General features: G+C 55.1%; 96 protein-coding genes (2 of these 96 cut by a window edge). 49 read left to right on the top strand and 47 right to left on the bottom strand.

What is annotated here, in order from left to right:
* Positions 1-304 carry the 5' portion of a chorismate mutase gene (locus G512_RS0102800; protein ID WP_028480382.1) on the bottom strand. 20 nt of this gene lie to the left of the window's left edge, so only the first 304 of its 324 coding nucleotides appear in the window; its start codon is at positions 302-304; its stop codon lies off the left edge, out of view.
* Complete coding sequence (gene ffh / locus G512_RS0102805; RefSeq protein WP_028480383.1) at positions 305-1861, bottom strand: signal recognition particle protein; 1557 nt, start codon at positions 1859-1861, stop codon at positions 305-307.
* Positions 1862-2252: 391 nt separating this feature from the next.
* On the opposite strand from ffh, the gene G512_RS0102810 reads away from it, so the two are divergent.
* Complete coding sequence (locus tag G512_RS0102810; protein WP_028480384.1) at positions 2253-3233, top strand: alpha/beta hydrolase; 981 nt, start codon at positions 2253-2255, stop codon at positions 3231-3233.
* 148 nt (positions 3234-3381) lie between these two features.
* On the opposite strand, the gene G512_RS0102815 is transcribed toward G512_RS0102810, so the two are convergent.
* The gene (locus G512_RS0102815; protein ID WP_028480385.1) at positions 3382-4068 is read right to left on the bottom strand and encodes a YggS family pyridoxal phosphate-dependent enzyme; all 687 of its coding nucleotides are present in this window, start codon (positions 4066-4068) and stop codon (positions 3382-3384) included.
* A 221-nt stretch (positions 4069-4289) separates the two neighbouring features.
* Between G512_RS0102815 and leuS the strand changes: the two genes are divergently transcribed.
* The 3 genes from leuS to holA are packed head-to-tail and all read left to right on the top strand — an operon-like array spanning position 4290 to position 8538.
* The gene (gene leuS, locus G512_RS0102820; RefSeq protein WP_028480386.1) at positions 4290-6905 is read left to right on the top strand and encodes a leucine--tRNA ligase; all 2616 of its coding nucleotides are present in this window, start codon (positions 4290-4292) and stop codon (positions 6903-6905) included.
* Positions 6892-7488, top strand: coding sequence for an LPS assembly lipoprotein LptE (gene lptE, locus G512_RS0102825; RefSeq protein WP_028480387.1), 597 nt, complete (start codon positions 6892-6894; stop codon positions 7486-7488). The genes leuS and lptE overlap by 14 nt, the downstream gene beginning before the upstream one ends.
* A gap of 15 nt (positions 7489-7503) precedes the next feature.
* Positions 7504-8538 (top strand): DNA polymerase III subunit delta, encoded by a 1035-nt coding sequence (gene holA / locus G512_RS0102830; RefSeq protein ID WP_028480388.1) that lies wholly within the window; start codon positions 7504-7506, stop codon positions 8536-8538.
* Positions 8539-8750: 212 nt separating this feature from the next.
* On the opposite strand, the gene G512_RS0102835 is transcribed toward holA, so the two are convergent.
* The 5 genes from G512_RS0102835 to mnmE form a co-directional block, all read right to left on the bottom strand.
* The gene (locus G512_RS0102835) at positions 8751-9647 is read right to left on the bottom strand and encodes a ParB/RepB/Spo0J family partition protein (RefSeq protein ID WP_028480389.1); all 897 of its coding nucleotides are present in this window, start codon (positions 9645-9647) and stop codon (positions 8751-8753) included.
* A gap of 141 nt (positions 9648-9788) precedes the next feature.
* Positions 9789-10616 carry a ParA family protein gene (locus tag G512_RS0102840; RefSeq protein ID WP_028480390.1) on the bottom strand — a complete coding sequence of 276 codons (828 nt, stop codon included), beginning with the start codon at positions 10614-10616 and terminating at the stop codon, positions 9789-9791.
* Positions 10613-11257, bottom strand: a complete 645-nt coding sequence (gene rsmG, locus G512_RS0102845; RefSeq protein WP_228130467.1) for a 16S rRNA (guanine(527)-N(7))-methyltransferase RsmG — start codon at positions 11255-11257, stop codon at positions 10613-10615. Before rsmG ends, G512_RS0102840 begins: the two co-directional genes overlap by 4 nt.
* A 31-nt stretch (positions 11258-11288) precedes the next feature.
* Positions 11289-13160 carry a tRNA uridine-5-carboxymethylaminomethyl(34) synthesis enzyme MnmG gene (gene mnmG, locus G512_RS0102850; protein ID WP_028480392.1) on the bottom strand — a complete coding sequence of 624 codons (1872 nt, stop codon included), beginning with the start codon at positions 13158-13160 and terminating at the stop codon, positions 11289-11291.
* Positions 13161-13424: 264 nt separating this feature from the next.
* Positions 13425-14786, bottom strand: coding sequence for a tRNA uridine-5-carboxymethylaminomethyl(34) synthesis GTPase MnmE (gene mnmE, locus G512_RS0102855; RefSeq protein WP_028480393.1), 1362 nt, complete (start codon positions 14784-14786; stop codon positions 13425-13427).
* A gap of 98 nt (positions 14787-14884) precedes the next feature.
* Between mnmE and G512_RS19815 the strand changes: the two genes are divergently transcribed.
* On the top strand, positions 14885-16882 hold the full coding sequence (locus G512_RS19815; protein ID WP_036488337.1) for a thioredoxin domain-containing protein: 1998 nt from the start codon (positions 14885-14887) through the stop codon (positions 16880-16882).
* A gap of 93 nt (positions 16883-16975) precedes the next feature.
* Here G512_RS19815 and G512_RS0102865 read toward each other — a convergent pair whose 3' ends face one another.
* The 4 genes from G512_RS0102865 to hemE form a co-directional block, all read right to left on the bottom strand.
* On the bottom strand, positions 16976-17551 hold the full coding sequence (locus G512_RS0102865) for a GNAT family N-acetyltransferase (RefSeq protein ID WP_028480394.1): 576 nt from the start codon (positions 17549-17551) through the stop codon (positions 16976-16978).
* Positions 17552-17640: 89 nt separating this feature from the next.
* On the bottom strand, positions 17641-18906 hold the full coding sequence (gene rho, locus G512_RS0102870; RefSeq protein ID WP_028480395.1) for a transcription termination factor Rho: 1266 nt from the start codon (positions 18904-18906) through the stop codon (positions 17641-17643).
* Positions 18907-19160: 254 nt separating this feature from the next.
* A complete protein-coding gene (gene hemJ / locus G512_RS0102875) occupies positions 19161-19589 on the bottom strand; it encodes a protoporphyrinogen oxidase HemJ (protein ID WP_028480396.1) in 429 nt (142 codons plus the stop codon).
* Between the two features lie 28 nt (positions 19590-19617).
* Entirely contained in the window at positions 19618-20649 is a 1032-nt protein-coding gene (gene hemE / locus G512_RS0102880) for a uroporphyrinogen decarboxylase (protein ID WP_028480397.1), read from the bottom strand.
* 428 nt (positions 20650-21077) lie between these two features.
* On the opposite strand from hemE, the gene G512_RS0102885 reads away from it, so the two are divergent.
* The 5 genes from G512_RS0102885 to dnaQ are packed head-to-tail and all read left to right on the top strand — an operon-like array spanning position 21078 to position 24710.
* Positions 21078-21923, top strand: coding sequence for a pyruvate, water dikinase regulatory protein (locus G512_RS0102885; protein WP_028480398.1), 846 nt, complete (start codon positions 21078-21080; stop codon positions 21921-21923).
* A 47-nt stretch (positions 21924-21970) separates the two neighbouring features.
* Entirely contained in the window at positions 21971-22570 is a 600-nt protein-coding gene (locus tag G512_RS0102890; RefSeq protein WP_178378248.1) for a Maf family protein, read from the top strand.
* Entirely contained in the window at positions 22567-23397 is an 831-nt protein-coding gene (locus tag G512_RS0102895; RefSeq protein ID WP_028480400.1) for a shikimate dehydrogenase, read from the top strand. The genes G512_RS0102890 and G512_RS0102895 overlap by 4 nt, the downstream gene beginning before the upstream one ends.
* 1 nt (position 23398) lies before the next feature.
* A complete protein-coding gene (gene coaE / locus G512_RS0102900; protein ID WP_028480401.1) occupies positions 23399-23986 on the top strand; it encodes a dephospho-CoA kinase in 588 nt (195 codons plus the stop codon).
* A gap of 13 nt (positions 23987-23999) precedes the next feature.
* Complete coding sequence (gene dnaQ, locus G512_RS0102905; RefSeq protein ID WP_028480402.1) at positions 24000-24710, top strand: DNA polymerase III subunit epsilon; 711 nt, start codon at positions 24000-24002, stop codon at positions 24708-24710.
* A gap of 57 nt (positions 24711-24767) precedes the next feature.
* Here dnaQ and G512_RS0102910 read toward each other — a convergent pair whose 3' ends face one another.
* Positions 24768-25754 carry a 2-hydroxyacid dehydrogenase gene (locus tag G512_RS0102910; protein WP_028480403.1) on the bottom strand — a complete coding sequence of 329 codons (987 nt, stop codon included), beginning with the start codon at positions 25752-25754 and terminating at the stop codon, positions 24768-24770.
* Positions 25755-25998: 244 nt separating this feature from the next.
* On the opposite strand from G512_RS0102910, the gene G512_RS0102915 reads away from it, so the two are divergent.
* On the top strand, positions 25999-26538 hold the full coding sequence (locus G512_RS0102915; RefSeq protein ID WP_028480404.1) for an SH3 domain-containing protein: 540 nt from the start codon (positions 25999-26001) through the stop codon (positions 26536-26538).
* Positions 26539-26600: 62 nt separating this feature from the next.
* On the opposite strand, the gene fabI is transcribed toward G512_RS0102915, so the two are convergent.
* From fabI to fabA, 3 genes are all read right to left on the bottom strand, one after another.
* Entirely contained in the window at positions 26601-27410 is an 810-nt protein-coding gene (gene fabI, locus G512_RS0102920; protein WP_028480405.1) for an enoyl-ACP reductase FabI, read from the bottom strand.
* 66 nt (positions 27411-27476) lie between these two features.
* Positions 27477-28694, bottom strand: coding sequence for a beta-ketoacyl-ACP synthase I (gene fabB / locus G512_RS0102925; RefSeq protein WP_028480406.1), 1218 nt, complete (start codon positions 28692-28694; stop codon positions 27477-27479).
* Positions 28695-28814: 120 nt separating this feature from the next.
* Positions 28815-29330 carry a 3-hydroxyacyl-[acyl-carrier-protein] dehydratase FabA gene (gene fabA, locus G512_RS0102930; RefSeq protein ID WP_028480407.1) on the bottom strand — a complete coding sequence of 172 codons (516 nt, stop codon included), beginning with the start codon at positions 29328-29330 and terminating at the stop codon, positions 28815-28817.
* 379 nt (positions 29331-29709) lie between these two features.
* Between fabA and irrA the strand changes: the two genes are divergently transcribed.
* Positions 29710-30141 carry an iron response transcriptional regulator IrrA gene (gene irrA / locus G512_RS0102935; protein ID WP_028480408.1) on the top strand — a complete coding sequence of 144 codons (432 nt, stop codon included), beginning with the start codon at positions 29710-29712 and terminating at the stop codon, positions 30139-30141.
* 39 nt (positions 30142-30180) lie between these two features.
* Here the strand turns inward: irrA and nth are convergent, their stop codons facing one another.
* Positions 30181-30945: an endonuclease III gene (gene nth / locus G512_RS19820; RefSeq protein WP_051268826.1), complete on the bottom strand. Its 765-nt coding sequence runs from the start codon at positions 30943-30945 to the stop codon at positions 30181-30183.
* A 21-nt stretch (positions 30946-30966) separates the two neighbouring features.
* On the opposite strand from nth, the gene G512_RS19825 reads away from it, so the two are divergent.
* Both G512_RS19825 and G512_RS19830 read left to right on the top strand, forming a co-directional pair.
* Positions 30967-31530, top strand: a complete 564-nt coding sequence (locus G512_RS19825) for a DUF2244 domain-containing protein (protein WP_051268828.1) — start codon at positions 30967-30969, stop codon at positions 31528-31530.
* 147 nt (positions 31531-31677) lie between these two features.
* Complete coding sequence (locus G512_RS19830) at positions 31678-32562, top strand: methylated-DNA--[protein]-cysteine S-methyltransferase (protein WP_051268917.1); 885 nt, start codon at positions 31678-31680, stop codon at positions 32560-32562.
* Here the strand turns inward: G512_RS19830 and G512_RS0102955 are convergent.
* The 4 genes from G512_RS0102955 to G512_RS0102970 all read right to left on the bottom strand — a co-directional run bounded on the left by G512_RS0102955 (position 32559) and on the right by G512_RS0102970 (position 37553).
* Entirely contained in the window at positions 32559-33155 is a 597-nt protein-coding gene (locus tag G512_RS0102955; protein WP_028480409.1) for a glutathione S-transferase family protein, read from the bottom strand. The genes G512_RS19830 and G512_RS0102955 overlap by 4 nt on opposite strands.
* A 71-nt stretch (positions 33156-33226) precedes the next feature.
* Positions 33227-34441 carry a tryptophan synthase subunit beta gene (gene trpB / locus G512_RS0102960; protein ID WP_028480410.1) on the bottom strand — a complete coding sequence of 405 codons (1215 nt, stop codon included), beginning with the start codon at positions 34439-34441 and terminating at the stop codon, positions 33227-33229.
* 16 nt (positions 34442-34457) lie between these two features.
* Entirely contained in the window at positions 34458-35108 is a 651-nt protein-coding gene (locus G512_RS0102965; protein ID WP_028480411.1) for a phosphoribosylanthranilate isomerase, read from the bottom strand.
* A gap of 168 nt (positions 35109-35276) precedes the next feature.
* Positions 35277-37553, bottom strand: coding sequence for an NADP-dependent malic enzyme (locus G512_RS0102970; RefSeq protein ID WP_028480412.1), 2277 nt, complete (start codon positions 37551-37553; stop codon positions 35277-35279).
* 140 nt (positions 37554-37693) lie between these two features.
* Between G512_RS0102970 and mutS the strand changes: the two genes are divergently transcribed.
* Positions 37694-40429 (top strand): DNA mismatch repair protein MutS, encoded by a 2736-nt coding sequence (mutS, locus tag G512_RS0102975; RefSeq protein ID WP_028480413.1) that lies wholly within the window; start codon positions 37694-37696, stop codon positions 40427-40429.
* On the opposite strand, the gene G512_RS0102980 is transcribed toward mutS, so the two are convergent.
* The gene (locus G512_RS0102980; RefSeq protein ID WP_028480414.1) at positions 40426-41211 is read right to left on the bottom strand and encodes a DODA-type extradiol aromatic ring-opening family dioxygenase; all 786 of its coding nucleotides are present in this window, start codon (positions 41209-41211) and stop codon (positions 40426-40428) included. The genes mutS and G512_RS0102980 overlap by 4 nt on opposite strands.
* A 199-nt stretch (positions 41212-41410) precedes the next feature.
* Here G512_RS0102980 and dut point away from each other — a divergent pair, with 199 nt between their 5' ends.
* From dut to cysK, 3 genes are all read left to right on the top strand, one after another.
* Positions 41411-41860 carry a dUTP diphosphatase gene (gene dut, locus G512_RS0102985; RefSeq protein WP_028480415.1) on the top strand — a complete coding sequence of 150 codons (450 nt, stop codon included), beginning with the start codon at positions 41411-41413 and terminating at the stop codon, positions 41858-41860.
* Positions 41861-41871: 11 nt separating this feature from the next.
* On the top strand, positions 41872-42537 hold the full coding sequence (locus G512_RS0102990; protein WP_028480416.1) for an HAD family hydrolase: 666 nt from the start codon (positions 41872-41874) through the stop codon (positions 42535-42537).
* A gap of 204 nt (positions 42538-42741) precedes the next feature.
* The gene (gene cysK, locus G512_RS0102995) at positions 42742-43704 is read left to right on the top strand and encodes a cysteine synthase A (RefSeq protein WP_028480417.1); all 963 of its coding nucleotides are present in this window, start codon (positions 42742-42744) and stop codon (positions 43702-43704) included.
* A 128-nt stretch (positions 43705-43832) separates the two neighbouring features.
* Here cysK and polA read toward each other — a convergent pair whose 3' ends face one another.
* The 3 genes from polA to G512_RS0103015 form a co-directional block, all read right to left on the bottom strand.
* The gene (polA, locus tag G512_RS0103005; protein WP_028480418.1) at positions 43833-46787 is read right to left on the bottom strand and encodes a DNA polymerase I; all 2955 of its coding nucleotides are present in this window, start codon (positions 46785-46787) and stop codon (positions 43833-43835) included.
* Between the two features lie 162 nt (positions 46788-46949).
* Positions 46950-47987 carry an acyltransferase family protein gene (locus G512_RS0103010; protein ID WP_028480419.1) on the bottom strand — a complete coding sequence of 346 codons (1038 nt, stop codon included), beginning with the start codon at positions 47985-47987 and terminating at the stop codon, positions 46950-46952.
* Positions 47988-48117: 130 nt separating this feature from the next.
* The gene (locus G512_RS0103015) at positions 48118-48651 is read right to left on the bottom strand and encodes an FxsA family protein (protein WP_028480420.1); all 534 of its coding nucleotides are present in this window, start codon (positions 48649-48651) and stop codon (positions 48118-48120) included.
* Positions 48652-48942: 291 nt separating this feature from the next.
* Here G512_RS0103015 and G512_RS0103020 point away from each other — a divergent pair, with 291 nt between their 5' ends.
* The 7 genes from G512_RS0103020 (at position 48943) to trpS (ending at position 57475) form a co-directional block, all read left to right on the top strand.
* On the top strand, positions 48943-49680 hold the full coding sequence (locus tag G512_RS0103020) for a Tim44/TimA family putative adaptor protein (RefSeq protein ID WP_028480421.1): 738 nt from the start codon (positions 48943-48945) through the stop codon (positions 49678-49680).
* Complete coding sequence (mltA, locus tag G512_RS0103025; protein WP_051268830.1) at positions 49677-50765, top strand: murein transglycosylase A; 1089 nt, start codon at positions 49677-49679, stop codon at positions 50763-50765. Before G512_RS0103020 ends, mltA begins: the two co-directional genes overlap by 4 nt.
* Before the next feature lie 24 nt (positions 50766-50789).
* Positions 50790-51416, top strand: coding sequence for a Smr/MutS family protein (locus G512_RS0103030; RefSeq protein WP_028480423.1), 627 nt, complete (start codon positions 50790-50792; stop codon positions 51414-51416).
* Positions 51413-51784: a helix-turn-helix domain-containing protein gene (locus tag G512_RS0103035; RefSeq protein ID WP_028480424.1), complete on the top strand. Its 372-nt coding sequence runs from the start codon at positions 51413-51415 to the stop codon at positions 51782-51784. Before G512_RS0103030 ends, G512_RS0103035 begins: the two co-directional genes overlap by 4 nt.
* Before the next feature lie 88 nt (positions 51785-51872).
* Complete coding sequence (locus tag G512_RS0103040) at positions 51873-54701, top strand: [protein-PII] uridylyltransferase (RefSeq protein ID WP_028480425.1); 2829 nt, start codon at positions 51873-51875, stop codon at positions 54699-54701.
* A 9-nt stretch (positions 54702-54710) separates the two neighbouring features.
* Positions 54711-56279 carry a murein biosynthesis integral membrane protein MurJ gene (gene murJ / locus G512_RS0103045; RefSeq protein ID WP_028480426.1) on the top strand — a complete coding sequence of 523 codons (1569 nt, stop codon included), beginning with the start codon at positions 54711-54713 and terminating at the stop codon, positions 56277-56279.
* Between the two features lie 110 nt (positions 56280-56389).
* Entirely contained in the window at positions 56390-57475 is a 1086-nt protein-coding gene (trpS, locus tag G512_RS0103050) for a tryptophan--tRNA ligase (RefSeq protein WP_028480427.1), read from the top strand.
* A 60-nt stretch (positions 57476-57535) separates the two neighbouring features.
* Here the strand turns inward: trpS and G512_RS0103055 are convergent, their stop codons facing one another.
* Together G512_RS0103055 and G512_RS23075 are read right to left on the bottom strand one after the other, a co-directional pair.
* Positions 57536-58663, bottom strand: a complete 1128-nt coding sequence (locus G512_RS0103055) for an HlyD family secretion protein (RefSeq protein WP_028480428.1) — start codon at positions 58661-58663, stop codon at positions 57536-57538.
* On the bottom strand, positions 58663-59013 hold the full coding sequence (locus G512_RS23075; protein WP_028480429.1) for a DUF3302 domain-containing protein: 351 nt from the start codon (positions 59011-59013) through the stop codon (positions 58663-58665). The genes G512_RS0103055 and G512_RS23075 overlap by 1 nt, the downstream gene beginning before the upstream one ends.
* A 294-nt stretch (positions 59014-59307) precedes the next feature.
* On the opposite strand from G512_RS23075, the gene trpA reads away from it, so the two are divergent.
* The 4 genes from trpA to G512_RS0103080 all read left to right on the top strand — a co-directional run bounded on the left by trpA (position 59308) and on the right by G512_RS0103080 (position 64954).
* Positions 59308-60138: a tryptophan synthase subunit alpha gene (gene trpA, locus G512_RS0103065; RefSeq protein WP_028480430.1), complete on the top strand. Its 831-nt coding sequence runs from the start codon at positions 59308-59310 to the stop codon at positions 60136-60138.
* 71 nt (positions 60139-60209) lie between these two features.
* Entirely contained in the window at positions 60210-61148 is a 939-nt protein-coding gene (accD, locus tag G512_RS0103070) for an acetyl-CoA carboxylase, carboxyltransferase subunit beta (protein ID WP_028480431.1), read from the top strand.
* Between the two features lie 55 nt (positions 61149-61203).
* Positions 61204-62565 carry a bifunctional folylpolyglutamate synthase/dihydrofolate synthase gene (locus tag G512_RS0103075; protein WP_228130468.1) on the top strand — a complete coding sequence of 454 codons (1362 nt, stop codon included), beginning with the start codon at positions 61204-61206 and terminating at the stop codon, positions 62563-62565.
* 337 nt (positions 62566-62902) lie between these two features.
* Positions 62903-64954, top strand: a complete 2052-nt coding sequence (locus G512_RS0103080) for a TonB-dependent receptor domain-containing protein (protein ID WP_028480433.1) — start codon at positions 62903-62905, stop codon at positions 64952-64954.
* A 65-nt stretch (positions 64955-65019) separates the two neighbouring features.
* Here the strand turns inward: G512_RS0103080 and G512_RS0103085 are convergent, their stop codons facing one another.
* Both G512_RS0103085 and hrcA read right to left on the bottom strand, forming a co-directional pair.
* Positions 65020-65826, bottom strand: coding sequence for a HesA/MoeB/ThiF family protein (locus G512_RS0103085; protein ID WP_028480434.1), 807 nt, complete (start codon positions 65824-65826; stop codon positions 65020-65022).
* A gap of 28 nt (positions 65827-65854) precedes the next feature.
* Positions 65855-66922, bottom strand: coding sequence for a heat-inducible transcriptional repressor HrcA (gene hrcA, locus G512_RS0103090; protein WP_028480435.1), 1068 nt, complete (start codon positions 66920-66922; stop codon positions 65855-65857).
* A 206-nt stretch (positions 66923-67128) separates the two neighbouring features.
* On the opposite strand from hrcA, the gene rph reads away from it, so the two are divergent.
* The 6 genes from rph to G512_RS0103120 all read left to right on the top strand — a co-directional run bounded on the left by rph (position 67129) and on the right by G512_RS0103120 (position 72976).
* Positions 67129-67857 carry a ribonuclease PH gene (gene rph, locus G512_RS0103095; protein WP_036488350.1) on the top strand — a complete coding sequence of 243 codons (729 nt, stop codon included), beginning with the start codon at positions 67129-67131 and terminating at the stop codon, positions 67855-67857.
* 15 nt (positions 67858-67872) lie between these two features.
* A complete protein-coding gene (rdgB, locus tag G512_RS0103100) occupies positions 67873-68493 on the top strand; it encodes an RdgB/HAM1 family non-canonical purine NTP pyrophosphatase (protein WP_028480437.1) in 621 nt (206 codons plus the stop codon).
* Positions 68494-68514: 21 nt separating this feature from the next.
* Positions 68515-69675, top strand: a complete 1161-nt coding sequence (gene hemW, locus G512_RS0103105) for a radical SAM family heme chaperone HemW (protein ID WP_028480438.1) — start codon at positions 68515-68517, stop codon at positions 69673-69675.
* A gap of 308 nt (positions 69676-69983) precedes the next feature.
* Positions 69984-71549 carry a polyhydroxyalkanoate depolymerase gene (gene phaZ / locus G512_RS0103110; protein WP_036488353.1) on the top strand — a complete coding sequence of 522 codons (1566 nt, stop codon included), beginning with the start codon at positions 69984-69986 and terminating at the stop codon, positions 71547-71549.
* A 143-nt stretch (positions 71550-71692) separates the two neighbouring features.
* Positions 71693-72109, top strand: coding sequence for a DUF2852 domain-containing protein (locus G512_RS0103115; RefSeq protein ID WP_028480440.1), 417 nt, complete (start codon positions 71693-71695; stop codon positions 72107-72109).
* A gap of 159 nt (positions 72110-72268) precedes the next feature.
* Positions 72269-72976 carry a M48 family metallopeptidase gene (locus G512_RS0103120; RefSeq protein ID WP_208974922.1) on the top strand — a complete coding sequence of 236 codons (708 nt, stop codon included), beginning with the start codon at positions 72269-72271 and terminating at the stop codon, positions 72974-72976.
* Between the two features lie 2 nt (positions 72977-72978).
* Here G512_RS0103120 and G512_RS19835 read toward each other — a convergent pair whose 3' ends face one another.
* The 7 genes from G512_RS19835 to rsmI form a co-directional block, all read right to left on the bottom strand.
* Entirely contained in the window at positions 72979-74880 is a 1902-nt protein-coding gene (locus tag G512_RS19835; RefSeq protein ID WP_208974923.1) for a transglycosylase domain-containing protein, read from the bottom strand.
* 532 nt (positions 74881-75412) lie between these two features.
* Complete coding sequence (locus G512_RS0103130) at positions 75413-76264, bottom strand: GNAT family N-acetyltransferase (protein ID WP_228130473.1); 852 nt, start codon at positions 76262-76264, stop codon at positions 75413-75415.
* Positions 76265-76635: 371 nt separating this feature from the next.
* Entirely contained in the window at positions 76636-78882 is a 2247-nt protein-coding gene (locus G512_RS19840; protein WP_051268832.1) for a PAS domain-containing hybrid sensor histidine kinase/response regulator, read from the bottom strand.
* Between the two features lie 77 nt (positions 78883-78959).
* Positions 78960-80486, bottom strand: a complete 1527-nt coding sequence (locus tag G512_RS0103140; protein WP_028480443.1) for a YifB family Mg chelatase-like AAA ATPase — start codon at positions 80484-80486, stop codon at positions 78960-78962.
* A gap of 139 nt (positions 80487-80625) precedes the next feature.
* A complete protein-coding gene (gene gshB, locus G512_RS0103145) occupies positions 80626-81570 on the bottom strand; it encodes a glutathione synthase (protein WP_028480444.1) in 945 nt (314 codons plus the stop codon).
* A gap of 126 nt (positions 81571-81696) precedes the next feature.
* The gene (locus tag G512_RS19845) at positions 81697-82110 is read right to left on the bottom strand and encodes a YraN family protein (protein ID WP_051268834.1); all 414 of its coding nucleotides are present in this window, start codon (positions 82108-82110) and stop codon (positions 81697-81699) included.
* Complete coding sequence (gene rsmI, locus G512_RS19850; RefSeq protein WP_036488522.1) at positions 82061-83002, bottom strand: 16S rRNA (cytidine(1402)-2'-O)-methyltransferase; 942 nt, start codon at positions 83000-83002, stop codon at positions 82061-82063. The genes G512_RS19845 and rsmI overlap by 50 nt, the downstream gene beginning before the upstream one ends.
* A gap of 257 nt (positions 83003-83259) precedes the next feature.
* On the opposite strand from rsmI, the gene G512_RS0103160 reads away from it, so the two are divergent.
* Complete coding sequence (locus G512_RS0103160; RefSeq protein ID WP_228130469.1) at positions 83260-84453, top strand: penicillin-binding protein activator; 1194 nt, start codon at positions 83260-83262, stop codon at positions 84451-84453.
* A gap of 151 nt (positions 84454-84604) precedes the next feature.
* Complete coding sequence (gene coaBC / locus G512_RS0103165) at positions 84605-85816, top strand: bifunctional phosphopantothenoylcysteine decarboxylase/phosphopantothenate--cysteine ligase CoaBC (RefSeq protein WP_028480446.1); 1212 nt, start codon at positions 84605-84607, stop codon at positions 85814-85816.
* On the opposite strand, the gene G512_RS19855 is transcribed toward coaBC, so the two are convergent.
* The 5 genes from G512_RS19855 to G512_RS19865 form a co-directional block, all read right to left on the bottom strand.
* Complete coding sequence (locus G512_RS19855) at positions 85813-87471, bottom strand: GMC family oxidoreductase (RefSeq protein WP_051268836.1); 1659 nt, start codon at positions 87469-87471, stop codon at positions 85813-85815. The genes coaBC and G512_RS19855 overlap by 4 nt on opposite strands.
* A 116-nt stretch (positions 87472-87587) precedes the next feature.
* Positions 87588-88082, bottom strand: coding sequence for an MmcB family DNA repair protein (locus tag G512_RS0103175; RefSeq protein ID WP_028480447.1), 495 nt, complete (start codon positions 88080-88082; stop codon positions 87588-87590).
* Positions 88082-88834, bottom strand: coding sequence for a glutathione S-transferase (locus G512_RS19860; RefSeq protein ID WP_051268838.1), 753 nt, complete (start codon positions 88832-88834; stop codon positions 88082-88084). Before G512_RS19860 ends, G512_RS0103175 begins: the two co-directional genes overlap by 1 nt.
* A 90-nt stretch (positions 88835-88924) precedes the next feature.
* Entirely contained in the window at positions 88925-89962 is a 1038-nt protein-coding gene (locus G512_RS0103185; protein ID WP_073833140.1) for an alpha/beta hydrolase family protein, read from the bottom strand.
* Positions 89963-90018: 56 nt separating this feature from the next.
* A complete protein-coding gene (locus tag G512_RS19865) occupies positions 90019-91521 on the bottom strand; it encodes a DEAD/DEAH box helicase (RefSeq protein WP_073833105.1) in 1503 nt (500 codons plus the stop codon).
* 294 nt (positions 91522-91815) lie between these two features.
* On the opposite strand from G512_RS19865, the gene G512_RS0103195 reads away from it, so the two are divergent.
* The gene (locus G512_RS0103195) at positions 91816-92148 is read left to right on the top strand and encodes an ArsR/SmtB family transcription factor (RefSeq protein WP_178378247.1); all 333 of its coding nucleotides are present in this window, start codon (positions 91816-91818) and stop codon (positions 92146-92148) included.
* Between the two features lie 21 nt (positions 92149-92169).
* On the opposite strand, the gene G512_RS0103200 is transcribed toward G512_RS0103195, so the two are convergent.
* Complete coding sequence (locus G512_RS0103200) at positions 92170-94179, bottom strand: bifunctional DedA family/phosphatase PAP2 family protein (protein ID WP_028480451.1); 2010 nt, start codon at positions 94177-94179, stop codon at positions 92170-92172.
* A 296-nt stretch (positions 94180-94475) separates the two neighbouring features.
* On the opposite strand from G512_RS0103200, the gene pap reads away from it, so the two are divergent.
* Positions 94476-95954 (top strand): polyphosphate:AMP phosphotransferase, encoded by a 1479-nt coding sequence (pap, locus tag G512_RS0103205; RefSeq protein WP_028480452.1) that lies wholly within the window; start codon positions 94476-94478, stop codon positions 95952-95954.
* A gap of 2 nt (positions 95955-95956) precedes the next feature.
* Here pap and G512_RS0103210 read toward each other — a convergent pair whose 3' ends face one another.
* From G512_RS0103210 to amaB, 3 genes are all read right to left on the bottom strand, one after another.
* On the bottom strand, positions 95957-97132 hold the full coding sequence (locus tag G512_RS0103210; protein ID WP_028480453.1) for an NAD(P)/FAD-dependent oxidoreductase: 1176 nt from the start codon (positions 97130-97132) through the stop codon (positions 95957-95959).
* Positions 97133-97229: 97 nt separating this feature from the next.
* Positions 97230-98429: an acyl-CoA dehydrogenase gene (locus G512_RS0103215; protein ID WP_028480454.1), complete on the bottom strand. Its 1200-nt coding sequence runs from the start codon at positions 98427-98429 to the stop codon at positions 97230-97232.
* A gap of 12 nt (positions 98430-98441) precedes the next feature.
* Entirely contained in the window at positions 98442-99980 is a 1539-nt protein-coding gene (gene amaB / locus G512_RS0103220; RefSeq protein ID WP_028480455.1) for an L-piperidine-6-carboxylate dehydrogenase, read from the bottom strand.
* 275 nt (positions 99981-100255) lie between these two features.
* Here amaB and G512_RS0103225 point away from each other — a divergent pair, with 275 nt between their 5' ends.
* Positions 100256-101176, top strand: coding sequence for a LysR substrate-binding domain-containing protein (locus tag G512_RS0103225; RefSeq protein WP_028480456.1), 921 nt, complete (start codon positions 100256-100258; stop codon positions 101174-101176).
* Between the two features lie 6 nt (positions 101177-101182).
* Here G512_RS0103225 and G512_RS0103230 read toward each other — a convergent pair whose 3' ends face one another.
* Entirely contained in the window at positions 101183-102034 is an 852-nt protein-coding gene (locus G512_RS0103230; protein WP_028480457.1) for a GNAT family N-acetyltransferase, read from the bottom strand.
* A 176-nt stretch (positions 102035-102210) separates the two neighbouring features.
* Here G512_RS0103230 and G512_RS0103235 point away from each other — a divergent pair, with 176 nt between their 5' ends.
* From G512_RS0103235 to gyrB, 7 genes are all read left to right on the top strand, one after another.
* Positions 102211-102984: an enoyl-CoA hydratase gene (locus G512_RS0103235; RefSeq protein WP_028480458.1), complete on the top strand. Its 774-nt coding sequence runs from the start codon at positions 102211-102213 to the stop codon at positions 102982-102984.
* A 182-nt stretch (positions 102985-103166) separates the two neighbouring features.
* Positions 103167-103433: a 30S ribosomal protein S20 gene (rpsT, locus tag G512_RS0103245; protein WP_028480459.1), complete on the top strand. Its 267-nt coding sequence runs from the start codon at positions 103167-103169 to the stop codon at positions 103431-103433.
* A 1221-nt stretch (positions 103434-104654) separates the two neighbouring features.
* The gene (gene dnaA / locus G512_RS0103255; RefSeq protein ID WP_028480461.1) at positions 104655-106130 is read left to right on the top strand and encodes a chromosomal replication initiator protein DnaA; all 1476 of its coding nucleotides are present in this window, start codon (positions 104655-104657) and stop codon (positions 106128-106130) included.
* Between the two features lie 189 nt (positions 106131-106319).
* Positions 106320-107438, top strand: a complete 1119-nt coding sequence (dnaN, locus tag G512_RS0103260; RefSeq protein ID WP_028480462.1) for a DNA polymerase III subunit beta — start codon at positions 106320-106322, stop codon at positions 107436-107438.
* A gap of 64 nt (positions 107439-107502) precedes the next feature.
* Positions 107503-108633: a DNA replication/repair protein RecF gene (recF, locus tag G512_RS0103265; RefSeq protein WP_028480463.1), complete on the top strand. Its 1131-nt coding sequence runs from the start codon at positions 107503-107505 to the stop codon at positions 108631-108633.
* A gap of 94 nt (positions 108634-108727) precedes the next feature.
* Entirely contained in the window at positions 108728-109354 is a 627-nt protein-coding gene (locus tag G512_RS0103270) for a LysE family translocator (RefSeq protein ID WP_028480464.1), read from the top strand.
* Between the two features lie 143 nt (positions 109355-109497).
* Positions 109498-111951 (top strand): DNA topoisomerase (ATP-hydrolyzing) subunit B, encoded by a 2454-nt coding sequence (gyrB, locus tag G512_RS0103275; protein WP_028480465.1) that lies wholly within the window; start codon positions 109498-109500, stop codon positions 111949-111951.
* A 66-nt stretch (positions 111952-112017) separates the two neighbouring features.
* Here the strand turns inward: gyrB and G512_RS0103280 are convergent, their stop codons facing one another.
* Positions 112018-112713: a GntR family transcriptional regulator gene (locus G512_RS0103280; protein ID WP_036488365.1), complete on the bottom strand. Its 696-nt coding sequence runs from the start codon at positions 112711-112713 to the stop codon at positions 112018-112020.
* Between the two features lie 359 nt (positions 112714-113072).
* Between G512_RS0103280 and G512_RS19870 the strand changes: the two genes are divergently transcribed.
* Together G512_RS19870 and G512_RS19875 are read left to right on the top strand one after the other, a co-directional pair.
* Positions 113073-114518, top strand: coding sequence for a TolC family outer membrane protein (locus tag G512_RS19870; RefSeq protein ID WP_051268842.1), 1446 nt, complete (start codon positions 113073-113075; stop codon positions 114516-114518).
* Between the two features lie 48 nt (positions 114519-114566).
* A protein-coding gene (locus G512_RS19875; RefSeq protein WP_051268844.1) for a type I secretion system permease/ATPase crosses the window boundary here: on the top strand, positions 114567-115343 show its start. 1476 nt of this gene lie beyond the right edge of the window; 777 of the gene's 2253 nt are visible here — the first part of the coding sequence; its start codon is at positions 114567-114569; its stop codon lies beyond the right edge, outside the window.

The raw sequence follows: 115343 nt of genomic DNA on the forward strand, positions 1-115343 counted from the left end.
GGTCCGCAGCAATGGCTTCATGATGTCGAATGACTTCTTTGACGATGAAGTTCAGGAACTTCTCCGCAAAATCAGGATCCAGATTGGCGTCGGCAGCCAGACGGCGCAGACGTTCGATCTGTAATTTTTCTCGGGCTGGATCAGCTGGTGGAAGATCGTGAGCCGCTTTCAACTCGCCAACGGCCTTGGTACAACGGAACCGCTCCGCAAGCATGTGAACCAGCGCCGCATCGATGTTGTCGATGCTGGCACGCAAAGATCCGAGCACCTCTGAGGCGCGTTCTGTATCTTGGGTAGTGCTCACTTACTTCTTCCCCTTGCCTAGCCCTGGCAAACCGGACCCACCGCCCAATCCGGGCAGCTTTGGTCCACCGGCACCCGGCAGACCACCGGGGAGTCCTTGCCCCGGCAATCCTTGTGGCAAATCCATTCCGCCCGGCATCTGACCGGACTTGGCCATCTGCTCCAGTTGCTTGGGGTCGATGTTGGGCATACCGCCGCCCATGCCGGGCATGCCGCCACCCATGGCACCCATCATCTTGCCAAGCATACCCTTGCCTTTGCCCTTACCCATGGCCTTCATCATGTCAGCCATCTGGCGATGCATCTTCAAGAGCTTGTTGACTTCCGCCACCTGCACACCGGCACCAGCAGCAATACGCTTTTTCCGGCTGGCCTTGAGAAGCTCCGGCTTGGCACGTTCCTTTTTTGTCATGGACTGAATGATCGCAACCTGTCGCTTGAACATCTTTTCATCGATGTTCGCAGCTTCCATTTGCTTTTTCATCTTGCCCACGCCAGGCATCATCCCCATCAGGCCGGACATACCGCCCATCTTCTCCATTTGTTGGAGCTGATCTTTCAGATCATTGAGGTCGAAATGGCCCTTCTGCATCTTCTTGGCCATTTCAGCTGCTTTTTCAGCATCAATGGCTTCTGAAGCTTTCTCCACGAGCGACACGATATCGCCCATGCCCAGAATACGATCTGCGATGCGCTTGGGATGGAAATCTTCCAGATCCTCGGCTTTTTCACCTGTACCGATCAACTTGATCGGCTGGCCGGTTACCGCACGCATGGACAGGGCCGCACCACCGCGACCGTCACCATCCATACGGGTGAGCATGATCCCCGTTATGCCAACACGTTCATTAAAGCTCTTGGCCAGATTGACGGCATCCTGACCGGTGAGCGCATCGGCAACAAGCAAGATCTCATGAGGATTTGCCGCAGCTTTCACGTCAGCCATCTCAACCATGAGCGGCTCATCAACATGGGTGCGGCCCGCCGTATCCAGCATGACCACATCATAACCGCCCAGCCGTGCTGCATTCATGGCCCGCTTGGCAATGTCCACGGGCTGCTGGCCTTCGATGATCGGCAATGTGTCAACGCCGTTCTGTTCACCCAAGACCTTCAGCTGCTCTTGAGCGGCCGGTCGGCGGGTATCCAGGGAGGCCATCAACACCTTGCGCTTGTCGCGCTGGGTCAAACGACGCGCTATCTTGCCGGTGGCTGTGGTTTTACCCGCACCCTGCAGGCCCACCATCATGATGCAAACCGGCGCAGGCGCATTCAGGTCAATCGGCTGGCTGTCTGTGCCAAGCATCTCCACCAGTTGATCATGGACGATCTTGACGACCATCTGACCAGGCTTGATGGATTTGACGACTTCTGCGCCGACCGCGCGGTTGCGCACTTTGTCGGTAAAGGAACGCACAGTTGGCAGCGCCACATCGGCCTCGATGAGGGCACGGCGCACTTCGCGCAGCGCTTCATTCACATCGGCTTCTGACAAGGCACCGCGCTTGGTCAGCTTATCAAGAATACCGCCCAGGCGATCTGACAGGTTATCGAACATAGCGTTCCTTCAAAATCTTCATTCGGTTTCAAGGTCGGGCCATCCTAAACCCATCACCCTGCTCCGCTCCATAGCAGATGTCACCGTTTTGGCATGCATACATCGTTGTACGCATAGCAAAAAAGCACCCGAGGGCGCATCGCGCTGTCGGGTGTTGACCTCCGGGATCTCTTTATACCTTTTCGGGTCCCGGTCAGTTGCTCCAGTGACATACATGTACGGAGTTGCAGATGACTTAGTTGATGAAAGCAGTGGAGTCAAGCATCTATGCGGAAAGCCGCCATTAAAGGGAACATTCAGCAGGCTTGGTGAATTTCGGTGGCCAGTCTCTGGTCTTGGCTAAATACGTAATTACACATAATGTTGCCGCGACATGATGAAGAGGTTTAGCATGCGCAACATTCTTCTGGTTTTTGTTACGAGCATCATTGCTGTGGTTGCAATTTATTTTCTGGGTCCGCGCGCGTCAGACCGCGCCAGTGTTTCTTTCAATCCCTCCGGAATAGGAGAGGATCTTGACACCTACCTGGCACAAAAGGAAAGCCGCGTGCCGGATATCCGAGAAGGGCTCCAAAAAGAAATCGTTTGGGCCGATCCGCAAACCAAGGAAAAAACGGCCTACTCCATTGTCTACATTCACGGTTTTTCAGCCAGCAAAGAAGAAATTCGACCGATCCCGGACCGCGTGGCAGATCGGCTTCAGGCCAATCTTTATTACACCCGGCTTCAAGGACACGGACGCACAGGCGACGCGATGGCAGAAGGCACCCTGTCTGGCTGGCTGAATGACGTGGCCGAAGCCCTCACCATTGGTCGGCGCATCGGCGACAAAACAATAGTCATCGCCACCTCTACCGGCGCTACCCTCGCCGCATGGGGCAGCCTGAGTCACTCTGACATGATGGCGGGAACGCACGCCATGGTGCTGTTTTCGCCTAACTTTGGTCCCAACGCGGTCGGTTCCTTCCTCCTCGCCGCACCTTTCGCCGAACATTTTGTTCCTTGGCTGTTAGGTCCAACCTACGGCACCAATGCGGGAGCCTCTGCAAAGGAAGACCACGCCTGGACACTCAGCTACGCCTCCAAGGCCCTGATTCCAATGGCCGCAGCCGTGGACGCGGTAAACCGTCTCGACCCGAGCACCAACACCATTCCGACGCTGTTTATCTACGCAATGGAAGACAAGACCGTCGACGCGGCCAAAACCGAAACAGTTTATGAGGCGTGGGCAGAACCGAAATCCCGTATTCTGATTGAAGCCTCAGGTGACCCGAATTTCCATGTGAATGCCGGTGATATCATCAGCCCCGAAAACAACGACAGCGTCACCAACGATATTCTTGAATGGCTCAAATCCCTGGGCTTGAGCTGACGTGACCGGTCTCATCCCTTTAGGTTGTGTTCGTAAGAGAAGGTGCGCGCGGAAGTGTTTGGTAGGCACCAACCGAAGGAGATACATATCGGATTTGCGGAGGATGCCCCATCCGGCCCAATAGGCCGGATGGCATCGACTGTCTAACTTACTTAGTCAGATGTGAGTAATCCCGCTCGCCGAAAATCGCGGAACCAACCCGCACGTGGGTCGCGTTGTGCTGTACGGCAATCTCGTAGTCTGCTGACATGCCCATGGAAAGCTTGTCCAATCCGTTGCGGCGCGCAATCTTCTCAAGCAGAGCAAAGTGCATTCCCGGGGCTTCCTCAACAGGCGGAATGCACATAAGTCCCTCTATCTGCAAACCGTATTCTTCACGACATTTGGCGATGAACGCATCGGCGTCCTGCGGCGCAATGCCAGCTTTTTGCTCTTCCTCACCGGTATTCACCTGGATATAGAGCCGTGGATGCTTGCCTTGTTTGTCCATTTCCGCTTTCAAGGCCTTGGCAATCTTGTCGCGATCCACGCTGTGGATCACATCAAAGGTCTGCACGGCTTCCTTGGCCTTGTTGGATTGCAATGGACCAATGAGATGGAGTTCGACGCCTTCATAATCAGCGCGCAACTCTGGCCATTTGCGCATACCTTCCTGGACCTTGTTCTCCCCGAAGACCCGCTGGCCTGCGTTTAAAACCGGGCGAATATGCTCGGCATCAAACGTCTTGGATACCGCAATCAGTGTCACCGAGCCCGGTGCACGACCGGCATCCTTCTCGGCTTTCGCAATAGCGGCGCGCACAGTGGCCAGACGGTTTTCTGCTTCTTGGCTCATTTTGATCTCCCGAAATGCAGTCGTTTCCTCAGCTTATTACCCAATTTGGCCGCGAGACAGAAGTCTGTTCTGCACCAAATGGGCAAAGTGAAGCTTTTGTCGCTGGCTATTGATGTTTTTTCCTCAGTCAGTAGCTTGACCAAACTCCCAATTTCTGGTGACAGTCCGTTCAATCGATTTTGAATGCCCTTCGGGTACGGCAAACACACATGGCGGAATAAATGGCTACGGAGCGATATAACGCGCGCGCGACAGAAACGCGCTGGCAAAAGAAGTGGGACGAACAGGAAGTTTTCAAGACGGACAACGATGATCCGCGGGACAAGTACTATGTCCTAGAAATGTTCCCCTACCCTTCCGGTCGCATCCACATGGGGCATGTGCGCAACTATGCCATGGGCGACGTTGTTGCGCGCTTCAAACGCGCAACCGGGCACAATGTGTTGCACCCCATGGGATGGGATGCATTCGGTATGCCTGCCGAAAACGCTGCCATGGAAAAGGGTGTTCATCCAAAAGGGTGGACCTACGATAACATCGCAACAATGCGCGGCCAGCTGAAATCCATGGGATTATCACTGGACTGGAGCCGCGAGTTCGCAACGTGCGACGAAGACTACTACGCACAACAGCAGCGTTTGTTCATCGATTTTCTGAAAGCGGGCCTGATTTATCGTAAGAATGCCAAGGTCAACTGGGATCCGGTTGATATGACCGTTTTGGCCAACGAACAGGTGATTGATGGCAAGGGCTGGCGCTCCGGTGCTCCCGTTGAGCAAAAAGAACTGACACAGTGGTTCTTCAAGATCTCGGAATTCTCTGAGGATCTGCTTGAGAGTCTGGACACGCTTGATCGCTGGCCGGAAAAAGTTCGGTTGATGCAGAAGAACTGGATTGGTCGCTCCGAAGGCCTGAAGGTCCTGTTTGAATTCACCGAGGCTGCGCCAACAGGCGATACCACACTGGAAATCTTCACAACCCGGCCGGATACGCTTTACGGCGCTTCCTTCATGGGGTTGTCGCCAGATCACCCCATTACGCAGAAATTGGCAGAAAACAATGAAGATCTGCAGGCATTCATTGCTGAATGTCGCCGCATAGGCACCACCGAAGAAGCCATTGAAACCGCAGAAAAGCTGGGGTTTGATACTGGCCTGCGTGTGAAGCACCCGCTTGACCCAAGCTGGGAACTCCCGGTCTACGTCGCAAACTTCATTCTCATGGATTATGGTACCGGCGCAATTTTCGCCTGTCCGGCCCACGACCAGCGTGACCTTGATTTTGCTCGCAAGTATGGTCTGCCAGCCAAGGCGGTTGTTCTGCCGGATGGGGAAGATCCAACATCATTCGAAGTGACGGATGAAGCCTACACAGGTGAAGGCACCATCTTCAACTCCGATTTCATGGATGGCATGTCCATCGCCGATGCAAAGGCTGCTGTATCAGACCGCTTGGAACAGCAAAAAGTTGGCGGCAAGCCTCAAGGTACTCGAGAAATCAACTACCGTTTGCGCGACTGGGGAATTTCACGGCAGCGGTATTGGGGCTGTCCGATCCCGGTGATCCATTGTGATGACTGCGGTCCCCAGCCAGCGCCGATTGAAAGCCTGCCTATCAAGCTGCCGGAAGACGTGTCTTTTGACCGCCCAGGCAACCCACTTGATCGTCACCCCACATGGCGCAACGTCAAATGCCCCTGCTGCGGCAAGGATGCAAAACGTGAAACCGATACCATGGACACCTTCGTGGATTCCTCTTGGTATTTTGCTCGGTTCACGGACCCGAAAAACACCAATCCAACCGATCCGGCTGCTGCCAACGCATGGTTGCCCGTAGACCAGTACATTGGTGGCATTGAGCATGCGATCTTGCACCTGCTGTACTCCCGTTTCTTCACACGGGCCATGCAGATTACGCATCATCTTGATCTTAAAGAACCCTTCAAGGGCCTGTTCACCCAGGGCATGGTGAACCATGAAACCTACAAGGCATCCTCGGACAATCGTTGGGTTTCTCCTGCAGACATCAAGATTGAAGAAGTAGATGGCGGCCGCAAAGCAACCCTTCTTGATACTGGTGAGGATGTTATCATCGGCTCCGTCGAGAAAATGTCCAAGTCCAAGAAAAACGTTGTCGATCCAACCGACATCATCGATACATACGGTGCCGATACAGCACGCTGGTTTGTGCTCTCCGACAGTCCGCCCGAGCGTGACATCATCTGGACCGAGGAAGGTGTGCTGGGTGCCTGGCGTCACGTTCAGCGCGTTTGGCGTGTAATCAACGAGATTGCGGAAAAGACAGACGCCGGAATTGATGAGCCGGCAAATTTTGGCGAACCCGCCCTTGCCTTGCGGCGTATGACCCACAAGACCCTGGCTGGTGTGCGCAAGGACTTTGATAGCCTCGGTTTCAACCGCGCCGTGGCAAAGATCTACGAGTTCCTCAATGCCATCAGCAAGGCCTCGCAGGCAGACCTCTCGGGAACCGATATGGTTTTTGCGCTGCGGGAAAGCGCAGACTTCCTGCTTCACATGATGGCACCGATCACACCGCATCTTGCTGAAGAATGCTGGTCTGTTCTGGGTCATGATGAGCTGCTTTCGCAGTCGGCATGGCCAACGCTCATCGAAGACCTGCTCGTTGAAGACACCATCACCCTGCCGATTCAGATCAACGGCAAGAAAAAAGGTGACTTAACAATCGCACGAGACTCTTCCAAAGAGGACGTGGAAGCGGCTACTCTGGCACATGAGGTTGTTCAGCGGGCGCTGGAGGGCAAGGCGCCACGCAAAATCATTGTGGTACCCCAGAGGATCGTGAATGTCGTTGTTTGATCGAAAGGCCAAGACCGCCTTTGCAAACCGCCGGGCAGTGCTCGGCGGTGTTGCGCTCATTGCCAGTTCTCTGGTTTTGGCAGGCTGCCAAGTTCGCCCCTTATACGGGGTCAAGACAGTGACCTTCAGCCAGGACGGTCAGGAAATCGAAACTTCGGTGCAGCAGCAACTGGCGGCAATTGATGTGACGGTTGCTGATATTGGTGGAAACGGGCTGGCGCGAGTCAATCAGTATCTGCGCAACGAGTTGCTGTTCAACCTGCGCCGCGGCGGGGATGGATTGCCTTCGCAGTACACCCTCAAGGTTCTCGTGAACAAGGTAGAAAGCGAAGTTGGTGTTGAAGAACTGGCAGATGTGCCGTCTGCATATAACCTGACACTGAATGCCAGTTTTGTGCTATCTGAAGCGGTATCGGACAAAACCCTCTACACGGGTCGATCCTTTGCGTCTGCCTCCTATGACTTTTCCAGTCAGCGATTTGCCAACCTGCGCGCAGAACGCAATGCCGAAGACCGTGCCGCCAAAGTCGTTGCAGCCGACATTCAAGCCCGACTGGCGGGTTACTTCGCCGGCAAAATTTAACGAAGTGGACGGGCAATGGTTGCGCTGAAGGCACAAGAAGTCGATCGGTTTGTAGCCAAACCACCTGAATCCGTGTCTCTGGTCCTTGTTTACGGGCCAGACACCGGACTTGTGTCTGAACGCGCAGCGACTTTGATCAAGCACGCTGGCGGAGACGACCCTGACCCGTTTTCTCAAATCAAACTGGACGGCAGTGACATCAGTTCGGATCCAAATCGACTGGTGGATGAAGCACTAACCATCTCGATGTTTGGCGGGCGGCGAACCATCTGGGTCAAGGACGGTAGCAGCAAGAATATCGTTCCGGCCGTCGAAACGCTTTTAAGGAATCCGGACCAACCTTCTTTTGTGGTGATTGAAGCTGGGGACCTTAAAAAGACGGCGCCGCTGCGCAAAAAGATTGAAGGTGACAAACTCGCCGTTGCCCTACCCTGTTTCCCGGACACTGCCAAAGACGTTGACAGGCTCATAGACGAGGAAACAAAGGCAGCTGGTCTGATGATTAGTCGTGAGGCCCGAATGGCTCTCCATGCTCTTCTGGGAGCCGATAGACGGGCAAGCCGAGGTGAACTTCAGAAGTTATGCCTATATGCCATGGAAGACCAACGTATCGAAAGCCACCATGTTGAGGAAATCATTGGTGATGCTTCCGCGTTTGCCATGGACGAACTGATTGATGCCGCCGCCTTGGGCCAATTGAAAACACTGGACCAGGGCCTGGAGCGTTTTGAAGCCGGAGGAATGGATGCCGGCGTAATTGCCAGTCAGGCGCTCAGACACTTCCAACAACTGCACTTTTGCAAACTGGAGACGCAAAAGCGGCGGAGCGCTGATGATGTAGTCGGCAGCCTTCGACCACCGGTTTTTTGGAAGCGGAAATCGAAAATGGTTCGGCAAGTCGAGATATGGCCGGTTGAACAGCTTGAGCGAGCTCTCATTCGACTGAATGAGACAGTTAAAACAGCCCGGCTCAATGCAGTTCTCGGGCCTTCAATCCTCTCGCACGCGCTTTTGATGATCGGGCAATATGCCAGTCGTCTGAACCGGTAATAGCTCCCTTTCTCGGCCACACCCAGACACTCCGGCCTTTTCCGTCAGCTCTTACCTCGAAATAATAGTTTCGTTTCCGATACGAAATATCGGCTTGTATCTGGCGTGCGACCTGGAAACACCTCTCCAACAAAGCTTCATAGCAAAAAGCCAGCGTCTCGGATAAAGACGCTGGCCAATGAACTATTTCAAAAAACCTTGAGCTCAGGTATTCAGTTCTGAATGCCCAGCAACCGGCAGACTTCATCCAGCTGCTCCAGTGAGGCATACTTGATCTTGAGCTCACCCACCCCTTTATCCGCCTTGTGAGCGATAGCAACCTTTAATCCCAACCCGTCCGTCAAACGTTTTTCCAGCGCTTTGGTATCGGCATCTTTTTCCGGTTTGGGCGCACGTGCCTTCTTCTCCAAAAGAGATGGATCTTGGGCCAGCCTTTCCGCATCACGCACTGTCAAACCGCGCTCAACAATCAAATCAGCCAGCGCCGCAGGATCTTCAGCTGTAATAAGAGCGCGCGCATGGCCGGCTGTCAGCAAGCCCTCCGCCAGATAATCTTTGACAGAGTTTGGCAGCTTCAAGAGACGAAGTGTGTTGGCCACATGGCTACGGCTTTTGCCGATCACCTTGGACAGTTCCACCTGACTATAGGAAAAGTCCTCGATCAACTGATCATAACCCAACGCCTCTTCAATCGGGTTCAAATCCGCCCGCTGGACGTTCTCAATGATTGCCAGCTCGAGGGCTTCTTGATCCGTGACATCGCGAATGACGACAGGAGCGTCATGCAACCCCACCCGTTGGGCTGCACGCCAACGACGCTCACCGGCAATAATCTCGTAGTGACCCGGTGCATTAGGCTGCGGACGAACAAGAATGGGTTGAACTATACCCTTTTCGCGAATGGATTCCGAAAGGCTCGTCAGATCCTCTTCAACAAATGCTTTCCGAGGGTTGCGTGGATTGGGACGCATGTTCTCAATAGGAACTTTGCGCACATCCCTTGGACGCTCCGAGGTGTGCGATGATTCAACATTTACATCTCCAATCAAAGCCGCAAGCCCACGTCCCAAACGCTTGTTGCTTCGACCGCCTTCCTCAGATTTCGTCATTTTGTTCACCTGATCGACATCATTAAGGGCGAAGCGCCGCGCAAACGCCCCTTGATAGTGCGTCCACCTACCCGATACCAGTGTGGCCGCCATTCATTATTCGAAATACGCCTCTGCGACGCTACTCAACTACCCATCGCATCAGGCCGCAGCCATTCGCATATCGCGTTCACGCTGAATGATTTCAGACGCCAGCCGCAAGTACGCCTGTGAGCCCGAACACTTCAGATCATAAAGCAACGCTGGCTTTCCGTAAGACGGCGCCTCTGAAACCCGCACATTTCGCGGAATTACAGTTTCATAAACAGCGTCGCCCATTGTTTCCCGGACATCCTGAACCACCTGGCTCGACAGATTGTTACGGCTGTCATACATCGTCAACACAATACCGTGGATGCTCAGTTCGCTGTTCAAGGTGTGTTTGACCTGCTCAACTGTACTCAAAAGCTGGCTCAACCCTTCAAGCGCAAAAAACTCACACTGCAATGGCACCAAGATCGAGTGGGATGCGCTCAAAGCATTGATGGTGAGCAGGTTCAAGGACGGCGGACAATCAACCAAAATATAGGAAAAGCCTTGTGCCCGTCCCTGCTCAGCTGCTTTGGCCAAATTCACGATTGCATTACGGAGCCGAAACGCTCGATCAGATGCACTCGATATTTCCAGCTCAACGCCCAGCAAATCCATAGTGGACGGAGCGATCCAGAGTCGAGGTACAGCGGTCTCTTGAAGTGCCTGCTGCAACGAGCAATCGCCACACAGAACATCATAGGTTGAATACTCGCGCGCCTGCCGATCAATGCCCAAACCCGTTGAGGCGTTTCCCTGCGGATCCAGATCGATAACAAGAACACGCTCCCCGATCGCAGCAAGAGCGGTACCAAGGTTGATCGCGGTCGTCGTTTTACCAACGCCGCCTTTCTGGTTCGCAAGCGTCAAGACTCGCGGAGATTGTGGCAATAAGTTCATGAAACAGGTCCCCGTCCAGCTGTCGCAGGTTCCATACCCCGAATGACAAGAACGCGACTTAGCGGATCTACTCGACTTTTATGTTCTACCAGATCTAGGGACCACTCGTGAGACGCTTCTTCAATCTCCCTCTGAAAATCTTGCCCTTTGTGGAAAACAGCGGTAGCACCCTGTTGAATCAAACGGGCAGAAAACCCGCATAAAACCGCCAAAGAGGCCAAAGCTCGAGCGGAAATCGCATCAATCGGCTGGGTCCAGTTCTCAGTCACACTCTCGATTCTGCCAGCATGAACCTGAACCTTACAGCCAGTTTCACGTGCAACAGTGCGAAGAAAAGCCGCCTTGCGTTGATTACTCTCCACCAGATGCACCAGTGCCTCAGGCTCATCAGCCAGCAAAATAGCAGTGACAAGGCCAGGAAACCCCGCTCCGCTTCCAAAATCGATCCAGTTGCGAGCGTCCGGGATTGTTTTTTGAATCTGAATAGAATCGGCTACATGGCGTATCCAAATATCCGGTAGCGTTTTGGGAGCAATCAAGTTCTGCGCCGGTTGCCATTTGCGTACCAAATCCACATAAAGCGCCAACCGATTAAATGTTTCATGTGAAACATCCGGGTACATTTTCTGCACCACGGCCATTTGTTCCGTATCTTGTTTTGTTACCACAACATTACCCAGTCTGCGCCACACGCAAGCCGTTCCGGCGCACATGCCCCAATAGTAAAGTAAGTGCAGCGGGCGTCACGCCATCGACCCGCGAAGCCTGACCAATGGTCGTTGGCCGCACTGACTCCAACTTTTGTCTAACTTCATTAGAAAGCCCCGAAAGCGCACCGTAATCAAGATCCGCAGGAATGCTCAGCGCTTCATCCTTCTTCAAAGCCTCAATATCCGCAGATTGGCGCTCCAAATAAACCGCGTACATGGCATCAATGGCCACTTGCTCAGCTATCTTCCTATCTAATTGATTTATCTCGGAAAATACAATTTCCAGTTTGTCCAGATCGATATCGGGATAAGCAAGAAGATCAAATGCGGAACGCTTTACACCATCCTGATTGATGGGAAGTCCCTTCTTTCGACCTTCATTAGGCGAAATGATCAAGCTCTTCATCAACGCAGTCGCATCATCCAATGACCTGCGCTTTTGTTGGAAGGCGGCCCAACGCGCATCCCCCACGCATCCCCATGCAAGCCCCAACGGCGTCAACCGCTGGTCAGCATTGTCCGCACGCAAGGACAAACGATATTCTGCCCGTGAGGTAAACATACGATAAGGCTCAGTAACTCCGCGGGTTACAAGATCGTCGACCATTACGCCAATATATGCGTCTGCGCGGCCAATAACGACGGGCTCGTCGCCTTTCGCCAAACGCGCCGCATTCAATCCGGCCAAAAGCCCTTGTGCGCCGGCTTCTTCATAGCCTGTAGTGCCGTTGATCTGACCAGCAAGGAACAACCCTTTCTGCTTCTTCACCTCCAGGGTCGGACGCAACTCGGTTGGGTCGATATGGTCGTACTCAATGGCATAACCGGGTTTGATCACCTCGACCTTTTCAAGGCCCGGAATGGTCTTCAAAAACGCAAGTTGCGCATCCACTGGAAGAGAAGTGGAAATGCCATTCGGATAAACCGTGTGATCATCAAGACCTTCAGGCTCCAGGAACACCTGGTGGCCATCCCGGTCGCCGAACCGTACCACCTTGTCTTCAATCGAAGGACAGTAGCGTGGTCCCCTTCCCTTGATCTCACCAGAATACATAGCGGAGCGATCCAAATTTTCGCGAATGATCTGATGAGTTTCCTGAGTGGTCCGGGTGATGTAGCAGGAAACCTGCGGCACTGTAATCTTGTCCGTCAGCGTAGAGAAAGGCTCAGGAGCCTCATCACCCGGCTGCTCGACCAACTGGTCCCAATCTATGGTGCGACCGTCGAGACGGGCCGGCGTACCTGTTTTTAAGCGCCCCAACCGCAAACCGATTTCTTCAAGACTAGCGGACAAGCCCATAGCAGGTTTCTCGCCGTCTCTTCCAGCAGGCGTTTTATCCAAACCGATATGGATCATGCCGCGCAGAAAGGTTCCCGTCGTCAAAACTACGGCTTCAGCTTTCAACTCCGTTCCATCGGCAAGCGCAATGCCCTTGAGCTGATTTCCTTCGCGAAGAAGCTTATCTGCTTCACTTTCAACCACCACGAGATTAGCTATGCTCGAAATCTCGCGCTGCATGGCCTTACGATAAAGTTTGCGATCTGCCTGCGCTCGCGGTCCCTGCACTGCGGGCCCCTTTCGGCGATTGAGCATGCGAAACTGAATACCTGCAGCGTCCGCGACGCGGCCCATCAAGCCGTCCAGGGCATCAATTTCACGGACCAGATGCCCCTTCCCTAACCCACCGATGGCCGGGTTACACGACATCACGCCAATCGTATCAAAACGATGCGTCACCAGCGCGGTATGCGCTCCGGCGCGGGCAGCCGCGGCCGCAGCTTCGCAGCCAGCGTGGCCACCGCCAATGACAATAACGTCAAAGCGCTTGCTCAATGTGGTCACTTGTCTCTTCCTAAATCAGTCTGGTGCGGCTCTTGTTTTCAGCGCTCTTGGATGGGCTGTTTGGCCAGCAACACATGCTTCGGTCTAGCAGTTCAGTTGGGTTTTAATACATGAGCCACCGGACAACGTCAAAGCCTTGATAAGCATGATTCGATCGCAAATGACATGCGATTATCAGGACAAGCTTCTCCCCTTAATTATCCCCGCAAAACGACTCATCTTGACATCTGATAGTTTCACGTGAAACAGGCTCGCTCATTTACCTATGCAAAAGTCCCTAAAAATGACGTCCAGAAGATCCTCTACATCGATACGTCCGGTGATACGCCCAAGCTGTTCTGCGGCCATACGAAGCTCTTCGCTTCGCAGTTCCAAAGGTAGATGCGCTCCAGCAATGGCGCGATCCAATGCCTCAACGCACGAGCTTAAATGAGAGCGGTAGCGCTCCCGAGTGATCAGAGGGTTTTCGAAATTGCCGATATTCTCTTCTGCAAAGGCGGTGAGCTTCTCTATTAGCGCATCCATACCATCTTCATTGTGAGTACTAGAGTAAACAAAAGGTAAACCCTCAACCTCAACGCGTGCCACCTCTGCCGCTAGATCCGCCTTCGTCTTCACAATCCAGACCTCTGCCGAGCCGTCCCTCAGATGCTCCGGTAAGGGTTCTGAGATGCCATCAAGGCCTTGCGTCCATAAGATAAGGTCCGCATTTTCGGCTGAAGCCAGAGCCCGTTTGATCCCTTCCCGCTCCACAAGACCGGCATTTTCTCTCAGTCCGGCGGTATCTATCAGGGTCACAGGATAGCCGCTCAGATCCAGATGTACTTCCAACACGTCGCGGGTGGTGCCAGCTTCCGGGGTCACAATCGCCACATCTCTTCGCGCCAGCTTGTTCATCAGACTGGACTTACCCGCATTGGGCGGACCCAGCAGAACCACCACAAGACCGCTGCGCAAGCGTTCACCTCGCCGGGCATCACTCAGGTGCGCCTCTATATCAGCTTTCAAGGTGCTGAGCTTGCTCCACACCTCATCAGAAACAGAGTCCGGCACATCCTCTTCATCAGCAAAATCCAGCTCCGCCTCGATAAAGGCGCGGCTTCGGATCAAGCTCTCGCGCCATCCGTTGTAAAGCTCACCCAGCGCTCCGGACATTTGTCGCTGAGCCTGGCGCCGCTGCGCCTCTGTTTCCGCGTCTATGAGGTCCGCAAGCCCTTCCACCTCTGTAAGATCCAGCTTGTTATTATGAAAGGCGCGGCGGGTGTATTCCCCCTGCTCTGCCGGACGAAGGCCCTCCATCCTTGACAGAACCCGTAGTACGGCAGAGACCACAGCCCGACCACCGTGGCAATGAAGCTCAACAGTGTCCTCACCGGTAAAGCTGTTTGGGCCTTCAAACCACAGCACCAAGGCCTCATCTAGAACGCTTCCATCCACAGGGTGATAAAGTTTCCGAAGTGATGATTCACGTGAAACAGGAAATTTACCTTTTATCAGGAGACGCAACGCATCCCGGCTTTGTGGTCCTGAAAGACGAATGACAGCAACGCCGGATGGCAAAGCCCCACTGGACAAAGCGAAAATCGTATCTCTGCGGCCAGCACTCAAATTATTCATATTATCTTCTTCCAAAACCTTGTTCTCGCCCGGACTGTCATTACCCTAGAACTAGGAACTTCAATTGCCATCTACCAGTGTCAGGACAGGCTTTCGCTATGCCAGAGAACCGCTTAAAAAACGCTTCAAGCCCCTACCTTCTTCAACATAAAAATAACCCAGTGCACTGGTGGGAATGGGGTCCTGAGGCAATGGCAAAAGCCAAGCGGACGGGCAAGCCCATTCTACTTTCTGTCGGCTACTCTGCCTGTCATTGGTGCCATGTCATGGCCCATGAAAGCTTTGAGGACGACGAGACCGCAGAGCTGATGAACGATCTTTATATCAACATCAAGGTTGATCGGGAAGAACGCCCCGACGTTGATCTGGTTTACATGCGCGCCCTTCATGCCTTGGGCGAACAAGGCGGCTGGCCTTTGACCATGTTCCTCACATCAGAGGCAGAACCCGTTTGGGGCGGCACCTACTTTCCAAAGGAAGCGCGCTACGGACGCCCCTCGTTCAAGCAAGTATTGAACGCCGTGGCCAACACTTTCGCCAATGATCAGGACACCGTAGAGACCAATCGGCAATCCCTTTTGATGGTGCTGAACGAGCGCCCCAAGCAACCCTCCGCGGTTGATCAGGGGCTAGTGAGCGCAGCCGGAGAGCGTCTTTCCTCAATGATAGACCGCGAGCTTGGCGGCATGCGTGGGGCGCCGAAGTTCCCTCAAGCCTCTGTCATGGAGCTCATTCTGAGAACCGGCTATCGCGAGCACAACAAAGACCTCATTGATCTTCATGCCGAAAGCCTGCGCATGATGAGCCAGGGCGGCATCTACGACCATGTGGGCGGCGGCCTTGCCCGCTATTCGGTCGATGAGAACTGGCTCGTCCCCCACTTTGAAAAGATGCTCTACGACAACGCCCAGTACATTGATCATCTTTGCTGGGCCTATTGCCACACACAGGATCCGCTCTTCATTCGCCGCCTTTCTGAAACGGTCGACTGGATCGAGCGTGAGATGGTGCTGCCGGAAGGCGGTGTCTCAGCTGCGCTTGATGCAGACAGCGAAGGGGTTGAGGGCAAGTTCTATGTCTGGACCGATGAGGAACTCTCCAACCTTCTCCCAGAGAACAGCATCGAGCTGTTCCGCGCTGTCTATGATGTTCAGCCACAAGGCAACTGGGAAGGCACGACCATTTTGAACCGATCACGCCCCCTGCCCCGCCCGTTGACGGAGGAAGAGGAAGGTCAGCTCTCAGCCTGTCTTGCTCTGCTGCTAGAGGAGCGTGCAAAACGGATCCGTCCCCATAGAGATGACAAGGTGCTTCTCGACTGGAATGCCATGCTGATCTCAGCCCTAGCACATGGTTACCAAATTGTTTCACGTGAATCGTTGAAGAGCCAATTGAGGACTTTAGCTCACAGAATTTTCGAGTTTATCGAAACGCACATGAGAGAGACTGATGGCTCCATGATCCACTCCATTCGCGAAGGAGTGAAGGGCCCAGCCGCCTTTGCGGGAGACTATGCCCACCTCGCCCGTGCAGCCCTTGCTCTGGCTCGGATAGAGGATGACCCGGAAAAGAAAAGCGCCCTGATTGGCAAAGCAAAGGCACTTCTCGATCAATTGGATGCACGCTATGCCCACCCTCAAGGCGGCTACTATATGACCTCAGAGAGCTCTGATGATCTTCTCGTGCGGCCCTATCATGCGATGGATGAAGCCATCCCGAACTATAACGCGGTCGCCGCTAACGCGCTGGTCGAATACTGGATGCTGACTGATGATGCGGCCTATCGCGAGCGCGCAGACAAGCTGATCGCCAGCTTCACCGGGGAGATCAGAGCCAACATCTTCGGAACCGCCGCCCTGCTCAATGCCCTCGACACCCGCACACGGTTCAAAAAGGCAGAGATCACCCTCTCTCCTGATAGAGAGACTAACCAAGTTTCCGCTGCTTGGAAAAGTGGTGATCCCGCGTGGTTCGCCACTGTCACGACGAAAGCCGATGCAGCTGCATCAGAGGTTTTGATTTGTTCTGAAAACGGTTGCAGTGTCCCTCTTTTCACAGCTGAGGCCATTGAAGAAGAGATGCAGCGCATCTCCTGAATGGTCCCGAAAAACAAAGAGCAGAGGCATAAAAAGCCCCTGCTCCCCTCTCCACATTTTGAGGATTCACGTGAAACAAGATTTCCTGAGAAATCAATCTTCCCGCCAAACCTCGGCCGCAAGCCGATAAAGAACGTGAGGGTTCAGGCGATGATCTCGATCCAAACTGGTGATGAGGAAATCATCGGATGGATTACGGGACATGCCGAGTTTCTCCATCACGCGACGAGACTTCATGTTGTTGTGAGCCGTGTAGGCAATCACTTCTTCCAGTTTCAGCTCATGGAAGGCAAACTCGAGCCAAGCCTTAGCAGCTTCCAGAGTGATGCCCTTGCCCCAATGGGCCTTGTGTAGCCGCCACCCGATTTCAACGGTAGGCCACACGGGCAAGCCCAAATCACCACGTGGAACACTCAGACCGCAAAAGCCAAGAAACGCGCCTGTGTTTTTTTCTTCTATCACCGGGAAGCATTGCCCAACCTCTTCCTGCCGCGCGAAGATACGCGCAAAAACTGAATCAGCTTCTTCTTGCATTTGCGCATTTGGAAAGTACGCCATCACGTCTTCATCGCTACTCAAGGTGAAGTAGTGTTCTCGGTCTTCCTGCTTCCACGGCCTCAGGATCAAACGCTCTGTCTCAATGACAGGGCTTTTCAATTGAATGGGCATTGCCCCCTCCTCCCCTAACTGGTGCACCAACAAAAAAGCCGGCCTCATTTTCTGAGGCCGGCCTGTTTCACGTGATCGCAGTATAAAGCCTACGTGTTCATTGAATCGAAGAACTCTTCGTTGGACTTGGTCTGCCGCAGCTTGTCCATCAGGAACTCCGCTGCATCCACTGTACCCATTGGGTTGAGGATGCGGCGCAGAACAAAGGTCTTCTTGAGCTTGTCCGCTGGAACCAACAGCTCTTCCTTACGAGTACCAGAACGCTGAATATCAACGGCTGGGAATACACGCTTGTCGGAGATCTTGCGATCCAGGATGATTTCGGAGTTACCTGTGCCCTTGAACTCTTCGAAGATCACTTCATCCATGCGGCTGCCGGTATCAATAAGAGCCGTTGCGATGATGGTGAGCGAGCCACCCTCTTCAATGTTACGGGCAGCACCGAAGAAGCGCTTTGGACGCTGCAGAGCGTTTGCATCCACACCACCCGTCAGAACCTTACCGGAGGACGGAACAACCGTGTTGTAAGCACGGCCCAAGCGTGTGATGGAATCCAGCAGGATCACAACATCGCGGCCGTGTTCAACGAGTCGCTTGGCCTTTTCAATCACCATCTCAGCCACCTGAACGTGGCGCGCGGCAGGTTCGTCAAACGTGGAAGAAACCACTTCCCCGTTCACCGTACGCTGCATGTCGGTTACTTCTTCAGGACGTTCGTCAATCAGAAGCACGATCAAATAGCATTCGGGATGATTGGTGGTGATGGACTGGGCAATGTTTTGAAGAAAGACGGTCTTACCAGTTCGTGGCGGTGCCGTAATCAGAGCACGTTGGCCTTTACCCAGAGGGGCAACCAGGTCGATGACCCGCGCAGACAAGTCTTTCTTGGTCGGGTTTTCAATCTCAAGATTGAAACGATGATCCGGATAAAGCGGTGTCAGATTGTCAAAGTGGACTTTATGGCGTGCTTTATCGGGTTCTTCAAAATTGATTTTGTTAACTTTTAACAGAGCGAAATAACGTTCGCCCTCTTTTGGACTGCGGATCTGTCCTTCAACCGTATCGCCCGTCCGCAGGGAAAACCGGCGGATTTGGGAAGGCGAGACATAAATGTCGTCGGGTCCAGGCAGATAGTTTGCATCCGGTGAACGAAGAAAACCAAAACCGTCCTGTAAAACCTCCACAACGCCTTCACCAACAATTTCGATATCTTGTTCGGCCAGACGTTTAAGGATCGCAAACATGAGTTCCTGTTTGCGAAGGGCGTTCGCGTTTTCGACCTCGTGCTCTTCAGCAAAAGCGAGGAGTTCGGTCGGTGTTTTCTCTTTAAGATCTTTGAGTTTCATTTCCCGCATCAACTGGGATCGTTTTCTCTAATGGTTCTGTGCTTGATCAGAATTCTCAAGAACGAATGAACACTTTAATGGGTGGGGAATACACAGGTTGGCGCACCCGCTTCTTGCGAGCAGGTCCCTCTTCAGAGGATTAGGTACCAAACTGCACTAAATGAGGTTGGGCAGAACATAGCCGCAAATTGGCCTTACGACAAGGCCCAAAAATCACGAATATCTCAGAAATATCTGGGATAACTAGTTACAGTGAAACAACTCTAAGGTTTAAATATTACCAGAATTACGATGAAGATCATGAGAACTGTCGGTACCTCATTGATAATTCTGTAATAACGCTCTGTATTCTTGTTTTCATCCTTCGCAAACTGCCGGACATGAAAACTCAATCTCATGTGAAATGCGGTCATCAAAACCACCAGACACAACTTCAAAAGAAACCAAAGATCCCAATAGGCACCGAGCAAATACACCGTTATCAGCCCGAAAAGCCATGAGGCATGCATGGCAGGTCCCATGATGGCTTTCAGAAGGCGCCGCTCCATGATCTTGAACGTTTCGCTCTTGTCTGAGCCAGTTTCAGCACCTGTGTGATAGACAAATAACCGCGGCAGATAAAACAGCCCGGCCATCCAAGAGATGACCGAGATGATATGCAGCGTTTTCATCCAGAGATATAAATCCGCCATACGGGCCCCCACCCTCTCTCAAAAACTATCAAATACGGCCTTGAACTCGCTTCACCATGTGAGCGACGTGATCCGGGTTGGTTTGCGGCACTACGCCATGACCCAGATTGAAAATGTGTGGCCCGGTTTTAAAGAGGTCGAGAACATGGTCAATGCCTTCATCCAATGCCGTTCCACCTGCAACGAGACGCATCGGATCCAGATTGCCTTGAACAGGCAACTTCTTTTGCAAAGACTGTGCAACATCGGCCGGGACGCTCCAATCAAGCCCAACTGCATCAACACCAGTTTCATCCACGAAACGATGCAAGCGAGCTGCGGATGCCTTGGGGAAACCGATGATTTTTGCGGAGGGGCGCGCAGCCTTGACTTTGGCTACCAAGGCCTTGGTCGGCGCTATTGACCAGCGTTCAAAACCCAAGTCATCCAATACCCCCGCCCATGTGTCGAAAACCTGCAATGCATCGGCACCAGCATCGATCTGAGCAATGAGATAGGTCGCAGACGCCTCGATCAGGTGGTCGATGAAAGCCTGTAGCAGCTCTGGATCCGTGTAAGAGCCGATGCGAGCAGCTGTTTGATCCGGGGTGGTGTGACCGGCGACAGAATAGCATGCAACGGTCCAGGGAGCGCCACAGAAGCCCAGAAGGGTTGTTTCCGTAGGCAGCTCAACACGCAGCCGTGAAACGGTCTCTATGACCGGCTCAAGGTGCTTCATTGTTCGATCCTGATCCAGCTTGCCGATCAATTCACGGGAAAGCGGTTCAAGAACCGGACCACGTCCTTCTTCAAAGCGAACTGGATAGCCTAAGCCATCCGGCACAACGAAGATGTCGGAAAACAGAATGGCTGCATCAAAGCCAAAGCGGCGGATCGGTTGAAGTGTGACCTCTGTGGCGAGATCCGGATTGTAGCAAAAATCAAGGAAATTTGGAGCTTTGGCCCGCTCTGCTTTGTATTCGGGAAGATATCTTCCGGCCTGTCTCATCATCCAGACGGGCGGTTGCGCGAATTTTTCGCCGTTTAGAACGCGCATTAGCTTTCGGTCGTGAGAGTTCATGGCCTGCCCTTTTATCCCTGATCTGACTCTAACAATCCTCATTTATGAGGATGCTGTTTTTTCTATTAGGGAGTGAATTACAAGGATCAAATGGCATCCACAATTCACTCAGTGTTTGACAATCGCAGCATAAACTCACGGGCAGATCCCGTGGAAAAAACTGTCATGGAGTCAATAAAGGCAAAAATCACTCAGATTCAATAGGTTGCCTGATTGCTCCATCTGAATAACTCGGGAATTATTTTTTTCGTATCCTGTGAAAACGTTTATAGGCTTTTGTGCAATCCAAAAGTGCACGACCATTTCGCAAAAGGTTTGCAGCGAATTTTCATCTGTTGATCGAAATCGCTTTGCGGGTATGACTTTTATGCCGACTCAGCAAATGGCCGAGTTATCCTTGAGTCAGCCACGGCCATGGGGATTATAATATGGGAAACCAGTCTAACGTGTTCCATTTACACATGATTTCGGATTCAACAGGTGAAACTTTGATGACTGTTGTCCGCGCCGTTACCGCCCAATTCGAAAATATCCATCCAATCGAACATGTTTATCCGCTCATTCGGCAGGAGCGACAGCTTGATCGGGTCATATCGGAGATTGAGGCTGCGCCCGGCATCGTGCTTTACACACTGGTAGAGCCTGAATTCGCCCAGCACCTTGAACGGGCTTGCCAGCGAATAGGAACGCCGTGTGTCAATGTCATGCAACCGGTCCATAATGTCTTCAGTTCGTTTCTGAATGTGGATATGGCTCCGCGGGTGGGCGGGCAGCATGCGTTGGATGATGAGTATTTTGAGCGCATGGAAGCGCTGAATTACACCATGCTGCACGATGATGGTCAGATTACCGAGGATCTCGAGTTGGCGGACGTTGTGTTGGTGGGAGTGAGCCGCACATCCAAAACACCGACCTGCATCTATTTGGCAAATCGGGGTATCAAGGCTGCCAATATTCCTCTCGTTCCCGAAATAAAGCCGCCCCGACAGCTCATGAAGCTTAAAAAACCGTTGGTTGTCGGGCTGACTGCAAGTGCTGAACGCATTCGTGATATTCGCCAAAATCGTGTGTTGTCCACAATTCCTTCAACGGATAGTGACAGCTATATCGACAGGAAGCTCATATCCCAGGAAATCCTTCGTGCTCGCAAACTATGCAAAGAGCAAGGCTGGCCCCTTATCGATGTAACGCGACGCTCCATTGAAGAAACAGCAGCCGAGATCATGGCGTATCTACGCGCACACAAGGCCGATCATCGACATACCCCTCAGTGAGGACTATCTATTTGTCCTCCAATTCCTATTGGCCAACAGTCAGGTGAATTATGAAAGAACTGATCCTTGCCAGCGGAAGCGCGGTTCGTGCCTCACTTTTAAAGAACGCCGGTCTTTCGTTTGAAGTTGACCCGGCAAAAGTGGATGAACGTGCCCTTGAAGAACCCATGTTACAAGGTGGCGCGTCTCCAAGCGAAATCGCCCAAGAGCTGGCTCGTGCAAAAGCTCTGGATGTTTCCGCACATCGCCCAGGGAAACTTGTCATAGGTGCCGATCAGGTTCTCGACTTTGAAGGACAGCGGCTTACAAAACCAGAGAACCTCGAAGCCGCTCGTCGTCAGCTTGTCGCGTTCTCCGGCAAGGTACACAGTCTTCATTCGGCGGTTTGTGTCGCACATGACGGACAAGTTGTTTGGGAAACAATCTCGACTGCGGAACTAAGTGTGCGCGAACTCTCCAGCGCGTTTCTAGATGAGTACATCGATCGCGCTGGTGAGAAAATCCTTTCCAGTGTCGGCGCGTACCAATTGGAGTCGTTGGGAGTGCAATTGTTTGAGCGAATTGAAGGTGATTACTTCACAGTGTTGGGCCTTCCCCTTTTACCTCTACTTGATTTCCTGCGCTCAGAAGGAGCTGTTTTGAAATGAGGAAAGCTGCGGTCACCGGCCATCCCGTCAAGCATTCGCGCTCGCCGCTTATTCATGGCTACTGGCTTAAAACCTATGGGATTGAGGGGAAGTATGGCTTGGTTGATGTGCCTCCGCACGAAGCTCTTACCTTTTTCAAGAGTTTGCCAGAACATCAGCTTGTGGGGTGCAATGTGACGATCCCAAACAAGGAGATCGCACTTGAAGCGGCGGATATCGTTGATGATGCGGCCCGTGAAATCGGTGCAGTCAACACGCTCTGGATTGATGAAACTGGCAAATTGCAGGGGTCCAACACGGACGCCGTGGGTTTTTTGGGAAATTTGGATCAAGCAGCGCCAGGATGGGACACCCGTAAGGCAAAAGCAGTTGTGCTCGGCGCTGGCGGCGCCGCTCGTGCCATCCTGTGGGCATTAAAACAGCGGAATTATCAAGAGATTGTACTGATTAACCGAACATTGGAAAAAGCTGAGGCCTTGCAACATCATTTTGGTAAGCCGATTAGGACAAGTGTGTGGGAAACTCGTTCAGAAGAATTGGAAAACTGCGACCTTCTTGTGAATACGACTGCTCTTGGAATGACAGGCCAACGCCCTCTTGACCTTGATCTTGATCGCTTGCCGTCAACAGCGGTTGTAACCGATATCGTGTATACGCCCTTGATGACCGATTTACTGGCCGCAGCCAAGGCACGGGGTAATCAGGTTGTCGATGGTCTTGGAATGCTGCTCCATCAAGCGGTTCCCGGTTTCGAAAAATGGTTTGGTATCCATCCGGTGGTAACACCGGAGCTCCGTTCCTTGATCTTGAAGGATATGGATCAGTAGCATGATTGTTTTAGGCCTCACCGGCTCCATCGGTATGGGTAAATCGACAACAGCAAAAATGTTTGCCGACGAAGGAGCTGCAGTTTATGACGCGGATGCGGCTGTTCATCGCTTGTATGCGGGTCGTGCTGTTGCACCGGTGGAAACGGCTTTCCCAGGGGTGACGCGGGATGGCCGTATTGATCGTGGTCTATTGGCGGAATACGTTTTGGGTAATCCGCAAGCCATGTCGAGACTGGAAGCGATCGTTCATCCTCTCGTACATGAAGAAGAACTGGCGTTTTTGAAAAGAGCGCGTGAAGCGCGTCGGCGCGTTGCTGTTCTTGACATTCCCTTGTTGTTGGAAAAGTGGGTGCCAGGCCGAGTAGATGCAGTGTGTGTTGTGTCTGCGTCACCTGAGATTCAAAGAAAGCGGGTGCTCGATCGGTCGGGGATGAGCGAGGAAAAGTTTAACTCTATCCTTGCCAAGCAGTTGCCGGATGCAGACAAAAGGCGGAGGGCTCATTTTTTGATTGATACCGGGCGAGGCACGACTGTCGCGCAAAGTGCCGTAAGAGCGCTTATGAGAACATTGTCCTTGATGGCGTAACGGAAACAGATACATGCGTGAAATTTCTTTCGATACCGAAACAACCGGCCTTAATCCTCTGGATGGCGACCGACTGGTCGAGATTGGGGGGGTGGAGTTGATCAACTTTATCCCGACCGGACGCGTGTATCATGTCTACATCAATCCGGAACGCGACATGCCGGAAGAAGCCTATCGTGTTCACGGGCTATCGGAGGAGTTTCTAAAGGACAAGCCCAAGTTCGCAGAGGTGGCGCAGGAGTTTCTCGATTTCGTCGGCGATGCTCGTTTGGTAATTCACAACGCGCCGTTTGACATGGGTTTCATCAATATGGAACTGGGCCGCTGTGGCCTTCCCAACATCCCGGATAATCAGGTGTTGGATACGCTCACCATGGCGCGTCGCAAGTATCCAACCGGCTCTGCCTCCTTGGATGCTCTGTGTTCGCGTTTTGGAATTGATAATTCAAAGCGCACCAAGCACGGTGCTTTGCTTGACGCCGAGCTTCTCGCCGAAGTCTATCTGGAACTGAACGGTGGAAAGCAACGCAATCTTATCCTCTCCGATGATGAAGAAGACTACGACACTTCGGAAGGCTCAGGACGACGTCAGCGCAAGCCGGCTGCTCAGAGACCAACTCCGCTGATCTCTGCCCTCACTGAGGCGGAAAAAGAAGCTCATGCAGCATTTCTTGCGGGAATGAAAGCTGAGCCAATCTGGAACAAGTACCTCAAGTCACACTGACAAAAAGGGCTGCATCATAAGTGCAGCCCCGAAATCTTGTCGGCAGGGTCGGTCGTGTCACAGCATGGATGGCAACACGCGGTCCGGTGGGCGATGCCCATCCATGAAGGCCTTGATGTTGATGATAACCTTTTCGCCCATATCGATACGTCCCTCGATCGTCGCGGATCCCATATGAGGCAAAAGCACTACCTTTTCGCATTTGGTAAAGCGTGGATTCACGGCAGGCTCATGCTCGAAAACATCAAGTCCCGCCCCAGCTAGTTCGCCGGCTTCTATCTGGCGGATCAACGCATTTTCATCCACCACCTCGCCGCGTGCCGTGTTGACGATGTAGGCGTCAGGCTTCATCAGCTTCAAGCGGCGGGCAGACAGTAGATGGTAGGTTGCCGGTGTGTGGGGGCAGTGAATGGAAACCACGTCCATCCGCGCCAACATTTGGTCGAGACTCTCCCAATAGGTCGCTTCCAGCTTTTCCTCGACGTCCAGAGGTTCACGAATGCGGTTGTGATAGTGAATGGACATACCAAAGGCTTTGGCGCGCCGGGCAACGGCCTGACCGATGCGGCCCATGCCGATGATACCAAGCCTCTTGCCCCAGATACGGTGGCCCAGCATCCATGTTGGGGACCAGCCAGACCATTCGTTGTTTTCGATCTTCTTGATCCCTTCCATCAACCGGCGTGGCACCGCCAGGATCAGCGCCATGGTCATGTCAGCCGTGTCTTCGGTCATCACACCGGTCGTATTGGTAACAGCGATGCCGCGATTATTTGCCGTCACAACATCGATGTTGTCGACACCATTACCAAAGTTGGCAATCATTTTCAGGTCGGGACCGGATTGAGCCAGTACTGAGGCATCGATGCGATCGGTTACAGTTGGGACAAGCACATCCGCCGTCTTAACAGCCTCAACAAGCTCTGCCTGGCTAAAGGGTCGGTCCGTTTCATTCAGCCGCGTATCAAACAGCTCGCGCATGCGCGTCTCAACAACATCAGGAAGCTTACGCGTAACCACCACAACGGGCTTCTTTTTGGGCATGATCCCCGCCTTCTGAAATTCATTGAGAGTTTGTTAACTCTACGATGTCCACCATATGGGACTAGAAATCCGTAGCCCCCACCTGTTTTCATAAGCAGATGACCCGTGTAAAACAAGTGCTGTCAATCAGGCCTGATTAATCCATCTGCCGCTATGGCATAACCATAGCACGCAAAGAATGATAGTTCAGGTCACCTTGTACAACCCACACACGTTATCCCTGTTGGAAAGTTTCGGTAAAGCCATGCCAAATAACAGATTCCGAGCTTGTCGTCTGGTCTTGAGTAGCTTCTTGATTGCCGTCTCGCTGGGTTCTGTGCCGCTTCCCGCAGCGGCTCAATCGTCCGGTACTGGAGCCAGCGGCCTGCCGGTGCCACGTTACGTCAGCATTAAATCCGATCGGGTGAATGTGCGTGTTGGCCCCAGTCGCGACCATGATATTGCGTGGTCCTTCGTGAAGAGCCGAGTGCCAGTGGAAATCATCCAGGAATTTGAAAACTGGCGACGCATTCGGGATTGGGAAGGCAATACGGGCTGGGTATTCCGAACGCTGTTGTCTGGCTATCGCTCGGCACTGGTCACCCCATGGGCTGATGCGAACGAAACCACGCCCTTGCGCAGCGCGCCCGGACCCAATGAGCAAATCATTGCCTATATGGAGCCGCTCGTTTTGGCCGGTGTACTGGAGTGCGATGACGGATACTGCCGCATTTCGGGCAAGGATTTTGAAGGTTGGGTCGATCAAACCCGCTTGTTTGGTGTCTATCCTGACGAAGAGTTCTAATAAAAAAAGCGGTGCCGATTTGAAATCAACACCGCTTTGAAACTTGGCTAAAAGCGCGAGTTTTACTCGGCGTTGTCCAGTGTTTTCAGGCTCTCAATGCGTGGCATGGACATGATGTTGTAGCCTGCATCGACAAAGTGTACCTCACCGGTAACGCCGCCGGACAGATCTGACAGAAGGTATAGGCCAGAGCCCCCAAGCTGTTCCGAGGTTACAGTTGTCTTGAGTGGAGAGTTGTCGCGCTGGTAATTGAACATGATGCGTGCATCCGCAATTCCTGCACCAGCCAGGGTTCGCACTGGCCCTGCAGAGAGCGCGTTGATCCGAATTCCCTTTTCCCCGTAGTCGAAGGCAAGATAGCGCACAGAAGCTTCCAAAGCCGCTTTGGCAACACCCATAACGTTATAGTTCGGCTGCACCTGAGTGGATCCACCATAAGTCAGAGTGAGCATTGAACCGCCGTTGGTCATCAATTCGGCCGCGCGTTTTGCCACTTCAGTGAAGGAGAAGCATGAAATCACCATGGTGCGAGAGAAATTCTCGCGCGTGGTGTTCGCATATTTTCCCTTCAGTTCGGACTTGTCGGAGAACGCAATGGCGTGAACAAGAAAATCAATTGATCCCCACTCTTCCTTGAGGCGATCAAATACACCATCAACACTGCTGATGTCTTCCACATCACATGGAAGCACTAGGTTGGCGCCAACGCTCTCGGCCAGAGGCTTGATCCGGCGCCCAAAAGCTTCACCTTGATAGGTGAAAGCCAGTTCTGCCCCTTGGTCGGCCAGTGCTTTCGCAATGCTCCAGGCAATTGAGTGGTCGTTTGCAACGCCCATGACAAGACCACGCTTGCCCTGCATCAGCTTGTTCATATGAAACTCCTGTTGTCGGAGCGGGTTGGCGGTTTCATGAAGTCCAACCCGTTCCCTGCAATAGTTTTAGTCGTTGTAGCGCTTGAAAACGACCGAGGCGTTTGTGCCGCCAAAGCCAAAGCCGTTGGACAGAACACAGTTCAGACCGGCGTTATCCTTGCGCTCGCGCACAATTGGCATATCCGCAAAGTCAGGGTCCAGTTCGTCAATATGAGCAGAAGCGGCAATGAAATCGCCCTGCATCATGAGAAGTGAATAGATTGCTTCCTGTACGCCAGCAGCACCCAGCGAATGGCCGGTTAGCGCTTTAGTGGCGGAAATTGGCGGAATCTTGTCACCAAAGACGTCGCGAATTGCTTCGATTTCCTTGACGTCGCCAACCGGTGTGGATGTCGCATGCGGATTGATATAGTCCACATCACAATCAAGCCCTTCAATGGCCAGACGCATACAACGAGCGGCACCCTCGCCGCTTGGTGCAACCATGTCATAACCGTCGGATGTAGCCCCATAACCCACGACCTCGGCATAGATCGTGGCTCCGCGGGCCTTGGCATGTTCCAGTTCTTCCAGAACCAAGACGCCAGCCCCACCTGCAATCACGAATCCATCACGGTTCTTGTCGTAAGGTCGGGATGCCGTTTCCGGCGTATCGTTGTAGCCGCTCGACATGGCACCCATGGCATCGAACATGTTGGAAAGCGTCCAGTCCAGTTCTTCGCCACCACCAGCGAAGACAATATCCTGCTTTCCCCATTGGATCAGTTCAGCCGCATTGCCAATACAGATGTTTGTTGTGGCACAAGCAGCGGATATGGAATAGTTCACGCCGTGGATCTTGAACGGCGTAGCCAGCGTTGCCGAGTTTGTTGAACTCATCGCTTTTGGCACCGCGGTTGGTCCGATGCGGCGTGGGCCTTTTTCGCGCGTGATGTCAGCTGCTTCGACAATGGCGCGGGTCGATGGGCCGCCTGACCCCATAATCAATCCCGTACGCTCGTGAGACACCTGATCTTCCGAGAGCTTGGCGTCTTCAATTGCCTGCTGCATGGCAACGTAGTTCCAAGCTGCGCCCGTGCCCATGAAACGGGTTGCGCGGCGGCCGAGAACTTCGAACGGATCCATCTTCGGGGCGCCGTGTACCTGGCACTTGAAGCCCAGATCTGCATAGTCTTGCGCCCGGACAATACCAGAAGTGCCATCGCGTAAGCTTTGCTGCACTTCTTTTGCATTATCGCCGATGGATGAAACAATACCGATACCGGTAACGACCACACGCCTCATGAAGGACTCCCGTGGTTAAAACACGACAAGGCGCCTGCTGCGCCTGCCGTAAACTGCACATAGAAGAGGCCTGTTGTTCCAGGCCTCATATTCTTCTCGTAGATGTGGCACGCAGCAGGCTTAGTCCTGCTCGTCCTGAAACAGACCGACGCGCAAGTCTTTTGCTGTGTAGATCTGTTCACCGTCGGCCTTCACCCACCCGTCTGCGATCGCAAGCTTGAGCTTCGAGCGCATGACGCGCTTGAGATCAACACCATACTCGATCTTTTTAACATCGGGTGTGATTTGGCCAGTAAATTTGATTTCACCGGACGACAGCGCGCGGCCACGACCGGGTTCTCCCAGCCAGCCCAGGAAGAAGCCCGTCATCTGCCAAAGCGCATCCAGACCCAGACAACCAGGCATGACCGGGTCGCCCTTGAAGTGGCAATCAAAGAACCAAAGATCCGGCTTGATTTCCAGTTCCGCACGGATCAGGCCTTTGCCGTGTGCGCCGCCTTCCTCAGAGATCTCGGAGATCCGGTCGAACATGAGCATTGGTGGCAGCGGCAACTGCGCGTTGCCTGCTCCAAACAGCTCCCCACGTCCGCAAGCCAACAGTTCTTCATATTCGAAGCTCGAACGCCCTGTATGCATCCCATTCCCGCATATTCTATCGTTGACAGGATCCACCAGACCGCGCATCGACCGGGTGTTCCTAAACGATGGTTTAATTTTTTAATGTTCGCGCTTTCCTATCACACGCCATCGGTCGACGAAAGACCGGCGTATGGGAGAATGCGTGTGCCTAATGTGCGCAGTTGCGTTCACAAGAGACTGTTCTTATTATTATTGTAAATTATGGCTGGACCAGTTGGGATTACCAGTTAATACGACTCGATGCGTACTGCTCTGGAGAGTTTCCAGCAAACAGCCATTGTCAATGATGACGGGAGACCGATGGCCGCACCGACGGGATACCATCGGGGAGATAACACCAACTTTTGACCCGGCGAAAGTTGACTGCGGGACGATTATGAATACGAGCGAGCACAAAGAAGAATTTGACGTCGTGAACATGCTTCGGGAATCCGGACTGCGTCCAACACGTCAGCGTGTGGCTCTTGCTGAACTGCTTTTCTCTAAAGGAAACAGACACATATCAGCAGAGGTGTTGCATGAGGAAGCCATCGTGGCCAGTGTTCCGGTGTCGCTTGCTACTGTGTACAACACGCTTCACCAGTTCACCGAAGTGGGCCTTCTGCGTGAAGTTGCCGTTGAGGGCACAAAGACTTATTTCGACACAAATACCCATGAACACCATCACTTCTTCATAGAAGAAGAAAATCGGGTTGTTGATATTCCCGATAGTGGGCTGCGCCTTGAGGCCCTGCCGACCCCTCCGGAAGGTATGGAAATTTCGCGTGTCGAAGTCGTCGTGCGTGTGAAAAAGGCTCAAAAGCACTAAAGGAATAGGCAAGAAAAACCCTGTGAATACTTTTTGGATTCACGCCTGTGGTGGTTTCTTGCCCGCCAAGCCCACCTTGTTTTCCGGACTTTTGCATAGGTCGGAAATGATGCATCGACTGCAGTCCGGTGTCCGGGCCTTGCACACGTAGCGGCCGTGCAGGATCAGCCAATGATGGGCGTGGCGCATGTATTCCTTGGGAATGATGCGCTCCAGCTTCAATTCCACATCCAGCGGTGTTTTTCCCGGAGCGAGGCCCAAGCGGTTGCCGATCCGGAACAGATGCGTGTCCACCGCGATTGTCGGCTGACCAAACGCAATATTGAGCACGACATTTGCGGTTTTGCGCCCGACCCCCGGCAACGCCTCCAACTCCTCACGCGTCTGCGGCACCTTGCCGCCATGTTTTTCAATGAGCTGTTGGGAAAGCAGGAAGGTGTTCTTTGCCTTATTCTTGTAAAGCCCGATTGTTCGGATCTCTTCACGGATGCGATCTTCGCCCAAGGCCAGCATTTTCTCCGGGGTGTCCGCAATCTGGAACAAGTGCCTCGTCGCCTTGTTTACACCGGCATCCGTTGCCTGAGCTGATAGGACCACCGCAACCAGAAGGGTAAATTCGTTAACATGATCAAGTTCACCTTTAGGTTCGGGATCAGCTTCTCGAAATCGCTCAAAGATCGCTTTGATTTCTGCTTTGTTGTATTTGGAACGAGCAAGCGTCTTGCGCCGCGGTTTATCGGCCTTGGATGACGCAAGGGCAGATTTTTCTGCTTTTGCCGATGTAAGGGTCTTTCCGGATGCCATAAAACCTCTATACTCTAGCGCATGACGAGGGACAAATACTATCAATCACAGGGCCCGGAGCAGACGGCGATCAGTGCTGATCAGGATTGTTTTCCCCCCTTTTTTGAGGCGGTTCTGACCCCATATCGCTCCATGCCCAAATCCGGTTTGGCCTGGCTGCTGGCAGTTACGGCGGCTATGGCAGCTGTTTCTGCTGCGTTCATGGCGGCGGTGGGCCTTTGGTTTGCACCTTTGTTGTTTCTCCTGCCTGTGGGCGCGCTGTGGCTCGCCTTTCACAGCAACTTCAAGGCAGCGCAAGCCTACGAGCATGTCAGGGTGTCACCCTTCCATATCCATGTCACTCAGGTGAGCGGGCGTGGACACCAGACAGAAGTTCAGGTCAATCCACTGCATACCCGGCTTGTGGTGCGCCGCCTTGAGGATGAGGGGGTCACGCATATTTTTCTTGTAGCTGGAAATCAACGCGTCTCCGTTGGATCTTTTCTCAATCCGGCTGACCGTACAAGTTTTGCCGACGCATTTGTTGCAGCCATTCAAACCGCCAAGAGCGACGGATTGGCCGTTTATAGCCGAAACGCCATTTGATAGGTCTTAACGCGCTCGTTTTTCGGGTGGTTTGCCGAAAATGATCCTCTTAAGGTGAACGACTTGAAAGAGGTGGCTCTGATGCCGCCGCTTGAGAAGGAGATGTTCACCGTGCCACGTTCCGTTGTATCCCAATCTCATGGCGAAATGGCTGACCAGCGCTTTGATGATTACTCTGTGGTTCGCCAAACACTTCAAACCATCACCGAAACGTGGCGTTCGCAGCCCTCGTTGGAGCAACTGGCAGCAGATTTGAACATGCAGCCCATTCAGCTACAGCGGGTTTTTACTCGGTGGGCAGGTCTCACACCCAAACAGTTTCTTCAGGCTATTACCTTGGATCACGCTCGGGCATTGCTGAGGGAGTCGGCTTCGGTTCTGGACACCTCCTACGAAGTTGGTCTGTCAGGCCCTTCCCGCTTGCATGATCTGTTTGTCACCCATGAAGCAATGACTCCGGGCGACTATCGTCGGCGCGGTGAAGGGTTGCTGATCCAGTACGGGTTCCATCCCTGCCCGTTTGGATATGTCTTGATCATGGTCACAGACAAGGGCTTGGCAGGCCTTGCCTTCGCCGATCCCGGTGAAGAGCAGACTGCTCTGGATGACATGACGCGGCGTTGGCCTGCCGCTACGTTCGAAGAAAACCCTGATCAGACAAGACCGTATCTTGATCGGGTGTTTGATCCGCAAACCTGGTCGCAGGACACACCGTTGCGCATCGTTCTGATTGGCACGGATTTCGAGGTGCGCGTCTGGGAAACCCTGCTCAAGATTCCTTTGGGCCGGGCCACAACCTACGCCGACATTGCAACAAGCCTGGGCAAGCCAACAGCAACGCGGGCTGTCGGCACAGCAGTTGGAAAGAACCCCATTTCATTTGTCGTTCCGTGCCATCGCGTGCTTGGCGCGAAGGGCAATCTCTGCGGCTATCACTGGGGTATTACACGCAAGCGCGCCATTCTCGGCTGGGAAGCCGGTTTGAGTGGAGCGGTGCTGGATTTGGAGTCTCAGAGCGAGTTTCAGTTTTAACGCAGATAATCAGGGATCAGTCCCTGTTCTGCCAGATGTGTCCGGTGCCCATCAAATCTGTCAAGTTTGCCTCCGCCATGCTGTAGATACTTGCGATAGATTGTGGCCACAAAAACGTCTGCCGCTGAGAAAGACGTGCCGCAGCAGAAATGACCATCCCGCCACAACATGGGCTCCAACGTCTCTAGCTGGTCGCCGATCCACCTTGCTCGCAGATCTTTCTTGTCTGTTTCCGAGAGTTCTGGGCGCAGGAAGTTCAGCACCGTTCGATTTTGCGGACTATGAATAGTTGAGCCCACATGGGAGCAAACGGAACGGATTTGAGCGCGGGCAGAGGGGGACACGCCAAGAACAGGCTTATCTGGAAAACACTCGTCAAGATACTCGATGATTGCCATGGATTCGACCAGCGTTCGCCCACCGTGAACCAAGGCGGGAACAAAACCAAACGGGTTTATCTGCTCCCGGTAGGTAGTCTTTAGGGCTTCATTGGTGACCTCGATGCGGTCCCATTCCAACCCCTTGTAAGTCAACACCGATTCGACGCGCTCTGAACTGTTGGAGCCCAGAGCACTGTAAAGCAAAATAAACATAATAAGCCGACTAACAAAAACCCGGAAAGAGCAGCGGGACTCGAAAATCCCGCTACAAAAGTGATATGCTCTTAAAGATCAAAGCCGAGCAGATTGCCAACGGTGAAAATGTCCTTGTCACCACGGCCGCACAGATTCATGACGATAATCTGGTCTTTATCCATCTGTGGCGCCATCTTGATAACCTGCGCCAACGCGTGGCTTGGTTCCAATGCCGGAATGATGCCCTCAACGCGGGTCAACATCTGAAATGCGTCCAGCGCCTCGTTGTCGGTAATGGGCACGTAGGTCACACGACCTGTATCCCGTAACCAGGAGTGCTCGGGACCGATCCCCGGGTAATCGAGACCAGCCGATATGGAATGCCCCTCTAGGATTTGCCCATCATCATCCTGCAGAAGATAGGTGCGATTACCGTGCAAAACGCCTGGTTTGCCAGCATTGAGTGAGGCGCAATGCTCATCGCCATCAAGGCCGTTTCCTCCGGCTTCAACGCCGTAGATCTTTACGGAAGTATCATCAAGGAACGGATGGAACAGCCCAATGGCATTGGATCCACCACCTACCGCGGCAACTATTGCATCCGGAAGCCGGCCTTCGGCGTCCTGAATTTGTGATCTGGTCTCTTCCCCGATAATGGACTGGAAGTCCCTTACCATTTCGGGATAGGGATGCGGCCCGGCGGCGGTGCCAATGAGGTAGTAGGTGCTGTCGACATTGGTTACCCAGTCTCGCAGGGCTTCATTCATGGCGTCTTTCAGCGTCCCCGCCCCCGCCGTTACCGGAATGATTTCTGCTCCCAGCAGCTTCATTCGAAAGACGTTGGGCTTTTGGCGTTCCACATCTGTGGCGCCCATGTAGACCACACAAGGGAGGCCAAAACGAGCACAAACCGTGGCTGTGGCCACTCCATGTTGTCCTGCCCCGGTCTCTGCAATGATCCGGGTTTTGCCCATGCGCTTGGCAAGGAGGATCTGGCCGAGGCAGTTATTGATCTTGTGTGAGCCGGTGTGGTTCAACTCATCGCGTTTGAAATAGATTTTGGCCCCACCCAGCTCTTCGGTCAAACGTTCCGCAAAATACAGCGGTGAGGGTCGACCCGTGTAATGCGTGTTCAGCTGTGTCAGCTCAGCCTCGAATGCAGGGTCTTTCTTGGCGTCTTCGTAAGCCTTCTCCAGATCAAGAATAAGAGGCATGAGAGTTTCGGCAACGAAACGGCCGCCAAAAATGCCAAAGTGGCCATTCTCATCCGGGCCTGAGCGTAGTGTGTTGGCCTGCTGGTTCATCGGCTAGATCCCTATCTCAAGAAAGTGTATCTCGTGCACGCTGCACGAATGTTTTTATCAGTTCGGCGTCCTTAATGCCCTTTTCCCGCTCTACCCCTGAAGAGACATCAACCCCGGGCGCGCCTGAGGTCGCAAGCGCCTCCGATACATTGTCGATGGTCAGCCCGCCGGAGAGCATGTACGGCACACCCAGATCAAGGTCTTTCAACAGGCGCCAGTCAAACGGCACTCCGTTTCCGCCAGGGAGGGAGGAGCCCTGTGGCGGTTTTGCGTCAAACAAGAACCGATCGACAACCTGTGCGTATGGTTGGACACGGTCCAGATCTCCCGGGCCGGATATACCAAATGCCTTCATGATCGGCAGCTTGAAGCGCTCCCGCACCTCATGGCACCGCTCAACGCTCTCAGTGCCGTGTAACTGCAAGATATCCGGTTTCAAGCTGGAAACGAGCGTTGCCAGATCCCGATCATTCATGTTTACGGTCAGTGCCACGACCTGCACTGCGCCACCTGCAGCATCTGACAGTTCTTTCGCCTGACCAATACTCACGTTTCGCGGGCTTTTGGGAAAGAACACAAACCCGATCATGTCAGCGCCTGCGTCCACTGCGGTTTGAACCGTATCGGGAGTTGAAAGCCCGCAAATCTTGATTATCGGATGTGTCATGTCCCGCCTCGTGTTTCGGGTACTGCATATAGTCTTTTTACGGCACAGGTCCATCACCTGTCACTGTGCTGTTTGATGTGTCGGTGGATCACGAAGAACCGCAGCAGTTGAGAGAACTTTGCAATCCAATAAGATGTCCGGCTTCAAAAACCGGACATCTTGATATGATCAGGTCACATTGTATGCCGCAATGGCAGCCATGTTGAAAATGTCACTATCCCGCGCGCCCATCGGCACGATCTGCACCGGACGGTCCAATCCCACAATCAGCGGGCCGATCAGGGTACTGCCACCCAACTCCTGCAGCATGCGCGTGGAGATTGAGGCGGCATGGAAAGCGGGCATCACCAATACATTGGCAGGTCCGCTTAGCCGGCAGAAAGGATAGTTCGCCATCTTGTCCGCGTTCAGCGCCACATCGGCACCCATCTCGCCATCGTACTCGAAATCTACCCGGCGTCGGTCCAGAATTTTCACCGCTTCCTGAAGTCGTTCTGTTCGCTCGCCTGCCGGATGTCCGAATGTGGAGTAGGCCAACATGGCCAATCGCGGTTCATAGCCCAGCCGGCGCGCCACGTGGGCTGCCTCCTCGGCAATGTCCGCGAGTTCCTCTGAGGTTGGCATCTCATGAACCGCCGTATCCGCCACGAGCACCGTGCGTCCACGGCTGATCACCAGCGAAACACCAATCACACGATGGCCGGGCTTTTCATCGATGCACTTGCGGATGGTCTCAAGAGCGACGGAGTAATTCCGTGTCAGACCGGTCACCATCCCGTCTGCATCCCCGCGTGCGACCATGATGGAGGCCCAGTAATTCCGGTCGTTGTTGACCAGCCGTTGGCAGTCACGCTGCAAATAGCCTTTGCGTTGCAAGCGTGCATAGAGGAATTCGGCATAGCTGGCGGCCTTGCTGGACATCCGCGCGTTTTCGATCTTGACGCCTGGCCGATTGATGTCGACGCCCGCAGAGGCCGCATTGGCGCGGATCTGATCTTCCCGGCCAACCAGAATGGCCTCCCCAAGACCTTGGGTCACGAATGTGGACGCTGCCCGGATGACCGCTTCTTCCTCGCCTTCTGCGAATACAATTCGTTTCGGAGCCTGACGCACCTTTGAAACGATACGCTGCAATGTGCCGGCAATCGGATCGCGCCGGGATTGAAGCCGGGCAGCGTAGGAGCGCATGTCCACGATGGGCCGTTTGGCAACACCGCTGTCCATGGCCGCCTGCGCGACTGCAGGAGGAATGGTGGAAATCAAACGCGGATCAAATGGCACCGGGATAATGTATTCGGGTCCGAAACGCGGCCGTGTTCCTCGGTAGGCGGCGGCTACTTCATCCGGCACTTCTTCCCGAGCCAGCTGCGCCAGTGCTTGGGCGCAAGCAATCTTCATCTCTTCATTGATGGTGGAAGCATGCACATCCAACGCGCCGCGAAAGATGTAGGGAAAGCCAAGGACGTTATTGACCTGGTTCGGATAATCGGAACGGCCGGTCGCGACGATCGCATCCTCACGGATTTCGTGTGCTTCCTCGGGCGTAATCTCCGGATCCGGATTTGCCATGGCAAAGATGATCGGGTTGGGAGCCATGCCTTTCAGCATTTCAGCCGTTAATGCCCCTTTGACGGAGACACCAAGAAACACGTCAGCGTCCGTAAGGGCATCCAGAAGCGTTCGCCGATCAGTTTCAACGGCGTGGGCGCTTTTCCATTGGTTCATCCCTTCGGTGCGCCCCTTGTAGATAACGCCCTTGGTATCACACAAGAGGACATTTTCGTGGGGCACGCCCATGGCCTTGATCAGCTCGATGCACGCAATGCCTGCTGCTCCAGCACCGTTGCAAACCACCTTGATGTCTTTGATATCCCGGTCCGTCAGATGGAGTGCGTTGATCAAGCCGGCCGCGGCGATGATAGCCGTTCCATGTTGGTCATCATGAAACACTGGGATGTCCATCACTTCACGCAGCTTTTGCTCGATGATGAAACAGTCCGGCGCCTTGATGTCTTCCAGATTGATACCGCCAAACGAAGGACCGAGAAACCGCACGCTATTGATGAACTCGTCCACGTCTTGCGTGTCCACCTCAAGATCAATGGAATCCACATCGGCAAAGCGTTTGAAAAGGACTGCTTTGCCTTCCATCACGGGCTTGGATGCCAGAGCACCGAGGTTGCCCAGCCCGAGGATGGCTGACCCGTTGGAAATGACAGCCACCATGTTGGCGCGAGTAGTGTAATCAAACGCTGCATTTGGGTCTTCGGCAATCGCCTTGACGGGCACGGCCACGCCCGGGGAATAAGCGAGCGACAGATCCCGCTGTGTTGTCATCGGCTTTGTTGGTACAACTTCGAGTTTTCCAGGCTTGCCGTCCTGATGAAACAGCAATGCGTCCTGATCCGTAAAGCTGATATGATTGTCTGTCGACTTGTCCGACATTCGGCTTGTCCCCCACCCCGGTTGCAGCTTCGTTCTATGTGTTTTGGAGCCTGACATTATCCCCTGAAATTCCCGGTCACAAGGTCATAAGGCGGGGCTTGCTCGTGAAAGGCACAATTCGTTTTGCTAGGGTGCGCGCCATGACGACGACAGATGCAAAAACCACCGCGAGCGATAAGGGTCGCATGACCCCGATGATGGCTCAGTACATTGAGATCAAGGCGGCCAATCCGGACAGCTTGCTGTTCTATCGGATGGGTGACTTTTATGAGTTGTTTTTTGAAGACGCGGAAATCGCCTCACAGGCGCTGGGTATCACGCTAACAAAGCGGGGCAAGCATCTGGGGGAAGACATTCCCATGTGTGGGGTCCCGGTTCATGCCGCCGATGACTATCTTCAAAAACTGATTGGCCTTGGGCACCGTGTCGCTGTTTGCGAGCAAACCGAAGATCCTGCCGAGGCCAAAAAGCGTGGCTCCAAATCAGTGGTTCGCCGAGATGTCATTCGCTTGGTTACACCGGGCACGTTGACGGAAGATCGCCTGCTCGACTCCCGACAGAACAATTTCTTATGTGGTATCGCGCGGTTGAAAGCGGGAGCCAGTGGCGAAGCCAGCCTGTTCGGCCTGGCCTGGATTGATATTTCTACCGGCGTGTTCCGCGTTGCTGAAACAGATGACGTGCGCCTTGGCGCGGATCTGGCACGCATTGACCCTTCAGAAGTTGTCGTCGCAGATGGCCTGCTTCAAGAGCCGGACCTGCGTCTGGTTCTGGAAAGCGGCGCTGGGGCTGTTTCTCCAGTTCCAAAAACGTTTTTCGAAGGCTCGACTGCCGCTGATAGGGTGGCCGAGTTCTTCAATGTTCGAACTCTGGACGGTTTTGCAACGTATTCACGAGCGGAATTGTCTGCCGCTGCGGGTATTCTTGCCTATATCGAAAAGACCCAGCTTGGCGAGCGCCCTCCGATCGAACCGCCGCAAAAAGAAGCCTCAAGTGGGCAGATGCTCATTGATCCCGCGACCCGGGCCAATCTTGAACTGACGCGTACGCTGTCTGGTGATCGCAAAGGCAGTCTGTTGTCTGCCATTGATCGTACGGTTACCGGCGCTGGTTCTAGGTTGTTGAGCAGTCGTCTGGCCAGTCCGTTGACAGATCCAGAGGCGATCTTGGAACGTCAGGAATCTGTCTCTTATTTCGTATCCGATACAATGCTGCGAGATGACATCCGAGGCCTATTGAAGTCCGCTCCGGACATGTCGCGTGCCTTGTCTCGTTTGGCTGTGGGGCGCGGTGGCCCACGTGATTTGCAGGCGATTGCGGAAAGTTTGCAATCCGCGCGAGACATTGCTGGCTTGATTGCGTCAAGCACGAGTCTTCCGGCTGAACTAAAGCGCGGTCTTGGTGCACTGGAAAACGCTCCTCACGATTTGGGAGACACGCTCACTCGGGCGATTGCTGAAGAGCCTCCGCTTCTCAAGCGCGACGGCGGATTTATCGCTTCTGGCTACAATCCTGATCTTGATGAACTGAAGGCATTGCGGGACGAAAGCCGGAAGGTCATCGCCCAAATGCAGGCAGAGCTCTCACAGGAGTTGGAGGTGCGGTCTTTGAAAATCAAGCACAATAATGTGCTTGGTTGGTTCATCGAAGCACCGACCGCCCAATGCGAAGCAATGAAAACCGATCCTGAGCGTTTCATTCATCGTCAAACCATGGCAGGGGCCATGCGTTTTACGACAACACAGCTGGCGGATCTGGAATCGAAGATCGCCAATGCGGGTGAACGTGCGCTTGCAATCGAGTTGGAGATTTTCGACAGTCTTTGTCAGCAGGTTGTCTCGGCCTCGGTACAGATCAAGGCTGCAGCCGAAGCTCTTGCCATGCTGGATGTTTCCAGCGCACTGGCAGTTCTGGCGGAAGCAGAAAACTACACGCGGCCGTTGATCGATGACTCGTTGGCGTTTGATGTCGTCGGGGGGCGTCATCCGGTCGTGGAACAAGCCCTTGCCAAGACATCTGGCGAACCTTTTGTGGCAAACGATGCACAGCTTGGTCCGGATGAGGCCGTGGATCTCGGTCAGATCTGGCTTATCACCGGACCCAACATGGCAGGTAAATCCACCTTTTTGCGTCAGAATGCGCTGATCGCGGTACTGGCGCAGATCGGTGGATTTGTTCCGGCAGAAAAGGCCCACATTGGTGTGGTGGACCGGCTGTTTTCCCGCGTTGGTGCGGCTGATGATCTCGCAAGGGGACGTTCCACATTTATGGTGGAGATGGTGGAAACAGCTGCCATTTTGAATCAGGCAACTCAGCGCTCCCTTGTAATTCTGGATGAAATCGGGCGCGGTACCGCCACGTTTGATGGATTGTCCATAGCATGGGCGGCGATTGAGCATCTGCATGAGGAAAACAGATGCCGTTCTTTGTTCGCAACCCACTATCATGAGCTGACAGTTCTCTCGCAGAAACTAAACCGGCTGACCAACGCGACGGTGCGGGTGAAGGAATGGAACGGCGATGTTGTGTTCCTGCACGAAATTGTGCCGGGCGCTGCAGATCGGTCCTACGGGATCCAGGTTGCTAAACTTGCAGGCTTGCCTTCAAGTGTCGTACGTCGCGCGGAAACCGTGCTCAAGCAGTTGGAAGAACAAGATCGCAAGGCGCCCTCAGAAGCATTGATTGACGACTTGCCCTTGTTTGCCGGTATTTCCAAGCCTTTGGACCAGATACCAGAGAGCCCAACGGAGGTTCCGCTTCCTCTCCATGAACTGGCGGACTTGGTCCGCACGCTTGACCCGGATGACATGACACCGCGTCAAGCCCATGACCAGTTGTATGCACTCAAGCAGAAACTGCGGGAGTTGGAGGCTTAAGCAGCGGGCGTCTCCGTGAATTCGTAGGCGGCCATACTGAGCGTTCGATGGGTGTAGCTGGAATGCATCCGTCGACCTTGTGCTCTGGGTCCTGCCGCCCCCAACGCGACACACAATGGCAGAAAGTGTTCATCAGTGGGCAGTGCTCTTTGATAAAGTGGCGAGCTCACTAGATTGGCAATGGCGTTGATATCGCCCCGCTTGATGACATCATGGACAAGCTCGTCAAAAGCAACAGCCCAGGCCGGCGGTGGTTCATCGTGAGGTCCAAGCTCTTGAAAGTTATGGATGGTTGAGCCTGTTCCGAGCACTTGAATGCCCTCGTCTGCTAGCGGGGCCAAAGCGCGACCCAGTTCAATGCTTTCCAGAATATCATATTGTTTCGGAAGCGAAACTTGAACGATCGGGTGTTCGCCTGCTGGATCTGCAAGAAGAAGAGGAATCCACGCACCATGATCCAATCCCCAATTTGGATCGGTTTGGGCAGCAAAACCGGCTTGGCACAAAGCGCGAAGCACCTGATCCACCAGGCTCGGCGTGGCTATTGCCGGGTACGAGAGCTCATAGAGCTCTTGTGGGAACCCGTTGAAATCATGGATTGTTTTTAGAGGTCCTGGTGCGGAAACACAGAGCGAACGGGTTCGCCAATGCGGTGAGATCACCACAAACGCCTTGGTGTTTTGAAGACGGGGCCCGAGTTGGCGCAAGAACGATTGTGCGGGACTTGGCGTCAGATATAGATCGGGCGCTCCATGGGGCAGGAACAAAGGTGAATGTTTCATGTGAAACCATATCGTCGCGCATATCGTGTTCTGAGTGGTTCTGAGCCTATATTGTTTATTTCTAGGAATTAATCCTCGATTCATTGAATATACTGTTCACAAAAACGGCCCACTCTCTTCTCAGTACCACGCATCGGGACAGACTTTAAAAAGTAACAGGGCTCTGCTAGACCTGTCTTGAATAACGCACAGGCTCATCATGACACCTTCTTTAAAAATCAAACGCTTGGAACACGCTCAGGATCTACCTTTGCCGGCCTATGAATCCGTACAGGCTGCCGGATTGGATTTGCGGGCAGCGGTTCACGACACCATTTCTTTGAAACCGGGCGAGCGGGCCATGGTGGAAACCGGCCTTTCAATGGCCATTCCCAGTGGTTTTGAGGGGCAAGTGCGCCCGCGTTCCGGGTTGGCTGCCAAGCATGGTGTGACAGTACTGAACACGCCCGGTACGATCGATGCCGATTATCGGGGTGAGGTTAAGGTTATTCTGATCAATCTGGGATCGGAGATGTTTTTGATTGAGCGCGGCATGCGCATCGCTCAATTGATTGTAGCCCCCGTTACGCAGGCGCACATTCTCGAAGTGAACCAACTTGATGAGACAGAGCGCGGCGACGGCGGCTTCGGGTCTTCTGGTACACATTAGGGGCGCAGTTGATGACACCCAAGCTCATCATTTTTGATTGTGATGGCATTCTGGTTGATACCGAAAAGGCCGCGAACGAGGTGCTTTCCGGGTTCGTCTCCCGGGCAGGTGGTAACATCAGCCCGGATCAATGCCACTTGCGATTTACCGGCCGCACTCTGGACACCATTAAAACACTTCTGGAAACTGAAGAAGGGTTGATATTAGAGCCAGACTGGGCAGATCAGGTACGGGCTGCAGATTTGGTGGCGTTTGAAAAGGGGGTTGATGCCATTCCGGGTATCGAGGCCGTTGTTCAAGCCGTTCGCGCCAACGGCATCTCCTATTGCGTCGGCTCTTCTGGCAAGTATGAGAAGATGCATGCCACTCTGGGCAGCGCAGGCTTGCTGCCCTTGTTCAAGGATGTTTTGTTTTCGGCCCAAGATGTGCCGAATGGCAAACCGGCACCCGACATTTTTCTTTATGCGGCTAAAGGGATGGGTGTGGATCCTCAACACTGTATTGTTATCGAGGACAGCCTCCCCGGACTTCAGGCCGCCCGCGATGCCGGAATGCGCGCTTTCGGTTTTACCGCCGACCCCTTGGCGGATGAAGCAAAAGTCCGCGCACTGGGGGCTACGCCCTTCAAGGCAATGGCTGATTTGCCGGCCTTGCTTGGTCTTGAAACGCCAGCGTGATGGCATTTTGCAAGATCATTCTAACAAGGCGGCTTATTGGAACTATTTTCTAAAAGTGGTGATATTTTTAATTCTCTTTTCCCTCTCTCTCCGCTTCCGCGAGCCCTGAAAACCTCGTAACGGCCCTGCGAACTCACTACATTGTAGCTCAAGGACTTGCCACGGTGCGTCTTCACTTGCACCACTTAATCAGCGGAGTTTGTCATGAGCCATACAAAAGTTGGACGCGGGAAAATCTATTCCTCGATAACCGAAACCATTGGAAACACACCGCTGGTTCGGTTGGACCGCATCGCCGAGAAATACGGTGTCAAAGCCAACATTCTAGCCAAGCTTGAATTTTTCAATCCGATCTCCAGTGTCAAGGATCGTATTGGCGTTGCGATGATTGAAGCAATGGAAGCTGCCGGACAGATCAAACCCGGCGAAACCACGCTGATTGAGCCTACCTCGGGAAATACAGGTATCGCGTTGGCATTCGTTGCGGCTGCGAAAGGATATAAGCTGATCTTGGTGATGCCGGAAACGATGTCCGTTGAGCGCCGCAAGATGCTCAAGTTCATGGGCGCGGAACTCGAGCTGACTGAGGGCCCAAAAGGGATGAAGGGCGCCATTGCCCGCGCCAATGAACTCCTCGAGGAGATTCCTGGGGCGGTGATACCGCAGCAGTTCGAAAATCCGGCGAATCCCGAAATACATCGCAACACAACGGCCCTAGAAATCTGGAACGATACCGAAGGTAATGTCGACGTGTTCGTCTCGGGCATTGGCACGGGCGGAACCATCACAGGCGTGTCTCAGGTCTTGAAAGAAAAGAACCCCTCCGTACACGTGGTCGCGGTTGAGCCAGAAGACAGCCCGGTCCTCTCCGGTGGAGAGCCTGGGCCCCATAAGATCCAAGGGATCGGCGCCGGCTTTGTGCCACAGGTTCTGGATACGGAAGTGTTTGATGAAGTGCTGAAGATCAGCAATGACGACGCTTTCGCGCGTGCACGAGAGGTGGCAAAGCTTGAAGGGGTGCCTGTCGGGATCTCATCCGGCGCCGCGCTGACAGCAGCCATTCAGGTTGGCCAGCGGGAAGATATGGCGGGCAAGAATATCGTCGTCATTATTCCAAGCTTTGCGGAACGCTACCTGTCCACGGCTTTGTTTGAAGGACTTGAATAGACCCCGATCCGAATGATTCACGTGAAAAAGGGAAGGCTCGCACCTTCCCTTTTTGTATATCGTTTTGTTGCTGATGCCATGTTGCGCCAGCAAGAGCTTTCTGGCCGCTAACTGAAAGCACAGTGGCGTTAGTGTGCCTCATCCCAGTTATTTGCCGCCTTAGCTTCCACCTTCAATGGAACGGACAAGGTCAACGCCGGCTCCGTGGCCTGCTCCATGGTGCTGATAACGATCTTCTTGGTCTCATCCACTTGGTCTTCTGGCAATTCAAAGATGAGTTCGTCATGCACTTGAAGAAGCATCTGTGCATCCAGGTGGGATTGCTGCAAGACGGCATCCATACGCACCATTGCCCGGCGAATAATATCTGCGGCTGAGCCCTGAATGGGAGCGTTGATCGCAGCGCGCTCATAGAACTGACGCATATTGGGGTTCTTGGTGTTTACATCCGGATAGTGGGCGCGGCGTCCAAAAATGGTTTCCACGTAGCCATTGGCGTGAACGAACTTCTTGGTTTCTTCCATGTATTCCTGAATACCGGGGAAGCGCTTGAAATAGGTTTTGATATAATCTCCGGCTTCACCACGAGAAATACCAAGCTGGTTTGCCAGTCCAAAGGCGGAAATGCCGTAGATAATGCCAAAATTGATTGCCTTGGCCTGCCGGCGAACCGTTGGGTCCATGCCTTCAATGGGTACGCCAAACATTTCGGAGGCTGTCATCGCATGGATGTCCAGATCCTCGGCAAATGCCTTTTTCAGCTGCGGAATGTCGGCCATGTGAGCCAGAACCCGCAACTCGATCTGACTGTAGTCTGCAGAAATCAGTTTCTTGCCCTTGTCGGCAACAAAGGCTTTGCGGATCTTGCGGCCGGCCTCAGTACGGATCGGGATATTCTGGATATTGGGCTCGGAGGAAGACAAGCGCCCTGTTGTCGTGGCTGCCAACGAAAACGATGTGTGAACCCGGTTGGTCTGGGGGTTGATGTAGTTCGGAAGAGCGTCCGTATAGGTTGACTTCAACTTTGAAAGTTGCCGCCATTCCACGATCTTTGTCGGCAACTCATGGCCTTGGGCTGCAAGATCTTCCAGAACCGATGCGGAGGTTGACCACGCGCCGGTTTTGGTTTTCTTGCCGCCCGGCAGGCCCATTTTGCCAAACAAGATTTCACCAAGCTGCTTCGGGCTTCCAATATTGAAGTTTTCGCCAGCCAGCTCGAAGATTTCACTTTCAACCGCTGCAGCGCTCTGGGCAAAGTCACCGGACAGGCGGGATAGCATTTGCCTGTCCACAGAAACGCCCCGGCGTTCCATTCGAGCCAGAGTGTCCACCATTGGACGCTCAAGCCGCTCGTAAACGTGAGCCAGGCCTTCTGCCGCCAGCCGCGGTTTGAGAATGTGCCAGAGGCGAAGTGTTACATCGGCGTCTTCGGCAGCATAGGCCGTCGCCTTGTCGAGTGGCACCTTGTCGAAGGTAATCATGTTGCGTCCCGAGCCGCAAACCTCCTTGAAGGGAATCGGCGTGTGGTCCAGCCAGCGCTCGGCAAGCTCATCCATTCCATTGCCGCCAACGCCGGCATCAAGAACGTAGGACAGCAGCATGGTATCGTCGAACGGCGTCATTTCGATTCCGTAACGACTTAACACGAGCCAGTCGTATTTCATGTTTTGGGCGATTTTCAAAATCGCCGGATCCTCCAGCATCGGCTTCAGGATCTCAAGCGCTTCCGCCATCTGAAGCTGGCCGGGCACCAGATCCCCACCGCCGAGAAGGTCTCCCTCCCCCTCCACATGGGCCAGAGGGATATAGCAGGCCTTGCCTGGGCGCGTTGCCAGCGAAACCCCGACAAGATCCGCTTGCATGGCGTTGAGTGCGCTGGTTTCCGTATCCACGGCCACGTGGCCAATCTCATGAATCTCCTCAATCCACGCTTTCAGTGAGGTGGCATCCGATATCATTTCATAGGCGGAACTATCGATGGAAATCGATGTTATTTCTGCCTTTTTGGCTTCAACCAGAGCGCTTGGTGTCCACGCAGTATTACCGTCATTTCCACCAGTTGCTCCCAATTTATCAGCAGGGATATCCTCAGAAGGTGTTGCCGGTTCCCAACCGACAATGGGAACATCCGCGGGCTCAATGGCTTCCGCGTCCGTCGCTGTTATTTCGGCAACCTTCCGCGTCAGCGTGGTAAAGCCCATGGCTTTCAAAAAGCCGAGCGCTGAAGGTCCATCCACATCAACAATGGACAGATCTTCCAATGGCACCTCAACGGGAACGTCTTCTTTCAGCTGTACCAGCTGCTTGGATATGCGGGCCTGATCCGCAAATTCGATCAGGTTTTCTCTGCGTTTCTTTTGTTTAATGGTGTCGGCTTGTTCAAGAAGCGTTTCCAGAGTGCCGAACTCGTTGATCAGTAGCGCGGCCGTCTTCAAACCGATACCGGGAACGCCAGGCACGTTATCCACGCTGTCGCCCGCCAGCGATTGCACTTCGACGACCTTGTCGGGTGTTACCCCAAACTTCTCAAAGACCTCTTCGGGACCAATGAGCTTGTTTTTCATTGTGTCCACCATGCCGATCCGCTCATTGACCAGCTGCATCAGATCTTTGTCGCCCGAGACAATAGTCACTCGCGCGCCACATGCAGCGGCCTGCCGTGCGTATGTCGCAATCAGATCGTCTGCTTCATACCCCTGCTGCTCCAGCGCCGGCACACCAAAAGCGCGCGTCGCTTCACGTATCAATCCAAACTGAGGGATCAGATCTTCCGGCGCATCGGGCCGGTGCCCCTTGTAATCTGGGTAGATTTCGTTTCGGAATGTGTCGCCGGACTTGTCGAAAATTACGGCAAAATGGGTCGCTTCATCGCCGGGCTCTTTTGTGGGGCCTTGCTGGATCATTTTCCAGAGCATGTTGCAAAAGCCCGAAACGGCGCCAACAGGCAGCCCATCGGGTTTGCGCGTCAGCGGCGGCAGCGCATGATAGGCGCGGAAGATGAAAGTCGATCCATCTACAAGGATAAGATGGTCGTTTGGCGTGAGTGCAGGAGCGGTAGACTGATTTGGCATGGGCGCGATCATGCCCCCGCCGGTTGCCGAAAGAAAGGAAAAAAGCGGCCAATCTCCGGCTATTCGCAGGTTTGGTACGAGCGGTGACTTGGCACCATCGGATCGGCCTGCTCTTTAGCTTTCTGCACCCGTTCTGGGCTTGGTTTTGTCAGCAGGTCTCGTCGCTATCCGCTGTTATTCCGCAGGTATGGAAGCTGGTTTTGGCGGGGCAATGTAGGCCCAGCGAGGCCGCTCAAACAGGAAACGACCGAAATTGTATCGATCAATGAGCCAGTACAGGATCAGCGGCGATCCGACGGCGGCCAGTGTAACCGCAACAGCGATCAGATCGCTGTCCTGTATGAGGCCGAGTTTGAGAAGTACCACCCGCGTCACGGCCATGGGGAAGAAAAAAGACAGGTAGATCACAATTGAATTTTTTCCGCATACGCGAAGGAAGTCAAAAAAGCGGCTGCATGCAAGCAATGTCGCGCTGGTGATCACTGCAAGCGCGCCCAGAAACCCAAGCGCCAGAGAAATGCCTGGCAATGTTGCCAGGCCGCCAAAGACAAACGCGCCATTCACTGCTGCCCAAACGGCCAAGCCGACCAACGAAAGCGCAATGTGCTCTTGCACCCAAGCCGCTATCGAGAAGATTTGTGTTGCAAAAACGTATCCGCAAAAGAAAAACACGAACCGCGAACATGATTCATCAAGGATGACCGACCCGGTGTCTACGGGTATGGAGTGAAGCACTGCAGCGCCAAGCAGTGTAATCCACCAAGGAATTCGCATCTCGTGAAGCAGTTTTGTGAGTACCATGAACAATGGCAGCACGTAGATGAACCAAAGCGTTCCGAACGGTTGAACAAACGCCAGAAGATACGCTTCAAGCACGCCGTTCCACCCGATCTCCGCAGCAAAGGAGGGCGCTTTTATAACGAATTGAATAGTGACCCAGAGCACATAAAAATAGGCGAAATGCACCAATTTTCGGTCGAGGTAAACGCGCCATGGACGGTCAATGACACGAGCGAGAAACAGGCCGGATATCATGAAGAAATCGGGCATTCGAAACGGACGGGCAAACTCGACAAAAGCCCCCATCCAGCCGGACTGTCCGGTTACGGCCTCCACACCCAATGTGGAGTGCATCATGACAACAAGCACAATGCAAAAGCCCTTCGCGTAATCGACCCAATCGACACGATTGTTCGCTGTATGAATGGCCATGCTGTCTTACCCCGATGCCGGATGCCCCGTAATTCTTATCCCCTCCTTATAAGGGTTCGTACGAGGGCTCCAGCCTTTTTGTCGAGGGCGGGGTCGTCAACTTGAATTAGGGTAAACAAGGAAGACGCAATCAGGACTTGTTATCGCCGCGCCAAGGCGTTTCTCGATCACTTCCGATGGACCGCTGTGGGCCATCTTCAGGTGCATCGGGATTACGCGGTTCTCTCGACGACCATTCTTCCACGTCCAGATCAACGACCCCCTCATCGGTCCGATAGCGCCGGTGCATGTGGACATCCGGATGAACCTGTACGCGCGCTGCCATGGCGCGGCCCAGATAGGTGCGCACTGCAGGAATGAACAGCAAGAGGCCGATCGCATCCGTGAAGAAGCCCGGAATCAGCAGGCAAATCCCGGCCAGTACGATAAATGCGCCGTGCACAAGTTCGTCACCCGGTACACGTCCGGCATCCATTTCCGAGCGCATCCGCATCAAGAGGCTCACCCCTTGATGGCGCAAAAGCGCTGTGCCAGTTACGGCAGTCAGAATGGTGAGTAGAATGGTTGGGATCGCGCCTATTTCACTTCCCACTTCGACAAAGAGAAAAATCTCTATTGTGGGGACCAGGATAAAGGCGGCTAAAATAATGAGTCCGACAGGCATAGCGCTCGCATTGTTTTATCAAACACTCTATATATATGAGCTACTAGCCGAAATTGCGAGTATGTAATGCTTGGAATGCCGAACGAAGATCGGCGGTCCACCCGTCTAAAGGGGCATCGGCAACAAAATTCGTGTTTGATATGGTGCTAAACCATTGGATGTTGAGCCCATAACGCTTAAATTGGGATCAATAGGTATAAAACGGGCGATGTGAGGCGTATCGCGCTGAGCCGAGGGGCGCTGACGAGATGCGACAACATTCACTACAAAGGGATTGGTCGGTAACGCGACATGAGCGAAATTTTCGACGTCACCAACATCATCATTCTTGTCGTAGCAGTGGTCATTTTTCTTCGGCTTCGTTCGGTTCTGGGTAAAAGAACCGGCAATGAAAACCCCCCATACGATCCATATTCGGCGCAACCGGGTAAGGATGCCTCCCAGGCACCGCAGTCTCAGAGCGGGGATAACGTGATCCAGCTGCCGGGCAGCAATCAGCACCAGCCGGGTGTGAATGCCAGCCAGGCCCACGAGGCCGCCGAGGAAGCCATTGAGGAAATGGCAAAGCCCGACACCAAACTCAATACCAATCTGCGTGCCATTCTTGATGCAGAGCCGGGCTTCAATCCAAAAGAGTTCTTGCAAGGTGCCACCGCAGCCTACGAGATGATCGTCACGGCTTTTGCTCAAGGTGATCGTAAAACCTTGCAGATGTTGCTGTCTGACGATGTTTATGAAGGCTTTATTGCTGCGATTGAGGCCCGTGAAGGCCGTAAAGAACGGGTGGACTTCACCTTTATTGGTATTCAGAAGTCAAACATCGTTGATGCTGAACTGAAGGACAAGGTTGCTCAGATTACCTTGAAAATCAAAAGCCAGCTCATTACCGCAACGCGCGGACCTGAGGGGCATATCGTGGAAGGTGATCCGACCAACGTGACCGAGGTAACCGATATCTGGACCTTCAGCCGCGTTACCGGAACACCGGATCCGAACTGGAAGCTGGTTGCCACCGAATCCGGCGAATGAGTGGAAAACAGCTGACGTTGCCGTGGCAACGTTGTGTGCGTGGACGGGTGGTTGGAGCTGTAGCGGCCCTCACCCTCTTGGTGGGCATCGCCCCTGTCGGCCAAGCCAATGAGCACACCATGGAACCCATTGAATTTAAAAGTATTCCCGGTTGGGCTGCAGATGATCATTCTGCGGCCCTTTACGCGTTCAGGCAGAGTTGTCGCGGTTCCGGTGGTCAAAACAGGAGCGATGAACAGCGTCGCCTTGAAACTCTTTGTGAGCGTGCTCGCCTGCTTGGGCAAGCGTCGCGCGATGAGGCGCGCCGGTTTTTTGAGAATAATTTCTTGGCCATGCGCGCTGCGGGTGAGGGATTTGTTACCGGCTATTTCGAACCGGTGCTGAAGGCGTCTCTGACCCGCACGAAATCCTTCCGCTATCCGCTCTATCAAAAACCCCAGGGCTTGAATCCCCTGCCTGATCGCTCAGCCATCATGGATGGTGCCTTGGCAGATCGGGGCCTTGAAGTGCTCTGGCTCGACAATCCGATAGACGGATTTTTCGTTGCAATTCAAGGGTCTGCCCGTGTTGAAACCCCTGAAGGAAAGCGCTATCGGTTGCGTTACGCTGCCAAGTCCGGCCATCCTTATACGCCCGTCGGCCGCGTTTTGATCGCGCGCGGTGAGATTCCGCGCGATCAGATGTCAATGCAGGCAATCAAGGATTGGCTGTATGCGCATCCGGATGCCGCCGAGGATGTAATGCGCCTGAATCGGTCCTACATATTCTTTTCAATAGAAGAGGATAAACAAGGAACGGAAGGCCCCGTCGGTGCGGCAGGAGTCCCTTTGATTGCAGGTCGCAGTCTTGCACTGGATCACCGGCTTTACAGCTACGGACTGCCAGTTTTCATAGGTGCACGCTTGCCTGATGGGCAGGGAGCCGTTAAACCCTTCAACCGTTTGATGGTTGCTCACGACACCGGATCAGCCATTCGGGGACCTGCGCGCGGGGATATTTTTTTCGGCAGCGGGTATAAAGCGGGCGAACAAGCCGGGCGTATACGCCATTCAGCAGACTTTGTTGTTCTGCGCCCAAGACCTTGACCTATAACCTGATGCATATGGCCTATGAGCGCAGACAAACCAACAAGAAAACGCCGCAAAGGCCTGAGTGATGAGGACCGTGCCCTTTGGAAAAAGGTAACGGCAACGCTGACCCCTTTGCACCCGGCCAAACAACGCTTCGATGAAGCGTTGAATGAGGCGGCCGTGGAACCGGAGCCGCTAAAACCTGCGCCGCCAATATCGGCCAAAGAAAAGAAAAAACAGCAGCTTAATACTGTGAGCCTTCCCAAGGCGACTCAAAAGCCAGCCCTGCCCCCCTTGTCACCATTGGCGAAACGCGACAGGCGGCGACTGGTCCGGGGGCGCGGCAAGACCATTGATGCACGCATTGACCTGCATGGCATGACACAGCATCAGGCTCATGATCGGTTGCGGGGATTTCTGCACCACAGCCAGGTCAGTGGCTATGCTTTGGTTTTGGTTATTACCGGAAAAGGCACGGCACCTGACGCCTCGCCCTATGGCGATATGCGCGGTGTTCTGCGGCGCGTGGTGCCACAATGGCTCTCTTTACCCGACTTTCGCAATTATGTTGTTGGATTTGAGCAAGCCCACCCCAGTCACGGGGGCGAAGGGGCGCTGTATGTCAGGATAAGACGTCGCAAAGGGTTCGGCGGGGATTACTCATGACACCATTTGGGGCCAAGGTGCGTGAACTGCGCCGCAAAAGAAACGTCACGCTGAAAGAGATGGCTGAGGCGCTCTCCGTGTCGCCGGCCTACTTGTCGGCTTTGGAGCATGGACGGCGCGGAACGCCGACCTGGTACATGGTCCAGCGCATCATCACCTATTTCAACGTCATCTGGGACGAGGCCGAGGAATTGCAGCGGTTGGCGGAAAGTTCCGATCCGCGCATAACAATCGACACCGGGGGATTAAGTCCTCAAGCCACGGAACTGGCGAACCTGCTGGCCGCCAAGATTGGCGGCCTTTCTCAGGAGTCACTGGACCACTTGTTGCATCAACTCCGTGTGGTATCTGCGCGCGATAACGTATAGGCTGAACGCCCAAACCGATTGAAACATTCGTGCATCGGTTTGCGTTAAACCCGTATTTTTTGCGTTGGCTGCTCTCTGGACGTTCGACATGACCCCATCTGCCCTTGGAATTGCCCACCTGGTGCCGGTAGACACCATTCTTGATGAATTTTCAGCTTTGGTTAAAGAGCACGGTGGCAACGCAGGAAACCCGAAAGTGCGCAGCGCTGTTCTGGCGCGGTTGAAAGAGCTGTATCAATCTGCTCGCCAAGAGATCGAGCAGATGTTGTTTGATGACGGGCGTGGGCGCCGCTGTGCCGAGCGCCTGAGCATGGTGCAGGACCAGATCATCATCCTGATTTACGAATTTGCCTCACGCCATGTGTACCCCACATCCAGCCGCAGCAAGGCCGAGCGACTGGCCGTGATTGCTGTTGGCGGTTATGGGCGGGGCACTCTCGCGCCCCAGTCGGATGTGGATCTCCTGTTCTTGTGGCCCTACAAGCAAACCCCTTGGGGCGACCAGATGGTGGAGTACATGCTCTACATGCTCTGGGACATGGGGCTGAAGGTTGGACACGCAACGCGCAGCCTGAATGACTGTATTCGTCAGGCCAAGGCCGATATGACCATCCGGACAGCGCTGCTGGAAGCCCGCCACATCTGGGGGGACAAGCCGCTATATGATGATCTCCTGCGGAAGTTCGACAAAGACATCGTGGCCCAGACGGGCAAGGAGTTCATCGAGGCCAAGTTGGCCGAACGCGATGAACGCCACGAGCGGCAAGGCTCCTCCCGCTATCTGGTGGAACCGAACGTCAAGGAGAGCAAGGGCGGGCTGCGCGATCTGAATACCCTGTTCTGGATCGGCAAATACTTCTACCGCGTCAACAGCAGCGCCGAACTGGTCAAGGTGGGTGTATTCTCGCGTGCTCAATTGAACCGGTTCCGAAAGAACCAAGATTTTCTCTGGGCTGTCCGCTGTCATCTGCATTTCCTCACCGGTCGGGCTGATGATCGGCTCTCCTTCAATGTGCAACGCGAAATTGCCGAACGGCTGGGTTACAAGGATCATCCCGGCATGCGCGATGTGGAACGCTTCATGAAGCACTACTTTCTGGTGGCCAAGGATGTGGGGGACCTGACGCGTATCTTTGCTGCCGCCTTGGAGGAGCAACACGTCAAGACGGCCCCGGTTATCTCGAGGTTCTTGAATGCAATGGTGCCCGGTCGCAAACCGCGCAAAACCTCGATCAAGGGAACTCGTGACTTCCTGATTGAAAACGGCCGACTGATCCACGCGTCAACAGACATTTTCAAAAAGGATCCGGTCAATCTGATCCGGGTTTTCTATCTGATCGATCGCAACAATCTGGATATGCACCCGGAACTGTTGAAGCTGATCCGGCGCTCATTGAAGTTGATCAACGCTTCTTTGAGGGAAAACGATCAGGCCAATCGCCTGTTTCTCAAGGTCCTGACATCCCGAAGCGATCCTGAAATCGTCTTGCGGTCCATGAACGAAGCGGGCGTGTTGGGACGGTTCTTGCCGGAATTCGGCAAGGTGGTGGCGATGATGCAGTTCAACATGTATCACCACTACACAGTAGATGAGCACTTGATCCATTCAATCGGTGTCCTCTCGCAGATCGAACGGGGTGAAGGCAGCAATGACCATCCGTTGGCGACCAACTTGATCAAGACGGTCCCGAACCGAACCGTCTTGTATGTGGCCATGCTGCTTCATGATATTGCCAAGGGACGCCCCGAGGATCATTCCACGGCGGGCGCGCGCATTGCCCGCAAGTTGTGCCCCCGGCTGGGCCTGAATCCGGCCGAAACGGATACGGTGGCATGGTTGATCCAGCATCACCTGGAAATGAGCGTTGTCGCACAGTCGCGTGACCTCAATGATCCGCAAACCATCAAGGATTTCTGCAATGTGGTGCAAAGCCTTGAACGGTTGAAGCTGCTCTTGATCCTGACCGTTGCCGATATCCGCGCAGTCGGTCCCGGCGTCTTTAACGGCTGGAAAGGGCAGTTGCTTCGCACGCTCTATTATGAAGCCGAAACAATCATGAGTGGTGGTCATGGTCAGCTCAGCCACCGTCAGAGGTTGGACTATGCCAAGCAAGAGCTTTTAGAAGCGCTTCCCGATTGGCCCGAGGACGAAAAGGCGGCTTATCTTGATCGGCACTATCCGGCCTACTGGTTGCGGGTGGATCTGGACCGGAAAATTCGCCATGCCAATCTGATCCGGACAACGGACAAGGAAGCCGAGCATCTGGCAACAAGCGTCGAGCCCCATGCTTTTGAGGGGATCACCGAGATCACTGTATTGGCGCCGGATCATCCGCGCTTGCTCTCGGTGATTGCGCAGGCCTGTTATGCCGCCGGTGCAAACATTGTCGATGCGCAGATTGATACCACCAAGGATGGGTTGGCTCTGGACACGATTTTCGTGCGCCGGGAACTGCCCGAAGATGCCGATGAACTGCGCCGCGGCCAACGCATCTCAAGTATCATCAAGAGCGCCCTTCGCGGTACCGAGCCCATTCCCGAACCCAGCAACAAGCAACGAAACGCCTTGCAGAAAAACAAGGCTTTCGACATCAAGACATCGGTGAATGTGAGCAACTCCTGGTCGGAGCACTTCACCGTCGTGGAGGCGATCGGGCTCGACCGCCCTGGCCTGCTGTTCAATTTGACCCGGGCGCTGTCGGAATTGAACCTGAACATTGCTTCGGCCCATGTGGTGACATTCGGCGAGAAAGCGGTGGATGTGTTCTACGTGACCGACCTGACTGGACAAAAAATCAGCAATGTCGGTCGTCAGGATGCCATAAAGGCGCGGATAACAGAGGCGTTCGATGGGGCTGCAGAACCAGTGCCAAAACCGGTTCGTCCACGCCGGCGCCGCGCGCCGATGGCAAGTTAGTGGGAATAGATGCTGTTTAAGAATTTTGCGACGGTGGGCGGCGCGACGCTGCTGAGCCGCGTCCTCGGGTTTGTGCGTGATGTGATGCTGGCGGCCTTTGTGGGCGCCGGTCCTGTCGCCGATGCTTTCGTTGTGGCCTTTCGTCTGCCGAACCTGTTCCGCCGGCTGTTTGCCGAAGGCGCGTTCAACTCCGCGTTCATTCCCCTGTTTGCCCGCTCTTTGGAGGAGGATGGGGAGCGTGGAGCCAGACAATTTGCCGGCGAAATTGCTGCGGCCCTGTTCTGGACCCTGGTCATCGTTCTTGTGCTTGCAGAAATCGCCATGCCCGTGTTGGTCTATGTTCTCGCGCCCGGTTATTTTTCTGATCCCGCCAAGTTCGATCTTACCGTTTTGATGGCGCGTATCGCCTTTCCCTACCTGCTGTTCATGTCTTTGTTGGCCTTTGTCAGTGGCATCCTCAACAGCTTTCAGCGTTTCGCCGCCGCAGCCATGGCCCCCGTCATGTTGAATGTGGTGATGGGGCTTGTGCTCGCTGGCATCGGCTTGTCAGGTCTTGAACCCACGCCCACAACCGGTGTCATTCTGGTAACTGGTGTCGCTGTGGCGGGTGTCGTGCAACTTGCATTCGTGGCGGTTGATCTGAAGCGGCTAGGCTTTTCCATTCCGCTTTTTCGGCCGCGATGGACGCCGGGGGTCAAGCGACTTTTGTCATTGGGCCTGCCGGGCGTTCTGGCCGGCGGCATCACGCAGATCAATATTACGGTTGGAACCATCATCGCCTCCATGCAGGATGGCGCGAACTCGTTTCTCTATTACGCTGACCGCGTCTACCAATTGCCCCTAGGGGTGGTGGGCATTGCCATTGGCGTGGTGTTGTTGCCCAACTTGACCCGATCCTTGCGCTCAGGCCATCAGGAGGAGGCGCTGCATCTGCAGAACCGCTCGCTTGAGTTTGCGCTGGCCCTCACATTGCCTGCCGCAGTTGCGCTGTTTCTGATCCCCAGAGAAATTATTGATGTCCTGTTTGGTCGGGGGGAGTTCGGTCAAGAGGCCATCAACCAGACAGCATGGGCGCTGATGGCCTTCAGCATTGGCCTGCCGGCCTTCGTTTTGAACAAGGTTCTTTCGCCGGGTTACTTTTCCCGGGAAGATACCAAGACACCGATGTACTTTGCCGGTGTTGCCATGGTCATCAATGTGGTGCTGGCAATCGGTCTTTTTCCGTTTCTGGCCCATGTGGGCATTGCCGTGGCAACCTCTGTTGCAGGTTGGGTGAATACCGGGCTGTTGGCTCTGTTGCTGTATAAACGCGGTCACTTTGAGCTGGATACGGCCGCGCTGAAGCGCTTGCCGCTGCTGTTCATAGCCAGTGTTTTGATGGGCGCTGTGGTGCTGGGGCTGGCCATATTCGTACCCGGTGCTCACGCGGAACGGTTCCTCGTCCGGGCCGGGCATCTGGCCATTCTGGTTCTGGCGGGCATGGTTTCCTTTGCGGTTTTTGTCCAACTGACGGGCGCGGTGAACTTCGTGGCCTATGCCAAACGTCTGCGCAGCCGGAAAACTGCGCCCAAGACCTAAGTTTGGTCCGGCGCATCTTGCAACAGACGGGCCGAAGGGCTAACAGTTGCGGCGCATGTTGCAGCCCATCAGGCCCTTCCAACAGGCCGTAGTATCAGGGAATTATTGAAATGAAGGCGTTTGAGCCACGCGTTTTTTCCGGTGTTCAACCCACCGGAAACCTCCACCTTGGCAACTATCTTGGTGCCATTAGCCGTTTTGTTCCGTTGCAGGATCAAATGCCCACGATTTATTGCGTGGTCGACCTGCATGCCATCACCGTCTGGCAAGAGCCGGAAGTCCTGACGCGCACGATCCGTGAGGTGACTGCTGCCTATCTGGCCGCCGGCATTGATCCGAAGAAATCCATCATCTTCAACCAGAGTCAGGTGAAAGAGCACGCGGAACTGGCGTGGATCTTCAATTGCATTGCGCGCATGGGCTGGCTCAAGCGGATGACGCAGTTCAAGGACAAGGCAGGCAAGAATCAGGAAAACGCGAGCGTCGGCCTGTTTGCCTATCCAAACCTGATGGCGGCGGACATTCTGGCTTACCGCGCAACCCACGTGCCCGTTGGTGAAGACCAGAAGCAGCACCTTGAGCTGACCCGGGATATCGCGCAGAAGTTCAACAACGATTATGCCGAGCGTATCAAGGAACTGGGGCTGGGCATTCCGAATCCGGAGCCGAACCCGGAATTGCCAGATGAGTTGTACTTGCCGTTGACCGAGCCGATGATTGCCGGTTCGGCGACCCGCATCATGAGCTTGCGTGACGGCACCAAGAAAATGTCCAAGTCCGATCCCTCTGATCTGTCACGCATCAATCTGACGGATGATGCCGATGCGATTGCCAAGAAGATCAAGAAGGCCAAGACCGATCCCGAGCCACTTCCAGGTGAGGTGAAGGGGCTGGAAGAGCGGCCGGAAGCGGACAATCTTGTTGGCATTTATGCTGCATTGGCCGACATGACCAAACAGGACGTGCTCAACGAGTATGGCGGCCAGCAATTCTCGGCATTCAAGCCTGCGCTGTCCGAGTTGGCGGTTACCAAGCTTGCGCCCATGAATGAGGAAATGAAGCGGCTGACGCAGGATCCGGGCACCATTGACGCTGTCTTGAAGGATGGCGCCGAGCGCGCGGCGGCAATTGCCGAGCCGGTTTTGCACGACATGCGCCGCATCCTTGGCTTTGTCGAGGCACGCTGGGGCGCGTAAGGCCGAGCGTTGCATCAAAAAGATCAAAAACCCCGGCTGGGTGTTGGCCGGGGTTTTTTGTTAGTGGTCAAACGACAGGTAGTGCAGCCAGGACTGCATGCGCAGCAATACCTTTCGGATGATCGCCACATGATGGAAAAAGTCCGTATAGACTGCAACCTGACCGTAGGATCCGCCGGGTAGGGTGAACTCGCTGATATCCTCGTCCAGATCAATGATGACATTCATGCGTCCCGGCCCGCCTCGATCTTCCGGGGCGATGATTTCGCCGCTGGGTGCCACCTGACCATCGGGTATGTATTCGATGACTGCGGATATCTTGCCGGAGAAGATCCGGCCCGGAATACCGAGAAACGCCACTTCTACTTCGTCGCCCACCTGGAGGCGTTGCATGTGGACCTGAAGAAAGCTGGCAACCACCTGATTGGGCTGTTCTTCAACGAACACCATGCTGGGGGCGATACGGCGCGCCATGAAGCCGGGTCTTACGGCAAGACTGGTGACATAGCCATCTGCCGGCGCCCTGATGACGGCCTGTTCCAGCTCCCATCTGGCCTGCTGAAGCTGTGCGTCGATTTCGGCAATCTGGGCAAACTCACCGGAGGCCGCACGAGCGCCCACGGTCAGTTCCACGCCGCGCAGCGCGGCCTCGGCGCTCTCCAATTGCGCTCGGGCTGTTTCGAGTTCGCGCTCGCGAAATTCCAGTGATGCCACCGAGGCAACGTCGCGCTCCACCAGCGTTGCCGCGTCATCACGCCGGGTTTGTGCCAGAGCGAGAGCGGCTTGCGCGGCCTCCACGTTCGCTTGCGCTTCCCGCAAAGATTCTGTTTGCGCGTCATAGTCTGCCACCACCAATGCTCGCCGTGCTTCCAGCTCATCCACCCGGTTTTTGGCCTGAGTATCGTCCAGAACCAGCAATGGCTCCCCTTTCTTGATGGGGACATTGGGTTTTACGGGCACGTCTATGATCGGCGCCCGCAGGTAGGAGATGATCGGTGTGGTGCGATAAAACGTTGAGGCGATGGTTGTTGCCGGGTGGCTGTAGTTCATCAAAAGGAGCAGCCCGGCAATCAGAAAAACGCCGCCCAGCCCCGCCGTTGTCAAAGACCATTCATTGACCGGAATGCGGAAGACTTTGAATATGACCGTACAGATTGCCACATAGGTGAGGATCAGAAGGATATCCATCAGTTGGCTCCTCCGTCCGTTTTGGTCAAGGTTGCAACCTGTTGGCGCAAGCTGGCCAGTTCATCGGTGAGCCCTTTGACCTGCTGTTCCAGCGCCTCCTCCTTTTGCTTGAGAGCGCCGAAGCCGTATCCTCGATCCTTCTGATACATGGTTGCCCAGATCCACAAGAATGGCCAGATGGCATGGAGCGTGAACAGCGACACCCAGCCCGCCGCATAGATGGCGTCCTTGTGCGGGTGCTCGCGTTTTTCGGCAATCTTGTAAGGGATGTCGTGGATGAACACGATGCCATACACCACCACAAGGATCACGAATATGATCAGAAACAAGGCGAAGTAGTTCAGGAACACAGCGGTCTCCTGTTGATCCAGGATTATTATCTTCCGCAGCGTAATCAATAAGTACTTCGAAGGTGTAAACACACGCAACGGGGCATCGCGCCTCCGCGGGCAGCAATGAAACCCACGGTGAATGCATGACCCTCACAGGCCCATCGGCACCAGCATTAACCGGCACAAGCAAAAATCGACCAAAACAACCACTGATCGGGAGGAGTTTGTTGACAGAACCTAGGTCTGCCCCCTACATCCATTACCAGTTAATTCTTGGAGCAGTCTCTCCAAACACCAAGTTGGTCGGGGTATATGACGAAGACGCGTATTGATCGGCGGTTTGCTGAGCTGAAAGCCGAGGGGCGACCTGCCCTAGTCACCTTTATCACCGCCGGTGATCCGGATCTGGACACTTCCCAGGAAATTCTTGAAGCGCTTCCCGCCGCGGGAAGCGACGTCATTGAACTTGGCATGCCGTTTTCCGACCCCATGGCTGAAGGCGTTCCCATTCAGTTGGCAACACAACGGGCGTTGAAGGCTGGTCAGACCATGGACAGGACGCTGGACATGGTGCGCAAGTTCCGTGAAAAGGACCAGACGACCCCAATCATCCTCATGGGCTACTACAACCCTATCTACGTTCGTGGATCGCACGCATTTGTGGCTGAGGCCAAGGAAGCAGGCGTTGACGGACTGATCGTGGTTGATGTGCCGGCCGAGGAAGATGAGGAACTGTGCATTCCGGCCCTTGAAGGCGGGCTCAATTTCATTCGTCTTGCCACCCCCACCACCGATGAAAAACGTTTGCCTGCGGTGCTAGCCAATACCTCCGGTTTCGTTTATTACGTCTCGGTGACAGGTGTTACGGGCAGCGCCAGTGCAGACACAACTGCTGTCGCAAGCTCCGTTGCCCGGATCAAACAGCACACTGACCTTCCCGTTGCTGTCGGCTTTGGCGTAAAAACCGCTGAGCAGGCGCGTGACATCGGCCGCAACGCGGATGGCGTAGTGGTTGGCTCCGTTCTTGTGGAAGCCATTCGCGCCAGCCTTGACGAGGCCGGCCGGGCCACAAAGGAGACAAAAGAGGCTGTTACCGGGACCGTGCGCGCTCTGCGAGAAGGTGTGGAAAGCGCTCGGGGCTAACAAATTCAATTGGGTGCAGGTTCTGTGCCCGCTCGATCGACCAACAACATCAACAACTGGCGGGGTTGCCCGTGAACTGGATTAATAACGTCGTTCGGCCAAAGATCCGCAGCTTTTGGGAAAAGCGCGATGTGCCGGAAAACCTATGGATCAAATGCCCGGAAACCGGGGAAATGGTTTTCCATCGTGACCTGGAAGCCAACCAGTGGGTTGTGCCGAACTCCAACTTTCATATGCGCATTACCGCGAAGAAGCGTCTTGAATACTTCTTTGACGAGGGTGCCTACACCAAGGTGGCCACCCCTGAAGTCTATCAGGACCCGCTGAAATTTCGCGACCAAAAACGTTATGTTGATCGCCTGAAGGACGCCAAGGCCAAAACCGAACTGGATGATTCCGTTCTGGTGGCCAAGGGCAAGGTCCATGGGGATGAACTGACGGTGGCCGTGCAGGATTTCGCCTTTATGGCAGGGTCTTTGGGCATGGCGGCTGGTGAAGCAATCATCAAGGGCATGGAAACTGCCGTTGAAGATCGCACACCTTTCGTGATGTTTGCCGCCTCCGGCGGTGCGCGCATGCAGGAAGGCATTCTGTCGCTGATGCAAATGCCACGCACCACGCTGGCCGTACAGATGCTGCGCGAGGCCAATCTGCCTTACATCGTGGTGCTGACCAATCCGACCACAGGCGGGGTAACAGCTTCCTACGCCATGCTGGGGGATATTCATCTTGCCGAACCGGGCGCGCTGATCGGGTTTGCCGGCCAGCGGGTGATAGAGCAGACCATCCGCGAAAAACTGCCGGAAGGTTTCCAGCGCTCTGAATACCTGCTGGATCACGGGATGGTGGATATGGTGGTCCATCGCCATGCGTTGCGCGACACGATTTCCAACCTCTGCGGGATTTTGATGAAGCGCGACCCATCCTTGCCGAAACTGGAAGCGCCTGAACCAGCCAAGACCGAACCGGCCGAGGCTGTCAACGAGGAGACGGAAACCTCCAACGCGTAAGGTTCCGGACCCGAAACAAGCTATGAAAAGTCCGGTTTCATGCCGGACTTTTTTCATGAAACAGAGATGGCTTGCCATGAGCAAACATGCGGCTCTTGTTCAGGATGCATTGAAGCGCTTGATGACCTTGCATCCCAGCGAAATTGACTTGTCCCTTGAGCGGATCGAGCGCGTGCTCGCCCGTCTTGATAATCCTCACCAAAAGCTGCCGCCGGTCTTTCACATCGCAGGCACCAACGGCAAGGGATCGACAGGGGCATTCATTCGCGCCTTGCTGGAAGCACAGGGCCAGCGTGTGCATGTTTATACCTCTCCCCATTTGGTGCGCTTCAACGAACGCATCCGCCTGGGTGAAACCGGAGCGCTGGTCAGCGATCGCAAACTGCTGGAAGCGCTGGAGGCAGTGGAGACAGCGACCGATGGTCAGCCTATCACCTTTTTTGAAGCAACCACAGCCGCAGCGCTCTGGCTGTTTGCCCGCGAACCTGCGGATGTCGTCATTCTGGAGGTGGGGCTCGGCGGCATTCTGGATGCCACCAATGTGATTTCCAGCCCGTTGGTAAGCGTGATCACGCCGGTGTCGTTGGATCACGAGAACTTTCTTGGAAACGATCTGGCGGGGATCGCAAGGGAAAAGGCCGGGATCATCAAGCCTGGACGTCCGGTGGTATGCGGACGTCAGCAGGACGCCGCCATGCGGGTGATCGAGTATCACGCTGCGCGGGCAAAAGCGCCGCTTCAGGTTATCGCTCAGGATTTCACCGCCTTCGAAGAGCGCGGCAGATTAGTCTATCAAGATGAAGGGGGGTTGGTGGAGCTTTACCCGCCCAAACTGCCGGGTGACCATCAGATCGACAATGCCGGGCTGGCGGTTGCCGCCGTTCGTGCCGGTGGGTTCTTGTGCGAACCGCAAAGTGTCACTCCCGCCGTAGAAAAGGCGCTGCGCACCGCCAACTGGCCAGCGCGGATGCAATCCCTGACCGATGGCGGACTGATTGATGAACTGCCACTGCTCACCGATGTGTGGGTGGACGGTGGGCACAATCCCGGCGCCGGAGAAGTGGTGGCCCGGTTCATGGCCGATCTAGAAGAGCAGAACTCCCGGCCGCTTTATCTTGTAGCGGGTATGATGACCACCAAAGACCCGGTGGGGTATTTTTCCCAGTTTGCGGGTTTGGCGCGGCATGTACTGACAGTGCCGTTGGCCACAACCACCATGGGGCGTAGCCCGGCCGAGTTGGCACAGTTTGCGCGTCAAGCCGGTTTGGCAGCCACGCCGTGCGCATCGTTTGATGAAGCCTTGAAAGAGTTGAAGGGCCATTTGGCCGATACCATGATTCCGGGACGCGTCCTGTTTTGCGGCTCGCTGTATCTGGCAGGTGAAGTGCTTGAGGCAAATGGCACCCTGCCAACGTGACACACAACCCCTGATTCATCCCACACCTGCGATCCGTCCCCTCCCTTGCCTTGCCCTCCCATTGCGAGTGAGGACGGCGGCAAGCTGTACCTGCGACTCGCTTTGTCCGTGCTTGGGCGGACGGTACAATTGCCGGGTAATCCCACATTTTCCTGCGCGATCAGGGACATCGCCGCTACAGGTGGGCTCCTGCGCCAAATTACCCCTAAAAAATACTTGACTAAATAACTCATGTTTATATTAGGTAGTGACAAATTCCGAGGTAAGGCCTCGGGCGCTAGCCAGAAATTTTCCCAGCCAGCTCACTCCAAAGCCATATAACCAAGTCGGGGCAGCCATGTTTAATGGAACCGTTTCCCGTGCCGCCTTGCTGGCTGGCACAACCCTTTCGCTCGCCTTGTCGGCGGGGCAGTCGCATTCACAAGAAGCCATCACGGTCCTTGATGAGATTGTTGTGACCGCAGGCGAAGAAAAAGTTGCCATCGATACGCCACAGGCAGTGACGGTAGTCGGTCAGGAGGAGATTGACCGCCGCCAGGCAACGACACTAGGCGAGATCCTGAATGATATCCCGGGCGTCTCTGTCATCAATGCAGACAACCCGCTCGGAGAATCCCTGAACATCCGGGGGATCGGCGGAATCCTGTCTTCCGATGAAAACCGCATGATCGTGCAAGTGGACGGGGTGAAATCGTTCTTTGAAGCCTATCGTGCCGGTTCTTTCTTCTTTGAGCCGGAAATGCTCAAGGAGGTTGAAGTGTTGCGCGGTCCAGCGTCCTCCACTCTGTATGGTTCTGGTGCTTTGGCTGGCACGGTCAGTGCTCGCACCAAGGACGCAAGCGACTTTCTTGAAGGCGATGATGCGATTGCCGTTCGTGCTAAAACCACATGGGATTCAAACGGCAATGGCTCCAAGAACTCCTTGATTGCTGCAATGCGCCCGCTGGAAAATCTGGAGTTTCTGGCCAACTTCAATTATGGCCGTTATGGCGATTACGACGCTGGAAATGGCACGGAACTGGGCAACTCGCGGTTTACGGACCTTTCCGGCCTCGCCAAGCTGAAATACACCTTCGGTGAAGATCGCGACCAGTCCCTTACAGCAAGTTATTTCAACATCAACAAGTCTGGTAACGGACTGTATGATCAGATTACCCATGAGCCCATGTTTGGCTATGCGGATCACGTTACAAGTGAACAACAAGGTCGTCTCACCTATGAAAACGCCTTTGCGTCCAATGACTGGCTCGACCTGACAGCTCAGGTTTCCTATAGCGAAACAAAACGCGATCTGGATGATATCACCTATCGCAATCCGTGGAACGGAGACCCTGCTTTCGGCTTGGAAGCCGAATATGTTTACAAAACATGGCAGGGAAAGCTGGAAAACACCTCTGAAATTGAAATCTCTGATACCATTCTGGCCTATCTGACAATGGGAGTGGAAGGGCATCATCGCGAACGTTTGAACCCGCGCTTAATGCCGGATGGCTCCACAACACACGGCGCCTCCTCACATCCGGAAGGAGAGTCACGTTTGTTAGGCGCCTATGGTCAGGCCGAGATCATTGTGAACGACCGCTTCACACTCATTCCCGGCATGCGTGTTGACCATTCCCGCCTGTCCCCCGGCAGTGGTGTTGCCCTACAGGATGACGTCAGTGATACAGCCTTTTCGCCGAAGTTGGCTGCCATTTATGAACTCACGCACTGGATGAATGTGTTTGGGTCGGTGTCCCATACGGAGCGCTTGCCGGTTATTGATGAGGCCTTCACCGGAAACGGCTTTACGGATCTTGGCAAGGAAAAGTCCAACAACTACGAGGCCGGCATCGGGTTCAAGTTCGACGATGTTCTACAGGATAGCGATAGCGTACGGTTCAAGGTAACCGGCTTCCACAATGATATTGAGAACTACCTGTACACCACCTTCCAGGTGCCGGGTGGCGCTGTTACCACAGCAATTGACGATGTGCAGATCAAGGGTGTTGAAGTCGAAGCTGGCTATGCATCTCCAACCTGGTATGGCACGCTCGGTGCAGCCATAACGCGGGGCGACAACCAGTCCGAGGATACGTATTTGGAAAGCGTTGCGGCGGACAATGCGTTCTTCACGCTGGGCTACCGGTTTACCGAATACAATCTGGACGTTTCCTGGCGGTCCGACCTGTATGCACGGCAGGACCGTGTAAACAGTGCTGACAGTGAAACTCCCGGTTACGCGTTGCACAGCGCGCGGTTGAGCTGGTTGCCGGAAGACGGGATGTTTGCTGGGGCAGAAGTGCGTGCTAGTGTGACAAACCTGTTCGACAAGGAGTACACGCCACACCTTAGCGGCACCCAAGGCAAGGGCCGGAGCTTCAAGCTTTCTGTCGCCAAGACATTTTAACGACGATTCCAAAGGGCGGCGGCCTTGAGCCGCCGTCTTCCTGTTTGGGTTGAGGCTCCAGTAACCTAGCTGTCCAGTTCCAGTATTTCCGGCCAGCTCTTGGGGGCATCGCCGTTCAACGGATTGGACGGGTCGCGGCTGTAGCGGATGCTTTCAAAGCGCATGGTGGCGGTATCAACCAGCAGCAGCCTGCCCAGTAGTGTTTCGCCGAAACCGGCGATTTCCTTGATTGCTTCCATGGCCTGAAGGGAGCCGAGAACACCGGCCAAGGCGCCCACAACGCCTGCTTCCTCGCAGGTGGGCACACTGCCCGCCGCCGGCTTGTTGGGAAAAACACAGCGATAGGTCGGATACGGTGTGCCGACCTCGTTGGTGAGGTAGGGTTTCAAAAGAGTGAGTGATCCGTCGAACCGGCCAATGGCGGCTGTGATCAGCGGCTTTTGCGCAAAAAAGCAGGCATCGCTCGCGAGATAACGCGTCTCGAAGTTGTCGCAACAATCAATCACCAAATCATAGTTGCTAACGAGCGCCATCACATTCTGACCGTTGAGGCGTGTGGGATGCGGCTTGACCGATACATTGGGATTGAGCCGGGCAATCGCCTCGGCGGCACTTGCCACTTTCGGTTCGCCCAGTTGGTCCGTATCGTGAAGTACCTGCCGCTGCAAATTGGACAGGCTGACAACATCATCATCGATAATACCGAGCTGACCGATGCCTGCTGCAGCCAGATACTGCAATACGGGCGAGCCAAGGCCCCCGGCCCCGATGACCAGAACCTTGGCGTCTTTTAGTTTTTGTTGTCCGGCACCGCCGATTTCTTTCAGCACGATGTGGCGAGCATAACGTTCCAGTTCTGCAGCAGACAGCACAATAAAGCCTCTCTTTTTGGGAAATGGGTCAGGGCAACAGCCGGCTCACCAGCCGCGCTGTGTAATCTACCATCGGGATCACACGGGCGTAGTTCAGCCGGGTAGGGCCAATCACGCCCAAAACCCCGACGATGCGTTGGTCGCTGTCGCGATAGGGTGAGACGATCAGTGAAGACCCAGAAAGCGAGAACAACTGGGTTTCCGAGCCGATGAAGATGCGAACTCCTTCTCCCTGCTCGGCCAAGCCCAACAAGCGGATCAACTCGCTCTTGTTTTCAAGATCATCGAACAGCAGCCGGATCCGCTCAAGGTCTTCAGCCGCCTCAAGATCCTGAAGCAGGTTGGAGCGGCCCCGCACGATGAGCGTGTCGCTGTCGCCGGAACCGCCACCCCACACAGCCAGACCGGAGGCGACGACCTTTTCCGTCAATCGGTCCAGTTCCGCTTTGTTTTCCGCCTTTTGGCGTTCAAGCTCTGCCTGTACCTCCGAGATGGTGCGGTTTCGAATGACAGAGTTCAGATAGTTGGAGGCTTCGACAAGCGCGGATTGCGGCAAGCCGGGCGGCAGATCGACAATGCGGTTCTCGACCGAGCCGTCCTCACTGACCAGCACCACCAGCGCCTTGAGCGGCTCAATCTGCACAAACTCCACATGGCGTAGTGGCGCATCCTGCTTGTGGGCCAGCACAACACCAGCTCCCCGGCTCAAGCCGGACAGCATCTGACTTGCTTCAGTCAAGAGCTGGGCGGAGGTTTTTTCCGACCCGGAGGCCTTGACCTGAATGTCGATTTGCTCGCGCTCCTCGCGGCTCAGATCCCCCACTTCCAGCAGTCCGTCAACGAACAGTCTCAGGCCGGTTTCCGTTGGCAACCGCCCGGCACTGGTGTGAGGCGAATACAAAAGCCCCATGTGTTCCAGATCAGACATGACGTTGCGCACGGATGCCGGAGACAGTGGCTTGCTCAACCCGCGCGACAATGCGCGGGACCCCGAGGGTTCGCCAGTGCCGAGATAGTTCTCGACAATGCGCCGGAATATTTCGCGGGATCTTTCGTCAAGCTCGGTCAGTGGAACGGAAGAAGGTCCGCTGGTCACGTGTTTGCTCACTCCAAGATCATGTGTGCCCTGTCCCCAATATAATCGAGCAGGTTCAAGAGTTCTATATCCTCTGAACCGGGGGTGCGGAAAGCAATTTTCGGATTTCATGTCATAAAATTGATCGCGGCCTTTGCGCTTGAGCTCATGTGACGTTAAAACCGGCGCGAGCTACAGGCAGTTGTGCCTCCTGCCCTGACAAACCAATGGAGTTGGCCTTGAACCGTCCATCCAAACGCGCGCCGGAAGAAATGCGCCCGGTGACCCTTGAACGGGGTGTATCCAAACATGCTGAAGGATCATGTCTTGTAAAATTTGGCGATACGCACGTGCTGTGCACGGCGAGCCTGGAAGAACGGGTGCCGCCATGGCTGCGCGGCCAGAATCAGGGCTGGGTCACGGCAGAATACGGCATGTTGCCGCGCGCCACTCATGACCGCATGCGCCGGGAAGCATCTGCGGGTAAGCAGTCGGGCCGGACGCAGGAAATCCAGCGCCTGATTGGTCGCTCCTTGCGCGCTGTTGTGGATCTGAAAGCGCTGGGCGAACGCCAGATCTCCGTTGACTGCGATGTCATTCAGGCGGATGGCGGAACTCGTACGGCCTCGATCACCGGAGCCTGGGTCGCCCTGCATGATTGCCTTCAGTGGATGAAGGCGCGCGATATGGTGAAAGACAATGTGCTTGTTGACCATATTGCCGCTATCTCCTGCGGTATATACGAAGGCACGCCGGTGGCTGATCTGGACTATCTGGAGGACTCGGCCGCAGAAACCGATGCCAATTTCGTGATGACCGGTCAGGGTGGCATTGTTGAGATTCAGGGAACGGCAGAAGGTAAACCGTTTTCCGAAGACGAATTCGGCCAACTCATGGGCTTGGCGAAGAACAGCATTGCCAAGCTGGTTGAGCTGCAAAAACTCTCTATCCTGTAAGCAAGGGATCTATGAATGACTGAACGCCGTCTTGAGCCGGGTCGTCTTGTGGTGGCCAGCCACAACAAGGGAAAGCTGAAAGAAATCAACGAATTGTTGGAGCCCTTCGGCTTTGACGTGGTCTCTGCCGGAGATCTGGGCCTCCCGGAGCCGGTGGAAGACGGCGAAACGTTTGAAGCCAACGCCGAAATCAAGGCGTTGGCTGCAGCAAAAGCCTCGGGGCTTCCGGCATTGGCCGATGACAGCGGGTTTTGCGTCAACGCGCTGATGGGTGACCCTGGCGTTTATTCCGCCCGCTGGGCCGGACCGGGCAAAGACTTTTCGGTTGCCATGCAGAAGGTGGAAGACAAGCTGCAGGCGCTGGGCGCAACGGACCGCGGCTGTTACTTTGTGGCCGTGTTGTGCGTGGCCTGGCCGGATGGTCACACGCAGTTCTATCGCGGTGAAGTGCACGGGGATGCCGTTTGGCCACCGCGTGGCCTTGAAGGCTTTGGATATGATCCCATGTTCCTGCCAGAAGGATTTGACCGCACATTTGGCGAAATGGATCAGGCCAGCAAGCAGCGCCTTGCAGATGGAACGGCCTTGTCCCACCGGGCAAAAGCGTTCGATTTGTTTAAATCCGAGTGCCTGTAAAGGGTTGGAGCCCTCACCACGATGATGGAAGAGCCTGCGGGCGGTTTTGGTATCTACGTTCATTGGCCCTTTTGTCTGGCAAAGTGCCCGTATTGTGATTTTAACTCCCATGTGCGCCACCAACCGGTAGATCAAGCCGACTATGTGGAGGCGATGTGCCGGGAGCTGGATCACAATGCGCGCTATGTGCCGTCCCGTCCGGTCCAATCCATCTTTTTCGGCGGCGGCACGCCGTCTCTCATGGAGCCACGGACTGTAGAACGCATTCTGGACGGCATTGATCGCCACTGGCCCATTCAAGAGGCCACCGAAATCTCCATGGAGGCGAACCCGACCAGCGTGGAAGCCACCCGCTTTGCCGGATACCGCGCTGCAGGTGTCAACCGACTGTCGGTGGGCATTCAGGCCCTGAATGATGCACATCTGAAGATACTGGGGCGCCAGCACAGCGTTGCCGAAGCAATCAAGGCAGTCGAGACCGCGCGGACCACGTTTGACCGGATCTCATTTGATCTGATTTATGCCCGACCGGGACAGACGCTGGAGGGATGGGAGCGCGAGCTCAATCAGGCCATTGATTTGGCTGCAGATCATCTGTCCATGTATCAGCTCACCATTGAAGAAGGCACCATGTTTCATCGGCTGTATGCCGCAGGCAAGCTGGAAATGCTTGATGCCGACTATGCCGCCGACATGTTTGACCTGACGCAGCGCATAACAGCAGCCCGCGGCTTGCCCGCCTATGAGGTTTCCAACCATGCCGTGCCCGGCGCGGAATGTCAGCACAATCTGGTATACTGGCGCTATGGTGACTACATCGGTGTTGGCCCCGGCGCCCACGGGCGATTGACCCTTGCAAATGGCCAACGCTTGGGCACTGCCACGGAAAAGCACCCCGAAACGTGGATGCAGCGGGTTCGGGAAACTGGATCGGGTATCATTGAGACGGAAGATCTGTCTGCAGAAGAGCAAAGCGATGAGCTGCTTCTCATGGGCCTTCGCTTGCGTGAGGGTATCGACGTTCCCCGCTATGAAGTCCTAGCTAATCGCGCCTTTGACGCGCAGCGGCTGCAGGGATTGATGGATGCTGAACTGGTTGAATGGATCGGAAACAGCAGATTGCGTGCAACACCCAAGGGGGTTGGGGTCCTTAACTCCGTGATAGCCGAGCTTGTGTCATAAAGATACAAAACCGTCTCGAACCCATTGATTTACTGAGTAGAAACCTAAGAACTATGCAAACTATTGGTGTAGTTCTTTGTAATAAGTTACGCAGTGCATCATTAATTTTTCTTGTGATATACGATATAAATCGTGAATAACTGCTTGAAATTCCGTAATCGTCACCTTTAGCCTATCCGTACACATGCGTATATATTGCATTCTCTACGTCATTTACCGTAGAATGCTGCACTGCAATATTTGTTGGTCCGTACCTTGCGTTGCCTGCGTACAACAAGAACAACGGAACCAACCGGAGGAATTTGGTGATGTTCTATCAGCTCTACGAACTCAACCACGCGATATTGTCCCCTGTTCGGGCCGCAGTGGACGCGACCAAGATCTATTTTCAAAATCCCATGAATCCGCTGACCCATACACAAGTAGGCCGGACAATGGCGGCGTCTTGCGAATTGGTGGAACGTGTAACCCGTCGTTATGGCAAGCCGGAGTTTGGTCTGGACTCCACGCTGGTGTCTGGTCAACGGGTCGATGTCTTCGAAGAAGTCGTGTGGCGCAAGACGTTTTGCGACTTGTTGCATTTCAAACGTGCCCTTCCTGAAAACCGGCAGGATGATCCCAAACTGTTGATTGTCGCCCCGATGTCTGGCCACTTCGCCACGCTGTTGCGCGGCACGGTGGAAGCATTGCTGCCCGATCTTGAAGTCTTCATCACAGACTGGGAAGACGCCCGCCAAGTACCGGTATCGGAAGGAAAATTCGATCTCGATGACTATATGGACTACGTCATAGAGATGTTGGAGTTCCTGGGGCCGGATACCCACGTTTTGGCCGTGTGCCAGCCGTCCGTGCCGGTTCTGGCGGCTGTGGCGCGCATGGAAGAGGAAAAAAGCCCTTTTGCTCCGGCAACCATGACCTTGATGGGCGGGCCAATCGACACCCGTGAAGCTCCGACTGCGGTAAATGAACTTGCGACCAAAAAAGGGATCGATTGGTTCAAGCGTCATGTCATCATGGACGTTCCGTTTCCGCACAAAGGCTTCATGAGACAGGTTTACCCCGGTTTCCTGCAGCTTTCGGGCTTTATGGGCATGAATCTCGACCGCCACATGGTCGCGCACCGTGATTTCTTCCAGCATCTGGTGGAGGGGGACGGCGACAGCGCGGAAAAGCATCGCGAGTTTTACGATGAATATCTGGCCGTCATGGATCTGACCGCCGAGTTTTATCTGCAAACCGTCGAAAAAGTGTTCATTGAGCATGCCCTGCCCAAGGGAGAACTGACACACCATGGGCATCCGGTAGACCCATCTTTCATCACGCGCACGGCCCTGTTTACTGTTGAAGGCGAAAAGGATGATATTTCCGGCGTTGGACAAACTCAGGCAGCACACAAGTTGGCCAGAAACCTGTCGCAAGACAAGCGCGCCCACTACGTGCAGCCGGGCGTTGGGCACTATGGCGTGTTTAACGGCTCGCGCTATCGCTCCGAGATTGCACCGCGGATCGTGGACTTCATCCGATCTCATCCATCCTTGGGGGTGACGCCTGTGCAGGCAGCCCGCAAGCAGCCGGTGCCGGCCAATGGTGTCGATACCCGACAAAAGTCAGCCACACAGGCTCAAGCGACAACAAAGCCGATCCCTCTGGACGATGCGGATGATGCGGTGGACGATCTCAAGCAGTTGGCAGGGGTCGGTCCCAAGCGCGAACAGGAGTTGAACAAGGCCGGAATTTTCCACTTGTGGCAGATTGCGACCCTTACTGACGAACAGGCCGACGACCTGGCCGTTAGAATGGGCGGGCGCACTGGTCAGGATCTTTCAAGCTGGATCGAGCAGGCGAAGGCCCTCACAGCAGAAAAAGACGCTTGAACCGGCGTAAACGCAACTTGTTAATTTCTAAGGACTATTGGGGGATGGGCTGAAAATATGCGGCCGACCCCCAATAGAACTGGCTTGAAATTACGTAGAGGTCAGACCATCTCAAAGAAGTACGAGTTCTAAGGAGAATTTGGATGACCCATCAAGGAGTAATTCGTCCAGCGTGGACGCCGGCAACCATTGCATTGATGGTGCTTGGATTTGTTGTGTTCTGGCCCCTTGGTTTGGCAATGCTTGCTTACATCTTGTGGGGCGACAAGTTCGATGATTTCAAACGGCAGGCCAAGGATACTTGGCGCCAAGGCCCGTTGAAGGACGCTGTTAATACGATGTCTGGTTATGCACCCACAGGAAACGTGGCGTTTGATGAGTACCGCGAAGCCGAACTGAAGCGCTTGGAAGAGGAGCGGCGCAAACTGGATGCCATGCGTAACGACTTCGATAACTACATGAAGGAACTGCGCCGGGCACGGGACAAGGAAGAATTTGATCGCTTCATGGCGGCCCGGGGCGGACGTCCGGCGGGAGATGCCTCCGGAAGTACGGCGTAGCCTCAAATAAAACCTGTGAGTGACTTTGCGAAAGGGGTGCATGATGTGCCCCTTTTTTCGTGTGCCTGCTATTTTGTGGCGAGGAAGGCGTACCCGCCGTAACGTTTGGCTTTCACGCTGCTTGCCTGAGGTGTTGCCATTATCCGTGATCGAAAACCCTTGCCGGACAGCATTACTCTCGCGCTTGCCGAACGACAGGTATCTGTCAGGCTGCGCCGTAATGCCAGAGCCAAGAAATACATTCTGCGCTTGCCGTTGGAAAGCGATAGTCCAGTTTTGACCGTTCCCAAGGGCGGCACGTTGGCAACAGCGCAGAAATTCGTTCAAAAACAATCCGGTTGGATTGAAGAACGATTGGCCAGCCGGACACCGCGAGCCGATCTCGTTCCCGGCTCACATGTGCCTTTTCGTGGCCAGCGCCATTTTATTGAGTCCGCGGGGCGTTTGCGCGGGTTGGTGGAGGTCCGGCACGACGGACCGGATCCGGTTCTGGTGGTGCCGGGTGAACCGCAGGCCGTGCCTCGCAAGCTTTTGAAATTCTTCAAGGATGAAGCCCGCAAGGATCTTGAATGCGCGGTTGCGCGTCATGCTGGGCGAGTGGATCGGAAGGTTGCTGCCATTTCCATACGAGATACACGATCTCGGTGGGGCTCCTGCGCTTCCAATGGACGCCTGTCCTTCTCATGGCGCCTCGTGCTGGCGCCACCGGAAATTCTTGACTATGTCGCAGCTCACGAAGTGGCCCATCTGGTGCACATGGACCATTCCGAGCGGTTTTGGCAGGTTTGCTTTGATTTGGCTCCTCATACACGGCAGGCGCAAAAATGGCTCAAAGCCCATGGTGCCCAGCTACATGCAGTTGGCTAGCATCACCCACCGCCGAAGATCCGTTCCAAGAGGTTCATCGGGCCGCTTCGCGCCGGTATGGGGCCCGCGGTTTGACCGACGGAACTTGGTGGCAAGACAGGCCTGTGGCTGTCATCCGGGCGCGCCATTGGTTGCGGCGTATTCAGATAAAGCGGAACGCCGGGTAGCGGTGCAATCGGAACGCCGTTATGTGCGATTTCCATCGTTTCATGCCAGATATGGGCTGGCACAGTGCCGCCCGTAACCTTGTTGGTGGGTGAATTATCATCATTTCCCACCCAAACCGCCGTTGTCAGATAGGCCGTATAGCCAATAAACCAAGCATCACGAGAACTTTGAGTCGTGCCGGTTTTCCCCCCTGAAGGGCGGTTTTCCAGCGCGGATTTCCGACCCGTACCAATCTCCATGGTGTTGGCCATCATCAGATTGATCTGTCCAACCTTGTCGCCTGCGATCACACGTCCAGTGCCATCGCCGCGCCGTGAATAGAGGACCTTGCCGTCTTCGGTTCGGATTTGTCGCACGATATGCGGCACAATTCCAAATCCTCCATTGGAAAACGGCACATAGGCTGCCGCGATTTCCAGCGGTGTGACCTCCGAAGTGCCGAGTGAAAGAGACAGATTGGTGGTAAGCGCCGAGGTAATGCCCAGTCGGCGAGCCGTGCGCACCACATTGCCCGGCCCCACTTTCTGCGCCAGTTGAACGGCCACCGAGTTCATGGATTTTGCCAGAGCCTTTGTGAGGGTGACATCACCATAATAGCGGTTGTTGTAGTTTTTTGGTGACCAGCCCCGGATCCGGATGGGGCGATCCTTGACGATGGTTTCGGGTCGGTATCCATGTTCCAGCGCGGCCAGATAGACAAACGGCTTGAAGGCAGAACCCGGCTGCCGATTGGCGTACACGGCCCTGTTGTACTGGCTTTCCCGATAATCGACACCGCCCACCAAAGCGCGAATGGCCCCGTTTCGATTCAGGGTGACAACGGCGCCCTGCTCCGCCCCGTAATCCTTGTCACCATACAAAAGGGCATTGCGTAGCGCGTTTTCGGCAGCGCGCTGCACATTCATGTCGATTGTCGTGTCAACAATGATGTCCTGATCAACCGAGCCGATGAAGCTGGGCAGCAGTTCCATCACATAGTCCGCTACATAATTCTCGCTACCGCGGTTGAAGGAGCCGGCGACTTCGATGCCGTCCATCAGAGCGTTCTTTGCCTGTGTGGCCGTAATGAAGCCTGCATCATGCATGGCGGCGATGACGATCTGAGCCCGCTGTTCGGCCAGCGCCGGGTTGCGCGTTGGCGCAAGGCGTGACGGCGCCTTGAGAAGGCCAGCCAGAGTGGCCGCCTCGGACAGGTTTACAAGCCGCGCCGACTTGCCGAAATACCGACGTGCGGCCGCATCAACCCCATACGCCCCCGCGCCCAGATAAACCCGGTTCAAGTACATCTCAAGGATCTCGTCCTTGCTGTAGTTGGCCTCAAGCCACAGGGCCATCACCACCTCCTGCATCTTGCGCTGGATGGTGCGTTCGGGATTCAGGAACAGGTTTTTGGCGAGCTGCTGCGTGAGTGTTGAGCCGCCCTGCACGGTATGTCCGCTGCGATAGTTGGTGTAGGCCGCGCGCAAAAGGCCAATCGGATCGATTCCGAAATGAGAATAAAAGCGCCGGTCTTCAATGGCAATGACGGCCTCGGGAATGAACGGGGGCAGTTGCTCCAGCCGTATCGCTTCCCCGCCCGTATCCCCGCGATTGCCAATGAGGCTGCCATCTGCAGCGACAATCTGGACGTTGGGTGGACGGGAGGGCACCGCCCATTCCGAAGCCGGTGGCAAATGGGCTGCGTAGTAGGCCAGAATGCCTGCGACGACCAGGATGCCCCAAATGCCGGCTACCACACTCCAATAAGAAACGAATTTCGCGCTCCGCCACAAAAAGCTTGGTTTCGCGGGCCGTTTAGGGCCTCTTGGTCCGCGTGTTGCCGCGTCCAGCGCAGACAAGGTTTGTTGCTTGGCTTTGCGAGACGGGCGTGGCGGTGCAGGCGGCCGTGTGGCTTTCCCTCTTTTGGGGGCGGCTCCTTTGGGCATGGTGCCGGGCGGCGGGGACCCGCGCCGGACAGGCTGAGGGCCACCCGTTCCGGGTTGCTGTGGGGGGGCTGCTCGGGATGGTCTGCCCTGCTGCGGTGCTTTAGGGGCAGGTTTACCCTTCGCACTGCGCGGGCGCGCCGTACCTGCCGCGCCGAGTGTCGGCTCAACCCGTCTAGGTCCTTTACGGCGTTGTGTCATGAGGCGCAGCTATCCCTGATCAGCGGTCATCTATGATGGTTAACCAACGCTAAATCAGGGGGTTTAAAGCTGCGTTAAACTAGTGCCTCGGTTTTTCCTTATCCGAGGCATTCCACTGTGCAAATGCGAAAAATCGCGGCTACGATCAACTGGCGTATCGGCTGGCGTCGGCACCGTAATAGTTAACGTAGCGGGCGTTCAAGGCCGATACGGGCATGATGATCAGGACATCCGTGGTGCCAAATTGGTGGTCAACCACGGCGCCATCGCCAATGTAGGCGCCAAGGCGCAAATAGCCCTTGATGAGCGGGGGCAGTGCCCGCAGAGCGGCTCTTTGGTCCACCTTGTCCTTCGGAATGCGGTTCATGTCCACATACATATCCGGCAGGGCACTGACACGCCATTCTTTCGGGGCCTGCGCAAAGTGGTGCAGGAACGACAGCTGTTCCGCCAGAAGATCCGGATCCGTCCCTTCCATGGAGGCGCACCCAATCATCACATCAACGTTGTGCATGAGCACATAGGACCAGATGCCGTGCCACAAAAGCTCAACCGTTTTCTTGTTGCGATAGGGTTTGAGCACACAAGAGCGCCCCAGCTCCATGAACTGCGCGTGTGAATGGTTCTCCAGCAATGGCTGAATGTCGTACTCGCCCGCTGTGTAGAAGCCGCCATGCATGTCCGCTACATCCTGGCGCAGCATGCGATAGGTGCCGACAATCTTGGGCTGGGGCTTGGTGAAGGGTTTGGTCTTTACCAGCGTATCGTGGTCAAGCACCAAAAGGTGGTCGCAGATCGCATCATACGCGTCCTTGTCCCGCCTGGTGAACAAGGTCTGCGCGTCGGCAATGGCCGACATTTCCTCATAAAACACGTGATAGCGCAGGCGCTGAGAGTGTTTGATTTCTTTCCAGTTCAGAGCTTTGCGGACTTCCAAGGGCCCTACACGGCCCAGTGTCTGCGCGTCGCTGGCCCCGGTCCGTGGCCTTAGCGGCATGGGTCCCCAGCGGCCGGCGCCAAAGCCCTGTGGCTTTAACGGCGCAAATTTCCTGACAATGTTCTTTGGCGAAAACAGCCCAGATCCGTTCATCTAACCCGCGTCTCCCAAGACAATCATCCAAAACGCAGCAAGCACCTCAGGACGGCAGCAGTGTGTGCCGTTGGTTTGCTATTCTTGCGCATGGATCGTTTCCAGCCCCAACCTTTAAGAGTGCCGTATCCGTCTAATCATACAATAGCATGACATAAGGCTCTCTTACTCCCAAGTTTTCGGCCCCCATCCGCAGGTGGGTTTTCCGGCACGCTGGTGGCTGAAAGCACTCCTTTATCGCTAAGTGTAACATAAAAAACATAGTTTCACTTAGGCGCTTAATAAACCTGATCCAGTATGTTCGCCAGATCTGCAGGATCAAGTGGTTTGGTGATAAACCCGCTGGCCCCCGCGTCCAGCGCCGTTGCGCGTGCTTCGGGCATGACGTCGGCGGTCAGTACGATGATGGGGAGAGTGAGCGCGTTCGGCAGATCAGATGTGCGGATTTGCTGAAGCGCTGCCAAGCCATCGATGCCCGGCATGTGCAGATCCATCAGTACCGCATCATAAGCACCTGAAAGAGCTTCAGAAACCGCTTCTTCCCCATTGCCGACGAAATGTGCCTCATGGCCCATTTTCTTCAGCAAGGTGCCGGTCAGCAGTCGGTTGATTTCGTTGTCTTCAGCCACGAGAAACTTAAGGGACCGACCTCCGAGTTCTCGATGTGATGTCGCACCTGCGTGATAAGGATCGATATTTTCCGCAAGGGCATCAAGCGCTTCATCACGCCGCAGTTTGTCAACAACTGTAAGTAGTGACGAGGTGCGAACCGGCCGGACCAAATATGCGTGACTGCCTTGTTCGCGCAAGTAGGGGAGCTTTTCCCGTTCCCCTGGTGCGACAAGAACAACGAGCTTTGTGGTGGGCAGGTGGGCTCGGGCTCTGGCGAGCCATGCTGCGGTATCGGATACGGCTCCCTCGCACAAAAACAGAAGATCCAAACCAGCTTCCAGGCTGGCAGGGTCCGGATCGTCAGCGCTACAAAGGGTGACAGAGGCACCTTGTTGGCGCAATCGGCGGGCGATCAGAGGGGCTTCTGTTGCGCCTTGCGCCAGAATTGCAACTTGCAGTTCAGTCAGATCAGGGCCATTGCCCGCTGCAGGCGCTGGGCTTACAGTCACAGGCAAGTCCACCGTGAACGCCGCACCGGCGCCGGGCTTGCCACAGGCGGAAATACGGCCGCCCATCATTTCGGCCAGCCGTTTCGAGATCGAAAGCCCCAATCCCGTTCCGCCGTATTTCCGGGTGCGGCCATCATCAAGCTGCTCGAACTCATTGAAAATCCGGTGCGCCTGCTGGGCGGTAAACCCCGGGCCGGTGTCCACAACGGAAAGGCGCAGGGTCACGGTTTCCGGTGCGCCCTGAGAGGGAGCTGAGCCCAACTCGGCCAAGATGCTGACGCCGCCGGTTTCAGTAAACTTGATGCCATTGCCCGCCAGATTGAGAAGGATCTGGCGCACCCGCGCCTCATCGATTTCCAATAGGTGCGGTAGGTCACGGTCCACGAAACTGCCAATCTGCAAGCCCTTGGCGTGCGCTTTCGGGGCCAGGAGTTCAACTATGCCCTCAACCAGATTATCTATGCTGGTGGCTTTGGGCCTGAGTTCCAGTTTGTCTGCTTCAATCTTCGAGTAGTCCAGAACCTCGTCGATCAACACCAGCAAGGCTTCACCTGAGGTGCGCACCGCCTCCACATAGGTCCTTTGTTCTGCACTCAATGGTGTGTCACGCAGCAAGCCAGCCATCCCTAGAATGCCGTTGAGCGGGGTGCGGATTTCGTGACTTACGGTTGCCATGAAGCGGGACTTGGCTTCGTTGGCGCTGGCAGCTTGCGTCAGGTTTTCCCGCAGTTTGTCCTCGGCTTGCCGGCGGTAGGTCACATCGCGCAATATGGTCTGCAAAATGGGTTCCCCGCCTTCACTGTCGGAAACCTTCAGTTCCAGAATCGAAAACCAACGCGGGCCATGGCGAGTTTCAAGCAGGATTTCCGCCGCCGGATCCTGCCGAGGAGCCTCTTGTGCCTCAACTCCATCCAGGCGAGGCAGGCTCAGCGGGGCGCCCAGTCGGGGAACATCTTCAGGGTGAAACGCCCGTTCAGCCGCTTCGTTGACATATAACACCTCTCCTGACCCGGCGCGCTTGATGACAATTGCGCCCAGCGCATCAAGAACCGTCTGGTGCTGTTTGTTGGCTTCTTTCAGCGCGCCGGCAAGTGTCTCCGGCGTTTCCTCAACGGCACTGGCGGCCTCTTTTCGGCTCCAGTAGGTGCTCATCTCGTCAGCAGCCGGGAACCGGCGAAATACGACAGCGCCGGACAAGAACGCCACACAAGGCGCCAGCAGAACCAATGGAAAGCTCTGGCGCGCGATAAGGAAGGACACGCCAAGACCCAGAATACCCGCAGCCAATGCCAGAATGCGCAACAACCGTGTTGGTCCCGGTACGGTGGTCGGATGCGGCTCAGCTGCCCCCTCATCACTCGAAGCGGTGCGAGAGGTGGAGGAACTGGAGGGGCTTGGAAGCATGACATCAAGTCTCTGACAGAATACGCGGCGAACAGATCATGCCTGTCTTCTTATCGAGAAACCGTAAAAACAGTGTTTCAAGCCGCTTCGGACATGAGACGGTTCCGGCGATAGCTCAAAGCTTCTGCCACGTGAGGGTGACCCACATGGTCTTCCCCTGTCAGATCCGCCAAGGTTCGTGCCAGTTTGAGCACCCTGTGAAACCCGCGTGCGGACAAGGCCAACTTGGCTGCGGCGTCCGCCATGAGAGCTTCAGCCTTTCCATCCAGCGCAACAACCTCTTCTATCGTGCGTGGTGGCGCATGGGCATTGACGTTGAAAGGAAGGCCCAGCTTTTTGTAGCGGTGCTTCTGACGATCGCGAGCAACGGCGACGCGCTGGGCGACCTGAGCCGTGGTTTCCGCAGTTTTGTGCCCGATGAGATCCAGTGCGGACACGGCAGGTACCTCGATTTGCAGGTCAATTCTGTCCAGAAACGGGCCGGAAACCCGTGCCTGATAGTCAGAGGCGCATCGGTCTCCCCGTTTGCACTGATGGCCCGGTTCCCCAAAATGCCCGCACCGACAGGGGTTCATGGCTGCGATCAATTGAACCTTGGACGGGTAGGTAATGCGGTGGTTGGCGCGCACGATAACCGCCTCGCCGTTTTCAATGGGCTGCCGCAAACTGTCCAGCACTTGAGGTTGGAACTCAGGCAGTTCGTCGAGAAACAGCACGCCTTGGTGAGCAAGTGAGATTTCCCCCGGCCGCGCCCGCATGCCGCCACCAACAAGGGCTGCCATTGAGGCGGAGTGATGTGGGGCCCGAAACGGACGCCGGTCACTCAGACACCCTTCTTTCAGTTCTCCGGCAATTGACGCGATCATCGACACTTCAAGCAGTTCGCGCGGCTCCAAAGGGGGTAACAAGGCAGGCAAGCGGCTGGCCAGCATGGATTTGCCCGACCCAGGAGGCCCAACCATGAGGAGGTTGTGACCGCCCGCTGCTGCAATCTCCAACGCGCGTTTGGCTGTTTCCTGACCGCGAATGTCGGCCAGATCCGTTTGGTTAGCCGGTGCCGGTGCCATTTTCGCGACCGGAGCGCTGAGCACTTGGGTGCCTTTGAAATGGTTGGCAAGCTGGATCAAAGAGGTGGGGGCGAGAATTTTCATGTCGCCACTGGCCCAAGCGGCTTCCGAGCCACTTGCTGCCGGGCAGATGAGCCCTTTGCCTTCCGCATTGGCTGCCATGGCGGCAGGCAAGACCCCGTTCACAGGCGCAACGGTGCCATCCAGCGACAACTCGCCCAGCACGATATAGTCTGTCAAAACATCTGAGGGGAGCGCGCCCATCGCCACCATGAGGCCCAGCGCGATGGGGAGGTCAAAATGTGACCCTTCCTTGGGCAAGTCCGCCGGTGCCAGATTGACCGTTACTCGCTTTGCCGGCAAAGCAAGTCCCGAGGCAACAAGGGCCGAGCGCACACGCTCCCGGCTTTCCGCAACCGCTTTGTCGGGCAACCCGACCAATGTAAAGCTGACCGTGCCCGGCCCGATTTGAACCTGCACATCCACATCAACGGCATTGATGCCCTGAAAGGCAACCGTTGCTACTCTCGAGAACATTCACCCGGCTCCCCACCATGCACTTGCCGGGATAGGCTAGCTGGTAAAAGAACCAATGAACATTCACAGAACTTAGTCCCGAAAATCGCGGGAACTGCGCAGAGATGCTGCGCGGCTCCTCGTTTTTCTCCACCCAGATCTAAGAGGAGCAGCGCGCTTCCAGCGCATCCCAAACCATCGCGGCCACATCGGGCCCACCGAGCTTTGCGATGGCACGAATGCCGGTTGGGGCGGTGACGTTGATTTCGGTAAGACGCCCGTCAATCACGTCGATACCGACCAGAAACAGCTCTTGTTCCTTCAGAACTGGCCCTAGGCGGGCGCAGATTTCACGCTCTCGTTCAGTAAGATCACTGTCGGTGGGGGCTCCGCCGCGCACCATGTTGGACCGCAAGTCACCTTCAGCGGGGACGCGGTTCACGGCACCGGCAAACTCCCCGTCCACCAGCAGAATACGTTTGTCGCCATGTTTGACATTGGGCAGGAACTGCTGAATGACCCAAGGTTCGCGGAATGTTGATGCAAAGAAATCGTAGAGCGATCCGTAGTTCAGATCGTCCTTTGTTACCCGGAATACTGCGGCGCCGCCATGTCCGAACAGCGGCTTCATGACAATATCGCCGTACTCGGCGCGAAAGGCATCGATCTCGCCGCGATCATGGGTGATGAGTGTGGGTGGCATCAGGTCGGAAAACTGTGTCACGAACAGCTTTTCAGGAGCATTGCGTACGGATACCGGGTTATTCACCACAAGTGTATCGGGATGAATCTTCTCCAGAATGTGGGTAGCTGCGATATAGGCCAGATCAAATGGCGGATCTTGCCGCATCAGCACCACATCCATGTCGGAAAGGTCAACACGTTGCGTTTCGCCAAAGCTGAAATGGTTGCCCGCTTCATCACGAACCGTAACCGGCTCCACTGCACACATGACCTTCTCGCCCCAAAGGGCCAGACGGTCAGGAGTGTAGTGGAAAAGAGTGTGGCCGCGTTTTTGGGCTTCAAGCATAAGGGCGAATGCGCTGTCGCCTGCAATGTTGATGGACGAGATGTGGTCCATCTGAACGGCAACTTTAAGGGCCATGGAGAGCTCCTTGTTCACGGAAAACCGCCTGTTGGGGGTCTTCTCGGATCAGGCTGGAAGTTGAGTTACGCAAGATATGCGATTGCGGGGCGCGTTTGTCCATAACCTTGGCTTCACAAAGTTGTTTTACCAGTGCGCCTGCGGTGCAAAGGCGTTGGTGACATGGCACGGCCAGCACCACGGACATACAAGTATGGCATCAAAACAATAGGTCAGATCGGCGGTAGGCTGCGCGCGCGATGTCCATTGTCGGGCGGCGTTTTCGATGCGCCGCTGGGTACGCGGGGTGAGGGCCTCCAAGGCCGCACGCGGGGTTTGACGTGCCTTGACCTCGACAAAAGCCAATCGCGCCCCGCGCTGGGCAACAATATCGATCTCTCCTTGTCGCGTTTTGAACCGGCGTGTCAAAATGCGATATCCCTTGAGCCGCAACAGCCAACACGCCAGAGTTTCCGCCCGCAAGCCACGCCGCTCGGCCTTTTGCCGGCTTTCACGTCTCCCCGTTGTCGCCCTTGAGGTTTTCGGTGTGATTGACACCATTGTTCTTCAGCTCCATGGCCCGCGTATACAGTGCCTTTCGATCCTGTCCGGTGGCCTTGGCTACGGTCTTTGCCGCCCCGCTGACCGGCATGGTTTCCAATGCCGTTCGTAGCAATGCATCCGTATCGGCCTCATCCGGTTCCTTTGCAATCGGCGGACCAATTAGGATCACAATTTCACCTTTCGGGCGATCTCCGGAATATCGCTCCACAAGGTCTTGGAGGCTCCCCCGTTCGAAGGTCTCGAATTTCTTGGTCAGTTCTCGGGCCACCACTGCCGGACGATCTGGCCCAAGGATGGCCGCCATATCCTGAAGGCATGCTGAAAGCCGGTGCGGGCTTTCATAAAGCACCAGGGTTGCGGGCATGTCCTTCAGTTCGGCCAAGCGCTTCTGCCGGGCGCCGGCTTTGTGCGGCAGAAAGCCGGCAAAGCAAACCGTATCGGACGGCAAGCCAGATCCCACCAGTCCCGTGAGCAAGGCCGATGCCCCGGGAATGGGGATCACGGGGTAGCCTGCATCCACAACATCATTCACGAGCCGATATCCTGGATCGGACACGAGCGGCGTACCGGCGTCGGAGACCAAAGCAACGGCCTTGCCCGTTTCCAAAGCCTCCATGATTTTGGGGCGCTGCTTGGCTGCGTTGTGCTCATGGTAAGTTATGAGCGTCGTTTTCAGTCCAAAGCGCTGCATCAGGACACCGGTTACGCGCGTGTCTTCGCAGGCCACGAAGTCACAGGCCGCCAGGGTCTCCAGTGCGCGCACCGTAATGTCACCCAGATTGCCAATTGGCGTAGAGACGATATAAAGACCGCTGGCTAAAGATTTCGCATTAAAGCTGTTTTCTCCAATGGAAAAGCTTCTGGTTGCAGGGCGTTCTCTGGAGTCCATGGAGAGTGTCTGTCCTTTGTTGAGTTTTGCACAGTTCAGCTGGGATAGCGCGCGGACAAAAGGGAATTTCACGATTTCATAGAGGCACAAAATGCCGAGTTTCGCAAAAAAGACCCGATTTGTGTGTAGCTGAAGCTGTAATTGCGTCTTATCTTCTGCAAAAATCAAGAGTGGATTTGGTCGGTTACGGGCAACGGGCCAGAGGAATAAATGGGGATTTTATGAGCGCTTTGCAAAACGCGTCTCGGGGTCATTTCTTGAAAAGAACTCTGCAAGTCGTTGGTTTGGGGATTACCGCGGTCTTGGCAGGGTGTATGGCGGGCCCCAACTACTCGAATGTTTACGGGCCGTCGACCTCACCGTTCGAGGCCGATACGCCGCCACAAGTCAGTGGTGAAGTCATCGGCTCCGGTGCAGTCCGTGTCGGATTGTTGTTGCCGATGTCTGGCGACGGGCAAACAGCCGGTTCCGTGGCAACCTTGTTCAAGAACTCGGCTCAGATGGCGCTGAATGATTTTCAGGGGGCGGATATCCAGCTTCTGGTCAAGGATACCGGCGGGACTTTTGAAGGCGGTCAGGCCGCAGCCAGTGCAGCCATTGCAGAAGGCGCAGAATTGATCCTCGGTCCCGTGTTTGCACAAGCCGTTGAGGGCGCAAGCTCTGTGGCCCGCAGCTCCGGGATCCCCGTTGTTGGCTTTTCAAGTGATACCAGCGTGGCGGGCAACGGGACCTACTTGTTGAGCTACCTCCCGGAATCCGACGTGAACCGGATCGTTTCCTATGCGGCCAATCAGGAACGGCGCTCCTTTGCCGCGTTGCTGCCCAATAACTCCTACGGAGCTGTTGCAGAGGCCACATTCCGCCAAGCCGTCGGTCGCACCAACGGGCGCATTGTGATGGTTGAGCGCTACAAGCCAGGCGATGCCAGTGATATTCGCAGCAAGGTGACCAACCTTGGCCGGTCTATTGGTCAGGTTGATACACTGTTCATCCCCGAGGGAGGCGGTGTGCCCCCGTTTGCCATGCAGGTACTCACCGAAAACGCTGCCAATATCGGCGAACTCAAGCTGATCGGCAGTGGTCAGTGGAACACACCCGAGGTGTTGCAGTCGCCGGTGATGGTAGGTAGCTGGTTCCCCGGGCCTGACAACCGCAGTTTCGACCAGTTCAGTCAGCGCTATACCTCCGCTTTCGGGCAGCCGCCTGCGCGCAACGCATCTTTGGCATATGACGCGACGATTCTGGCTGCAGGTCTGGTTCGCTCCGCCGGTCCGGATCGGTTCACAGATCGTGTGCTGACCAACAAGGACGGCTTCTTGGGCATTGATGGTGTGTTCCGCTTTACCTCCGCGGGCATGAGCGAGCGCGGTTTGGCGGTCTATGCCGTCACCAGTCAAGGCAAGGCCGAACCGGTGGCCGCTGCGCCAAGGTCTTTCGCGCCGCAGTTCTAGACCGTGCCAGCACAGCGTGTTTAAAAATCGCCCCGTCGGCTTTGTGCTGGCGGGGTTTTTTGTTCAGGTCCGTTGAACTCTTGAGTGCATTCCCGGGGAAATACCGCTAGGAATATGCCCAGTAGGTCTACAAGAGGCAGGGAGCGGCTTGATGCTTTCGGGTAAACGCATTCTTTTGATCATCACGGGCGGGATCGCCTGTTACAAGTCACTGGATCTGATCCGGCGGCTTCAGGAGCGCGGGGCTACGGTACGCGCCGTGATGACGGAAGGGGCGCAGCAATTCATTACACCGCTTTCCGTCGGGGCGCTGACAGGTGGCAAAGTGTTTACGGATCTGTTCGACCGGGAGGCAGAGCACGATGTGGGGCACATTCGCCTGTCTCGTGAAGCAGATCTGATCGTTGTGGCTCCGGCGACTGCCAATATCATGGCCAAAATGGCAGGTGGCCACGCCGATGATCTGGCGTCCTGCGTTTTGCTTGCAACGGACAAGCCAGTGCTTTTGGCACCCGCCATGAACTCGCGCATGTGGTCTCATCAAGCCACTCAACGAAATCTGAAGGTTTTGAAAGCTGATGGGATTTTGACAGTGGGCCCGAATGCTGGGGAAATGGCCGAAAAAGGCGAAGCGGGTTACGGTCGTATGTCGGAACCATTGGAAATCGCCGATGCGATTGTTGCGCACTTCACCCCCAGTGAAGCGCCCCTGAAGGGAAAGCGGATCGTCATCACGTCCGGCCCGACCCATGAAGCGATTGATCCGGTGCGCTACATTGCCAACCGGTCCTCTGGGCGTCAGGGACACGCCATAGCGGCGGCGGCTGCACAAGCTGGCGCGGATGTGACGCTGGTATCAGGTCCAGTCTCGATCCCGGATCCAAAGGGCGTCAAGGTGGTTCGCGTTGAGAGCGCGCGGGAAATGCAGGCGGCTGTTGAACAATCTCTACCATGTGATGTGGCGATCATGGCCGCGGCAGTAGCGGATTGGCGTGTGGCATCGGATGCGGCCAAGAAAATCAAGAAGGATGGATCAGGCAAGGTGCCGGCGCTCCAGTTCGTGGAGAACCCGGATATTCTGGCGGGGGTCGGAAATCATACGCGATTGCGTCCACGCCTTGTCATCGGATTTGCAGCCGAAACGCATGACCTGATTGAGAACGCACAGGGCAAGTTGAAGCGCAAAGGCGCTGACTGGATTGTGGCCAATGACGTTAGCCCGGAGAATAATGTGATGGGCGGAACCGAAAACACCGTCCGCATTGTGACAGCAGACGGTGTTGAGGACTGGCCCAAGATGGGCAAGGAGGCCGTGGCCGAACAATTGGTGGCGCGGATCGCAAACCGTTTGTCTCAAGATTAGGCGCTGTGTTCGGTTATGACCTCGGTCGGGGCACGGTCAAGGGCCGCTGCGGGGCGGGCGCGTATCATGTCCGCCGCCTTTTCGGCGATCATGATGGTGGGCGCATTGGTATTGCCTGAAATCAGGTGTGGCATGATGGAGGCGTCAACGACCCGTAGCCCGGTAATCCCATGCACCTTCAGGTCTGGACCCACAACCGACATTTCACCTTGCCCCATGCGGCAGGTGCCAACGGGGTGATAGATCGTTTCTGCGCGGGCCCTGATTTCCGCTCGCAACCCCTCGTCCGTGCGTTCTATGGAGCGCAATGGCCGGTGTCGGTACGGTTCAAAAGCGGGATCCTCCAGTATGTCCAAGGTTTTGCGAAGCCCTGACACCAGTGTGTCCAAATCTTCAGGCTCGGACAGGTAATTGGGATCAATCCGGGGTGGAGCCAGTGGATCGTTGCTGTTCAGGCCAACTTCCCCGCGTGATTTTGGACGCAACAAGCAGACGTGACAGCCAAATCCGGTGCCATAGTGCAGCCGGCGCGCATGTTCGTCGACGATGGAGACAACAAAATGATGTTGCAGATCCGGGCGTTCCACGTCCGGGCGTGACTTGAAAAAGGCGCCACCTTCTGCTGCCGGCGTTGCGATCATGCCACTGCCGTCCTTGCGCCAGCGTCGCATTTCACCAAGCAAGCGGAGGACTGGTCGTACCCCTAGCCCGACCAGATCAAGGCTTTTGGATTTATAGCTCACGGTATAGTCGAGGTGGTCTTGAAGGTTCTTTCCCACACCTGGTAGATGATGCCTTACGTCGATACCGTGTTCCTGCAGTTCAGGTCCGTTGCCGATGCCGGACAACATGAGCAGGTGCGGCGACTGGAAGGCGCCCGCGCTTAACAGCACCTCGCGTTTTGCCGAAACAGTTTTTGTTTTGCGTCCCTGCTTGTACTCGACACCGATTGCGCGCTTTTCTTCAAAAGGAACGCGCTGGGCCTGTGCGCCAGTGACGATATGAAGGTTGGGTCGGTCACGAACCGGATGCAGATACGCTGCTGCAGCGGAACAGCGCTCGCCGCGCTTCGCGTCATCATGAAACTGCGTGACCTGATAGAGGCTCACTCCCTCTTGTTGAGGGCCGTTGAAGTCCAGCGTCGCGGGGATTTGATGGGCTGTGCAGGCGTCAATATAAGCCTGTGAGATGGCACGAGGGCTGCGCTGGTTGGCGACATGCAGCGGCCCAGAGTCGCCATGCCATTCATCCGCGCCTCGCTCGTTTTTTTCCGAGCCGAGAAAATAGGGCAACACATCGGCAAAACTCCAACCGGGACAGCCATCCTCCGCCCAACCGTCATAGTCTTCAGGCTGACCTCGTACATACAGCATGGCGTTGATTGCACTGGACCCTCCCAATGCCTTGCCGCGGGGTTGAAACAAGCGCCGATTATTCAGGTTGACCTGCGGCTCGGTCATGAAAGCCCAGTTGTTAATCGCAAGTGGCTTGCCCGGCACCATGGCGATTATGCCGAGCGGCGCGCGCACCAGAATGGAGTTTCCCTGCCCTCCTGCCTCCAAAAGGCACACCGTGACATCAGGATCTTCGGATAGTCGCGCAGCCAAGACGCTGCCGGCGGAACCGCCGCCAACAATAACGTAATCGAAATTCATAGGTCCTCCTCCCGATGTGACCGGCACGCCTCGCAAGCCGTTCTGGTCACCGTTCAAGTGTGGCCTATGGTTTCCGCCGGGGCAAGGTGGCTGCAGATGAGACTTAAGCCGAGCTTTCAGAAGGTTGGATCACAATCCGGATCAAGAATTTTATGTAGTCGGTGCGCTGCTGCTTGCGCAAAGCGAATAGTGACAGCTTTCCGTCTGGCCGCGGCCATCTTGTCAATTGGCGCCTCACGTATGATTTCGGCTCCGTAATCATCTGCCAGAATGAACCCCGCATCCGCAGGGAAGATGTCCATTGGCACACTAGATGAACTGGCAAAAAACAGCCGATCACAAAAGCTTCGATAGTCTGGCCATTTCATGTCGCTACGAAAATCGGCAAGGGAGGATTTGATCTCCACAATCCATATTTCGCCCTGCGGGGTCAGGCCGACAAGGTCGGCCCGTCGCCCGGACGCCAGCGTCAGCTCGGACACCACAGCCAGACCAAGCCGTCGCAAGTGCCGCATGGTTCCGCGCTGAATGGCCAGCGCCTGAGCGGACTGACGCCCATCTTCCAACGGATCTTCCAGTCGTATGCGATTGGAAGAAGGTGGCACAGCCATTAGCTACCGCCTTGCGGGTTGCACTTTAAACCTTCCGTATCGAGCATGAGACGGATGGATTTTTCAATTTCTCCGCCACAGTACACCTTACCAAGGCGGGTGTGTTGTTGTTGCAAAAGCCCCTCAATCTGGGGGATTTGAACGACACGTTGGGTCAATGCGGAAATCAGAGGAGCCTCTTGTTGCAGCAAGTCCGAAAACCCGGGTAGTGTTTCGCACATTGGATGCCAAAGAGCAGCTGTCGCCAAGTCCGCAAGGCTCAGCGACGGAGTGCCCAGTAACGTGCCGGCGTTTTTGCTCAGGCCGTGTCGCCTACCCAGTTCTTCGAAAATCTGCATCCAGCGTGGCAGGCGTTTCCCGCTAAAGTCAGCCCATCCCACGGGGCTCCACATTGCCTCACCGCAGTTGCAGGTCAGTTCTTCAAGAACATCCCCGCAATCTCCCAGAACCTTGTCTGTAAGCGCCGCCAAAACGGGATCATCCGGCATCAGACCGTGTTTGCGGCCCAGATAGCCCATGATGGCTTGAAGTTGGTTCACATGGAAATTGTGTTCCCGGTCGCACAGCAGTGGCGGTGCCATAAAAGGCACTGGTTGCTCTGGGCAGGGCAACATTTTCAGTTCCGCGATCGTGTCGGGGTCCGTTTCTTCCTCCCATGTGATCTCCAGATAGGCAAGGACAAAACGGATGAAATGTCCCCTGAACGGAACTGGCCAATAATAGAGTTTGTAGGGGGCTTGTGCGGTGGTCATGGCACTCAACTCAATGTGACAGGCAGGGAATGAACAAACGCGAACGCAACCATCCTAGGCACCTTAAGGCGAGACGCAAGCCTGTAGATCTTAGCTGAGACTGACCGAGAGAGCTGCCGCCGTTTCCCGCACCCTCTCACAAACTGGATAGCGGGCAACAAGCGCGTTCAAAGATTGCACGGCGTCGTCCAAGCGGTCTGCGCGCCGCAGTATGTCGATTTCCAGCAGTGGAAAGGATTTTCGCCACCGCTTCGGGCAGCTGCGCAATTCCGTGTCTGTTCCAAAGAGCTGTTGCCAATAGTCCAATACAGCCAGTGCGCTCTCGAAGGTTCCGATACGGGCCTTCGCTTCAGCCCATAGAAGGGCGTGACCCGGGTGGCGATAGGCTAGCTTTTCCTGCGAGTTCTCTTTAATTTTGCCGGGTAATAAAGTTGGATCCTGGAGGGATTGGCCCAGTTGCACAAACATTTCGAGATCGCTGCGACCCATCTCGCATGAAATGTTTTTCTCTTTTAAAATCAATTCAATATCTCGATTGAAGGATTTTATTATCCGCCTAACTATATTGATTGTATAGAGATGGTCGTGACTGGAATGTGGGGATTTGAGGCCATAAACGTTCAGGTGCTCATGTGGCGGCAAGCGCCTAATCATGTCATAGCCATATGCATCCACCCAATCGTATAGCCCAAAAAACACATGAGTTCGAAATGGCAGGTCCTGCGCCAATAACCGGGTGACATCCGGTGCCTGATGAGGGCGCTGCCCCAGAGCCTCCAAACTTTGAGTTCCCGGCCCCCCAATATCAAGCTCGGGCCCGAAGGCATAGATTTCACCATCCTGCCGGCGCAGGCCGGTGATCAAGGCGCCATAGGCACCCATTGAGGCACCATAGTAAATCAGGCGCGAGGGTTTGACGTCATGCTGTGCGGTATCGATCAGCCGATCAATGGCCGCCTCTTGATCCAGGTACCAGCCACTTCCCACATGATTGACAAACAGGCAGGCATGTTGCGTACCAGCGAACAGTCGTTCCAATCCGAACTTGCCGCTTGGGATCCGGGCGTGCGAGAAAACCACCACCAAGGTGGTGGAGTTTCGCGGTGGTTGAAAACGATGCTCCAACATCACGGCCAATCTCGGCTATACCGCGAACCCATCATTTCTCAATTCCGTTCGTGCGCCTACTTGCGCTTCAGATAACCCACTTTGCCTGCGGCTGCCGGAGTCGGCTTGCCAGCTGGCCGTGGTGTTTTACGCTTGGCGGTTGCAGCCTTGGGCTGCGCTTTTTGCGCCTTGGGCGTGTTAGCGGTTGGCTTGCCGCCAGTCTTGGCACCGGTTGCCAGCGCCTGTGGCGACTGGCTCGCCTGCTTGGGCCCTCGCCGCCGATTTGTCTTGGCTTCTGCCGGAGCTTTTGCGCCTGGTTGTTGTTTTCTGGCGGCACTCGGGCGCCCTTTTGGGGCACTGCGCGAAGGGCCTTTGCCACGACCGGACACCGCTGCACGGCCCTTGCGCAGCGATTTGGGTTCTGCCGTGGACGGGAAAAACTCGTATCCATCCAGAACCGCAATGTCTTGACGGGTCAGGCGCTCGATGCTCTTCAAGATCCCTCGTTCTTCAGGGATGACAAAGGAAACGGCCCGTCCTTCCTTTCCGGCTCGCGCCGTACGTCCAATGCGGTGCACGTAGTTGTCGTCCACGTTCGGCATGTCATAGTTCACCACAACGCTGACGTCGGAAACATCAATACCGCGCGCGGCGATATCTGTGGCCACCAGCACCTTCAGCTTGCCGCGCTTGAACGCATCCATCGTTTTCTGGCGCTGGTTCTGACTCTTGTTGCCATGGATCGCCTCGGCATAGACTTCATTGGCAGTCAAGAACCTGGCTACCTTGTTGGCCCGATGCTTGGTTCGGGTGAAAACGATTACCCGTGAAACCTCCTTGGGAGCCAACAACTCCAGCAACAACGCGCCTTTCTTCGTCTCTTCCAGATGCGCAACCTTTTGATCCACGGTCTCCACCGTGGTCGCCGGAGGCGCGACGCTGACTTCTTGCGGATCGGTCAGGAACGCATCTGCCAATGCCGCGATTTCTTTCGGCATGGTAGCGGAGAAGAAAAGGGATTGCCGCTTCTCCGGCAACAGGGCCGCCAGTTCCTTCAGGACATGGATAAAGCCCATGTCCATCATCTGATCTGCCTCATCAAGGACGAAGATTTCAAGGTCATCAAAATGCACCGCATTTCGGCGATGCAAGTCCATCAACCGGCCGGGTGTCGCTACGAGCACATCTAGCCCCCGTTGCAGGTCTCGAATCTGCCGCTGCATGGGCACGCCGCCCACCACGCAGGCAATGTTCATGGGCAGGCGCCCGGCATAGCCTTTCATGGCGGTGGTGATCTGGTCTGCAAGTTCGCGGGTCGGGGCCAACACAAGAGAACGAACCCCGCGCGGTGATGCGCGGAACCGGCTTTCGTTGAGCCTTTGTATCAGAGGCAACGAAAACGCTGCGGTTTTCCCAGTGCCCGTTTGTGCGAGGCCGAGCAGATCATGGCCTTCAAGCACAATCGGGATTGCTTGGCGCTGGATCGGAGTAGGTTCTCCGTAGTTTTTGTTTTCCAAAGCCAGCAGGAGCGGCTTGGACAAGCCAAGACCTTCAAAAGAATTCAAACTGTGTACTTTCATTTGGCAGCCCGGCGGTGCCTTATGCACGCCTCAACTGCGGGGATAATGCGATCAGGAATTGAAACACATGGGTTGCGCATCACCAATCGGACCTCCCATACGTAGGATAGTCTTGTATTTGGTATTGTTCTATGGTGCCATTCCATAAATAGCGCGCAAGACCCTTTTCACCGCTGTGATGTTTCGATAACTAGCAAAAGTCAAGATATTTGTGTGATTGAGGTTTATCAGGGCCCAACGTGTCGCCCTCACACAACAGCAAGGATCAAGGAAGAGCAGACGCCCGTGCAGAACATGGATATAGAACAACTGGAACACAAAGCAGAGCAAGCCGCCGGGCTACTTTCGTCAATGGCGCATACCAAGCGCTTGATGGTTCTCTGCCGTTTGTTGCAGGGCGAATGCGCGGTGGGTGAACTGGCAACGGCTGTGGGGCTCAGCCAATCGGCACTCAGCCAACACCTTGCCAAGATGCGTGCTGCCGAACTGGTCACGACCCGGCGCAGCGCGCAGACCATTTATTACTCGCTTGCCAGCGATGAAGTGGCTGCCGTTCTGGAAACGCTGTATGGTCTTTACTGTGCACCGACAGAGCCTGTGAGCGAAGACGAAAAACTGCAAGCCTGACGCTGAACAAACCAGGCTTGCTCAGGGTTTGGGTCCGGCCAGCACAACGTTCTCCCCGTTGACGCGCACTTTCAGGGTAGCGCCTTCAAGCCCCGCAAAGGGATGTAGCGCGGCGGGTTTGTCATCATCGCTTTTCAAGCCTGAGAACTCACCAAAGGGACGAACCGCTTGTTCTTCCAGTGTCGCCCCGACATAAAGCGGGCTTGTGGCATCACCATCGCCTTTCAGCTGGAACTTGGTTTCCCAAAGCCAGAAGACATAACGATGATCATCATCACTTTGATAGATCATGGTTAGGATAGGCAGACGGCCTGCGTTGGTGTGCGGCACGGGTGGCAAGTCTCCCGCTGGAGTTTCGCCTTTCAAGTAACCAGTGGCGGATTTCACATCCCATTTCGGGGCGGGCTGCCATCCCTTGTTTTCAAGGAAGCCTTGTATTTCCTGCGGTGTGCCTGACCATTGCAGCGCCAAAGGCTCTTCAAAGTCTCCGACCAGATTGATCCGCTTTGCGGGAATATTGCGCCACCCATACGCATACCACTGGCTGTAGTCCATGATGGTGATCGTGGAACGTGGCTTGTACATGCGTGCTGCGTTTTCAAACCCATAACTGACATGATAGGTGGAAACGGCTGCAAGCACCGCCATGCTCAGCCCGGCAAGAGCCCCGCGCCCCACCTTTTCATTGTGAATGTGGCCGAAGACAAAGGCGAAGGTTGCCACCAGACACGCGCCGAACAACAGCCCGGCCAGTACGTCGGAGAGCCAGTGCGCGCCCAGATAAATTCGGGAAAAGCCCATAAAAATGGAATAGACGGCTGCCAGCGAATACAGTGCGGCCTTGAAGCGTCCGCTCCGCTCGTGCGCGATCAGGACAACGAGAATGCCCATGAGTACCGCTGTGACGGTGGTGTGGCCCGATGGGAAAGAAAAGGAATCGGCACCGGAATAAAGATCAATCGGACGGTCGCGCCCCACCAGTGACTTGATGATTACAACAAAAAGCGCAGAGCTGCTGAGCGCGATGATGAAGCCGGTTGCGCGTCGCCAGGCTTTTCGGGAGTACAGGTAAAGCCCCACCGCTACCGCGACAGACGTTGTCACAATGCCATCGCCCATCATGGTAAAGCCGATCATGAGTTGGTCAAGCTTCGGGGTGCGCGCGGCTTCCAAAAACGTGCGAATGGCCAGGTCCGCGCGCGCCATGGTTTTTTCCGGTGCAATCGCTTGGGTGAACCAAAAAAATGCCGGCAGTGTGATCAGGAGCAGGAGCGCCGATAACAGCATGCCCACGGACTGAGGATTGTCAGGATCATAGGTGCGCGCAATCCACTGGGAGAACCTGTCTGGACGGCGGGCAAACCAACGCATCATGATGCCATGCGTGCCGCCAAAAATCGGCAGGATGATCAGTATGACCCAGCGAATGACGACGATGACGATGAAAACCGCCAGACACAGCGCACCGAGAATGATGGACATGCGCGTGTCGATTTCACCCAGAGCCGACAACGCCGAACCGGCCATGACACCGGGAACAAGATGAACGGCTGCCCAAGCGAAGGCCGACATGACATTGAAAAACGAAAAGCGGGCGAAATTCATGTCCGCCATTCCGGCAATGCCCGGCACGACAGACTTTACGCCGGGCACAAAGCGGCCAATAAAAATGCTTTTGCCCCCGTGGCGGGCAAAAAAGTCCTCTCCTCGTTGGACCATTTGCGGATACTTGTTGAGCGGCCAATTACGCCGCAGTTGATCCTTGAAGCAATAGCCCACCCAGTAGGAAATCGCGTCGCCCGCGATCGCGCCAGCTGTGGTCCAGATGAAGATCGGCCAAAACTCCAGATTGCCGAGACCAATCAGCGTGCCGGCACCAACAAGGACAACCGTGCTGGGAAAGAACAGACCCACCAGGAACAACGCTTCGCCCATGGCAACAAAAAAGCATATGAACCCGGCCAAAGACGGGTTGGCGCCAATGAAGTCGACAATCTGCTGCAGGTACTGGGTGACTAGGTCAGTGCTCACGGAGCGTTCTCAATATCTATTTGTTTCAGGAGTTTAAGTATCGGAGTTGGACGTCCCGATCAACGCTGGAGTGTCCACTACCTGATTTAACGTCAATTTGAAGCATAGCGGAGAATGGGCAGTGGCCCATCACGTTTCAAGGCAGGTCGCGGGATCACGGGTGCTTTTCATAGTTGGCTCATTTTTAACAACTGGATGTTATAGTAGGTTTTGAAAAACAACGTGTTCTTTCTTTGTCAGAAGCCGTTGATCGCGTTAGTATTTCACTGTTTACCATCCAAAGTTGGATAAGTCTCATGTTTCAGTCTGCCGCTCTTGATCAGTCCATCAGCAAGGAAGAGTTCGAAAAGCGGGTACCAAAGCTGCGTGCCGACCTGCTTGAGATGCAGCATACACTTCAGGAGACAAGGGACTTTTCGACCATCATCATTGTGGGTGGCCTTGATGGGTCGGGGAAAGGGGCTGCGATCGCGCGTCTGTTTGAATGGATGGATAATCGCTACCTGATCTGCAATGCCTATGAGAGCAAACCAACAGAGGAAGAGCGGCTGCGTCCAAGGTTCTGGCGTTTCTGGCGTGACCTTCCTGCGCGTGGTGAAACCGCGATCGTGTTTGGCTCTTGGTATCAGCGGCCAATGCGCCGGGCGGTCAAAGGAAAACTGGACAACGACGCTTTCGAACGTGAGCTGGCAACCATCAACCGTTTCGAGCGGATGCTGGCCTATGAAAATGTGTTGTTGCTGAAGTTCTGGTTCACGCTGCCGGAAAAGGAGCAGAAGAAGCGTCTTGAAGCGGTGGCGGCCTCCAAACACAAGGCTCGGCATTATCTTGAAGAATGGACGGGTCTCGAGCATCGCCAGAAAGCGCAAATCGCCGGTGAGAAAGTGGCCTTGCACACCAGTACCGGCTTCGCGCCCTGGATCGTCATTCCGGCCGCAGATCCCGACTACCGAGATCTTTCGGTGGGCGAAACGGTGCTGGCGGCCATGAAAAAGCGCCATGAACAACGAGACATGGCACCGGTTTCCGCGCCTGCCGTTGTCAGCGGCATCACCAAGACCTCGGCGGTGGATGCCATTGATCTGACGGAAACGCTTTCCAAGAGTGACTACAAACAACAGGTTGCGCATTGGCAAGGACGCCTGGCGGAGCTGACAGACCACAAGCGCTTCCAGAAATTATCTATGGTCTCAGTATTTCAGGGCAATGATGCAGCGGGCAAAGGGGGCTCTATCCGCCGTGTGACTCAGGCGCTGGATCCTCGCAATTACAAGGTCTATCCCATCTCCGCTCCTTCTGATGAGGAAAAGAACCGCCCTTACCTATGGCGGTTTTGGCGCCGTATTCCGAAAAAGGGTCATATCGCGATTTTTGATCGCTCTTGGTACGAGCGTGTTCTTGTGGAGCGCGTTGAAGGTTTTTGTTCCGAAGCCGATTGGTTGCGGGCCTATAACGAGATCAACTCCTTCGAAGCGGAATTGGCTCATTTTGGAATTGTGATCTGCAAGTTCTGGCTGGCCATATCTGAAGATGAGCAACTCCGGCGTTTCAAGGCTCGGGAAGAGGTCGCCTATAAGAACTACAAGATAACCGAGGAAGACTGGCGCAATCGCTTGAAGTGGAATGACTATGCAATTGCTGCAGGCGATATGGTGGATCGAACGTCAACCCGATATGCGCCATGGACACTGGTTTCCTCGCAGGACAAGCGTCATGCCCGCGTCAAGGTGCTGGAGACACATTGCAAGGCGCTGGAAAAGGCCATGTTCGGGTGACGTCACACGACATTGACTTCCCTCAAGGGTTGGTTGTCATAAAACCGATCCAGTCCCAAGGGGCCAAGGTCCAGCGTTTCGTAACGACCGCCCACAATGTGTTCTGAAAGGCCGCGCCCTACAGCCGGCGATTGCTGGAGACCATGGCCTGAAAACCCAAGCGCCAGGTAAAACCCATCCAACCCACTGACAGGGCCGATGAACGCGTTGTGGTCAAAAAGGTTCATGTCGTAGTGGCCGGCCCACGCCGCGCCCGCCTTTATTGCCTCGAACTTCGGGATGCGATTGGCCAGAGTTGGCCAGAGAAAATCCTCGAAAAAAGTGTGGTCCACCTCAAAATCGGTGCAATCCGGGTCTTCAAACGGTGCACTGCCACAGATGAACTGGCTCCCTTCCGGCCGGACATAGGCACCTGTCGGGTCAATGAGCAGTGGCAGACCCTCGATCCGATCACGGCACTCGAAGGTGAAGATCATGCGCTTCTTGCAGTGAACAGGCAGATCAAGGCCAACCTGAGCGCACAGAGTTGCGCCACCTGATGCGCCGGCTGCGTTGACTACCTTGTCGGCGAGCACAATCTCGCCACTGGTTAGTTCAATGTGCCATCCATCTTCTCGCCGCTGCAAGCGTGTTACCGCCTGGTTCTTGTAGGGGACGCCCAAGGATCGGGCTTTTCGGCGAAAGGCTTGCATCAATCCATAGCCATCAAACCACCCCTCGCCGCTCAGGCCGTGACATCCGGCGACCAGATCCTCCGTGTTCAACCATGGAAATTTTTCTTGCAGTGCGGGGCGATCAAGAAAGGCGATATCCGCGCCGAGTTGGGTCTGCAGGCGATGGTTTTGTTCCAGAATGGTTCGGGTTTTGTCATTGGCAAGGAAAAGATAGCCGCCTTCATTGAGGTCTATCTGCGGCACCTCTCCATCAATCGACAAATGTTCGCCAATGGCACGCAAAAACTGGATTCCATGAATGGAAATCTCGACGTTGATTGGCGCAGAGAATTGTTGGCGGATTGACGCGGCAGAAAGGGCGGACGCGCAGCGCTGGTAACTCGTATCCTTTTCAATCACCATCACACGTCCGTCAAAGCCGTCGTGGGCGGCCAGATGATAGGCGATGGACGATCCCATAACAGCACCGCCGATGATGGCGACATCTACGTGTTCTCTTGCCATGAAATCCACCTGACAATTTTGGCGCGTTTTGCCTGAGAAAAGGATTTGAAAAACAAAAGCCCCCCGCAAAACAGAATCGCGAGGGGCGTAGCGTTGATTAGAAGAATGCCTGCAGGCCGGTTTGTGCACGTCCGAGGATCAGGGCGTGAACGTCGTGCGTACCTTCGTAGGTGTTTACCGTCTCCAGGTTCTGGGCATGACGCATGACCATGTATTCTTCCTGAATGCCATTGCCGCCGTGCATGTCCCGAGCCATGCGGGCAATATCAAGCGCCTTGCCACAGTTGTTGCGCTTTACAAGAGAAATCATCTCTGGCGAGGCCTGTCCGGCATCAAACAGGCGCCCTGCCCGCAACGAACCTTGAAGCCCAAGCGCAATCTCAGTTTGCATATCGGCCAGCTTCTTTTGAAACAGCTGCGTTTGGGCCAGTGGTCTGTTGAATTGCTTGCGGTCGAGGCCGTATTGCCGCGCGCGCATCCAGCAGTCCTCGGCAGCGCCCATCGCGCCCCATGAGATGCCGTAGCGCGCGCGATTCAGGCAGCCGAAGGGGCCCTTGAGACCGGAAACGTTGGGCAGCAAGGCGTCTTCGCCGACCTCAACGCCGTCCATTACGATTTCTCCGGTAATTGACGCGCGCAAGGAGAGCTTGCCACCAACCTTGGGTGCCGACAGCCCCTTCATTCCCTTTTCGAGAACAAAGCCACGTATCTTGTTGTCATGAGCTTCAGACTTCGCCCACACAACAAACACGTCGGCAATGGGTGAGTTCGAGATCCACATCTTGGAGCCCGTCAGGCGATACCCACCGTCGATTTTCTCTGCCCGGGTGCGCATGCCGGCGGGATCGGACCCGGCGTCTGGCTCTGTCAGGCCAAAACAGCCGACAAACTCCCCGCTGGCCAGTTTGGGCAGATACCTCTTGCGTTGCTCCTCGGAGCCATAGGCGTAGATCGGATACATCACCAGAGAAGATTGCACGCTCATCATGGAGCGATAGCCGCTGTCGATGCGCTCTACTTCTCGCGCAACGAGGCCATATGCCACATAGGAAGCGCCGGCACCGCCATACTCTTCCGGCAGCGTGACGCCCAGCAATCCTTGAGCGCCCATTTCGTTGAAAATAGCCCGATCGGTTTTTTCCTCGCGATAAGCTTCGATCACGCGCGGGAGCAGATTTTCCTGCGCATAAGCATGTGCGCTTTCCATGATCAGGATTTCATCTTCTTGAAGCTGATCGCGCAATTGAAACGGGTCTGCCCAGTTGAACTGACCACCGCCAGTTGGATCGCTACTCATGTTTATTCTTCCTTATTCCACGTCGAACTTAACGCCTTGCGCCAAAGGCAGCGCACCGGAGTAGTTGATGGTGTTGGTGGCTCGGCGCATGTAAGCTTTCCACGCGTCGGAACCGGCTTCGCGCCCGCCACCCGTTTCTTTTTCGCCGCCAAATGCACCGCCGATCTCTGCGCCAGATGGTCCGATGTTTACATTGGCGATTCCGCAATCCGACCCAACAGCCGAGGTAAAGGTCTCTGCCTCGGCCAGACTGGAGGTGAAGATGGAGGACGACAGGCCTGCTGCAACACCGTTTTGCATGTCGATGGCTTCGTCCAGTTCCTTGAACCGCATTACATATAAAATGGGTGCGAAAGTCTCTTCGAGGACCGGGCCAGTTTGTGCTGGCATTTCGACGAGCGCGGGCTGAACGTAGTACGCATCCGGGTAAACATCGGCCAGAACACGCTCACCTCCGTGCACGGTGCCGCCTGCCGCACGTGCCGCCGCAAGCGCCTGTTGCATCGCCTCATAAGCATCCTTGTCGATCAGTGGACCAATCAGGGTGCCTTCTTCGGTGGGTATGCCAATCTGGACGGAGCTGTAAGCCTTGATCAGACGAGGAATGAGCGCATCATAAACGCTTTCATGAGTAATAAGACGGCGCAAGGTAGTGCACCGCTGACCTGCGGTGCCCATGGCTGCGAACGCAATCGCGCGCAAGGCGAGGTCCAAATCGGCGGAAGCGCCCACGATTGCCGCGTTGTTACCACCCAGCTCCAGAATGCTGCGGCCAAAGCGTTGCGCGACCCGCGGCCCGACTTGTTGCCCCATGCGTGTGGATCCGGTTGCCGAAATCACGGGTACGCGGGTGTCATCAACAAGGGCGGCTCCTGTTTCCCGGGCGCCATTTACCACTTGAAGCAGGTTTTCCGGTGCATCTGCACCAAATTTGGCGCGTGCCTTCTGGAACAAGGCCTCAACGGCCATGGCCGTCAGTGGAGACTTTTCGGAGGGCTTCCAAACCACGCTGTTGCCGCAAACAAAAGCGAGCGCGGCATTCCATGACCAGACGGCCACGGGAAAGTTGAATGCGGAAATCACGCCGATGACGCCCATTGGGTGCCATGTCTCCATCATGCGGTGACCGGGGCGCTCGGTTGCAATGGTCAGACCATAAAGCTGGCGTGACAACCCAACGGCAAAGTCGCAGATATCAATCATTTCCTGAACTTCGCCCAGCCCTTCCGAAGTGATCTTGCCCGCTTCGAGCGAAACCAGAAGCCCCAGATCGTCTTTGTGCACTCTCAATTCTTCGCCCAATAGACGCACCAACTCGCCGCGCTGCGGCGCGGGGACAGTGCGCCAGGTCGTAAATGCCTCGTGAGCCTTGCCAACAATTTTGGCAACATCGTCGGCCGAGTGTTCGTTGATCTGCGCGACGGCTTCGCCGGTAATGGGCGACTTTGCAGCCATGGAACCTCCGGAAAGCCGGCTGGGCTCTACGCCCATGCGCGCCATGAGTTCGATGGTTTCCTCAGGCAAACGCCTGGTGTCGAGTGGTGCAGCCATAAACAGTCTCCGGAGCTGATGCTATCAGATGATTGATAGGCAGTTTCACGGATAAACGGGTTGGACAAAAGCCACGTATTTTCCAGTAGTCATGCAGTTTTGGAATGACTAAAGACGTAGTGCTTTCCTCGGCGATATGATGTAAGTCGCTGAGCTCAAAAGATCTATGCGTATGGTGAGCATGAATACGCCGCACCAAGAACGGCATCTAAATAGTCCTTTTGGAATTAAAGGCACGCTGATCTGCGCTTTGGGGAGAGTAGAGGGAGAACCAGATGAAGCGGGGGTTTATACCGCCCATCGACAGCCTGATCGCGTTTGAAAGCGCGGCTCGGCACGGCTCGTTCACCCGGGCCGCGGAGGAGTTGTTCTTGACGCAAGGGGCGGTCAGCAAGCAAGTGCGTCTGCTTGAGGCCCGTCTTGGCGTGGAGTTGTTCAAACGGGTGCGTCAAAGGATTGTGCTGACCGATGCGGGCCGACTGTATCTGCATGATATCAAGGGCACTTTGGAAAAAATGACGACAGCCACCCGGCAGGTCATGTCATTTGGTGGAAGCGAAGATGTACTCAATCTCGCTGTTTTGCCGACGTTCGGCACACGGTGGCTCGCCGGGCGCTTGCCGCGTTTTCACGAGCGGTATCCGGAAGCCAGTTTCAATCTGGCCGTACGTTTGCGCCCTTTCGATTTTGAGGCCGAGCCTTTCGATGGTGCCATTCACTACGGGGAGCCGGTTTGGGCGGGAGCCATTGCGGAGCCGCTGTTTCACGAGGAAGTGGTGCCGGTGTGTTCACGGCACTTCCGTGATCGCCATGGTCTGACCAAACCCGAACACCTTTGTACGGCACTGCGGCTGCATCAATCCACGCGGCCAGATGCCTGGCAACGATGGTTCCTGCAGGCGGACGTGGAAACGGATCTGGCGTTTCAAGGTCCGCGCTTTGATCAGTTCACCATGATTTCCCAAGCTGCTGTCGCTGGTCTGGGGGTCGCTTTGGTGCCGAAATTTTTCATCGAAGAGGAACTGCGTTCCGGCAGCCTTGTAATGTTGTTCGGCGTTACGTTGAAACTGCCTTCTGCCTATCATTTTGTGTATCCTGAAAACCGCACCATTCGACCGGTGGTCAAGGCCTTCAAGTCCTGGCTTCAGGAAGAAGCCAAAGATCAGAAAGATCGCGAAATCATGCTGCCAGGCTGACAGGTTCTAGCCCAACTCGAACGTGGTGATGCCGAAAATCTTGCTCAAGGGCAAATCTGGTGCTTCGCCGTGGTACATGCGCTCGGTTTCGAAGACGGGCGATAGCTCATAGCGTTCGGCAAACGCTTCCGCTTCCGTGTTCGGCTCCGGCAGGTCCAGCGTCACCATTTGACCGCGCACGGAACCGGCGAGGGCGCGAAACAGCAAGTCTGCCGTTTCCGCCGTTTCGGCAAAGAGTGGGCCAATCTTGTATCCTTCTCGACAGGCACGGATCGTACCGCAGCCGGTGATACTGCCATCTTCCACGACGCAAAACCCGAACCGTTGCCTATTCATTGGTTGATGCCATGCTTTGAGAAATGCGGGACGTGGTGTGGGAACGAACGCCTGATCATATTCGGCAATACTTGGGAATATGCCAGTGCCGATGGGCGACAGCCGAGGATCCTGCGGCACAGATACAACGGAAAGTCCAGTGTATCGCAGGTTTCGATGGGCTGGCTCAAAGCCGGACTTCCGGTAGGTGCTCACCTGTTCGGGAACGCTGTCCAGGCCAATTAGACGTCCTTCGACAGTTGTCAGCGCCTCACGCCAGACTTGCAGCGCCAGCCCCTTGCCACGTTGGTCCGGGTGGCAAATGTAAAACCCGATGAACCCATAATCGCCTCCATATTTGACCGCCGAAATGCCGGCAATCAGTCCGCCCTCCTGCTTGATGCCCCAAAAGCCGCTGGGATCGGCGGCCCAGAACGCATTGGCATCATCGAGGCCCGGATTCCAGCCCTCATCCTCTGCCCAGTCCATCAATGTATCCAGATCCGAGCGGGTGAGTTGTGTAACGCGATTGGCCGAGCTCATGGGTTTGCTGATCTCCTGCTGTCATTCGGGATTCAACGTAGCAGCACAGCGCCCCTTCTCAAAGGGCGAGGCGTCGCCGACCGTGCCTCTCAAGTGACCAGAAGGTTCAATAGGCCGCATGGGGCATCTGTTTTAAGACTTACGGTAATCTACCATGGTCAAGAGGGGGAGCTCCCATGAGCTATGAGAATATTATCGTTGAAACTCGCGGTAAGGTGGGGCTGGTAACGCTGAACCGACCAGAGGCGCTGAACGCCCTCAACAAGGACTTGATTGATGAGCTTTCAGAGGCGCTTAGCACATTTGACAAGGATGAGGACATTGGCTGCATCGTCCTGACTGGTTCTGAAAAGGCGTTCGCAGCGGGCGCGGACATCAAGGCGATGGCCGATAACGAGTATGTTGATACCTACCTGACGGATTTTCTTGCCAATTGGGATGATGTTACCCGCGTGCGCAAGCCTGTGATCGCTGCGGTGGCTGGATTCGCGCTGGGCGGGGGCTGCGAACTGGCCATGATGTGCGATTTCATCATTGCTGCTGATTCCGCTCGTTTTGGTCAGCCTGAAATCAAACTCGGCGTTATGCCAGGTGCAGGTGGTACACAGCGACTCACACGCTTTGTTGGTAAGTCGAAGGCCATGGAATTGTGCCTGACCGGGCGCATGATGGATGCCGAAGAAGCAGAGCGATCCGGTCTTGTCAGTCGGATTGTAAAAGCCGAAGACCTTGTTGAAGATGCCGTTGCGACAGCGGGGAAAATCGCTGAATTCTCAATGCCAATCGTCATGATGACCAAGGAAAGCGTCAACCGCTCCTATGAGGTTTCCCTGTCTGAAGGGGTGCGTTTTGAACGCCGTCTGTTCCAGTCCATGTTCGCGACGACGGACCAGAAGGAAGGGATGAAGGCCTTCATTGAAAAGCGCAAACCGGCGTTCAAAAATCGCTGATGTTGGTTTTAAAAGCATGGCGGGCGCGTTTTCCCATTGACGTGGCTGTTACTCATGCTTATAAGCGCTCCACAACCGGTGGCGGACTTGTTCGCCGCCGCTTTCGTTTGACCGGGGTTGCTTTGGGCGGCCTCGTTCGCGATTTGACACCAGTTCTTTACTGACAGATCAGGACAGAGCCCATGGCCAACACTCCTTCGGCCAAGAAGGCGGCCCGTAAAATTGCCCGCCGGACGGCCACTAATAAGGCTCGCCGTAGCCGTGTTCGCACTTTTGTGCGTCAAGTAGAAGAAGCTATTGCGTCTGGTGACCAGACCAAGGCTAACGAAGCGTTTAAAGCCGCTCAGCCGGAAATCATGCGCGCAGCAGGTAAAGGCGTTCTTCATGCCAACACCGCAGCGCGGAAGGTCTCCCGCCTGAACGCACGTATCAAGGCTCTCAGCGCTTGATAAGCCTTAACAGGTTTTATCAAAAAACCCGACCGTTCAGGTCGGGTTTTTTTTTAGCCGGGGTTCTATTATTGCCTGTTTTTTAAGCGGATACGCCTAAAAGTTGCTTGTGGATTACTCTGCATATTTGGCAGTAAATATTCAATATTATCAATAACTTGGAGATAGGTTAAAATTAGCAATGCCAATCACCTGAGATTCTTTGCGAGTCAAGGAAAAAGCGTCGGAATTTTTTTTGCGAAGCCTGGCTTGGTGCATTAACCAACCGGCGTTTCGAAAAGCCATTGAGTCTGAAGCGCTTTGTGGCATTCCTCGCCTTCGGATGTTAATGATTACCCTAAAGGAAGGGGCGTAGCTATTACGATCTGTTAATTTTTGGCTATTGCGGGACCAAAACGGGCTGTGTATGGTCCCAAGAAGTCGTCGGGTTGCTGCTCGGTTCCCTCTCCGAAACTAAAGAAAACGCTGTGGATCGGGAAGTTGAGGCAGCGCTTACTACTAGTAGTGATTGTGCGTAAGTAACATGGCAACTTGATCACTAGTAACGGGTATTCAGGTTTACTTTGTAGGAAGTTGTAACTGGGCTTGCCCGGGGCGATATCCTATTGTTAGGGGCAATGTAAACTGGGCGGACAGTAGGGCGTTAACGGTGGGGACGGACAAAGTCAGTTCAAACATGGTAAGCTTCCGAAAGCCGAGAGATGCGAGTGCGGCACCTATTGGTTGCCTGAACGCAAACGCTTGGATTACGGCGGCGCGCCAACACGCTGATGTCAAAAGGGGATTTTGGGTCATGTCGATTAAGGCTGTGCATTGGGGGGCGTTGTTGAAGATGGTGACGAACCGACTTTCTCAGCCAGCCGCGAAAAAAAGGCTTGACCAAATTGCCGATATCTATTTTCTGTGCCGGTCCGAGACGCGCAGTCACTCTGCAGCGCAAGCAAGGGCAGCATTCGAAAAAGCTCGGTATTTTAAGTGGACAGATAGGATCGCAGGGCCGTTGGTAACAACAGGACGAGGGGCATCGTATCCAGGTTGAGGTCTTTTGGGCGTCCCGGGATACTGATCGCACACATACACCATAGGAATTCTCTTGGTAGGGGCACCTCCCAAGATACACGGTTGCTGTAGCAGCAAAAAACAATCGACGCTCATGAATGAGCGCAACAACTTTTGAATCTGGGCATCTGTGGCGGAATGCCCATATTGAAGGAGGCTTACATGCACGTTCAGGAAGCTCCAGGGCCGGAGCAGTGGGACCGCGTAAAGAAACGCCTGCGGGCCGAGTTGGGTGAAGACGTTTTTACCAGCTGGTTTGCGCGCGTAGATCTGGAAGGCCATGATGATGGCACGGTGCGCTTGTCCGTTCCGACCCGCTTTTTGAAGCAGTGGATTCAATCCCATTATCGTGAACGCTTGATGGGCCTTTGGAAGAACGAGTGCGAAGATGTACAGCGCATTGAACTGACCGTGCGCGGTGCAGTTCGACCGCGTCCTGCAGCCCAAAAGGCGGCCGTTCAAGCCGGTATGCCGAATGGCGGCAAGGCAACAGACATGCGCCCCATTCAGGTCAACGACCCTGTGGGTCTGCGCGCCAATGCGCCGACATCGTCCGCAATGTCCCGTCCAGCCGGACGAGCGGATGCTTCAAGCAAGGATGTTCTCGAGGGTGCGGCCCTTGATCCCAAGTACACGTTCGATACCTTCGTTGAAGGTGAGTCCAACGTGCTGGCTCTGGCTGCCGCACGGCAGGTCGCCGGTGGGGGTGTTGTCACCTTCAATCCGCTGTTCCTGCATGCCTCTGTTGGTCTGGGCAAGACCCACCTGATGCAGGCCATTGCCAATCAGGCCCGCAATTCTGGCCGTCGTGTTCTGTACCTGACGGCAGAGCATTTCATGTACCGGTTTGTGTCCGCATTGCAGCAGCAGTCTGCCATGGCCTTTAAGGACACCTTGCGGTCAATTGATTTGCTGTTGATCGACGATATGCAGTTCCTTCACGGCAAACAGGTTCAGCAGGAGTTCTGCCATACGCTCAACGCGCTCATTGATGGGGCGCGTCAGGTTGTGGTGGCAGCAGACCGGGCGCCGTCTGATCTCGAAAGTCTGGATGACCGGGTGCGTTCGCGCTTGGCTGGCGGCCTTGTCGTTAACATCTCCGAGCCGGATTTCAACTTGCGGCGGGCCATTCTGGAAGATCGCATGCGTGCTCAGCAGCGCAGTTACCCGAACTTCCATGTGCCTGATGCTGTGTTGGACTACATTGCGCGCAACGTGACTTCGTCTGGGCGTGACCTTGAAGGGGCGTTGAACCGGCTGGTTGCCCATAACCAACTCACCAATTCGCCTGTTACCTTGGACATGGCTGAAATCACACTTCGTGATTTGATCCGCGCTGCAGAGCCGCGCCGGGTCAAGATTGAAGATATTCAGCGGGTGGTTTCCAAGCACTACAATGTGACGAAGGCAGATTTGCTCTCTGCACGCCGCACCCGCACGATCGTGCGTCCCCGTCAGATTGCCATGTATCTCGCCAAGATGATGACACCGCGCTCCCTGCCGGAAATCGGCCGCCGTTTTGGTAACCGAGATCACACCACCGTGTTGCATGCAGTGCGGAAGATCGAGGAACTAGCCAAGGCGGATAACGGATTGGCGCAGGAAATTGAGTTGTTGAAGCGCATGCTGGACGCGTAAGTACGCGGCAGTTGCCTCGAAATGACAGGCGGGTTCGTTAAAGCCCGCGTATTGAGGGCGCTGTCAACAGCGCCCTCTTGCTTTTTTATTCCATAAAGGGCAGTTTCTACGGCCCGGCGTCCCTGCCGGACGGGCGTTCTAGAATAAACAATTGCGGTCCCCGGGCCGCCAGCAAAACGGATGTTTCGCATGAAAGCGACACTTGAGCGGACTGAGCTCCTGAAGTCATTGACCCACGTGCATCGTGTTGTTGAGCGGCGAAATACGATCCCGATCCTGTCCAACGTCATGTTGCAGGCGGAAGGCGGCGAACTGAAGCTGCGGGCGACAGACCTTGATTTGGAAGTCATTGAGACAATTCCAGCGATGATTGAGGTACCTGGCGCCACCACCGTTCCCGCCCATATGATTTATGAGATCGTACGCAAGTTGCCCGACGGTTCTCAGGTCGTTCTTGAAGCCTCGGGTGACGATACCACGCTCGACATTCGGGCTGGACGCTCACGATTTGCATTGCAAATGCTGCCCACATCCGATTTCCCGGATATGACCGCAGGCGACTTCACGCACGCTTTCGTCATTCCGGCCGGCGGCATCCGAAAGCTGATTGATGCGACACAATTTGCCATCTCAACTGAAGAAACGCGCTATTATCTGAATGGCATTTACATGCATGCGGTTGAAGCGGATGGTGGGGTCAAGTTCCGGGCCGTGGCAACCGATGGCCACCGTCTTGCGCAATCGGAACTGCCGGCACCTGAGGGCGCCGAAGGCATGCCGGGCATCATTGTTCCGCGCAAGACTGTTGGCGAAATCCAGAAGCTGCTTGAGGATCCGGAAGCGGAAGTGAAAGTGGAGCTATCGGAAACCAAGATCCGGTTTACAACCGGCCCGATTGTTCTCACGTCCAAGCTCATTGATGGCAGTTTCCCGGATTACGGCCGCGTCATTCCCAAGAACAACGACAAGGAACTGCGCGTCGACCGCGATGTTTTCAAGGAAGCCGTGGACCGTGTTTCCACCATCTCTTCGGAACGCGGCCGGGCCGTCAAGCTGGCTTTGTCCGAAGGCAAGCTTGTTCTGACCGTTACCAACCCGGATTCCGGGTCTGCGACCGAAGAACTGATGGTCGAATATGAAGCGGACGACATGGAGATTGGTTTCAACTCCAAATACCTTCTGGATATTGCCGGCCAGCTCTCCGCAGATGCGGCGTTGTTCCGTCTTGCCGATTCCGGTTCGCCGACGCTTATTCAGGAAGATGGAAAAGAAGATACACTGTTCGTGCTGATGCCGATGCGCGTATAGTCGACAAAAGCCTCACCCAAACAGGTGTGAGGCTTCAAAATCCTAGCCAAGAGAGTGACGCAGGATGTCAGACCCAGTGTCCGTGACGCTGACACGTCTGGCTCTGACAGATTTTCGCAACTACGCGTCTGCGACGATCCCGCTGTCGAGCCAGATGGTGGCCTTTGTGGGTGACAATGGCGCAGGCAAGACCAATATTCTGGAAGCCATATCCTTCCTGACCGCAGGTCGGGGGCTTCGGCGTTCAGCCCTTTCCGACATCGGACGCGCAGTGGCATCCGGTAGTTGGGCGGTAAACGCGCGTATTGAAGGTGTGTACGGCGAAACGCGCCTTGGCACAGGATATACTGCCGGGGAAACAGGTCGGCGGGTTCGGATCGATGGCGAAGACGCTCGGTCCTCCGACATGCTACTGGACTATATTCGCGTTTTATGGCTGGTGCCCAGCATGGATGGCCTATTTACCGGCCCGGGATCAGATCGTCGTCGGTTTCTCGATCGTTTGGTCCTGTCTCTCAATCCGTCTCATGGCCGCATGGTTGCCAACTATGAAAAGGCGTTGCGTCAGCGCAATCGGTTGCTGGCGGAAGGGGGCATGCCCAGTTTTCTTGATGCTCTGGAAGCGCAAGTGGCGGAGTTGGGCACGGCAGTGACAATTTCTCGGCGGGAAACCGTGAGTTTACTGGCGGCAACCATTGAGGACCAAGCGGGCTTGGGATTGCCCTTTCCAAAGGCGTTGATCCAACTTGAAGGGGGATTTGAAACGCTTACGGAGGGTATGAACTCCACCGATACCGAAGACGCGTTTCGCACTCTGTTATCCGACGGCCGCTACCGTGATCGCGCGGCTGGCCGTACGCTGGAAGGACCGCATCGCTCTGATCTTGTGGTGCATCATGCGGAAAAGGAACTGCCCGCTGCCCTGGCTTCCACCGGGGAACAAAAGGCTCTGCTCATCGGCCTTGTGCTGGCTCATGCCAGCCTTACAAGTGCCGTTTCGGGGATGGCGCCGGTGTTGCTGCTGGATGAGGTCGCCGCACACCTTGATCCCGCGCGGCGGGCCGCGTTGTTTGCACGTCTGGAAGCCATTGGCGGCCAGGTGTTCATGACCGGGACTGATGCTGCCCTGTTCGAAGATCTGCCATCTGGCGCAGAACGTTTTCAAGTGACCGATGCACACATCGCGAGATTGTAGTCCATCTCAACACCATTGCGCCGCAAAATAGGGTGAGATACAGCTAGAGGGTACGCTTGAACCTTATGGAAGCCCGCTGCTTGGGAGACGCCTCGTGGATTTTGCATCTCTGCTTTTGTTCGCTGGAACGTTGTTTGTTGCGGCAATAACACCCGGCCCTGGCATCGCGGCACTTGTTGCCCGGGTTTTGGGCGGTGGCTCACGGGGTACGCCTGTGTTTTGCATGGGCATGGTTTCCGGAGATATGGTTTGGTTTACTCTGGCGGCCCTTGGGATGGCAGCCATTGCCAATACGTTTGCATGGGCGTTTGTGGCGCTCAAGTATGTTGGCGCCGCCTATCTCCTGTTTCTGGCTTGGAAAATGTGGCGCGCAGGGGCGTTTGCGGCTGACAAGGACGTGGCCGATGGGGGCGTGCCGCGTGTTGCTCCGGCTTTGAGAACCTATCTGGCCGGGCTGACGCTGACGCTTAGCAATCCTAAGGTTGTGCTGTTCTACATGGCTTTGCTGCCCAATCTCGTGCCCTTGGAAAAACTCACGTTGATCTCGTATGGTGAGATGGTTGCAGTGCTGGCGGCCACACTGGTGGTGGTGCTGACAACTTACGTCGTGTTGGCGAGCCGAGCGCGGAAGATGTTGACCTCAGATCTGGCCATCAAACGGCTTACAAGAACCGCAAGTGGCGTCATGGTTGGTGCAGCTGTGGCGATCGTGACCCGGTAAGCTTCAGCGCCTCGTTGCAATACGTGATTTTTCCCGATTTTTCTTAAGTTTAGCGGGGGTCAAAGCCCCTGATTGGTTGAACCCGTGGCTCAAGGATTTATAAGGGTCAGAAGGCTAAAAAACCGTAGAGTGAATTGATTCGAATGAGCGACACATCGACCCCTGAAAACGACGGACCGGACACCCCCGAGACAAGCGCGGAATACGGCGCTGGCTCCATCAAAGTGTTGAAGGGGTTGGATGCGGTGCGCAAGCGCCCGGGCATGTACATCGGTGATACCGATGATGGGTCTGGCCTGCACCACATGGTCTACGAGGTCGTCGACAACTCGATCGATGAGGCGCTGGCCGGTCATGCAGACTATGTTACGGTCACGCTCAATCCGGATGGCTCGGTAACCGTTACCGACAACGGGCGTGGCATCCCGGTTGAACTGCACCCGGAGGAAGGTGTCTCGGCTGCCGAGGTCATCATGACCCAGCTGCATGCGGGGGGGAAGTTCGACAGCAACTCCTACAAGGTTTCCGGTGGTCTCCATGGGGTGGGCGTTTCTGTTGTGAACGCATTGTCCACGTTCCTCGACCTGCGCATCTTCCGAAATGACAAAGAGCATTTTCTGCGCTTTCGTCATGGCGAAGCCGAAAAACCTCTGGAGGTGGTTGGCGATGCTGTGGGCAAGACCGGCACCGAGGTGACTTTCCTGCCGTCGACCGAAACCTTCACCAAGGTTGATTTTGATTATGAAACGCTGGAGCATCGTCTTCGTGAGCTTGCGTTCCTGAACTCTGGCGTGCGCATCATTTTGATGGACAATCGCGGCGTTGAGCCCGTTCGCCAAGAATTGTTTTACGAGGGCGGACTGGAAGCGTTTGTGCGGTATCTGGATCGCACCAAGCAGCCCATTATCGAAAAGCCGCTCACCATGACGGCAGAGCGCGATGGCATTACCGTTGAGGTCGCCATGTGGTGGAACAACAGCTACCACGAACAGGTGCTTTGCTTTACGAACAACATTCCGCAGCGCGATGGTGGAACCCATCTGGCCGGCTTCCGCAGCGCCCTCACCCGGCAGTTGACCGCATACGCGGATTCCTCCGGCTTGCTCAAGCGTGAGAAGGTTAACCCAACCGGCGAAGATTGCCGCGAAGGGTTGTCTTGCGTTCTTTCGGTCAAAGTTCCTGACCCCAAATTCTCGTCGCAGACGAAGGACAAGCTTGTGTCCTCTGAGGTGCGGCCCGTAGTTGAAAACCTTGTTGGTGAAGCTCTTGCGGAGTGGTTGGAGGAAAATCCGGCCCCTGCGAAGTCTGTGGTCTCCAAGATTGTGGAAGCAGCCAGTGCCCGTGAAGCAGCGCGAAAAGCGCGCGAACTCACTCGCCGCAAGGGCGCACTGGATGTGGCTTCTCTGCCGGGCAAACTGGCGGACTGCCAAGAGCGAGATGCTTCCAAGGCGGAACTTTTCATCGTGGAGGGTGACTCTGCAGGTGGCTCGGCCAAACAGGGACGGCATCGCGCCAATCAGGCCGTTTTGCCGCTACGCGGTAAGATTCTCAACGTGGAGCGCGCCCGCTTCGACAAGATGATTTCTTCGCAGGAAATCGGAACGCTGATCACCGCGCTTGGAACCGGTATTGGTCGCGAAGAGTTCAATCTGGAAAAGCTGCGCTATCACAAGATCATCATCATGACGGACGCCGATGTGGACGGTGCCCACATTCGCACGTTGCTGCTGACGTTCTTGTTCCGGCAGATGCCGGAGCTGATCGAGCATGGTTATGTCTATATTGCTCAGCCGCCGCTTTACAAGGTCAAGCGCGGTCAGTCGGAGCAGTATCTGAAGGACGAGTTGGCACTTGAGGAGTATCTGATTGCCAACGGTCTGGATGACACGTCGCTGACGCTGGCAGACGGTGAAGTACGGTCCGGGAACGATCTGCGTGAAGTGATCAACACGGCCCGTGAGGTATCAGCAACCCTTGATGGTCTGCATTCACGCTACGATCGACAGGTGGTTGAGCAGGCCGCCATCGCCGGTGCGTTGAACCCGGAAAACCTTAATAATCCGGATAAGGCCCGCGAAGCTGCAGCGTATATTGCTCGGCGTCTGGATATTCTGGCTGATGAATTTGAACGCGGCTGGGAAGGCGAGGCAACCCCGGAAGGCGATTTGGTATTCAAGCGTACGGTGCGGGGCGTGGAAGAAGTGGCGCGTATCGATGCTGCTTTGCTTGGATCTGCGGATGCGCGCCGACTGAACAGCTATCACGACTATCTGGATGAAGTCTATGTGAAGGCAGCCACGCTTACGCGCAAGGACAAGACAACGGCGATCCGCGGACCGCAAGCCTTGTTGGAAGCCATTTTTGTCCAGGGCCGCAAGGGGCTTTCCATCCAGCGCTACAAGGGGCTGGGTGAAATGAATCCTGAACAGCTTTGGGAAACAACGCTCGACCCTAATGCCCGGTCTTTGCTGCAAGTGAAAATCAAGGAAGCCGACGCGGCAGATGATATCTTCACAAAGTTGATGGGCGATGAGGTGGAACCGCGCCGCGAGTTCATTCAGTCCAATGCATTGACCGTTGCAAACTTGGATATCTGATCGACCTCTGACCACAGTAATGAGAACGCCTCGGCAAAACCGAGGCGTTTTTTGTTGGCGAAGGCGCTAGACAGCCTCCTCCGTTCCATTGAGGATCCAAGTTTTGATCAAAAAATCAATGTGTTCGCTAATAGCTTCTGCGGCTTCCTCGGGTGTTCCGGTTCGGTAGCACTCGAGGATATGAGAATGGCGTTGAAATACATCGTCGGCATTCACCTTTTCCGTCCGACCACTTAGTGTGAAGCGATGCATGTGTATTGCACATCTGTTGAGGATTGGTTCCAACCCTTTCAGGCCCGATTGCGCAAACAGCAAGCCATGAAACCGCCGGTCGAATTCACTGCAAAGGTAGATGCGCCCGTCCTGTGCTGTGCAGTACATGGCATTCATTATTAGTTTCAGATTGTGATAGACCTCATCGGGTAGCTTGGAAGCGACCAGCCGGGCCGCTGCCTTTTCCAATTGCTTGCGGATCAACACCATCTGCAGGGCTTCGTTGCGGCAAAGCGGTGAAACCTGGGTACCCCGATAGTCGTTGCGAATGACAAGACCATTGTTGTCCAGCCGGATAAGCGCCTCTCGCACTGTTCCCTGCGCACATCCATAGTCGACCGCGATCTGTTGTTCGCCGATGGTTTGACCGGGCTTCAAGTCCCCAATGATGATCCGTTCCTTGAGGCCGAAATAGACGAAGTCGCTTTTGCGCGATCGCTGGCTTTGTCGAGGGCTTACGCCGAATTCTTTCACGAAATCCAAGTGCATGGGGCAGGCTTCAGCTTTATGGATGCCGGCGCATCCGTCATTTGATTGTGTTTTGGGGTGCAAGAAGCACCTTGTTTCCACTATCGCACCTTTGGGTTGTACTACAATCCGACGAAGGTTTAAGCAATTGGGATCAAGAATATTTTGGTAAATCGTGAAATCCATTGGTTACCAATAACAATTACCAAATCAAGTTTATCTTGAAGAAATAATAAAACAACGAGGTATCGCGAAAAATTACAATTGATCTCTTTACGCGCTTCATAGGAAACTCTTGAGAACCTATTTATTGCCAGATGGTTAATTTGTATCTCGTTGACTGTTGAGGGCACCTGTTTTGCTTGAGATTGGTGAAAGAAATGCCTTTTGCGCGGCTTCGTTATTGGGCCATGGCAGCCTCCGTGGTGGCCACAGGTTGTTTGGTTTTTGGTGCGATATCTGGTCCAGCTAGCGCGTTATCGCTGCAACAGGCTGTGCAGGAAACGATTGCCAACGACCCGGATATTCTTGCAGCTGAAGAGAACAGGGAAGCGATAGAGTTCGAACTGCGGCAGGCACGGGGATTGTATCTGCCTCAAATTGATGTCGAATCATCCATTGGTGCGCGGCGGTTGGACAACGACAGCCGCCGAGCGGCTGGGGAAGAGGGCACGGCCTTGTTTCCCAGAGATATAGGGGTGTCTTTGAACCAGACCCTGTTTGATGGCTTCGGTCGGGACGCGGAAGTGGAACGGCAGGCCTCTCGTGTGGACGGTGCATCCTACCGTGTTTACGAGCGTTCCGAGTTCATAGGATTGCAAGTCACCCGAGAGTTTATCGAAGTATTGCTGCAAGATGCCATCATCAAGGAGGCCCGCAAGAACGTCGCGTTTCATCGGGCCATCATCGCAGACATCCGCGAGGGAGTGAACAGCGGCACCTTGACCAGCGCCGATCTGGAACAGGGCATTGAACGTCTTCTGGGTGCAGAGAGCCGGGTAATTGAGGCACAGGAGCAGCGGGCAATTGCGACCATTCGCTTGCAACGCTATGTCAACCGACCGGTGCATGGTGTTGGCGGCTTGCCATCGCTCGGGCACTTTGTTCCGCAGTCCCGAGCACAGGCTGTGGCTCTGGCGCGTCAACATAATCCGTTGATCCTTTTGGCGACTGCAGACATTGATACCGCTGCTGCTGAGCTGAAGTCGGCCAAATCCTCGTTCTATCCTCGTATCGATCTTGAGGGCTTGGCCCGGACTGGCGAAGACATCGATGGTGATGATGACCGCACTTCCGACCTGCAGGTTCGCCTTGCCTTGCGGTGGAACATTTATCGCGGTGGTATTGACAGCGCAGACGTACAAGAGCAGATCCGCCGTCTGGGGGAAGCTCGGAAACTGCGAGATTTGAGTGTGCGGGAGGTCGAGCAGAATGTGCGTGCCGCCTGGATTACCCGCACCAAACAACGAGCCTTGCAGCGCAAGCTCGAGGAACAAGCAGCGGCCAACAATGACGTTGTCACGTCCTACCGGGAGCAATTCCGCATAGGATTACGATCGCTTCTTGATCTGCTGGATGCACAAAATACCCGGTTCAATACAAACGTCCTGGTGCACACCTCTCGGTTTGCAGCAGCATTTGCAGATTATCGCGTTGTGGCAGCAACGGGACGTTTGCTGGATGCGCTGCACACAGCAAAGCCTCCTCAGGCCGAAGCATTCGCCCGTGCAGAAGCACATGTGCCGCCTCCCCCAAAACCAAAGGATCTGAAGCGAAAAGATCCCTATTTCGGACGGATTGAGTATTTTCGTTCGGATTTAGATTAGGTTTTCTTGTCATTGTGACGTAAGGTCATGAAATGATGAGAGGACCATATGGATACTGGGCGACGCAATATCGATCTGCACCTGTCGCATGAGGAAATAACCGAGGATCACCCCGATCCGTTGGTGTCTTGTCTTCAAATTGTGGCCTCTCATTTCAACCGGCCGACCTCACTTACGGTGCTGACAGCTGGGCTTCCGCATGAGACGGATCAGTTTACGCCAGAGCTTGTGGTAAGGGCGGCAACGCGTATCAATCTCGAGGCAACGCCACGACGCACGGCGTTGTCCAAGCATCCGGCGTTCACCCTCCCCGTGATTGTGGCTCTGAAAAAAAGAGGGCCTGTGGTCATTCTGGAAAAGGCGGGCAAAGGGGCTTTCAGCGTTGCGTTGCCGGGACGTTCTGAGCCACATACGCTGACCGATCTGGAAATAATGGAAGATTACGCGGGCTGGACCATCAGTTTCAAGGAAGCGGCGGCGGCGCCTTCAGGACTGCATGGGCCTGTTACTAAAAAGGGCGCCGAAAACTGGTTTTGGGGCCCTTTGAGAACCTACTGGAAGAGTATGGTTCAGGTCATGATGGCAGCAAGTGTCATCAACCTTCTGGCCTTGGCCTCACCGCTCTTCGTGATGAATGTCTATGATAGAGTTCTACCCAACAAGGCCTTGTCCAGTTTGTGGGTGTTGGCGTTGGGATTGAGCATTGCATTTGTGTTCGATCTTCTCCTAAAGGTCTCGCGGGCAACGCTGATCGACTATGTGGGGCGGAAACTTGATATTCACGTCTCTTCCGCTCTCTTTGAGAAGGTGATGAACATTCGCTTG

Origin of the sequence: Pseudovibrio exalbescens DSM 16456, assembly GCF_000422785.1 — a bacterium.
GTDB lineage: Bacteria > Pseudomonadota > Alphaproteobacteria > Rhizobiales > Stappiaceae > Pseudovibrio > Pseudovibrio exalbescens.

Bases quoted from the DNA above. Each gene is read 5' to 3' on its own strand.
- ffh (WP_028480383.1), bottom strand. From the start codon at position 1,861: ATGTTCGATAACCTGTCAGATCGCCTGGGCGGTATTCTTGATAAGCTG.
- G512_RS0102810 (WP_028480384.1), top strand. From the start codon at position 2,253: ATGCGCAACATTCTTCTGGTTTTTGTTACGAGCATCATTGCTGTGGTT.
- G512_RS0102815 (WP_028480385.1), bottom strand. From the start codon at position 4,068: ATGAGCCAAGAAGCAGAAAACCGTCTGGCCACTGTGCGCGCCGCTATT.
- leuS (WP_028480386.1), top strand. From the start codon at position 4,290: ATGGCTACGGAGCGATATAACGCGCGCGCGACAGAAACGCGCTGGCAA.
- lptE (WP_028480387.1), top strand. From the start codon at position 6,892: ATGTCGTTGTTTGATCGAAAGGCCAAGACCGCCTTTGCAAACCGCCGG.
- holA (WP_028480388.1), top strand. From the start codon at position 7,504: ATGGTTGCGCTGAAGGCACAAGAAGTCGATCGGTTTGTAGCCAAACCA.
- G512_RS0102835 (WP_028480389.1), bottom strand. From the start codon at position 9,647: ATGACGAAATCTGAGGAAGGCGGTCGAAGCAACAAGCGTTTGGGACGT.
- G512_RS0102840 (WP_028480390.1), bottom strand. From the start codon at position 10,616: ATGAACTTATTGCCACAATCTCCGCGAGTCTTGACGCTTGCGAACCAG.
- rsmG (WP_228130467.1), bottom strand. From the start codon at position 11,257: ATGGCCGTGGTGCAGAAAATGTACCCGGATGTTTCACATGAAACATTT.
- mnmE (WP_028480393.1), bottom strand. From the start codon at position 14,786: ATGAATAATTTGAGTGCTGGCCGCAGAGATACGATTTTCGCTTTGTCC.
- G512_RS19815 (WP_036488337.1), top strand. From the start codon at position 14,885: ATGCCAGAGAACCGCTTAAAAAACGCTTCAAGCCCCTACCTTCTTCAA.
- G512_RS0102865 (WP_028480394.1), bottom strand. From the start codon at position 17,551: ATGCCCATTCAATTGAAAAGCCCTGTCATTGAGACAGAGCGTTTGATC.
- rho (WP_028480395.1), bottom strand. From the start codon at position 18,906: ATGCGGGAAATGAAACTCAAAGATCTTAAAGAGAAAACACCGACCGAA.
- hemJ (WP_028480396.1), bottom strand. From the start codon at position 19,589: ATGGCGGATTTATATCTCTGGATGAAAACGCTGCATATCATCTCGGTC.
- hemE (WP_028480397.1), bottom strand. From the start codon at position 20,649: ATGAACTCTCACGACCGAAAGCTAATGCGCGTTCTAAACGGCGAAAAA.
- G512_RS0102885 (WP_028480398.1), top strand. From the start codon at position 21,078: ATGGGAAACCAGTCTAACGTGTTCCATTTACACATGATTTCGGATTCA.
- G512_RS0102895 (WP_028480400.1), top strand. From the start codon at position 22,567: ATGAGGAAAGCTGCGGTCACCGGCCATCCCGTCAAGCATTCGCGCTCG.
- coaE (WP_028480401.1), top strand. From the start codon at position 23,399: ATGATTGTTTTAGGCCTCACCGGCTCCATCGGTATGGGTAAATCGACA.
- dnaQ (WP_028480402.1), top strand. From the start codon at position 24,000: ATGCGTGAAATTTCTTTCGATACCGAAACAACCGGCCTTAATCCTCTG.
- G512_RS0102910 (WP_028480403.1), bottom strand. From the start codon at position 25,754: ATGCCCAAAAAGAAGCCCGTTGTGGTGGTTACGCGTAAGCTTCCTGAT.
- G512_RS0102915 (WP_028480404.1), top strand. From the start codon at position 25,999: ATGCCAAATAACAGATTCCGAGCTTGTCGTCTGGTCTTGAGTAGCTTC.
- fabI (WP_028480405.1), bottom strand. From the start codon at position 27,410: ATGAACAAGCTGATGCAGGGCAAGCGTGGTCTTGTCATGGGCGTTGCA.
- fabB (WP_028480406.1), bottom strand. From the start codon at position 28,694: ATGAGGCGTGTGGTCGTTACCGGTATCGGTATTGTTTCATCCATCGGC.
- fabA (WP_028480407.1), bottom strand. From the start codon at position 29,330: ATGCATACAGGGCGTTCGAGCTTCGAATATGAAGAACTGTTGGCTTGC.
- irrA (WP_028480408.1), top strand. From the start codon at position 29,710: ATGAATACGAGCGAGCACAAAGAAGAATTTGACGTCGTGAACATGCTT.
- nth (WP_051268826.1), bottom strand. From the start codon at position 30,945: ATGGCATCCGGAAAGACCCTTACATCGGCAAAAGCAGAAAAATCTGCC.
- G512_RS19825 (WP_051268828.1), top strand. From the start codon at position 30,967: ATGACGAGGGACAAATACTATCAATCACAGGGCCCGGAGCAGACGGCG.
- G512_RS19830 (WP_051268917.1), top strand. From the start codon at position 31,678: ATGGCTGACCAGCGCTTTGATGATTACTCTGTGGTTCGCCAAACACTT.
- G512_RS0102955 (WP_028480409.1), bottom strand. From the start codon at position 33,155: ATGTTTATTTTGCTTTACAGTGCTCTGGGCTCCAACAGTTCAGAGCGC.
- trpB (WP_028480410.1), bottom strand. From the start codon at position 34,441: ATGAACCAGCAGGCCAACACACTACGCTCAGGCCCGGATGAGAATGGC.
- G512_RS0102965 (WP_028480411.1), bottom strand. From the start codon at position 35,108: ATGACACATCCGATAATCAAGATTTGCGGGCTTTCAACTCCCGATACG.
- G512_RS0102970 (WP_028480412.1), bottom strand. From the start codon at position 37,553: ATGTCGGACAAGTCGACAGACAATCATATCAGCTTTACGGATCAGGAC.
- mutS (WP_028480413.1), top strand. From the start codon at position 37,694: ATGACGACGACAGATGCAAAAACCACCGCGAGCGATAAGGGTCGCATG.
- G512_RS0102980 (WP_028480414.1), bottom strand. From the start codon at position 41,211: ATGAAACATTCACCTTTGTTCCTGCCCCATGGAGCGCCCGATCTATAT.
- dut (WP_028480415.1), top strand. From the start codon at position 41,411: ATGACACCTTCTTTAAAAATCAAACGCTTGGAACACGCTCAGGATCTA.
- G512_RS0102990 (WP_028480416.1), top strand. From the start codon at position 41,872: ATGACACCCAAGCTCATCATTTTTGATTGTGATGGCATTCTGGTTGAT.
- cysK (WP_028480417.1), top strand. From the start codon at position 42,742: ATGAGCCATACAAAAGTTGGACGCGGGAAAATCTATTCCTCGATAACC.
- polA (WP_028480418.1), bottom strand. From the start codon at position 46,787: ATGATCGCGCCCATGCCAAATCAGTCTACCGCTCCTGCACTCACGCCA.
- G512_RS0103010 (WP_028480419.1), bottom strand. From the start codon at position 47,987: ATGGCCATTCATACAGCGAACAATCGTGTCGATTGGGTCGATTACGCG.
- G512_RS0103015 (WP_028480420.1), bottom strand. From the start codon at position 48,651: ATGCCTGTCGGACTCATTATTTTAGCCGCCTTTATCCTGGTCCCCACA.
- G512_RS0103020 (WP_028480421.1), top strand. From the start codon at position 48,943: ATGAGCGAAATTTTCGACGTCACCAACATCATCATTCTTGTCGTAGCA.
- mltA (WP_051268830.1), top strand. From the start codon at position 49,677: ATGAGTGGAAAACAGCTGACGTTGCCGTGGCAACGTTGTGTGCGTGGA.
- G512_RS0103030 (WP_028480423.1), top strand. From the start codon at position 50,790: ATGAGCGCAGACAAACCAACAAGAAAACGCCGCAAAGGCCTGAGTGAT.
- G512_RS0103035 (WP_028480424.1), top strand. From the start codon at position 51,413: ATGACACCATTTGGGGCCAAGGTGCGTGAACTGCGCCGCAAAAGAAAC.
- G512_RS0103040 (WP_028480425.1), top strand. From the start codon at position 51,873: ATGACCCCATCTGCCCTTGGAATTGCCCACCTGGTGCCGGTAGACACC.
- murJ (WP_028480426.1), top strand. From the start codon at position 54,711: ATGCTGTTTAAGAATTTTGCGACGGTGGGCGGCGCGACGCTGCTGAGC.
- trpS (WP_028480427.1), top strand. From the start codon at position 56,390: ATGAAGGCGTTTGAGCCACGCGTTTTTTCCGGTGTTCAACCCACCGGA.
- G512_RS0103055 (WP_028480428.1), bottom strand. From the start codon at position 58,663: ATGGATATCCTTCTGATCCTCACCTATGTGGCAATCTGTACGGTCATA.
- trpA (WP_028480430.1), top strand. From the start codon at position 59,308: ATGACGAAGACGCGTATTGATCGGCGGTTTGCTGAGCTGAAAGCCGAG.
- G512_RS0103075 (WP_228130468.1), top strand. From the start codon at position 61,204: ATGAAACAGAGATGGCTTGCCATGAGCAAACATGCGGCTCTTGTTCAG.
- G512_RS0103080 (WP_028480433.1), top strand. From the start codon at position 62,903: ATGTTTAATGGAACCGTTTCCCGTGCCGCCTTGCTGGCTGGCACAACC.
- rph (WP_036488350.1), top strand. From the start codon at position 67,129: ATGGAGTTGGCCTTGAACCGTCCATCCAAACGCGCGCCGGAAGAAATG.
- rdgB (WP_028480437.1), top strand. From the start codon at position 67,873: ATGACTGAACGCCGTCTTGAGCCGGGTCGTCTTGTGGTGGCCAGCCAC.
- hemW (WP_028480438.1), top strand. From the start codon at position 68,515: ATGATGGAAGAGCCTGCGGGCGGTTTTGGTATCTACGTTCATTGGCCC.
- phaZ (WP_036488353.1), top strand. From the start codon at position 69,984: ATGTTCTATCAGCTCTACGAACTCAACCACGCGATATTGTCCCCTGTT.
- G512_RS0103115 (WP_028480440.1), top strand. From the start codon at position 71,693: ATGACCCATCAAGGAGTAATTCGTCCAGCGTGGACGCCGGCAACCATT.
- G512_RS0103130 (WP_228130473.1), bottom strand. From the start codon at position 76,264: ATGCCGCTAAGGCCACGGACCGGGGCCAGCGACGCGCAGACACTGGGC.
- G512_RS19840 (WP_051268832.1), bottom strand. From the start codon at position 78,882: ATGCTTCCAAGCCCCTCCAGTTCCTCCACCTCTCGCACCGCTTCGAGT.
- G512_RS0103140 (WP_028480443.1), bottom strand. From the start codon at position 80,486: ATGTTCTCGAGAGTAGCAACGGTTGCCTTTCAGGGCATCAATGCCGTT.
- gshB (WP_028480444.1), bottom strand. From the start codon at position 81,570: ATGGCCCTTAAAGTTGCCGTTCAGATGGACCACATCTCGTCCATCAAC.
- G512_RS19845 (WP_051268834.1), bottom strand. From the start codon at position 82,110: ATGGTGTCAATCACACCGAAAACCTCAAGGGCGACAACGGGGAGACGT.
- rsmI (WP_036488522.1), bottom strand. From the start codon at position 83,002: ATGGACTCCAGAGAACGCCCTGCAACCAGAAGCTTTTCCATTGGAGAA.
- coaBC (WP_028480446.1), top strand. From the start codon at position 84,605: ATGCTTTCGGGTAAACGCATTCTTTTGATCATCACGGGCGGGATCGCC.
- G512_RS19855 (WP_051268836.1), bottom strand. From the start codon at position 87,471: ATGAATTTCGATTACGTTATTGTTGGCGGCGGTTCCGCCGGCAGCGTC.
- G512_RS0103175 (WP_028480447.1), bottom strand. From the start codon at position 88,082: ATGGCTGTGCCACCTTCTTCCAATCGCATACGACTGGAAGATCCGTTG.
- G512_RS19860 (WP_051268838.1), bottom strand. From the start codon at position 88,834: ATGACCACCGCACAAGCCCCCTACAAACTCTATTATTGGCCAGTTCCG.
- G512_RS0103185 (WP_073833140.1), bottom strand. From the start codon at position 89,962: ATGTTGGAGCATCGTTTTCAACCACCGCGAAACTCCACCACCTTGGTG.
- G512_RS19865 (WP_073833105.1), bottom strand. From the start codon at position 91,521: ATGAAAGTACACAGTTTGAATTCTTTTGAAGGTCTTGGCTTGTCCAAG.
- G512_RS0103195 (WP_178378247.1), top strand. From the start codon at position 91,816: ATGGATATAGAACAACTGGAACACAAAGCAGAGCAAGCCGCCGGGCTA.
- pap (WP_028480452.1), top strand. From the start codon at position 94,476: ATGTTTCAGTCTGCCGCTCTTGATCAGTCCATCAGCAAGGAAGAGTTC.
- G512_RS0103210 (WP_028480453.1), bottom strand. From the start codon at position 97,132: ATGGCAAGAGAACACGTAGATGTCGCCATCATCGGCGGTGCTGTTATG.
- G512_RS0103215 (WP_028480454.1), bottom strand. From the start codon at position 98,429: ATGAGTAGCGATCCAACTGGCGGTGGTCAGTTCAACTGGGCAGACCCG.
- amaB (WP_028480455.1), bottom strand. From the start codon at position 99,980: ATGGCTGCACCACTCGACACCAGGCGTTTGCCTGAGGAAACCATCGAA.
- G512_RS0103225 (WP_028480456.1), top strand. From the start codon at position 100,256: ATGAAGCGGGGGTTTATACCGCCCATCGACAGCCTGATCGCGTTTGAA.
- G512_RS0103230 (WP_028480457.1), bottom strand. From the start codon at position 102,034: ATGAGCTCGGCCAATCGCGTTACACAACTCACCCGCTCGGATCTGGAT.
- G512_RS0103235 (WP_028480458.1), top strand. From the start codon at position 102,211: ATGAGCTATGAGAATATTATCGTTGAAACTCGCGGTAAGGTGGGGCTG.
- rpsT (WP_028480459.1), top strand. From the start codon at position 103,167: ATGGCCAACACTCCTTCGGCCAAGAAGGCGGCCCGTAAAATTGCCCGC.
- dnaA (WP_028480461.1), top strand. From the start codon at position 104,655: ATGCACGTTCAGGAAGCTCCAGGGCCGGAGCAGTGGGACCGCGTAAAG.
- dnaN (WP_028480462.1), top strand. From the start codon at position 106,320: ATGAAAGCGACACTTGAGCGGACTGAGCTCCTGAAGTCATTGACCCAC.
- recF (WP_028480463.1), top strand. From the start codon at position 107,503: ATGTCAGACCCAGTGTCCGTGACGCTGACACGTCTGGCTCTGACAGAT.
- gyrB (WP_028480465.1), top strand. From the start codon at position 109,498: ATGAGCGACACATCGACCCCTGAAAACGACGGACCGGACACCCCCGAG.
- G512_RS0103280 (WP_036488365.1), bottom strand. From the start codon at position 112,713: ATGCACTTGGATTTCGTGAAAGAATTCGGCGTAAGCCCTCGACAAAGC.
- G512_RS19870 (WP_051268842.1), top strand. From the start codon at position 113,073: ATGCCTTTTGCGCGGCTTCGTTATTGGGCCATGGCAGCCTCCGTGGTG.